General features: G+C 68.8%; 104 protein-coding genes and 3 tRNA genes (2 of these 107 cut by a window edge). 39 read left to right on the forward strand and 68 right to left on the reverse strand.

Translation table 11 applies throughout. The features are described from left to right. On the reverse strand, positions 1 to 7 hold the beginning of the coding sequence (locus ACW5EG_RS08035; RefSeq protein WP_457021231.1) for a hypothetical protein. 491 nt of this gene lie to the left of the window's left edge; 7 of the gene's 498 nt are visible here — the first part of the coding sequence; its start codon is at positions 5 to 7; its stop codon lies beyond the left edge, outside the window. Between the two features lie 261 nt (positions 8 to 268). On the opposite strand from ACW5EG_RS08035, the gene ACW5EG_RS08040 reads away from it, so the two are divergent. From ACW5EG_RS08040 to ACW5EG_RS08055, 4 genes are all read left to right on the forward strand, one after another. After that, positions 269 to 697, forward strand: a complete 429-nt coding sequence (locus ACW5EG_RS08040) for a DUF4124 domain-containing protein (RefSeq protein WP_457018271.1) — start codon at positions 269 to 271, stop codon at positions 695 to 697. A gap of 193 nt (positions 698 to 890) precedes the next feature. Continuing rightward, the gene (locus ACW5EG_RS08045; RefSeq protein ID WP_457018272.1) at positions 891 to 1,157 is read left to right on the forward strand and encodes a hypothetical protein; all 267 of its coding nucleotides are present in this window, start codon (positions 891 to 893) and stop codon (positions 1,155 to 1,157) included. 44 nt (positions 1,158 to 1,201) lie between these two features. After that, positions 1,202 to 1,277: transfer RNA gene (locus ACW5EG_RS08050), tRNA-Ala, on the forward strand. A 54-nt stretch (positions 1,278 to 1,331) separates the two neighbouring features. Further along, positions 1,332 to 1,407 (forward strand) — tRNA-Glu (locus tag ACW5EG_RS08055). Between the two features lie 143 nt (positions 1,408 to 1,550). Here ACW5EG_RS08055 and ACW5EG_RS08060 read toward each other — a convergent pair. Next, the gene (locus tag ACW5EG_RS08060; protein ID WP_457018273.1) at positions 1,551 to 2,033 is read right to left on the reverse strand and encodes a DUF1249 domain-containing protein; all 483 of its coding nucleotides are present in this window, start codon (positions 2,031 to 2,033) and stop codon (positions 1,551 to 1,553) included. Between the two features lie 216 nt (positions 2,034 to 2,249). Then, positions 2,250 to 3,071 (reverse strand): posphoenolpyruvate synthetase regulatory kinase/phosphorylase PpsR, encoded by an 822-nt coding sequence (ppsR, locus tag ACW5EG_RS08065; RefSeq protein ID WP_457018274.1) that lies wholly within the window; start codon positions 3,069 to 3,071, stop codon positions 2,250 to 2,252. A 114-nt stretch (positions 3,072 to 3,185) separates the two neighbouring features. Between ppsR and ppsA the strand changes: the two genes are divergently transcribed. Further along, entirely contained in the window at positions 3,186 to 5,603 is a 2,418-nt protein-coding gene (gene ppsA, locus ACW5EG_RS08070) for a phosphoenolpyruvate synthase (protein ID WP_457021232.1), read from the forward strand. A gap of 40 nt (positions 5,604 to 5,643) precedes the next feature. Here ppsA and ACW5EG_RS08075 read toward each other — a convergent pair whose 3' ends face one another. Next, a complete protein-coding gene (locus tag ACW5EG_RS08075) occupies positions 5,644 to 6,501 on the reverse strand; it encodes an EcsC family protein (protein ID WP_457018276.1) in 858 nt (285 codons plus the stop codon). Positions 6,502 to 6,555: 54 nt separating this feature from the next. Next, positions 6,556 to 7,137 carry an oligoribonuclease gene (gene orn / locus ACW5EG_RS08080; RefSeq protein ID WP_457018436.1) on the reverse strand — a complete coding sequence of 194 codons (582 nt, stop codon included), beginning with the start codon at positions 7,135 to 7,137 and terminating at the stop codon, positions 6,556 to 6,558. A gap of 82 nt (positions 7,138 to 7,219) precedes the next feature. Here orn and ACW5EG_RS08085 point away from each other — a divergent pair, with 82 nt between their 5' ends. After that, positions 7,220 to 7,681 (forward strand): DUF2721 domain-containing protein, encoded by a 462-nt coding sequence (locus tag ACW5EG_RS08085; RefSeq protein WP_457021233.1) that lies wholly within the window; start codon positions 7,220 to 7,222, stop codon positions 7,679 to 7,681. Positions 7,682 to 7,768: 87 nt separating this feature from the next. Here the strand turns inward: ACW5EG_RS08085 and tadA are convergent, their stop codons facing one another. The 5 genes from tadA to ACW5EG_RS08110 form a co-directional block, all read right to left on the reverse strand. Continuing rightward, a complete protein-coding gene (tadA, locus tag ACW5EG_RS08090; RefSeq protein WP_457018278.1) occupies positions 7,769 to 8,326 on the reverse strand; it encodes a tRNA adenosine(34) deaminase TadA in 558 nt (185 codons plus the stop codon). Between the two features lie 14 nt (positions 8,327 to 8,340). Next, positions 8,341 to 9,327 (reverse strand): aldo/keto reductase, encoded by a 987-nt coding sequence (locus ACW5EG_RS08095; protein WP_457021235.1) that lies wholly within the window; start codon positions 9,325 to 9,327, stop codon positions 8,341 to 8,343. Positions 9,328 to 9,394: 67 nt separating this feature from the next. Next, a complete protein-coding gene (gene guaA / locus ACW5EG_RS08100; protein ID WP_457018280.1) occupies positions 9,395 to 10,960 on the reverse strand; it encodes a glutamine-hydrolyzing GMP synthase in 1,566 nt (521 codons plus the stop codon). 135 nt (positions 10,961 to 11,095) lie between these two features. Next, the gene (gene guaB / locus ACW5EG_RS08105; protein ID WP_457021236.1) at positions 11,096 to 12,553 is read right to left on the reverse strand and encodes an IMP dehydrogenase; all 1,458 of its coding nucleotides are present in this window, start codon (positions 12,551 to 12,553) and stop codon (positions 11,096 to 11,098) included. Between the two features lie 164 nt (positions 12,554 to 12,717). After that, positions 12,718 to 13,638 carry a cytochrome c oxidase assembly protein gene (locus tag ACW5EG_RS08110; RefSeq protein ID WP_457021237.1) on the reverse strand — a complete coding sequence of 307 codons (921 nt, stop codon included), beginning with the start codon at positions 13,636 to 13,638 and terminating at the stop codon, positions 12,718 to 12,720. A gap of 81 nt (positions 13,639 to 13,719) precedes the next feature. Between ACW5EG_RS08110 and ACW5EG_RS08115 the strand changes: the two genes are divergently transcribed. Further along, complete coding sequence (locus ACW5EG_RS08115; RefSeq protein WP_457018283.1) at positions 13,720 to 14,235, forward strand: CopD family protein; 516 nt, start codon at positions 13,720 to 13,722, stop codon at positions 14,233 to 14,235. Here the strand turns inward: ACW5EG_RS08115 and ACW5EG_RS08120 are convergent. The 5 genes from ACW5EG_RS08120 to folD all read right to left on the reverse strand — a co-directional run bounded on the left by ACW5EG_RS08120 (position 14,181) and on the right by folD (position 19,290). Continuing rightward, a complete protein-coding gene (locus ACW5EG_RS08120; protein ID WP_457018284.1) occupies positions 14,181 to 14,711 on the reverse strand; it encodes a DUF2231 domain-containing protein in 531 nt (176 codons plus the stop codon). The genes ACW5EG_RS08115 and ACW5EG_RS08120 overlap by 55 nt on opposite strands. Positions 14,712 to 14,719: 8 nt before the next feature. Continuing rightward, complete coding sequence (locus ACW5EG_RS08125) at positions 14,720 to 15,055, reverse strand: hypothetical protein (RefSeq protein ID WP_457021238.1); 336 nt, start codon at positions 15,053 to 15,055, stop codon at positions 14,720 to 14,722. Continuing rightward, positions 15,052 to 17,577, reverse strand: coding sequence for a cytochrome c oxidase subunit I (gene ctaD, locus ACW5EG_RS08130; protein ID WP_457021239.1), 2,526 nt, complete (start codon positions 17,575 to 17,577; stop codon positions 15,052 to 15,054). Before ctaD ends, ACW5EG_RS08125 begins: the two co-directional genes overlap by 4 nt. Further along, positions 17,574 to 18,269, reverse strand: a complete 696-nt coding sequence (gene coxB, locus ACW5EG_RS08135) for a cytochrome c oxidase subunit II (protein WP_457021240.1) — start codon at positions 18,267 to 18,269, stop codon at positions 17,574 to 17,576. Before coxB ends, ctaD begins: the two co-directional genes overlap by 4 nt. Before the next feature lie 142 nt (positions 18,270 to 18,411). Further along, positions 18,412 to 19,290: a bifunctional methylenetetrahydrofolate dehydrogenase/methenyltetrahydrofolate cyclohydrolase FolD gene (gene folD / locus ACW5EG_RS08140; protein ID WP_457021241.1), complete on the reverse strand. Its 879-nt coding sequence runs from the start codon at positions 19,288 to 19,290 to the stop codon at positions 18,412 to 18,414. Between the two features lie 71 nt (positions 19,291 to 19,361). Here folD and ACW5EG_RS08145 point away from each other — a divergent pair, with 71 nt between their 5' ends. Further along, complete coding sequence (locus ACW5EG_RS08145; RefSeq protein ID WP_457018289.1) at positions 19,362 to 19,670, forward strand: DUF1244 domain-containing protein; 309 nt, start codon at positions 19,362 to 19,364, stop codon at positions 19,668 to 19,670. 33 nt (positions 19,671 to 19,703) lie between these two features. On the opposite strand, the gene ACW5EG_RS08150 is transcribed toward ACW5EG_RS08145, so the two are convergent. The 11 genes from ACW5EG_RS08150 to ndk all read right to left on the reverse strand — a co-directional run bounded on the left by ACW5EG_RS08150 (position 19,704) and on the right by ndk (position 31,007). Beyond that, a complete protein-coding gene (locus tag ACW5EG_RS08150; RefSeq protein ID WP_457018290.1) occupies positions 19,704 to 20,561 on the reverse strand; it encodes a DUF2272 domain-containing protein in 858 nt (285 codons plus the stop codon). A gap of 197 nt (positions 20,562 to 20,758) precedes the next feature. Next, complete coding sequence (moeB, locus tag ACW5EG_RS08155; protein ID WP_457018291.1) at positions 20,759 to 21,886, reverse strand: molybdopterin-synthase adenylyltransferase MoeB; 1,128 nt, start codon at positions 21,884 to 21,886, stop codon at positions 20,759 to 20,761. Positions 21,887 to 22,029: 143 nt separating this feature from the next. Continuing rightward, a complete protein-coding gene (locus ACW5EG_RS08160) occupies positions 22,030 to 23,259 on the reverse strand; it encodes a molybdopterin molybdotransferase MoeA (RefSeq protein ID WP_457021242.1) in 1,230 nt (409 codons plus the stop codon). Positions 23,260 to 23,262: 3 nt separating this feature from the next. Further along, positions 23,263 to 23,859 carry a molybdenum cofactor guanylyltransferase gene (mobA, locus tag ACW5EG_RS08165; protein ID WP_457018293.1) on the reverse strand — a complete coding sequence of 199 codons (597 nt, stop codon included), beginning with the start codon at positions 23,857 to 23,859 and terminating at the stop codon, positions 23,263 to 23,265. A gap of 7 nt (positions 23,860 to 23,866) precedes the next feature. Beyond that, positions 23,867 to 25,261: a ribosome biogenesis GTPase Der gene (der, locus tag ACW5EG_RS08170; protein WP_457018294.1), complete on the reverse strand. Its 1,395-nt coding sequence runs from the start codon at positions 25,259 to 25,261 to the stop codon at positions 23,867 to 23,869. Positions 25,262 to 25,688: 427 nt separating this feature from the next. Next, positions 25,689 to 26,915: an outer membrane protein assembly factor BamB gene (bamB, locus tag ACW5EG_RS08175; protein ID WP_457021243.1), complete on the reverse strand. Its 1,227-nt coding sequence runs from the start codon at positions 26,913 to 26,915 to the stop codon at positions 25,689 to 25,691. Beyond that, positions 26,915 to 27,547: a YfgM family protein gene (locus tag ACW5EG_RS08180; protein ID WP_457018296.1), complete on the reverse strand. Its 633-nt coding sequence runs from the start codon at positions 27,545 to 27,547 to the stop codon at positions 26,915 to 26,917. Before ACW5EG_RS08180 ends, bamB begins: the two co-directional genes overlap by 1 nt. Before the next feature lie 108 nt (positions 27,548 to 27,655). After that, positions 27,656 to 28,486, reverse strand: a complete 831-nt coding sequence (locus ACW5EG_RS08185) for a helix-turn-helix domain-containing protein (RefSeq protein ID WP_457018297.1) — start codon at positions 28,484 to 28,486, stop codon at positions 27,656 to 27,658. Further along, a complete protein-coding gene (locus ACW5EG_RS08190) occupies positions 28,483 to 29,298 on the reverse strand; it encodes a type IV pilus biogenesis/stability protein PilW (RefSeq protein WP_457018298.1) in 816 nt (271 codons plus the stop codon). Before ACW5EG_RS08190 ends, ACW5EG_RS08185 begins: the two co-directional genes overlap by 4 nt. Continuing rightward, positions 29,285 to 30,433 carry a 23S rRNA (adenine(2503)-C(2))-methyltransferase RlmN gene (gene rlmN, locus ACW5EG_RS08195; RefSeq protein WP_457018299.1) on the reverse strand — a complete coding sequence of 383 codons (1,149 nt, stop codon included), beginning with the start codon at positions 30,431 to 30,433 and terminating at the stop codon, positions 29,285 to 29,287. Before rlmN ends, ACW5EG_RS08190 begins: the two co-directional genes overlap by 14 nt. A 148-nt stretch (positions 30,434 to 30,581) precedes the next feature. Beyond that, positions 30,582 to 31,007, reverse strand: a complete 426-nt coding sequence (ndk, locus tag ACW5EG_RS08200) for a nucleoside-diphosphate kinase (protein WP_457018300.1) — start codon at positions 31,005 to 31,007, stop codon at positions 30,582 to 30,584. Between the two features lie 195 nt (positions 31,008 to 31,202). Between ndk and ACW5EG_RS08205 the strand changes: the two genes are divergently transcribed. The 3 genes from ACW5EG_RS08205 to ACW5EG_RS08215 all read left to right on the forward strand — a co-directional run bounded on the left by ACW5EG_RS08205 (position 31,203) and on the right by ACW5EG_RS08215 (position 35,534). Then, entirely contained in the window at positions 31,203 to 31,817 is a 615-nt protein-coding gene (locus ACW5EG_RS08205; protein WP_457018301.1) for a TetR/AcrR family transcriptional regulator, read from the forward strand. 40 nt (positions 31,818 to 31,857) lie between these two features. Then, complete coding sequence (locus ACW5EG_RS08210; RefSeq protein ID WP_457021244.1) at positions 31,858 to 34,230, forward strand: 3-hydroxyacyl-CoA dehydrogenase/enoyl-CoA hydratase family protein; 2,373 nt, start codon at positions 31,858 to 31,860, stop codon at positions 34,228 to 34,230. Positions 34,231 to 34,328: 98 nt separating this feature from the next. Next, positions 34,329 to 35,534 (forward strand): acetyl-CoA C-acyltransferase, encoded by a 1,206-nt coding sequence (locus tag ACW5EG_RS08215; protein WP_457018303.1) that lies wholly within the window; start codon positions 34,329 to 34,331, stop codon positions 35,532 to 35,534. 74 nt (positions 35,535 to 35,608) lie between these two features. Here the strand turns inward: ACW5EG_RS08215 and galU are convergent, their stop codons facing one another. The 8 genes from galU to cmk all read right to left on the reverse strand — a co-directional run bounded on the left by galU (position 35,609) and on the right by cmk (position 43,886). Then, a complete protein-coding gene (gene galU, locus ACW5EG_RS08220; RefSeq protein WP_457018304.1) occupies positions 35,609 to 36,511 on the reverse strand; it encodes a UTP--glucose-1-phosphate uridylyltransferase GalU in 903 nt (300 codons plus the stop codon). Next, positions 36,508 to 38,418, reverse strand: coding sequence for a polysaccharide biosynthesis protein (locus ACW5EG_RS08225; protein WP_457018305.1), 1,911 nt, complete (start codon positions 38,416 to 38,418; stop codon positions 36,508 to 36,510). Before ACW5EG_RS08225 ends, galU begins: the two co-directional genes overlap by 4 nt. Before the next feature lie 2 nt (positions 38,419 to 38,420). Beyond that, positions 38,421 to 39,434, reverse strand: coding sequence for an MraY family glycosyltransferase (locus tag ACW5EG_RS08230; RefSeq protein WP_457018306.1), 1,014 nt, complete (start codon positions 39,432 to 39,434; stop codon positions 38,421 to 38,423). Between the two features lies 1 nt (position 39,435). Continuing rightward, entirely contained in the window at positions 39,436 to 40,614 is a 1,179-nt protein-coding gene (gene lapB, locus ACW5EG_RS08235) for a lipopolysaccharide assembly protein LapB (RefSeq protein ID WP_457018307.1), read from the reverse strand. 3 nt (positions 40,615 to 40,617) lie between these two features. Then, positions 40,618 to 40,887: a lipopolysaccharide assembly protein LapA domain-containing protein gene (locus tag ACW5EG_RS08240; RefSeq protein ID WP_457018308.1), complete on the reverse strand. Its 270-nt coding sequence runs from the start codon at positions 40,885 to 40,887 to the stop codon at positions 40,618 to 40,620. Between the two features lie 28 nt (positions 40,888 to 40,915). Then, positions 40,916 to 41,218 (reverse strand): integration host factor subunit beta, encoded by a 303-nt coding sequence (locus ACW5EG_RS08245; RefSeq protein ID WP_457018309.1) that lies wholly within the window; start codon positions 41,216 to 41,218, stop codon positions 40,916 to 40,918. A 111-nt stretch (positions 41,219 to 41,329) separates the two neighbouring features. Next, the gene (gene rpsA, locus ACW5EG_RS08250; RefSeq protein WP_457018310.1) at positions 41,330 to 43,018 is read right to left on the reverse strand and encodes a 30S ribosomal protein S1; all 1,689 of its coding nucleotides are present in this window, start codon (positions 43,016 to 43,018) and stop codon (positions 41,330 to 41,332) included. Positions 43,019 to 43,214: 196 nt separating this feature from the next. Continuing rightward, positions 43,215 to 43,886, reverse strand: a complete 672-nt coding sequence (cmk, locus tag ACW5EG_RS08255) for a (d)CMP kinase (RefSeq protein WP_457018311.1) — start codon at positions 43,884 to 43,886, stop codon at positions 43,215 to 43,217. Between the two features lie 258 nt (positions 43,887 to 44,144). Between cmk and ykgO the strand changes: the two genes are divergently transcribed. The 5 genes from ykgO to ACW5EG_RS08280 all read left to right on the forward strand — a co-directional run bounded on the left by ykgO (position 44,145) and on the right by ACW5EG_RS08280 (position 48,165). Beyond that, positions 44,145 to 44,270, forward strand: a complete 126-nt coding sequence (ykgO, locus tag ACW5EG_RS08260) for a type B 50S ribosomal protein L36 (protein ID WP_010342887.1) — start codon at positions 44,145 to 44,147, stop codon at positions 44,268 to 44,270. Positions 44,271 to 44,480: 210 nt separating this feature from the next. After that, the gene (locus tag ACW5EG_RS08265; RefSeq protein WP_457021245.1) at positions 44,481 to 44,807 is read left to right on the forward strand and encodes a hypothetical protein; all 327 of its coding nucleotides are present in this window, start codon (positions 44,481 to 44,483) and stop codon (positions 44,805 to 44,807) included. A gap of 24 nt (positions 44,808 to 44,831) precedes the next feature. Further along, positions 44,832 to 45,866, forward strand: a complete 1,035-nt coding sequence (locus ACW5EG_RS08270) for an agmatine deiminase family protein (RefSeq protein ID WP_457021246.1) — start codon at positions 44,832 to 44,834, stop codon at positions 45,864 to 45,866. Positions 45,867 to 45,917: 51 nt separating this feature from the next. Further along, on the forward strand, positions 45,918 to 46,802 hold the full coding sequence (locus ACW5EG_RS08275) for a carbon-nitrogen hydrolase (protein WP_457018314.1): 885 nt from the start codon (positions 45,918 to 45,920) through the stop codon (positions 46,800 to 46,802). Between the two features lie 148 nt (positions 46,803 to 46,950). Then, positions 46,951 to 48,165 carry a TraB/GumN family protein gene (locus ACW5EG_RS08280; protein ID WP_457018315.1) on the forward strand — a complete coding sequence of 405 codons (1,215 nt, stop codon included), beginning with the start codon at positions 46,951 to 46,953 and terminating at the stop codon, positions 48,163 to 48,165. Positions 48,166 to 48,264: 99 nt separating this feature from the next. Here the strand turns inward: ACW5EG_RS08280 and ACW5EG_RS08285 are convergent, their stop codons facing one another. The 3 genes from ACW5EG_RS08285 to ACW5EG_RS08295 are packed head-to-tail and all read right to left on the reverse strand — an operon-like array spanning position 48,265 to position 55,974. Then, positions 48,265 to 51,354, reverse strand: coding sequence for an efflux RND transporter permease subunit (locus ACW5EG_RS08285; RefSeq protein ID WP_457018316.1), 3,090 nt, complete (start codon positions 51,352 to 51,354; stop codon positions 48,265 to 48,267). A gap of 4 nt (positions 51,355 to 51,358) precedes the next feature. Beyond that, complete coding sequence (locus tag ACW5EG_RS08290; RefSeq protein WP_457021247.1) at positions 51,359 to 54,841, reverse strand: efflux RND transporter permease subunit; 3,483 nt, start codon at positions 54,839 to 54,841, stop codon at positions 51,359 to 51,361. Further along, the gene (locus ACW5EG_RS08295; RefSeq protein ID WP_457021248.1) at positions 54,841 to 55,974 is read right to left on the reverse strand and encodes an efflux RND transporter periplasmic adaptor subunit; all 1,134 of its coding nucleotides are present in this window, start codon (positions 55,972 to 55,974) and stop codon (positions 54,841 to 54,843) included. The genes ACW5EG_RS08290 and ACW5EG_RS08295 overlap by 1 nt, the downstream gene beginning before the upstream one ends. Before the next feature lie 319 nt (positions 55,975 to 56,293). On the opposite strand from ACW5EG_RS08295, the gene ACW5EG_RS08300 reads away from it, so the two are divergent. Together ACW5EG_RS08300 and ACW5EG_RS08305 are read left to right on the forward strand one after the other, a co-directional pair. Continuing rightward, positions 56,294 to 56,752, forward strand: a complete 459-nt coding sequence (locus ACW5EG_RS08300; protein ID WP_457021249.1) for a c-type cytochrome — start codon at positions 56,294 to 56,296, stop codon at positions 56,750 to 56,752. A gap of 5 nt (positions 56,753 to 56,757) precedes the next feature. Beyond that, a complete protein-coding gene (locus tag ACW5EG_RS08305) occupies positions 56,758 to 57,180 on the forward strand; it encodes a c-type cytochrome (RefSeq protein WP_457018437.1) in 423 nt (140 codons plus the stop codon). A gap of 249 nt (positions 57,181 to 57,429) precedes the next feature. Here the strand turns inward: ACW5EG_RS08305 and ACW5EG_RS08310 are convergent, their stop codons facing one another. Both ACW5EG_RS08310 and ACW5EG_RS08315 read right to left on the reverse strand, forming a co-directional pair. Next, a complete protein-coding gene (locus ACW5EG_RS08310; RefSeq protein WP_457021250.1) occupies positions 57,430 to 59,079 on the reverse strand; it encodes a hypothetical protein in 1,650 nt (549 codons plus the stop codon). Positions 59,080 to 59,094: 15 nt separating this feature from the next. Beyond that, positions 59,095 to 59,688: an NfuA family Fe-S biogenesis protein gene (locus ACW5EG_RS08315; RefSeq protein WP_457018321.1), complete on the reverse strand. Its 594-nt coding sequence runs from the start codon at positions 59,686 to 59,688 to the stop codon at positions 59,095 to 59,097. A 125-nt stretch (positions 59,689 to 59,813) separates the two neighbouring features. Here ACW5EG_RS08315 and ACW5EG_RS08320 point away from each other — a divergent pair, with 125 nt between their 5' ends. After that, positions 59,814 to 60,155 (forward strand): 4a-hydroxytetrahydrobiopterin dehydratase, encoded by a 342-nt coding sequence (locus tag ACW5EG_RS08320; RefSeq protein ID WP_457021251.1) that lies wholly within the window; start codon positions 59,814 to 59,816, stop codon positions 60,153 to 60,155. A 76-nt stretch (positions 60,156 to 60,231) separates the two neighbouring features. On the opposite strand, the gene ACW5EG_RS08325 is transcribed toward ACW5EG_RS08320, so the two are convergent. The 11 genes from ACW5EG_RS08325 to ACW5EG_RS08375 form a co-directional block, all read right to left on the reverse strand. Further along, complete coding sequence (locus ACW5EG_RS08325; RefSeq protein ID WP_457018323.1) at positions 60,232 to 61,485, reverse strand: glutamate-5-semialdehyde dehydrogenase; 1,254 nt, start codon at positions 61,483 to 61,485, stop codon at positions 60,232 to 60,234. A gap of 139 nt (positions 61,486 to 61,624) precedes the next feature. Beyond that, on the reverse strand, positions 61,625 to 62,764 hold the full coding sequence (gene proB, locus ACW5EG_RS08330; RefSeq protein ID WP_457021252.1) for a glutamate 5-kinase: 1,140 nt from the start codon (positions 62,762 to 62,764) through the stop codon (positions 61,625 to 61,627). A 4-nt stretch (positions 62,765 to 62,768) separates the two neighbouring features. Then, positions 62,769 to 63,038, reverse strand: coding sequence for a YciI family protein (locus ACW5EG_RS08335; RefSeq protein WP_457021253.1), 270 nt, complete (start codon positions 63,036 to 63,038; stop codon positions 62,769 to 62,771). Further along, positions 63,035 to 64,327, reverse strand: coding sequence for an argininosuccinate lyase (gene argH, locus ACW5EG_RS08340; RefSeq protein WP_457021254.1), 1,293 nt, complete (start codon positions 64,325 to 64,327; stop codon positions 63,035 to 63,037). The genes ACW5EG_RS08335 and argH overlap by 4 nt, the downstream gene beginning before the upstream one ends. Beyond that, a complete protein-coding gene (gene argC, locus ACW5EG_RS08345) occupies positions 64,324 to 65,307 on the reverse strand; it encodes an N-acetyl-gamma-glutamyl-phosphate reductase (RefSeq protein ID WP_457021255.1) in 984 nt (327 codons plus the stop codon). Before argC ends, argH begins: the two co-directional genes overlap by 4 nt. Beyond that, positions 65,304 to 65,915: a GNAT family N-acetyltransferase gene (locus ACW5EG_RS08350; RefSeq protein ID WP_457018328.1), complete on the reverse strand. Its 612-nt coding sequence runs from the start codon at positions 65,913 to 65,915 to the stop codon at positions 65,304 to 65,306. The genes argC and ACW5EG_RS08350 overlap by 4 nt, the downstream gene beginning before the upstream one ends. 1 nt (position 65,916) lies before the next feature. Next, positions 65,917 to 67,242: an acetylglutamate kinase gene (locus ACW5EG_RS08355; protein WP_457018329.1), complete on the reverse strand. Its 1,326-nt coding sequence runs from the start codon at positions 67,240 to 67,242 to the stop codon at positions 65,917 to 65,919. After that, complete coding sequence (locus ACW5EG_RS08360) at positions 67,239 to 68,324, reverse strand: acetylornithine deacetylase (RefSeq protein WP_457021256.1); 1,086 nt, start codon at positions 68,322 to 68,324, stop codon at positions 67,239 to 67,241. Before ACW5EG_RS08360 ends, ACW5EG_RS08355 begins: the two co-directional genes overlap by 4 nt. Before the next feature lie 151 nt (positions 68,325 to 68,475). Next, positions 68,476 to 69,678, reverse strand: coding sequence for an argininosuccinate synthase (locus ACW5EG_RS08365; RefSeq protein ID WP_457018331.1), 1,203 nt, complete (start codon positions 69,676 to 69,678; stop codon positions 68,476 to 68,478). Between the two features lie 146 nt (positions 69,679 to 69,824). Beyond that, positions 69,825 to 70,838 (reverse strand): N-acetylornithine carbamoyltransferase, encoded by a 1,014-nt coding sequence (locus ACW5EG_RS08370; RefSeq protein ID WP_457018332.1) that lies wholly within the window; start codon positions 70,836 to 70,838, stop codon positions 69,825 to 69,827. Positions 70,839 to 71,085: 247 nt separating this feature from the next. Next, on the reverse strand, positions 71,086 to 71,583 hold the full coding sequence (locus tag ACW5EG_RS08375; protein WP_457018333.1) for a hypothetical protein: 498 nt from the start codon (positions 71,581 to 71,583) through the stop codon (positions 71,086 to 71,088). A gap of 182 nt (positions 71,584 to 71,765) precedes the next feature. On the opposite strand from ACW5EG_RS08375, the gene cysS reads away from it, so the two are divergent. From cysS to ACW5EG_RS08390, 3 genes are all read left to right on the forward strand, one after another. Then, on the forward strand, positions 71,766 to 73,142 hold the full coding sequence (gene cysS, locus ACW5EG_RS08380) for a cysteine--tRNA ligase (protein ID WP_457018334.1): 1,377 nt from the start codon (positions 71,766 to 71,768) through the stop codon (positions 73,140 to 73,142). A gap of 130 nt (positions 73,143 to 73,272) precedes the next feature. Next, positions 73,273 to 73,713 carry a SufE family protein gene (locus ACW5EG_RS08385; RefSeq protein ID WP_457018335.1) on the forward strand — a complete coding sequence of 147 codons (441 nt, stop codon included), beginning with the start codon at positions 73,273 to 73,275 and terminating at the stop codon, positions 73,711 to 73,713. A 71-nt stretch (positions 73,714 to 73,784) separates the two neighbouring features. Continuing rightward, the gene (locus ACW5EG_RS08390; protein WP_457018438.1) at positions 73,785 to 74,963 is read left to right on the forward strand and encodes an MFS transporter; all 1,179 of its coding nucleotides are present in this window, start codon (positions 73,785 to 73,787) and stop codon (positions 74,961 to 74,963) included. A 413-nt stretch (positions 74,964 to 75,376) separates the two neighbouring features. Here the strand turns inward: ACW5EG_RS08390 and dksA are convergent, their stop codons facing one another. After that, positions 75,377 to 76,369, reverse strand: coding sequence for an RNA polymerase-binding protein DksA (dksA, locus tag ACW5EG_RS08395; RefSeq protein ID WP_457018336.1), 993 nt, complete (start codon positions 76,367 to 76,369; stop codon positions 75,377 to 75,379). A 99-nt stretch (positions 76,370 to 76,468) separates the two neighbouring features. Between dksA and yidD the strand changes: the two genes are divergently transcribed. The 3 genes from yidD to ACW5EG_RS08410 all read left to right on the forward strand — a co-directional run bounded on the left by yidD (position 76,469) and on the right by ACW5EG_RS08410 (position 78,930). Continuing rightward, positions 76,469 to 76,702, forward strand: a complete 234-nt coding sequence (gene yidD, locus ACW5EG_RS08400) for a membrane protein insertion efficiency factor YidD (protein WP_457018439.1) — start codon at positions 76,469 to 76,471, stop codon at positions 76,700 to 76,702. Continuing rightward, the gene (locus ACW5EG_RS08405; RefSeq protein ID WP_457021257.1) at positions 76,703 to 78,049 is read left to right on the forward strand and encodes a dihydroorotase; all 1,347 of its coding nucleotides are present in this window, start codon (positions 76,703 to 76,705) and stop codon (positions 78,047 to 78,049) included. 65 nt (positions 78,050 to 78,114) lie between these two features. Then, entirely contained in the window at positions 78,115 to 78,930 is an 816-nt protein-coding gene (locus tag ACW5EG_RS08410; protein WP_457021418.1) for a M23 family metallopeptidase, read from the forward strand. Positions 78,931 to 79,226: 296 nt separating this feature from the next. Here the strand turns inward: ACW5EG_RS08410 and ACW5EG_RS08415 are convergent, their stop codons facing one another. The 8 genes from ACW5EG_RS08415 to efp all read right to left on the reverse strand — a co-directional run bounded on the left by ACW5EG_RS08415 (position 79,227) and on the right by efp (position 87,328). Then, complete coding sequence (locus ACW5EG_RS08415) at positions 79,227 to 80,177, reverse strand: hypothetical protein (protein WP_457018338.1); 951 nt, start codon at positions 80,175 to 80,177, stop codon at positions 79,227 to 79,229. Positions 80,178 to 80,194: 17 nt separating this feature from the next. Next, entirely contained in the window at positions 80,195 to 81,868 is a 1,674-nt protein-coding gene (locus ACW5EG_RS08420) for a sensor domain-containing diguanylate cyclase (protein WP_457018339.1), read from the reverse strand. 51 nt (positions 81,869 to 81,919) lie between these two features. Next, positions 81,920 to 82,837, reverse strand: a complete 918-nt coding sequence (gene folE2 / locus ACW5EG_RS08425) for a GTP cyclohydrolase FolE2 (RefSeq protein ID WP_457018340.1) — start codon at positions 82,835 to 82,837, stop codon at positions 81,920 to 81,922. Between the two features lie 73 nt (positions 82,838 to 82,910). Further along, the gene (locus tag ACW5EG_RS08430; RefSeq protein ID WP_457018341.1) at positions 82,911 to 83,567 is read right to left on the reverse strand and encodes a phytoene/squalene synthase family protein; all 657 of its coding nucleotides are present in this window, start codon (positions 83,565 to 83,567) and stop codon (positions 82,911 to 82,913) included. A gap of 21 nt (positions 83,568 to 83,588) precedes the next feature. Continuing rightward, on the reverse strand, positions 83,589 to 84,287 hold the full coding sequence (gene gph / locus ACW5EG_RS08435) for a phosphoglycolate phosphatase (protein WP_457018342.1): 699 nt from the start codon (positions 84,285 to 84,287) through the stop codon (positions 83,589 to 83,591). Then, positions 84,284 to 85,000, reverse strand: a complete 717-nt coding sequence (gene ubiG, locus ACW5EG_RS08440) for a bifunctional 2-polyprenyl-6-hydroxyphenol methylase/3-demethylubiquinol 3-O-methyltransferase UbiG (protein WP_457018343.1) — start codon at positions 84,998 to 85,000, stop codon at positions 84,284 to 84,286. The genes gph and ubiG overlap by 4 nt, the downstream gene beginning before the upstream one ends. A 160-nt stretch (positions 85,001 to 85,160) precedes the next feature. Beyond that, positions 85,161 to 86,504 (reverse strand): TRZ/ATZ family hydrolase, encoded by a 1,344-nt coding sequence (locus ACW5EG_RS08445; RefSeq protein WP_457021258.1) that lies wholly within the window; start codon positions 86,502 to 86,504, stop codon positions 85,161 to 85,163. 257 nt (positions 86,505 to 86,761) lie between these two features. Continuing rightward, positions 86,762 to 87,328, reverse strand: coding sequence for an elongation factor P (efp, locus tag ACW5EG_RS08450; RefSeq protein WP_457018345.1), 567 nt, complete (start codon positions 87,326 to 87,328; stop codon positions 86,762 to 86,764). A gap of 85 nt (positions 87,329 to 87,413) precedes the next feature. On the opposite strand from efp, the gene epmB reads away from it, so the two are divergent. Both epmB and ACW5EG_RS08460 read left to right on the forward strand, forming a co-directional pair. Beyond that, positions 87,414 to 88,415: an EF-P beta-lysylation protein EpmB gene (gene epmB / locus ACW5EG_RS08455; protein ID WP_457018346.1), complete on the forward strand. Its 1,002-nt coding sequence runs from the start codon at positions 87,414 to 87,416 to the stop codon at positions 88,413 to 88,415. A gap of 61 nt (positions 88,416 to 88,476) precedes the next feature. Beyond that, a complete protein-coding gene (locus ACW5EG_RS08460) occupies positions 88,477 to 90,567 on the forward strand; it encodes an EAL domain-containing protein (RefSeq protein ID WP_457018347.1) in 2,091 nt (696 codons plus the stop codon). Between the two features lie 227 nt (positions 90,568 to 90,794). On the opposite strand, the gene htpX is transcribed toward ACW5EG_RS08460, so the two are convergent. After that, positions 90,795 to 91,691, reverse strand: a complete 897-nt coding sequence (htpX, locus tag ACW5EG_RS08465; RefSeq protein WP_457018441.1) for a protease HtpX — start codon at positions 91,689 to 91,691, stop codon at positions 90,795 to 90,797. A 113-nt stretch (positions 91,692 to 91,804) separates the two neighbouring features. Here htpX and gluQRS point away from each other — a divergent pair, with 113 nt between their 5' ends. The 4 genes from gluQRS to phbB (ACW5EG_RS08485) all read left to right on the forward strand — a co-directional run bounded on the left by gluQRS (position 91,805) and on the right by phbB (ACW5EG_RS08485) (position 94,920). Then, a complete protein-coding gene (gene gluQRS, locus ACW5EG_RS08470) occupies positions 91,805 to 92,722 on the forward strand; it encodes a tRNA glutamyl-Q(34) synthetase GluQRS (protein ID WP_457021259.1) in 918 nt (305 codons plus the stop codon). A 43-nt stretch (positions 92,723 to 92,765) separates the two neighbouring features. Next, the gene (gene phbB / locus ACW5EG_RS08475; RefSeq protein WP_457018349.1) at positions 92,766 to 93,506 is read left to right on the forward strand and encodes an acetoacetyl-CoA reductase; all 741 of its coding nucleotides are present in this window, start codon (positions 92,766 to 92,768) and stop codon (positions 93,504 to 93,506) included. Between the two features lie 135 nt (positions 93,507 to 93,641). Beyond that, a complete protein-coding gene (phaR, locus tag ACW5EG_RS08480) occupies positions 93,642 to 94,115 on the forward strand; it encodes a polyhydroxyalkanoate synthesis repressor PhaR (protein ID WP_457018350.1) in 474 nt (157 codons plus the stop codon). Positions 94,116 to 94,179: 64 nt separating this feature from the next. Next, complete coding sequence (gene phbB, locus ACW5EG_RS08485) at positions 94,180 to 94,920, forward strand: acetoacetyl-CoA reductase (protein WP_457021260.1); 741 nt, start codon at positions 94,180 to 94,182, stop codon at positions 94,918 to 94,920. 61 nt (positions 94,921 to 94,981) lie between these two features. Here phbB (ACW5EG_RS08485) and ACW5EG_RS08490 read toward each other — a convergent pair whose 3' ends face one another. Together ACW5EG_RS08490 and ACW5EG_RS08495 are read right to left on the reverse strand one after the other, a co-directional pair. After that, entirely contained in the window at positions 94,982 to 95,902 is a 921-nt protein-coding gene (locus tag ACW5EG_RS08490; protein WP_457018352.1) for a M48 family metallopeptidase, read from the reverse strand. 32 nt (positions 95,903 to 95,934) lie between these two features. Beyond that, a complete protein-coding gene (locus ACW5EG_RS08495; RefSeq protein WP_457018353.1) occupies positions 95,935 to 97,812 on the reverse strand; it encodes a formylglycine-generating enzyme family protein in 1,878 nt (625 codons plus the stop codon). Positions 97,813 to 97,936: 124 nt separating this feature from the next. On the opposite strand from ACW5EG_RS08495, the gene rnd reads away from it, so the two are divergent. The 6 genes from rnd (at position 97,937) to ACW5EG_RS08525 (ending at position 103,954) form a co-directional block, all read left to right on the forward strand. After that, complete coding sequence (gene rnd / locus ACW5EG_RS08500; protein WP_457018354.1) at positions 97,937 to 99,064, forward strand: ribonuclease D; 1,128 nt, start codon at positions 97,937 to 97,939, stop codon at positions 99,062 to 99,064. A 13-nt stretch (positions 99,065 to 99,077) separates the two neighbouring features. After that, positions 99,078 to 99,153: transfer RNA gene (locus tag ACW5EG_RS08505), tRNA-Ala, on the forward strand. Between the two features lie 227 nt (positions 99,154 to 99,380). Further along, the gene (locus tag ACW5EG_RS08510; protein WP_457018355.1) at positions 99,381 to 100,424 is read left to right on the forward strand and encodes a patatin-like phospholipase family protein; all 1,044 of its coding nucleotides are present in this window, start codon (positions 99,381 to 99,383) and stop codon (positions 100,422 to 100,424) included. A gap of 153 nt (positions 100,425 to 100,577) precedes the next feature. Continuing rightward, on the forward strand, positions 100,578 to 101,744 hold the full coding sequence (gene nirK / locus ACW5EG_RS08515; RefSeq protein ID WP_457018356.1) for a copper-containing nitrite reductase: 1,167 nt from the start codon (positions 100,578 to 100,580) through the stop codon (positions 101,742 to 101,744). 641 nt (positions 101,745 to 102,385) lie between these two features. Continuing rightward, complete coding sequence (locus ACW5EG_RS08520) at positions 102,386 to 103,285, forward strand: pirin family protein (protein ID WP_457019902.1); 900 nt, start codon at positions 102,386 to 102,388, stop codon at positions 103,283 to 103,285. Positions 103,286 to 103,336: 51 nt separating this feature from the next. Next, on the forward strand, positions 103,337 to 103,954 hold the full coding sequence (locus ACW5EG_RS08525; RefSeq protein ID WP_457019904.1) for a trimeric intracellular cation channel family protein: 618 nt from the start codon (positions 103,337 to 103,339) through the stop codon (positions 103,952 to 103,954). Positions 103,955 to 104,030: 76 nt separating this feature from the next. Here the strand turns inward: ACW5EG_RS08525 and ACW5EG_RS08530 are convergent, their stop codons facing one another. The 4 genes from ACW5EG_RS08530 to ACW5EG_RS08545 all read right to left on the reverse strand — a co-directional run bounded on the left by ACW5EG_RS08530 (position 104,031) and on the right by ACW5EG_RS08545 (position 108,584). Beyond that, entirely contained in the window at positions 104,031 to 104,429 is a 399-nt protein-coding gene (locus tag ACW5EG_RS08530) for a SirB2 family protein (protein WP_457019906.1), read from the reverse strand. Positions 104,430 to 104,486: 57 nt separating this feature from the next. Continuing rightward, the gene (locus ACW5EG_RS08535) at positions 104,487 to 105,710 is read right to left on the reverse strand and encodes an NnrS family protein (RefSeq protein ID WP_457019908.1); all 1,224 of its coding nucleotides are present in this window, start codon (positions 105,708 to 105,710) and stop codon (positions 104,487 to 104,489) included. Between the two features lie 191 nt (positions 105,711 to 105,901). Next, positions 105,902 to 106,153 (reverse strand): DUF6522 family protein, encoded by a 252-nt coding sequence (locus tag ACW5EG_RS08540; RefSeq protein WP_457019910.1) that lies wholly within the window; start codon positions 106,151 to 106,153, stop codon positions 105,902 to 105,904. A gap of 154 nt (positions 106,154 to 106,307) precedes the next feature. After that, complete coding sequence (locus ACW5EG_RS08545) at positions 106,308 to 108,584, reverse strand: nitric-oxide reductase large subunit (protein ID WP_457019911.1); 2,277 nt, start codon at positions 108,582 to 108,584, stop codon at positions 106,308 to 106,310. A 338-nt stretch (positions 108,585 to 108,922) separates the two neighbouring features. Here ACW5EG_RS08545 and ACW5EG_RS08550 point away from each other — a divergent pair, with 338 nt between their 5' ends. Beyond that, the gene (locus tag ACW5EG_RS08550) at positions 108,923 to 109,366 is read left to right on the forward strand and encodes a CopD family copper resistance protein (RefSeq protein ID WP_457021261.1); all 444 of its coding nucleotides are present in this window, start codon (positions 108,923 to 108,925) and stop codon (positions 109,364 to 109,366) included. A gap of 196 nt (positions 109,367 to 109,562) precedes the next feature. Here the strand turns inward: ACW5EG_RS08550 and ACW5EG_RS08555 are convergent, their stop codons facing one another. Next, positions 109,563 to 110,291 (reverse strand): helix-turn-helix domain-containing protein, encoded by a 729-nt coding sequence (locus ACW5EG_RS08555; RefSeq protein ID WP_457019913.1) that lies wholly within the window; start codon positions 110,289 to 110,291, stop codon positions 109,563 to 109,565. 50 nt (positions 110,292 to 110,341) lie between these two features. Continuing rightward, positions 110,342 to 111,757 (reverse strand): oxygen-independent coproporphyrinogen III oxidase, encoded by a 1,416-nt coding sequence (gene hemN, locus ACW5EG_RS08560; RefSeq protein ID WP_457019914.1) that lies wholly within the window; start codon positions 111,755 to 111,757, stop codon positions 110,342 to 110,344. A 308-nt stretch (positions 111,758 to 112,065) separates the two neighbouring features. Here hemN and ccoN point away from each other — a divergent pair, with 308 nt between their 5' ends. Further along, positions 112,066 to 113,323 carry the 5' portion of a cytochrome-c oxidase, cbb3-type subunit I gene (gene ccoN / locus ACW5EG_RS08565; protein ID WP_457019915.1) on the forward strand. It continues 221 nt past the right edge of the window, so only the first 1,258 of its 1,479 coding nucleotides appear in the window; its start codon is at positions 112,066 to 112,068; its stop codon lies beyond the right edge, outside the window.

Genomic DNA, 113,323 nt, shown 5'->3' on the forward strand with positions numbered 1-113,323 from the left:
TGGACATGTCGACCTCGCTGCCGTCGCTGGGAATGGACGAGTCTAGGCACGTGGGTGTGCGGCGGATGTAAACGCAGGGCGAAGGGCTCGCGGGCCCGGCCGCGGGCAGGGTGTTCGCGATGCGACGGGATAGTGCGCCTGCCGCCTGTCTGGCCAGATGCAGATCACCCAACGGGAAGCTTCCGTGTTCCCGGGAACTCCAGCCGGAACGCGCGCGCTCCCTTGTTCTTCCGTTGCTATAGTTCGCCCAGCCTTTGGGGAGGCGGGGATGAAAGGTTTCCTGGCGATAGTGCTGCTGACCGTGATGTCTCCGGTTGGCGCGCAGAATCTGTACCGGTGTGTGGACTACAAGGGCGGCGTGAGCATTCAGGACGCGCCGTGTCCGGCAACCTCGCGCGAGACCAAGCGCGTCGCCGTTGATGCCTATGAGGAAACCGAAACCTCGCGGGCCGCCCGGAGTGATGCCGTACGGCGTGCTCAGGCATCACGGCAGGTCGGCAGCTTCCTGCCGGCATCCGGAGCCGTCCGGGCGCCGTCGCGAGCCCGGCCGATGCCGTGGGATCCGGATCGAAACAACAAAGCCTGCGAGGACGCGAAGGCGTACCGGGACACGATGCTGAGAATCCTCGGCTTGAAGCGTACCTATGAGGATCTCCAACGCCTGGACGAAGGCGTCAACCGGGCCTGCAAGCGTTGATTCCGGTGTAGGGCAGCGCGTCCGCAGTCCCTGTCATCCGCCAACATTGCCGAAGCGCTCAGCGGTGACCGAAAATTCCTTCCGGGCGAGGCGGTTTCTGTGCCGGATCGGCACATCCTTGATTTCGCATAATGCATATTATGTAACATCCTGATCGGCGCGCCCGGTGAGTTGGTGGTTCCCGCCTTCCAAATTGTCCCAGTACAGCCGGATCCTTGGGAGCCACGTTCCCATCCTCGTGCCGGTGCCGTTCTTTCCCGTGTTCGCGATGACCACCGCCACGAACGCAACCTTGATGTGGATTGCGTTTCGAGGTTGGCCATCGACAAACATCGCGCAGCTGCGCAACAGCTTGGTCCGTCAGCAACAGCAAGTTTTGAGTCTGCCGCAGGCGCTGCAACTGAACCTCTGCAGCGAGGATGTACGCGGCGCGTCGCTCGGATCGGTCGACACCTGTTGACGGATATCACGGTCGCCCCTACAATTTCGCGCTTTCCAGCACGTGGGGCCATAGCTCAGCTGGGAGAGCGCCTGCATGGCATGCAGGAGGTCGGCGGTTCGATCCCGCCTGGCTCCACCACGTTTTCCGCTGCACAGGCCGCACGGAAAATGAGCGGAAGAAAGGTTTTACAGCGTCCCCATCGTCTAGAGGCCTAGGACATTACCCTTTCACGGTAGCGACCGGGGTTCGAATCCCCGTGGGGACGCCACTTTTCAATGGGCCCGGATATTCCGGGCCCATTTTTTTTAGCGCGAGAACGCCAGTGCTTCGCGGCAAGGCGCGTTGGCATTCGAACGGGCACGGCGTATCGCGGTCGCGGCTGAAGCTGCTCCTGCAGCGGCGTTTGCGGGCTCAGGTCCCGACGACTTCCGGCTCGACCGGCCGCAGCGTGGCCACACCATGGCCGCTTTCGGCCAGGTACTGCAACCATTTGCCGAGGAAGGTGTTCATCCGCATGCGGTGGTCGAGTACTTCGCCCGGCGGCGGGTACATGCCGATCACGTCCTGCCAGCGGCGCCCGACGTAGCAGTGGGTGGCCTCGGCCTGCCTGGCGTCGCGGTACAGGCGCAGGAATGCGGACGGATCCGGCTCGCCGGTAACGGGATCAATTACGGTGTAGGTCAGGCGCAGCTCGGTGGTGTAGACGTGTTGCTCAAGCACGTCGAGCTGCACGTCCAGCCCGTTGCCGATGCTCGAAACATGGCGTCCGACGGCCAGGTCTGCCGGTTCGAACAAGCGCGTCATGCGCTGGAAGTTCTCCGCGTACAGACCCATCAGCCAGCCGAAACGGCCGAGCCTGGGGATCTGCGTGTTGCGTGCGGCGACCTGGTGCATGGATCGATCCTACACGCTGGCGTCGCGCGCGGGCAGGATTGAAGATTCAGCCGGAAGCGCCTACGTTAAGGAACTTGTAGAGGGCTCCGCGCGTAACACCCGGCGCATGAGGATCATGTCGGCGCAGCGCGCTGCCATCGAATTCCCGCATGGGTGTCCGGCACACCGTGCAGTTGCCGCGCAACGCAGGCTGCGCGACACGCCTCCCCTGCCCCGTCAATACATGACCCGCTCCAGACCCAGGGTCGACATCACCTTGCTCGAGATTTCCTCGATGGAAACATGGGTGGTGCTGAGCAGCGGGATGCGTTCGGCGCGGAACAGCTTCTCGGCCGCGAGCACCTCGCGTTTGCAGGTTTCAAGGTCCGCGTAGTGCGAATCCGGTCGCCGTTCCTGGCGGATCTGCTGCAGGCGCACCGGATCGATGGTCAGGCCGAACAGCTTGGAGCGGTGCGCGCGCAGGCGCGACGGCAGGCGGTCATGTTCCAGGTCTTCGTCGGTCAGCGGGTAGTTGGCTGCAGCCACGCCGTGATGGAGCGCCAGATAGATGCACGTCGGCGTCTTTCCCGCGCGCGACACCGCCACCAGGATCACGTCGGCCTGGTCGTAGTTGATCGACATGCCGTCGTCGTGGGCGAGCGCGAAATTCATCGCGTTGATACGCCGGTGGTAGGTGTCGAAATCGACCATGCCGTGCGCCTGCCCCACCTTGGCCTGGCGCTGTTGACCGAGTTCGGATTCGAGGCGCTCGATGAACGGCTCGAACACATCCAGCATCAGCGCCCCGCTCTGGGCAAGTGCCGCAGAGATGGCGGGGTTGACCGATGAATTGATCACGATCGGGCGCTGCTCTTCCGCCGCGGCGGTTGTACGGATGCGCTCGGCCACATCTTCTGCGCGCTCCACGCTGTCGACGAAGGGAATGCGGCTGGTGGTGAACTTCGTGCCAGCGAACTGGGTGAGCAGGCTGTGGCCGATGGTTTCGGCGGTGATACCGGTCCCATCGGATACGTAGAACACGAGTCTGGTCGTTGACAACGCTGTCTCCTTGTTCGCGGGCGGCTGTCGTGGCCGGTGTGGGGGCTAAAATAGCGTCTTTTCGACTGGGCGCTGCCTGGTCCTTTCGCTTTCGCCACACTTGGGAGTTCCGCCTTGAACCAGTCTGCACCGCAGCCGTCCGGACCGACGGCCAACATCCTCTGGTTGCACGACCTGCGGCTGTCCGACCTGGCGCAGGTTGGCGGCAAGAATTCGTCGCTCGGCGAGATGATCGGCGAGCTCTCCGGGCTGGGTGTGTCGGTGCCCGGTGGCTTCGCGACCACGGCCGACGCGTTCAAGGATTTCATCGCGCACAACGACCTGCACCAGCGCATCTTCGACCGGCTCGCACCGCTCGACGTGGAGGACGTCGGCGCGCTGACCTCGGCCGGTGGCGAGATCCGTGGCTGGGTGATCGACGCGCCGCTGCAGTCCGGGCTGGATGCCGACATCCGCAAGGCCTATGCGCAGCTGTGCGCCGACAACGGCGGCGGCGAGATCGCGGTCGCGGTGCGCTCCTCGGCCACCGCCGAGGACCTGCCTGACGCATCGTTCGCAGGACAGCAGGAGACCTTCCTCAACGTGACCGGTGCCGATGACGTGGTGCGCAAGGTCAAGGAGGTCTTCGCCAGCCTCTACAACGATCGCGCCATCGCCTATCGCGTGCACCACGGCTTCAAGCACGAGGACGTGTTCCTCTCGTCGGGCGTGCAGCTGATGGTGCGTTCGGACGTCGGCGCGTCCGGCGTGCTGTTCACCCTCGACACCGAGTCTGGCTTCCGCGACGTGGTCTTCGTGACCTCGAGCTTCGGCCTGGGCGAAATGGTCGTGCAGGGTGCGGTCAATCCCGATGAGTTCTACGTTTACAAACCCACGCTCAAGGCCGGAAAGCCCGCCATCCTGCGCCGCTCGATCGGTGCCAAGCAGCTGCGCATGGTCTATTCCGACCAGCCCGGCGAGCGGGTGAGGACCGAGGAGACGCCGGCCGAACTGCGCCGCAGCTTCTCGCTCTCCGATGCCGACGTGCATGAGCTGTCGAAGCAGGCGCTGGTGATCGAGGAGCATTACGGCCGTCCGATGGACATCGAGTGGGCGAAGGACGGCGTCAGCGGCAAGCTGTTCATCGTGCAGGCGCGTCCGGAGACCGTGAAGTCGCGCACCAAGGCGACCCAGATCGAGCGTTACGCGCTGGAGCAGCGCGGCCCCGTGATTGCCGAGGGACGCGCGATCGGCCAGAGGATCGGCAGCGGCGTCGCACGCGTGGTGCGCAGCCTCGATGACATGGCGCGCGTGCAGCCGGGCGACGTGCTGGTCGCCGACATGACCGATCCCGACTGGGAGCCGGTGATGAAGCGCGCCGCGGCAATCGTCACCAACCGCGGCGGCCGCACCTGCCACGCCGCGATCATCGCGCGCGAGCTTGGGGTACCGGCGGTGGTCGGCACCGGCAACGCGCTCGACGTGATCGAGGACGGCAAGGAAGTCACGGTCAGCTGCGCCGAGGGCGATACCGGTTTCATCTACGACGGCGCCCTGCCCTTCGATCGCATCACCACCGACCTGGCCTCGATGCCCGAGGCGCCGCTCAAGATCATGATGAACGTCGCCAACCCCGAGCGCGCGTTCGACTTCGGCCAGCTGCCCAACGCAGGCATCGGCCTGGCGCGGCTGGAGATGATCATCGCCGCGCACATCGGGGTGCATCCCAATGCGCTGCTCGAATACGACCGCCAGGACGCGGCGACGAAGAAGAAGATCGACGAGAAGAGCGCCGGCTATGCCTCGCCGGTGGATTTCTATGTCGACCGGCTTGCCGAAGGCATCGCCACGCTGACCGCGTCGGTGGCGCCCAATCCGGTGATCGTGCGGCTGTCGGACTTCAAGTCCAACGAGTACGCCAACCTGATTGGCGGCACGAACTACGAGCCGCATGAAGAAAACCCGATGATCGGCTTCCGCGGTGCCAGCCGCTACGTCGATCCCTCGTTCACCAAGGCGTTCGCTCTGGAATGCCGCGCCGTGCTGCGCGTCCGCAACGAGATGGGCCTGGACAACCTCTGGGTGATGATTCCGTTCGTGCGCACCCTGGAGGAAGGCCACAGGGTGATCGAGGTGCTGGCCGAGAACGGCCTGCGCCGGGGCGAGAACGGCCTGAAGATCATCATGATGTGCGAGGTGCCCTCGAATGCGCTGCTGGCCGAGGAATTCCTCGAGATCTTCGACGGCTTCTCGATCGGTTCCAACGACCTGACCCAGCTCACCCTGGGGCTCGACCGCGATTCATCGATCGTCGCCCACCTGTTCGACGAGCGGAATCCGGCGGTGAAGAAGCTGCTGTCGATGGCGATCAAGGCCGCACGCGCCAAGGGCAAGTACATCGGCATCTGCGGCCAGGGGCCGAGCGACCATCCCGATCTGGCGCAGTGGCTGATGGAGGAAGGCATCGAGTCGGTGTCGCTGAATCCGGACACCGTGGTCGATACCTGGCTGAAGCTGGCCAAGTCGAAGGCGAAGGCCGACGCCAGGAGCTGATCGTGGACGTGCCCGCGGCAGGCGCCGCGGGCACGCATGCTCAACCCGCCCTGCCCCGCGCCAGCCGGTTGTATGCCTCGCGCACGACCGCTTCGCCATAGCGCCGCTCCAGGCGTCGCACGATGAAGTGACCACGGGCTACGTCCTGGTAGTAGTCGGTGAACATGGTGTTGAGCGCGGCGCCCGTCGCAGCGCCGACGATGGGCACGGCCTGTGCCGCGAACTTCTCAGTCACCACGACACCGAAGCGGGCGGCGGCCTTCTCCACCAGTTTCGCCAGCCACTTGCCCGTTTCCTTTGACCCGATCCCGCCGGTCAGCCCCTGCCCCGCCAGGCTGCGTCCCGCCAGTTCCGCGGAAAGGTGGCGCATCACGTCGGCGGTGAAGCCGCGCGCGAGGTAGTAGCCGGTTTCGCTGGCGTCATCCTTGGTCGACTTGCCGCCCAGGGCGAAGACTTCGAGGCAGGACTGGCGAGTGGCCAGGTCGGACAGGTCGAAGCCTTCGCTGCGCGCCACGTCCGCCACCGCGCGCATCATGATCGTTGTCGAAACCGGCAGCTCCACGAACAGCGCGGTGAAGCCGAATGCCCCGCCTATCGCGCCGGTGGTCGCTGCCGCCACCTTGTGCCAGCGCGTGGACGCGACGCGACCGGGGCGGTTGTCCATGCTCGACAGCGCGACCTGCGCTGAACGGTACAGCGCGGCCTCGACCGCGCCATGGATGCGCGCGGAGACCGACGCGGGCAACGCACGCACCGCGAACTCCAGCGGCGCGCCAACCAGATTGGCCATGCGCGCGGTAATGGTTGGCGCTTCCAGGAGCGCTACGGCGCGCAGCAGATCCGCGCGGTCCAGGGTATCGGCGGACAGGCCGCCGGCCGGTTCGATCATCTGTGCCATGGCGAGATGCTAGCGCTCCCGCGCGTGGGCAGGAGCCTTGACGCGCGCCACGGTTCAGGCCGGCGCAGGCTGGCCCGACAGCGGCCCCATGAAGCGCCGGTAGTGGCGCAGTTCATCGATCGAGTCGTGCACGTCGCTCAGCGCGGTATGCGCGGCCGCCTTTTTGACGCCGGACAGCACCTGTGGCGCCCAGCGCCGGGCCAGCTCCTTGAGCGTGCTGACGTCGAGGTTGCGGTAATGGAAGAAGCGTTCCAGCTCCGGCATCTGCCGGTGCAGGAAGCGGCGGTCCTGGCAGATCGAGTTGCCGCACATCGGCGACTGCCGCGGACCCAGCCACTGTTGCAGGAAGGCCAGCGTGCGCTGCTCGGCCTCGGCCATCGCGACGCCCTCCTCCAGCACTCGCCGCCACAGGCCGGACTTGCCGTGCTGGTTGCGGTTCCACTCGTCCATGGCTTCGAGCGCCGAGAGCGGATGCGCGATCGCGAAGGCCGGACCTTCGGCCAGTACCTTGAGTCCAGCGTCGGTGACCACCGTGGCGATCTCGAGGATCGAGTCGCGGTCGGTGTCCAGGCCGGTCATTTCCAGGTCGATCCAGACCAGGTAGCCGTCGCCCTGTGCAGTGTCGTGCGGTGCCATGCGCTCGCGGTGGTTGTCGGGACGCGGCATGATAACCCGCCGCCCCGCCCGCTCCCGAGTCGCCATGCCCTCCAACGCTTCGATGGCCCACTACGCCATCCTCACCGCGATGCTCGCGCCCGCGTTCTTCCTCACCGCAACCGCGGCGCTGCTGGCTTCGGCCAACGCGCGCCTGGCGCGCATCATCGATCGCGCGCGGCAGTTGCTCAAGGACCTGGCCGAGATCGAGGATGCCGGCGAACGCGCCGTACTGGAGCGGCGGATCACGGTGCAACGCCGGCGCAGCCAGATCATCCTGCGCGCCAGCCAGCTGCTGTACGTGGCGATCAGCTGCTTCGTGGGCACCAGCCTGCTGGTCGCAGGCGACTCGTTCTTCAACCACCTGTTCGGACCGGGGCCGACGATCATGGCGGTACTGGGCGTGCTGTCGATGTTCGGATCGAGCCTGCTGCTGGCCAGCGAAGCCTCGATGGCGGTGCGGGCTGTCAACGACGAGATGGACGACCGCCACCGTTTCGCAAGCCGGCGCGGCCCGGTCCAGTAGGGGGCTGTTCGCCCCCTGTAGGAGCGGCTTCAGCCGCGAGGGAGCCTTGGCTTCATACGCCCGGTCCGTTCGCGGCTGAAGCCGCTCCTACAGGGGCGGTTCGGGGTGTGGTTCGAGAGGCGATTCGCCCGAAGGATCGAGCGGCGCCTTGCCGCGCTTCGCGCGAAAGTAGTTGCTCAGGCGCCGGCCTGCCTCGTCACCCAGCAGCCCACCCTGCACCGCGATCCGATGGTTGTGGCGCGGGTCTGCGACCAGGTCGAAGACGCTGCCGCAGGCGCCGGTCTTGGGATCGGCGGCACCGTACACCAGGCGCGCGATGCGGGCGTGCACCATCGCCATCGCGCACATCGCGCAAGGCTCAAGGGTCACGTAAAGGGTGGCGCCGACGAGCCGGTGGTTGCCCATCGCGCGTCCAGCCTCGCGCATGGCCACGATTTCCGCATGTGCGGTGGGATCGTGCTCGGCGAGGTTGCGGTTCCAGCCCTCGCCAAGCAGCGCGCCGCCCGGGCCCAGCAGCACGGCGCCGACGGGGATCTCGTCGAACTCGCGTACGGCGCGGTCGGCCAGCGCGAAGGCGTGTCGCATCCAGCGCTCGTCGGTCACCAGCGTTGCGCTGTCGTCAGGCGGGAGAGGCGTGCCGTGCATGGGCTGCCCGCGGCTCACCAGCGCTGGTGCACGTGCGGGCGGATGTGTTCGTCGTAGATCCGCGCGACCGCATCCATCGTCGCCTGCGAAAGCGCAGGCAGATCGGCCGCGGCAATATTGCCCAACGCCTGCTCGCGGTTGCGGGCGCCCGGGATCACGACGCTCACCGCATCGTCCATCAGGATCCAGCGCAGCGCCAGCTGCGCCATCGTCGCGCCTTCGGGCACCAGCGGACGCAGCTCTTCGACCGCGGCAAGGCCGACTTCGTAGGGCACGCCGGAAAACGTCTCGCCGACGTCGAACGCCTCGCCCTGGCGGTTGAACTGGCGATGGTCATCGGCCTCGAAGCGCGTATCGGCGCGGAACTTGCCGCTGAGCAGGCCGCTGGCAAGCGGCACGCGCACGATGACCGCCACGCCGCGCCGCTTGGCCTCGCGGAACAACAGCTGCGCCGGCCGCAGGCGGAACATGTTGTAGATGATCTGCACGCTGGCGACGTTCGGATACTCGATGGCCTTGAGCGCCTCTTCCACGCGCTCGACGCTGACGCCATAGCTGCGCAGCTTGCCGCGCTCGACGAGGCGATCCATCCGCTCGAACAACTCGGCATGGTAGTAGGCGTCGGTCGGCGGACAGTGCAGCTGCACCAGGTCCAGGCAGTCGGTTGCGAGGTTGTGCAGGTTGCGGTCGATCCAGCTCTCGAGATTATCCGCGGTGTAGCCCTCCACCGTCTGGGACGGCAGGCGCCGCCCCACCTTGGTCGCCACGAACGGGCGCTCCCCTCCGCGCTCCTTGAGCACGCGTGCGATCAGTCGTTCGGAATGGCCGTCGCCATACACATCTGCGGTGTCGATGAAATCCAGGCCGGCATCGAGCGCCGCATGCAGCGCGGCCACGGACTCGGCGTCATCGACCTTGCCCCAGGCCGCGCCGATGGCCCAGGCGCCGAAGCCGATTTCACCAACGTTGCGGCCGGTGCGGCCGAAGGGTCTGGAGTGCATCAGGCGATCCTGCTGGATGGACGGAACGCAAGCATAACGCTCCGCCCCGCCCCGGCTTCCAAACCCGCTACTCCCACTCGATCGTCGCCGGCGGCTTGCCGGAGATGTCGTACACCACGCGCGAGATGCCGCGCAGCTCATTGATGATGCGGTTGCTCACCGTGCCGAGGAAGTCGTACGGCAGGTGCGCCCAGTGCGCGGTCATGAAGTCGATGGTCTCCACCGCGCGCAGGGCGATCACCCACTCGTAGGCGCGCGCGTCGCCGACCACGCCCACGGACTTCACCGGCAGGAACACGGCGAACGCCTGCGAGGTCTTGTCATACAGGTCGGCCTTGCGCAGTTCCTCGATGAAGATCGCGTCGGCGCGCGCCAGCAGTTCTGCGTACTCGCGCTTGACCTCGCCCAGGATGCGCACGCCCAGGCCAGGCCCGGGGAACGGGTGGCGGTAGACCATGGTCCGCGGCAGGCCGAGCTCGACGCCCAGGCGCCGCACCTCGTCCTTGAACAGCTCGCGCAGCGGCTCGACCAGGCCCAGCTTCATGTGTTCGGGCAGGCCGCCGACGTTGTGGTGGCTCTTGATGACGTGCGCCTTGCCGGTCCCGCTGCCGGCGGACTCGATCACGTCCGGGTAGATCGTGCCCTGCGCCAGCCAGCGCGCGTTCTTCAGCCTGTCGGACTGCTCCTCGAAGATCTCGATGAACAGGTTGCCGATGATCTTGCGCTTGGCTTCCGGGTCGACCACGCCCTCGAGCGCCTTGAAATAGCGGTCGGCGGCGTCGACGCGGATCACCTTGACGCCCATGTGTTCGGCGAACATCGCCATCACCTGGTCGCCTTCCTGCCAGCGCAGCAGGCCGGTGTCGACGAACACGCAGGTCAGCTGCTCGCCGATCGCCTGGTGCAGCAGCGCGGCGACGACGGACGAATCCACGCCACCCGACAAGCCCAGGACCACCTCGTCCGAACCCACCTGTTCGCGCACGCGCGCGATCTGGTCCTCGATGATCTGCGCCGCCGTCCACCGCGTGGTGCAGCCGCAGACATCGGTGACGAAGCGGCGCAGCAGGGTCTGGCCCTGCAGCGTATGCGTGACTTCCGGGTGGAACTGCACGCCGTACCAGCGCCGTTGCTCGTCGGCCATCGCGGCGACCGGGATGCGCGCTGTGCTGGCGGTGACGGTGAAGCCCGGGGGCGCGCGCGAGACGTGGTCGCCGTGGCTCATCCACACGTTCAGGCGCTGCGCGCCCGGATGGTCGGTCAGGCCGGAGAACAAGGCATCGGGATGGACGATGTCGACCTCGGCATGGCCGAACTCGCGCTGGTCGGCTGCTTCGGTCGCACCGCCCAGCTGCGCGGCCAGCGTCTGCATGCCGTAGCAGATGCCCAGGATCGGCAGTCCGCTGTCGAACACTTCCTGCGGCGCCGCCGGCGCACCCGGCAGCGTGGTCGACTCCGGCCCGCCGGACAGGATGATGCCTTTCGCGCCGAACGCAGCGATTTCGGAGGGATCATGATCCCAGGCCCAGATCTCGCAATAGACGCCGATCTCGCGGATGCGGCGTGCGATCAGCTGCGTGTACTGCGCGCCGAAGTCGAGGATCAGGATCTTGTCGGAATGGATGTCGGTCATGGAACCTTCGGACGGCAGCTTCAAGAGTAGGCGCGGCGACCATGGAGAGGGCGCCACGTCCGTGAATGGCCCGGCCCGGCCACCATGGCCGGGCGTTCGGCAGCCCGCGCGGCAGTGCCGCGCAAGCGGGTTGCCTCACCCCATCCGGTAGTTCGGCGGTTCCTTGGTGATCTGCACGTCGTGGACGTGGCTCTCGCGCTGGCCGGCACCGGTGGTCTTGACGAACTGCGGCTTCTTGCGCATCTCGTCGATGGACGCACAGCCGACGTAGCCCATGCTTGCGCGCAGTCCGCCGGCAAGCTGGTGGACCACCCCGCCCAGCGGGCCGCGATACGGCACGCGGCCTTCGATGCCCTCGGGCACGAGCTTGTCGGGGTCGCTCGAGTCCTGGAAATAGCGGTCCTTGCTGCCCTTCTCCATCGCGCCCAGCGAGCCCATGCCGCGGTAACTCTTGTAGCTGCGGCCCTGGAACAGTTCGGCCTCGCCAGGCGATTCCTCGGTGCCGGCGAACAGGCCGCCGATCATGATCGTCGATGCACCGGCCGCCAGCGCCTTGCCCAGGTCGCCCGAGTAGCGGATGCCGCCATCTGCGATCAGCGGGATGCGGTCCTGCAGTGCCTCGGCCACCATCGAGATCGCGGTGATCTGCGGCACGCCCACGCCGGCCACCATGCGCGTGGTGCAGATCGAGCCCGGGCCGATGCCGACCTTGACCGCATCTGCGCCCACGTCCATCAGCGCCAGCGCGGCATCGCCGGTGACGATGTTGCCGCCGATCACCTGCAGGCGCGGGAACTGCTTCTTCACCCAGGCCACGCGGTCGAGCACGCCCTGCGAGTGGCCATGCGCGGTATCGACGATCACCACGTCCACCCCGGCCGCGGCCAGCAGTTCGATGCGGTGCTCGGTGTCGCCGCCCACGCCGACCGCCGCGCCGACCAGCAGTTGCTCGTCGGGGTCATAGGCGGCATTGGGGTTGTCGGACTTCTTCTGGATGTCCTTGACGGTGATCAGCCCACGCAGTTCGAACGCGTCGTTGACCACAAGCACCTTCTCGATGCGGTGCCTGTGCAGCAGGCCGATGACCTCGTCGTCGCTCGCGCCTTCCTGCACGGTGACCAGGCGGTCCTTCTTGGTCATGATGTTGCGCACCGGGTCGTCGAGCTTCTTCTCGAAGCGCATGTCGCGCCCGGTGACGATGCCGACCAGCTGGCCGCCGTCCACCACCGGCACGCCGGAGATGTTGCGGGCGCGAGTCAGCTTGAGCACTTCGCCGATGGTGGTGTCGGGGCTGACCGTGAACGGCTCGCGGATCACGCCGGCCTCGAAGTTCTTGACCTGCTGCACTTCGCTCGCCTGGCGCTCGGCACTCATGTTCTTGTGCACGATGCCGATGCCACCGAGCTGGGCCATGGCGATGGCCAGGCGCGCCTCGGTGACCGTGTCCATCGCCGCCGAGACCACGGGCAGGTTCAGGCGCAGCGAGCGGGTGAGGTTGCTGGCGAGCGAGACGTCCTTGGGCAGGACGATGGAGTGCGCGGGGACGAGGGAAACGTCGTCGTACGTCAGTGCTTCAGCCTGGATGCGGAGCATCGGCAGTCCCGGGATCGGAGGGGAAGCGCGACATTATACCGCGCCGCGACAGGCCCGCGAGTGGTTCTTCGCGCGCGAAAAACCGGAGCGTGCGCGAGGCCCTGCGTCCGCGATCACCCGCCATCCACCCTTGCCTGCCCAGAATGGCCCCGGTGGCTTCCGCGTCAGCTGATCTGCCGCAGCCGTCCGAACTCCCGCGCCAGCAGCCAGATCGCACCAACCAGGTACGGCAGGCACGACGGCACCCACATGATCAGGCCGGCCAGCTGCTGGTCGGCCAGGACTCCCAGGCCGAGCTCGGGCGCACGTTCGGCGTAGTACGGGTACAGGCTGCGCCGCGAGAAGGTCATCAATGCGCCAAGGAAGCCCATCTGCATCATGACCACCACGATGGCGACCGCGCCGGCCAGCGCGCCTCCCGCGGCGTCATCGCGGATGCGCTGCCACAGCAGGGTCCACAGCCATAGGCCGGCGAGCAGGAAGCTGCCGTGCATCAGCCAGTGCACCGCTTCGTTGGCCAGCGCGAGTTCGAGCGCGGCCGGGCTGTGCCAGCCCCACATCACCATCACGTTGGCCAGCGTCGCCGCCGCCAGCGAGCGCAGCGGCGGGATCGCGCAGGCCTGCGCGAGGCGATGCAGGAGGCGCGACCAGTCCGGCGGCAGGGCCGCGGCCAGTGTCGCGCGCGGGCGTGCGGCCAGCAGCAGCGGCGGCGCGACCGCAAGCAGCAGCATGTGCTGCGCCATGTGCGCGGCCAGCGACCATTCGCCCAGCGCGTCGAACGGCCAGACGGTCGCAAGCAGCAGCGCCAGCACGCCGCCGCCGAACGCCGCCGCCTCGGCCACGGACACGCCGCGCCCGACATGCCCGCCGCGCCACAGGCGCCAAAGCCCGAGCACGTACAGCGAGGCGAACAGCGCAAGCGGCACAAGCAGCAGCGGCGACAGCGTCCAGGCCGTGGCCAGGCTGGGCACGCCGTGGCCGCTGTCGTGGGCGGCGGCCGGCAGCGGCGACACCGCAACGGCAACCAGTGCGGGCAGCCCTGGCCAAACGGCGGTGCGCGAGCGGCGCCCCCTGCGCCCGGGCACGTCCTGCCCCGGCAAGGAGGATGCCCGTCGCTGCGGAACGACGGATCCGCTGTATCGCCCACACCTCACAGGAGTCGCGCCATGCAGTTCTGGCTGAAGGTCGCGCACATCGCATCCATGTCGGTCTGGTTTACCGGACTGTTCCTGCTCGTGCGACTGTTCGCCGCGCGCCGTCGCGGCGAGCGCGACGGGCGGGCGGACTTCTTCAACCCGGTCGCCAACCGGCTGTTCTTCCGCGTTGCCACGCCGGCCGGCGTGCTCACCATCGCCCTGGGCATGGCCCTGATCCCATGGGTGGCGCCCGGCGCCTGGCTGATCGCCAAACTGGGCCTGGTCGCGCTGGTGGTGCTGGTGCACCTGTGGATGGGCGCGCAACTGCACGCGCTTGGCAAGGGCAAGCGGCGGCGCGGCGGCGTGCTGCCTGCCCTGCTCGGCTGGACGCCACTGTTGCTGCTGCTGGCGATCGCCGCCCTGACCGGCGCCAAGCCGCGCAGCGTGGGCGATCTTCCGCCGCCCGGGGTGCAGGCGGTCGAGGGTCCTGCTCATTCGTCCAGCGCCCGGTCTGCGGAAGACCGGCCGTCCTCGCGCTCGCGATGACCATAGACGCCGATCCCGTGCCCGAAGGTGAGCGTGCCGCCGAGCCAACCCACCACCAGCACCATGCCCGCCGTCGGCGCCGACTGCAGCAGCGCCCACCATCCGGCCGCAGCGGGGTCGGGCCAGCGCAGCCAGACGCCCATCGCCGCCAGCGCCAGCAGCATCACCCCGGCGATGAAATGGCTCCATGCCGACACGTGCCTGCGCGCCACGCGGATCAGGAACATGTCGCAGATGCCCAGCGCGGCTGCGAACAGGCCAGCGACGAGGCCCACGACATTCAGCCACCAGGCGACCTCGGCCCAGAACGTCTCGCCGCTCCACAGGTGGAGTACGTCGGCTGGCAGCAGCAGCGTCAGGCAGGCGATCGGATAGACCACCATGATCGGATGCAGCGGATGGTGCTTGATCGCCACCCGGCTCTCCACCGAGGGGCTGCGCTGTTCCGCAACCGGTTGCCTGAGCGTCTTGCGCATGCCTGTCCTCACTCGCACGGCTGCAGCAGCAGCATCGGCAAGCAGGTGAACGCCATCGCCACCAGGGCCAGCAGCGACAGCATCGCCACCACCTTCGCGGCAAACCTTTTCTCTCCCGACACCTCCGGCGCCAGCAGTTCGCGCCGCGCGTGCAGCCCGATCCACGCCACCGACGCGAACGCGGGCACGGTCGCCAGGCCCATGCCCAGCCACGCGCCCGTCACCGGCCAGCCGCGGCCGCAGGCCAGGCCCTGGATGGAATAGACCGCGACGAAATGCAGGCCCCAGACCACGAACGGGCTCGCGATCCAGCTCAGCCGCCGCTGGCGTCGCGGCGCGCTCACTGCAGCACCGGGAACAGGTGGATGACCGCCCAGCCGATCGCGGCCTGCACGATCGCATAGCGCAGGAACGCATGCGCCACGCGCCATTCCAGCGGCCGCGTCGAATCCACCAGCCGCCGCCCCACGCGCGCGGACACCTGCAGGCACAGCAGCGCCGCCACCAGCAGGTGCAGCGCGCAGAAGCCGGCCAGCGTCCAGACCACCGACGCATAGGCATGCGCCTGCGGCGCGCCGGGCGAACCCGACAGCAGCGTGACGTGGATCGCGGCGAACGCGATCGCCGCCACCGCCGCCACAATGGCTGGCACCGCGACGCGGCGGCGACGCCGCAGTCCAGCGCGCAGTGCCGCCGTCGCCGCCGCACCGCCCAGCCACGCGATCGCAAGCAGGGCCAGCGCGGCGTAGTGCATCGTGCCGGGCGCCGCGTCGCCCATCCCCGCGGGCGGCCAGGCGTCGCTGCCCAGCCAGAGGTAGAAGTAGGCAAACACCAGCGAGGCGAACAGCGATCCGACGATGAGCATCGTCACCACGATGGCCCACCATCCCGGCGCGTTGCGGCAGGCGTACTGCGAGGGCAGAACCAGGCCGTTACCCGCGTCCACCGATATCGGGCCGCCGCGCCAGCCGGTGGTCCAGGCCCAGCCGCAGAACAAGGCCAGCAGCGGCACCAGGCAGGCGGCCGCCAGCAGGTACTGGCCGGCGATGAAGCAGGCCAGCAGCACGGTGATCACGCCTGCGCAGGCTAGCGGCAGCCACGACGACCCGGACAGGAACACCACCTGCTCCGGCCGCGCCGAGACCATGCCCGTGCCCAGCAGCTCGCGTCGTCCGCGCGCGGGATCGCCCAGCAGCCCGCCTGTCCGGTTGACCCGCTCGGCCAGCCCGCGGTCGCGCCACAGCGGATACGCATCGTCCACGCTCGGCATCGAGGCGAAGTTGTAGTTGGGCACCGGCACCGGCACCGCCCACTCCAGGGTGCCCGCGTGCCAGGGATTGGCGCGCGCGCGGCGACCGTGCAGGAAGCACAGCCCCGCATCGACCAGGATCGCGACGATACCGACGGCGAGTACGAAGCTGGCGGCGGTGGAAAGCAGGTTGATCCACTCCACCCCCAGCGCCGGCGAATACGTGTACACCCGCCGCGGCATGCCGAGCAGCCCGGTCAGGTGCATCGGCACGAAGGTCAGGTGGAAGCCGATGATCACCAGCCAGAACGCCATCCGGCCGAGGCTCTCCGACGGCATCCGCCCGCTCGCCAGCGGCAGCCAGTAATACAGCCCCGCGAACAGCGGGAACATCATTCCGCCGATCAGCACGTAGTGCAGGTGCGCCACGACGAAATGCGTGTCGTGCGCCTGCCAGTCGAACGGCACGAAGGCCAGCATCACCCCGGTCAGGCCGCCCAGCACGAACACCACGAAGAAGCCGAGGATGTGCAGCATCGGCAAGCGCAGCCACGGCCGCCCCGCCCACAGCGTGGCGATCCAGGCGAAGACCTGGATCGACGTCGGGATCGCCACCGCCATGCTGGCCGCGCTGAAGAACGCCAGCGCCAGCAGCGGGATGCCGACCGCGAACATGTGGTGCACCCAAAGCCCGAAGCTGAGAAAGCCGGTGGACACCAGCGCCAGCACGATCCAGGCATAGCCCACGATCGGCCGCCGTGCGAAGGTGGGCACCAGCATCGACACCACGCCCGCGGCCGGCAGGAAGATGATGTAGACCTCGGGATGGCCGAACAGCCAGAACAGGTGCTGCCACAGCAGTGGATCCCCACCCAGTGCCGGGTCGAAGAACACGAAGCCAAACGCACGCTGCAGCTCCAGCAGGATGCTGGCCAGGATCAACGGCGGGAAGCCAAGCGCGATCATGAAAGCCATCACCAGGATCGCCCAGGCGAACAGCGGCATGCGGCGGATGTCCATGCCGGGCGCGCGGGTGAGCAGGATCGCCACGATCAACTCCACTGCCGCGGTCACCGCCGCGATCTCGGCGAAGGTCACGCCGATCAGCCAGAAGTCCGGACCCTTGCCCGGAGAGAACGTGGCATCGGTGAGCGGCACGTACATGAACCAGCCACCGTCGGGCGCCGCGTCGAACAGCAGGCTCGAGTACAGGAACAGACCGCCGAACAGGTAGCACCACCAGCCGAACGCGCTCAACCGCGGGAACGGCAGGTCGCGCGCGCCCAGCATCTTGGGCAGCAGGTACATCGCGAAGCCTTCCATGATCGGCACCGCGAACAGGAACATCATCGTCGTGCCGTGCAGGGTCACGAACTGGTTGTAGCGCTCCGGATCGAGCACGTCGGCATCGAACCAGGCCAGCTGCAGGCGGATGAACATCGACAGCAGTCCGCCGACCAGCATGAAGGCGAAGCCGGTGACGATGAAGCGCATCGCGATGGTGCCGTGGTTGACGGCGGTCAGCTGCCCGCGCAGGCCCGGCCCGTTGCTCCAGATCCTGCGCAGCGCCTCGAGCCGTTGCGCGTGCCCGTCCGCCTGTTCCACGGCCGCGCTCACCGCCGCGCGCCCGCGGTGTCATCGATCGAGTTGTCCAGCAACCAGCGTGCGTAGTCGTCCGGCGCCAGCACCGTCACCTCGAACGCCATCAGCGCATGCTCCAGGCCGCAGAATTCCGCGCACTGGCCGCGCATCGGGCCAGCCTGGTCGGCGCGCAGGCGCAGCACGTTGGTGCGGCCCGGGATCGCGTCGATCTTGCCGCCCAGGCGCGGGACCCAGAAGCTGTGGATGACATCGCTGCTGTCGACGTGGAACTCCACCATCTCGCCGAGCGGCACGGCGAGATGATCGATCGAAGCGGCAAGCGCAGTGCCATCGGCGTCGAGGTATTCGAACTCCCACTGCCACTGGCGCGCGGTGACCTGCACCACATGCCCAACCTGCGCGCTCTCGCCGGTGATGCGGTCACTGGCCAGTGTGCCGTAGACCAGCAGCGCCGACAGTAGCGAGATGGGCAGCACCACGCCGCCGGCGATGATCAAACGCCTGCCGGACGTCGTGGCAAGCCTGCGACCGCGGCGCATGGCCAACGTGGCCAGCACGAGGACCATGATCCAGGCGGCAAGCGCGCCTGCCGCCATCAGCCACCAGCTGGTGGCAATCGCGCCGGCGGCCGGCCCCGCCGGATCGAGCGCGGACTGTGGACCGGCGCAGGCGGACGCGAGCGCCGGCACACATGCTGCGCAGGCCATCCAGCCGATTGCACGTCGATAACGCTCGATGACCCCTCCCTCCCGGGGCGGCAAGCGCGCGGCCCGTGCACAGGAAAAGTCAGTCTGCCGAGCGCGCCGTGAACTCCCTGCGAGCCTGCTCGCCGCCGGACAGGCGCAACGATCAGCCGCAGAGGGCTTGGCTCGCTTCCCCGGCCTCGGTGGCCTCAATCGTGTTCTGCATCAGCGTGGCCACGGTCATCGGGCCGACGCCGCCGGGTACCGGCGTGATCCAACTCGCGCGCTGCGCGGCCGGCGCGAATTCGACATCGCCGGTAAGGCGGCCATCGTCGAGGCGGTTGATGCCCACGTCGATCACCACCGCGCCCGGCTTCACCCACTCGCCCGGGATCAGACCCGGCCGGCCCACCGCCACCACCAGGATATCGGCCTCGCCCACGTGCCGCTGCAGTTCGTCGCGCGGGGTGAACTTGTGACAGCTGGTGACCGTGCAGCCGGCGATCAGCAGCTCCAGCGCCATCGGCCGGCCGACGTGGTTACTCACGCCGACGATGGTCGCGCTGCGCCCGCGCACGGGCTGGTCGGTGTAGGCCAGCAGCGTGGTGATGCCGCGCGGCGTGCAGGGACGCAGGCCGAACTGGCGTAGCGCCAGATGGCCGACGTTCTCGGGGTGGAAGCCGTCCACGTCCTTGCGCGGGTCGATGCGATGGATCAGGCGCGTCGCATCGGCGATGCCCGGCAGCGGCAGCTGCACGAGGATGCCGTGCACGGCCGGATCGGCGTTGAGCCGGTCGATCAGGTCCAGCAGTTCGGTTTCGCTGGTGCCGGCGGGAAGATCGTAGTCGAGGGCGCGGATGCCGACCTTCTCGGCCGCCCGGCGCTTGTTGCGCACGTAGGACTGCGAGGCCGGATCGCCGCCGACCAGCACCACGGCCAGCCCCGGACGCGGCAGGTTGGCTGCCACGCGCGCGTCGACGCGCAGGCGCAGTTCGTCGAGCAGTGAATCGGCGATGCGCTTGCCATCGAGGATGCGTGCGGTCATGCCGTCATGGAGGCCGGAAACGGGAACGCGTATTGTCTCACGTCATCCCCGCACGCCGCCAAGGAGCGCCCATGCAGCCCAGCACCGACGACACCGTCCATATCGAGGCCGCCGTCTTCCGCCGCCTGCGCGAGCACCTGCTGCAGCAGCGGCCGGACGTGCAGAACATCGACCTGATGATCCTTGCCGGCTTCTGCCGCAACTGCCTGGCCGACTGGTATCGCGATGCGGCGCAGGCGCGCGGGATCGAGATGGACAAGGACGAGGCGCGCGCCACCGTGTACGGCGAGCCCTTCGCGCAATGGAAGGCGCGACACCAGCGCGAAGCGACCCCCGCACAGCTGGCCGCCTTCGAAGCCGCGCGCCAGCGCCACGGCTGACCCGCCGCAACGGCGTCGGCGCGGCGCGACAGCTTATTCCTGCGCCGGACTGGCGGGCACCGGCGCTGGCGGCGCCGCGACCGGTTCAGGACCGACCCGCAGCCCGGCGAGCTCGCCTGCCGGACGCAGTTGCAGGAGCACCGACCAGTCCTGGCGGTTGAGGTCGCAGACGTGGCGGCTCTCGGGCGTGCACTCCGGATCGGCGGCGGTGCGCATGGGCAGCGCGGCGAAGCGCCCGCCCGGGCTCAGCGGCAGTTCGCGCATGGCGACGGTGTCCAACACATTACCGCCGACCAGGTGGGCGTACTGCACGCGCTCGCGGATGGACGTGCCGACCACGATGTCGCAGTGCATGCCCAGGCCCGGCTCGTTGCCGCTGAGCACGTTGGCCAGTTCGCCGAACCCGTACATGCGGGAGCCGCCGCGCACGCTGCACAGCATGTCGCCCACCGCGACCTTGCCCGACTCCGGGTTCGACACGCGGTAGGGGCTGAGGAAGGGTTCGCGGTAGGCGCGCCGTACGTAGCCCAGGTGGCTCGCGGATCCACCGAAGCCCGGCAGTCCCGCGCGCTGCATCACCCAGGACACGAACGCGGCCGACCACGGCGTGTCCAAGACGAAGGTCCGGCACGACGGCTCGGGCACGTCGCCATAGGCGCAGTCGCCGGCGCCTGCCTGCCACAGCAGCCCGCTGCCGCGCCAGTACTCGATCACCCGCTGCCAGGCCGGCTGCCCGTTCGCCAGCCGCGTGCGCTGGGCCTCGCGCACGCTCACCACGCCCACCCGTCCATCGGTCTCGATGAAAGGCCGGTACCAGATTCGGTGCTCTTCGCAGGCCGCGGCGGCGATCCGGCCAGGCACGTCGTCCGCGGCCGGCGTGGCCAGGCGCATGCAGGGATCCGAGGCCTGCGCCGGTAAGGACGGCAGCCCGCACAGCAGCAACAGCAGTAAGGCGATTCGCGGCAAGAGGTCACCTGCACCTGGTAGAAAGGCGCCGTCCGGACCGATCGCATACTCCCCACTGGTCCCCGCGGCGCCACCGACGCTAGCACAGGGTTGTGCAGGCGGCGTCGCCGTGCCGCTTCGGCTCAGCCAGCGCAGAATGCCGCGTAGTCGATATAACCGGGGAAGGTCGCGCCCGGCGCGCACAGCGGGCAGTCCGGATCGGGCGCAAGCCGGGTTTCGCGGAAGCGCATGGACAGTGCGTCGAAATGCAGCAGTCGCCCGCTCAGCGGCTCGCCGATATGCAGCAGCAGCTTGAGCGCCTCGGTCGCCTGCAGCATGCCGATCACGCCCGGCAGCACGCCAAGCACGCCGACCTCGCTGCAGTTGGGCGCGGACCCGGCGGGCGGCGGCTCCGGGAACAGGCAGCGATAGCAAGGCATGCGGCCGCGCTCGCGCCCGGCATCGAACACGCTCACCTGGCCCTCGAAGCGGTGCACGGCGCCGTACACCAGCGGCTTGCGCAGGTGCACGCAGGCGTCGTTGAGCAGGTAGCGCACGGGGAAGTTGTCGCCGCCGTCGACCACCACATCCGCCTCGCCAATCAGCTGCTCGACGTTGGCCGAGTCCAGCCGCGCGACCATCGGCTCGATCGAGATCCGCGGGTTGAGCGCGGACAGCCGCGTCTGCGCCGACTCGACCTTGGCCACGCCGATGTCGGCATCGGTGTGCAGGATCTGGCGCTGCAGGTTGCTGCGGTCGACCACGTCGTCATCGATCAGGCGCAGTTGCCCCACCCCGGCTGCGGCCAGGTAGAAGGCCGCCGGCGAGCCCAGGCCGCCCGCACCGACCACGACGACGTTGGCCGCCTCGAGCCTGCGCTGGCCGCGGGCGCCGATCTCCGGTAGCCGCAGGTGGCGCGAGTAGCGTTCGTGGAAGTCCTGGTCGACCGTGCCCGCGGGCCGCGTCAGCGGAAACCCTTCGGCCTGCCACATCAGGGTGCCGCCGCGCACCGAGAACACGCGCTGGTAGCCGCGGCGCAGCAGTTGTTCGGCAGCCAGCATCGAGCGCCCGCCGGTCTGGCAGATCAGCACGATCTCGGCGTCCGGCCCGGGCAGGTACTGGTGGGGCGCGGCTTCCAGTTCGTCGCGCGCGACGCCCAATGCGCCCTGGGCCATGCCCAGCTCGCGCTCGTGATCGTCGCGCACGTCCACCAGCACGGCGCCCTGGGCGAGCCGGTAGCTGGCGTCGCGTGGGGTGATCTCCTTGGCCATGGGTCGATTATCGCCCCGGGAAGGCTGGAGTGGCCGCATGGTGCGGATCGCTGCGTTCAGGGACGAGGCGCCGGCGCCCCCACCCCTCCCCTCCCCCGCAAGCGGATGAGGGAGAAAGCGACCGCGCCGGCCCATCAAAGGCCTCAGTAAAGCAGCACCTCGACGACGCTGCCGGCGGCGTACTCGCGCTCGCCTTCTTCCAGCACCATCAGCGCGTCGGCATCGGCGGCCGCGCGCATGCGATGGGAGCCATCGGCCGGGTCCGGCTCGATCAGCAGAACGCCATCCTCACCGCTCAGCAACCGCCCGCGCAGGAATTCCCGACGCTCGTGGCGCTTGCACCATGGCGAGGACAGCCGCGCACGCCAGGACTTGCGCGGCGCCCTGCCCTGCAGCCCGTCCAGCAGCGGCCGCGCAAGCGCCAGGCAAGTGGCCAGCACCGACACCGGGTTGCCCGGCAGGCACAGGAACAGCGCCGGCCCGAGCGTGCCGCCGTCGGCGAACAGCGCCGGCATGCCGGGCCGCATCCGCAGCTTCCAGAAATGCACGCTGCCGCGCCGCTGCAGCAGCGCCGGAAGCAGGTCCTTTTCGCCGGCCGACACGCCGCCGCAGGTCAGCACCACGTCGAAGGCTTCGCCGGCATGGCGCAGGGCCGATTCGATCGCGGCGCCATCGTCGGGCAAGGTCGGCCAGGCCACCGGCTCCAGGCCCTCGGCGCGCAGCAGACCCATCAACAGTTCGCGGTTGGAGTTGTAGACCTGGCCATGCGCCAGCGGCATGCCGGGTTCGACCAGTTCGTCGCCGGTGGAAAACACCGCGACGGTCGGCCGCCGCGCGACCTCGAGCGAATCGATGCCCTGCGCAGCCAGCAGCGCGACGCGGGCCGGGCCGAGCACCTCGCCAGCCAAGGCCAGCAGGTCGCCTGCAACCACATCCTCGCCGCGGCGCCGCACGTTGCGACCAGCCGCGACCGGCCCAAGGATGCGCACGCAATCCCCTTCGACGACCGCACGCTCTTTCATCACCACCGTGTCCGCGCCCGGCGGCAGCGGCGCTCCCGTGGTGATCCGCGCGCACTCGCCGGGCCCGACTTCGACCACCGTAGCCGGACCTGCGAACTGTTCGCCACGCGGGGTGAGGATGGTCTCGCCGTCGGCGGCCAGGTCGGCGTGGCGCAGCGCAAAGCCGTCCATCGCCGAATTGTCGAAGGCCGGCATCGCCATCGAGGCGACCACATCGCCTGCCAGCACGCGTCCATGTGCCCGCGCGATGGCGACCCGCTCGTTCGGCATGCGGCGCTGTTCTGCAATGCGCGCGATGATCGCGCGCGCCTCGGCGTAGCTGATGTGGCTGGGAAAGTCGTGGTTGGCCATGCTTCAGTGCGTGTCGATGCCGGCCGCGCGCAGGTCGTCGGGCGTGTTGAGGTTGCCGAAGCGTACCCCCGCGAAGTGGACCACGGCCATGTCCAGCCGCAGCTGCAGCGCCTGCACGGCGAGCGTGCCGCCGCGCAGCGCCGCGCTGGCAGCGTCCCGCAACGCGTCCACGCGCCAGAGTGCGACCAGCGGCTGCAGGCCCGATTCGTCCTGTGCACGGGCGCCATTGGCGGCAGCGGCGGAAACCAGCGTGCGCAGCAGGCAGTCGTTGGCATCGACCAGGTCGACCGGAAGGGTCAGCAGCCACGGCGTGCGGCAGGCAGCAGCCAGCGCATCGAGGCCGCCCAGCGGGCCCGCGTCTTCGATGCGATCGGGAACGGCCTCGATCCCGGCCTGCGCGTAGCGCGGCAGTTCACGGTTCGCGCTCACCAGCACAGCCCCGGTTTCCGCGCCAAACCGCTGCGCCAGGCGCACGACCTGTGCGACGCCCTCGCGCTGCAGCCAGGCCTTGTCGCGGCCGCCCAGGCGCGTGGCGCGCCCGCCGGCCAGGATGCCCAGGGTGATGTGCTCCCGCGCGATGGCGTCGGGCCGGACGGTCACGCCAGGCCTACCTGCCGCGCTTGACGTGGCGGATCAGGCGCTTCCTCTTCGCCACCTGGCGCACGCTGAGCACGTTTTTCTTGTCCTTGTACGGGTTGTCGCCTTCCTTGAACACGAAGCGCACCGGCGTGCCGACCAGCTTGAAGCGCTTGCGGAAGAAGTTCTCCAGGTAGCGCGAGTACGTCGCCGGCAGCGACTTCAGGCGCGAGCCGTGGACGATGAAGGTCGGCGGGTTCTCGCCGCCCGGGTGCGCGAATCGCAGCTTCGGCGCGTGCCCGCGCACCACCGGCGGCGGACTGGCCTCGTAGGCGATCTCGAGCGCGCGGGTGACCTCGGAAGTGCTGAACTGACGCGTGGCCGAGGCATGGGCGCGGTGGATCGCGCCGAACAGCTCGCGCAGGCCCGAGCCATGCTTGGCGCTGATGCGCACCGCCTCGGCCCAGGACACGAAGGTAAGCTTGCGCGACAGCAGCGATTCGGTCTGCTCGCGCTGGTAGGTGCTGAGCCCGTCCCACTTGTTGACCGCGACCACCAGCGCGCGACCGGCGTCGAGTACCGCGCCGAGCACGGCCGCGTCCTGGTCGGTCACGCCTTCGACGGCGTCGATCATGATCACCGCGACCTGGCATTCCTCGATCGCCTGCAGGGTCTTGATGATCGAAAACTTCTCGATCACCTCCTCGACCCTGCCCTTGCGGCGCAGGCCGGCGGTATCGATCAGGCGATAGCTGCGACCGTCGCGCTCCAGGTCGACCGAGATCGAATCGCGCGTCGTGCCCGGCACGTCGGACGCGATCATGCGCTCCTCGCCGAGGATGCGGTTGACCAGGGTCGACTTGCCCACGTTGGGCCGTCCGACGAAGGCCACGCGCACGCGGCCCGCGTCTTCGTCTGGTTCTTCGCGATCAGCCGGCAGGCGCTCGAGCACCGTATCGAGCAGTTCGTCGATGCCCTGGCGATGCGCGGACGACACCGCAAAGCTGTCGGCAAAACCGAAGCGCGCGAACTCGGCTAGCGCGGCGCGCGCGTCCAGGCCATCGGTCTTGTTGACCACCAGCAGCACCGGGCGCGCGGTCTTGCGCAGCCACTGCAGGATCTCGTCGTCCAGTGCGGACGCGCCCTCGCGGCCGTCCACCACGAACAGCACCAGGTCGGCCTCGGCGGCGGCGGCACGCGCCTGGCGGGCCGTCGCGCCGGCAAGGCCTTCCTCTTCACCGGCAATGCCGCCGGTGTCGATGACCACGAACGGCCGCGCATCGTCCAGGCGGCAGACGCCGTAATGACGGTCGCGGGTGACGCCGGGCTGGTCATGCACCAGCGCGTCACGGGTGCGCGTCAAGGCATTGAACAGCGTCGACTTGCCGACATTGGGGCGGCCCACGAGGGCGACGGAGGAGAGCATGTTGAGCCGTTCAGGAGGAGCGAATGGAAAGCCGGGGATGCCGCAGCGCAGCGCGCGCCGCCACGGGCCAGCCTGCTGTGCGCCCACTGCGAGGGCGACCGGACTGCAAAGCGTAACCTGCCCACGCCCCCGGCGCAGCGCCGGTGCGGGCCGGCTGGATCGTTGGATGCCGCTGCGACTCCAGCCGCGACAGCGATTCGACCTGGCCAGGCGCCTGTCGCCGCCCGAAGCCGCCACCGGTCTGCCGACCGCCCGGTGCCCTGCAGGCAGCGGCTTCAGCCGTGATCAGACCTTCCGATCGCGCCTGAAGGCGCTCCAGTCGGCGCCGGGTAAGGGGATACCCCGGGTTGTAAATGCAGCTCCAGCCGCGCGCGGGACCTGCCGTGACGGCAACCCGCCGCGCGTCAGCGTCTCCGCCCGCGCCGAATCAATCGATCCGCCAAGCCGTCAGGTCGCCCTTCACGTTCTGCACCACCAGGATGCCGTCAGACACCACGGGCGCGCCCTTGATGGCTGCGCGACCGGCGCGTTCACGGGCGGCGAACTCGCCGCTGTCCAGGCGCAGCCAGTGCAGGTAGCCGTCCAGATCGCCGACCACCGCGTAGTCGCCGTGCACCGCCACGCCGCCCACGTTGCGTCGCGCCAGGCCAGCCTGTTCCCAGGCCGGATTGCCGGAGCTGCGGTCCAGGCCCCAGACGGTGCCGTTGCGGTCGGACACCAGCACCTTGTCGACCGACAGGCCCGGTTGCGACGAGCCGCCGCGATCGCTGACCCAGATCGGACGGCCGCTGGGCGCGTCGATGGCCATGGTCGACTGTTTGTAGCTGCTGGCATACAGCACGGTGCCATCGAGCACCGGCGAGCCGTCGATGTCGGCCATGCGGTCGAGCTCGGTGCGGCCATCGGGCTGCGCGATCGGCAGGTCCCACACCTGGCGGCCGTCGGACAGCGACAGCGCGGCCAGGGTACCGTCGTCGTTGCCGATGAATACGAAGCCCGGGCCGAGCACCGGGCCGTCGTTGCCGCGCACCGTCAGCGACGGCAGTTCGCGCGTCCAGAACCAGCGGCGCTCGCCGCTGGCTGCGTCGAATGCGCTCAGCCGGCCGTCGTTGGAGCGCACGAACACCATCCCCTGCCCGATCACGGGCGCGGCGATCACTTCGTTGGGCACCTTGGCCTGCCAGCGCTCGGCGCCGGTGGCTGCGTCCAGCGCCACCACTTCGCCGTCGAGGCTGCCGACCACGACCAGGCCATCGCCGGCGCCGGGGCCACCGCTCAGGCGCAGATCCGAATCGTGATGCCAGACGGAGGCCCCGCTCTGCAGGTCGAACGCGCGCACGCCGCCACGCACCGCCGCGGCATACACGCGGCCGTCGGCGATGACCGGGCCCTGGCCCACGCCGAGTTGGTCCTCGCCCTTGCCGGCGCTGGCCGACCACAGGCGCGATGCACTTGCCGAAGGCGTGAACTCGACCAGTTCGGCCGGCTCCGCCGCGCGCTTGGCGCGCGCCTTCTCGCCGTCGCCGCCAAACCAGCCCTTGATGGTGCCGCAGCCGGCGAGCATGACGACACAGGCGACCACGGCGAACGTGCGGCCACCGCGCGACCACGCGCCCGGTTGCGCGAGCGCTGGCGAATTGTGTTCCGGCTTCATCAGGATGGAGTCCCAGTCGTTTCCGGCGAGCCGCCGGTCTGCGTCAATTTCAGTTCAAGCAGCCTGCGCTGCGGCGCGGCCGGATCCAGCTTGCGCAATGCCTGTTCGTAATCCTGGCGGGCCTGGTCGACCTCGCCCTTGGCATGCCGTGCGTCGCCGCGGGTTTCGAGCGCGGCCGGGTCTTCGGCATCGGCCAGCAGGGCCAGCGCTTCGTCGGCCTTGTCCGCATCGATCAGCAGGCGCGCAAGGCGATGTTCGATCACTGCGGCCAGAGCCGGTTCCTCACTGCCGGCGGCACGCAGGGTCGCGATCGCCTCTTCCTGCTCGCCGGCTTCGACCTGGGCCTTGGCCAGGTCCAGAGCGACCAGCGGCGCGTAGGCGGTGCCGGCCAGTGCAGCGGAGAGTTCCTTGGCCTTGTCGCGATCGCCTGCCTTGAGGGTTTCGACCACGCTGCTGTAGGACTCGCCCAGGGCCACGCGCTTGTCGTGGGCCTCCTGGATCCACCAGCGGCCGCCCCAGATCAGGGCCAGGCCGAGCGCGAGGCCACCAAGCAGGCCCAAGCTGTTCTGCTTGAGCCAGCTGCGGACTCGTTCGCCTTGTTCGTGCTCGTCGAGCAGTTCATCCAACGCCATCGTGTGCTGCCATGAGGTCCTGTCCGCGGCCGATGGCGGGACAAGCGGAGCGATCGGGAACACCCGGCGTCTGGACCGGGCGCGCATTCCACCAGATCTGTCGCGGCGCTAGTGGCCGGCCGGCTGGATGGAGCCGTCAGAGGATACCGTAAAGCGCGCGACGTTCGCTCGCTGGAAGCCGGCCAGATCCTGAATGTTGCCGTCGCCGCGCACTTCCACCGCACCGGCGTTGCCGAGCACGACGCGGCCCACTTCGCCCTTGTTGTAGTCGCGACGTTCGCCGGCCTTGAGCAGTCCGCGCTCGAGCGCCTGGCCGTCGGCACCGAAGATTTCCACCCAGCTGTCGGCGGTGAACCGCAGCGAAAGCGACGGGGCCGGTTCGGCCGGCTTTGCAGCGCGTGGCGGCAGCGACGTCATCGACGCCACCAGCGGGCGCGGCCCGTCCTCCACGCGAGTGGCGGGCACCGGACCGGCCGGCTCGGCGCTGGCGCCGGGCGGCAGGTCCAGCGATGCGTCGATGCGGATCTGCGAATCCAGGTGCGAGCGCGTCGCCATCCACGCCGGCACCGCGATCAGTGCGGTGATGACGATGTAGACCATGCGACCCATCATCCGGTCGAGCGTGCGTCGCAGCGGCGGGGTAAAGGTACGCGGCTCCAGGCGGGCCGGTTCGATCGGCACCGACGCCGAAGCGGCGGGCAAGTCCTCGTCGATGCGCACGCCCAGCAGGCGCGCGTAGCTGCGCAGCTGTCCGCGGACGAAGACCGGGGCATCGAGCCGGTCCCAGTTTCCCGATTCGAGCGATTCCACCACCCGCATCGGCATTTTCAGGCGCTGCGCCACGTCGGCCACCCCAAGGCCGGCCGCCTCGCGCGCCTGGCGCAAGCGTTCCCCCTGGCCGCGGTCAATCTGGCCAGTCTTCTGGTCGGACGACGTCATGGTTGCGTACTGCCCCCTGGGATCGTGTTCCGTGCCTGCGGAAACTCCGTCCTCAGGCGCTGAACATAGCGAGTGGCGGCGACGGTGTCGCCGAGTTGTTCTTCAATCCGTGACGCCAGTTCGAGTGTAGCGGGTGTGACGGGGGCTGCTGCAAGCCTGCGCTCGGAAAAAGCGCGCGCCTCGAGGTGGCGGCCTTCGCGGAAGGCATGTGCAGCCATGCTCTCGAGGGCGACGGCGTTGCGCGGGTCGAGCTCGAGCGCGGCGCGCAGGTCGCGCTCCACGCGGTCATGCTCGCCCGCGCGCGCGGCGCAGGCGCCGGCATTGGCCAGCGCGCCAGCCTTGTCCCGGTAACGCGGGTCGCTCACGGCGTCGTCGAACCAGCGCAGCGACTCCTGCGCGCGGTCGTTGCCGCACAGCCATGCGCCGTAATTGTTGTAGGTGACGCCCGACGGACCCAGCCGCGCGGCCTCGGCGTAATGGCTGCCGGCCAATTCATACCGTCCCTGGTGGCTGGCCACCAGCGCCATCATGGTATGCGGCCCGGGCTGCGAGGCGTCCGCCTTGAGCGCCGCTTTCGCGGCCACCGCCGCGGCTTCGAGTTCGCCTGCGCGCAGGTGCCGGTCCGCAACCGAGACCTGGAGCCGGGCCTCCTGACGCGCCTTGCTCTCCTTCGTTTCCTTGAAGGTGTACTCCTGGGCGAGCCGCTCGGTACCCCTGCGTTCGGCGCTGGGCTTGACGAAGGTGAGCCGCGAACAGCCGCCGGCCAGCACCGCCGCCGCAACGGCGAGCAGGCATGACTCACGCAGTCGCATCGTTGCCCCCGGCTTCCAGCCGCTTGCGGAATTCCGCCTGGCGCCGGGTGCGGTCCATCACCTGGCCCTTGAGCTGGCCGCAGGCGGCATCGATGTCGTCGCCGCGGGTGCGGCGCACCGGCGCGATGCGGCCGGCGTCGTTGAGCAGCTTCTGGAAGCGGCGGATCGCCGTGTCGTCCGGACGCTGGAAGCGCGTGCCCGGGAACGGATTGAACGGGATCAGGTTGACCTTGGCCGCGTCCTTCATCTGCACCCGGTTGTCGAAGTCGCGCATCAGCCCGACCAGCTCGCGCGCATGCCCGGGCTGGTCGTTGACGTCCTTCATCAGCGTGTATTCGAAGGTCACCGAGGCGCCGCGCTTGCGCTGCGCATAGCGCACGCAGGAGTCCATGAGTACGGCGATCGGATACTTCTTGTTGAGCGGCACCAGCTCGGTGCGCAGCTCGTCATTGGGCGCGTGCAGCGAGACCGCCAGCGACACGTCGCTGACCTCGCCCAGACGGTCGATCATCGGCACCACGCCGGCGGTCGACAGGGTCACGCGCTTGTTGGCCAGGCCGTAACCCAGGTCGTCGCGCATCACGCTCATCGCGCGCACGACGTTGTCGAAGTTCATGAGCGGCTCGCCCATGCCCATCATCACCACGTTGGTCAGCTTGCGCTGCTTGTGCGGCACGTTGCCCAGGTGTCGCGCCGCGGTCCACACCTGACCGACGATCTCGGCGGTGGACAGGTTGCGGTTGAAGCCCTGGGTCGCCGTGGAACAAAACTGGCAGTTCAGCGCGCAGCCCACCTGCGAGGACACGCACAGCGTGCCGCGTCCCTTGTCCGGGATGAAGACGGCTTCGATGGCGTTGCTGCCGTCCATCGCCAGCAGCCACTTGTGGGTGCCGTCGGTGGATGGCTTCTCGAACTGGACCTGCTGCACGCGCACTTCCGCGTGCGCGTGCAGCTTGGCGCGCAACGCCTTGCCCAGGTCGGTCATCTGCTCGAAATCGGTGACGTACCGATGGTGGATCCACTTCATCACCTGATGCGCGCGGAAACGCTTCTCGCCGAGCGTGTCGGCAAAAAAGTGCTCCAGCCCCTCGCGATCGAGGTCCAGGAGATTCTGTTTGGTAGTTGTTTCCGTCACGGGTGAGGCATCAGGTCAGGAGCATCTGCCACGGATCGACGCGGATTGCACGGATAGAGCGAAAGGCAGCGGAACGAGAAACACATCCTCACTTCCAGCGCGTTTGCTTTATCCGTGTGCATCCGCGTAATCCGTGGCAAACAAGAAATCAACGCGCGTAGACGTCGGTCGACGGGAAGAAGTACGCGATCTCCACCGCTGCGGTTTCGGCCGCATCCGAACCGTGCACCGCGTTGGCGTCGATGCTGTCGGCGAAGTCTGCGCGGATCGTGCCCGGCGCGGCGTCCTTGGGATTGGTGGCCCCCATCAGTTCGCGGTTCTTGGCAATCGCGCCCTCGCCCTCGAGCGCCTGGATCATCACCGGGCCGCTGATCATGAACTCGACCAGCGCGTTGAAGAACGGACGCTCGCGGTGCACCGCGTAGAAGCCTTCAGCCTCCTTGCGCGAGAGCTGCTTCATTTTCGAAGCGACGACCTTCAGGCCGCCCTTCTCGAAGCGGGAATAGATTTCGCCGATGACGTTCTTGGCAACGGCATCGGGCTTGATGATCGACAGGGTGCGCTCCAGCGCCATTGTTGCTCTCCGGGCAGGGCCGCTCGCTCAGGAGACGGCCAGATTAACATGGGAAAACCCGCGTGTGGGCGCGGGTTTAGCCGACAAGGCTACGGTAATTCTATCGGATTGCGTGGCAACTGCGGCACCCCCTGTTTGCACCCGGCCACCGACCGGCCTAAGATCAAACAAGCGTTTGATTGAGACAGGTGACGGGTGACGGGCCAGCAGTTCTCTACGAAGGAGCGGATCCTGGGCGCGGCCGAAGAGCTGTTCGCCCTGCATGGCTTCTCCGGCACATCCCTGCGCCAGGTGACCAGCCGCGCCGCCGTCAACATTGCCGCGGTCAACTACCACTTCGGCAGCAAGGAAAACCTGGTCAACGAGGTCTTCCGCCGGCGCATGGACGCGATGAGCGGGCAACGCCTGGACCGGCTGCGGCTTGCGCTGGCCGAGCATCCGGGCGAACTCGAGCCGATCCTGGCCGCCTTCGTCGAGCCTGCCCTGGACCTGGCCCAGGACCGCCACGGCGGCGCCTTCATCCGCGTGATCGCCCGGGCTTATGCTGAAAAGAACGAGCGCCTGCGCAAGTTCCTCTCCGACCAGTACGGCCACGTGCAGCGCGAGTTCGCCCGCGCCCTCACCGGCTGCCTGCCGCATCTGGACAAGGAACAGCTGTACTGGCGCCTGGATTTCCTTGGCGGCGCGCTGACCTATGCCATGGCCGATTTCGGCTTGATCAAGCGCCCCGCCGGGGTCAGCGAGGCGGCCCACCGGCAGCATGCGGCACACGAACTGATCCGATTCTCGGCCGCCGGCTTCAAGGCTTGAAGTCGACGGATTTTCCTTAGTCAACAGATGGATGCAGAACATGTCTGAGAAATTGCTTGTACGACGCGCCGCGGTGCTGGGCGCCGGCGTCATGGGCGCGCAGATTGCCGCGCACCTGACAAACGCCGGCGTCGATACGGTGCTGTTCGACCTACCCGCCAAGGAAGGTGCTCCCGACGGCGTGGTTCTCAAGGCGATCGCCAACCTCGGCAAGCTCAGCCCTGCCCCGCTCGCCAGCCGCTCGCTGGCCGAGGCGATCACGCCGGCCAACTACGAAACCGGCCTGGACCAGTTGCGCGACTGCGACCTGGTGATCGAGGCGATCGCCGAGCGGATGGACTGGAAGCAGGACCTGTACCGCAAGATCGCCCCGTTCGTGCCCGCTCATGCGGTCCTCGCGAGCAATACTTCCGGCTTGGGAATCAACAAGTTGGCGGAGGTTCTTCCGGAACAGATTTGCCCGCGCTTCTGCGGCGTTCACTTCTTCAACCCGCCGCGCTACATGCACCTTGCCGAATTGATTCCGGCCACGACCACGGACAAGGCGGTGCTGGAAGGGCTGGAAGCCTTCCTCACCAGCACCCTCGGCAAGGGCGTGGTCTACGCCAAGGACACGCCGAACTTCATCGGCAACCGGATCGGCGTGTTCTCGATCCTGGCCACCGCGCACCACACCGGCGAGTTCGGGCTCGGCTTCGACGAGGTCGACGCCCTGACCGGCCCGCTGATCGGTCGCCCGAAGTCGGCGACCTACCGCACCTCCGACGTGGTCGGCCTGGACACGATGGCCCACGTCATCAAGACCATGGCCGACACCCTGCCCGATGATCCCTGGCACCGCTACTTCAAGTCGCCCAAGTGGCTGGAGGCGCTGGTCGGCAAGGGCGCCCTGGGACAGAAGACCGGCGCCGGCGTGTTCCGCAAGGCCGGCAAGGACATCCTGGTCCTCGACGTCGAGAAGCAGGACTATCGTCCGGCCGACCGCAAGGCCGCCGATGAGGTCGTCGAGATCCTCAAGACGAAGGATCCGGCCGAGAAGTTCGCGAAACTGCGCGAAAGCCAGCATCCGCAGGCGCAGTTCCTGTGGGCCGTATTCCGCGACCTGTTCCACTACAGCGCCTACCACCTGGCCGACATCGCCGAGACGGCGCGCGACGTGGACCTGGCCATCCGCTGGGGCTACGGCTGGTCGCTGGGCCCGTTCGAGACCTGGCAGGCCGCAGGCTGGAAGCAGGTGGCTTCGTTCATCGCCGACGACATCGTCGCCGGCAAGGCCATGAGCGATGCGCCCCTGCCCAACTGGGTGTTCGATGGCCGCGAGGGCGTGCATGGCGCCGAGGGCAGCTACAGCCCGGCCCAGGACGCCAAGCTGCCGCGCTCCGGGCTGGGCGTGTACAAGCGCCAGCGCTTCCCCGATCCGCTGCTGGGCGAGTCGTTCGCGCAGGGCGAGACGGTGTTCGAGAACGACGGCGTGCGCCTGTGGACCGACGGCGACGACATCGGCGTGGTCAGCTTCAAGACCAAGCTGCACACGGTTTCCGACCAGGTGCTGGACGGGCTGCAGGAAGCAATCGGCATCGCCGAGAAGAAGTTCGCCGGCCTGGTGATCTGGCAGCCGAAGGAGCCGTTCTCGGCCGGTGCCGACCTCGCCGGTGCACTCGGCCTGCTGCAGGCCGGCAAGTTGGACGCGTTCGAGGCGATGGTGGCCAACTTCCAGGCCACCAGCCAGCGCATCAAGTATTCGCAGGTGCCGGTGGTGGCCGCAGTGCGAGGGCTGGCGCTGGGCGGTGGCTGCGAGTTCCAGATGCACAGCGCCCGCACGGTCGCGCACCTGGAAAGCTATATCGGCCTGGTCGAGGCGGGCGTCGGCCTGCTGCCGGCTGGCGGCGGCCTCAAGGAGATCGCGGTTCGCGCCTCGGAAGCGGCTGGCTCCGGCGGCGACGTGTTCGCCGAGCTGAAGAAGACCTTCGAGACGGTGGCCATGGCCAAGGTGTCGACCTCCGCTGTCGAGGCGAAGGAACTCGGCCTGATGCGCGGCGGCGACAAGGTCGTTTTCAACGCCCACGAGCTGTTGCACATCGCCAGGCAGGAAGCGCGCGGACTGGCCGAGACCGGCTACCGCCCGCCCCTGCCCGCGCGCCGCATCCGGGTGGCCGGCGACGTCGGCATCGCCACCTTCCGCATGCTGCTGGTCAACATGCTCGAAGGCCGCTTCATCAGCGAGTACGACGACGAGATCGCCACCCGCATTGCCACCGTGCTGTGCGGCGGCGAGGTCGACCGCCGCGCGACCGTCGACGAGGAGTGGCTGCTCAGGCTCGAGCGCCGCCACTTCGTCGAGCTGGCGCAGCAGGAGAAAACCCAGGCGCGCATCGGGCACATGCTCAAGACGGGCAAGCCGCTCAGGAACTAGTGAGGGAGCCAGGCGCGCCGCGCGCGCAAGAGCGTCAGTGGAGCGGTTGTTTCCGCCGACCTCACCTCCCCAGCCTCATCTCCTTACGGAAAGACATCATGACCAGACAAGTACAGGACGCCTACATCGTCGCCGCCACCCGCACCCCGGTTGGCAAGGCCCCGAAGGGCGTATTCCGCAACACCCGTCCCGACGACATGCTTGCCCACGTTCTCAAGGCCGTGGTCGCGCAGGCGCCGGGCATCGACCTCGCGCGCATCGACGACGCCATCATCGGCTGCGCCATGCCCGAGGGCGAGCAGGGAATGAATGTGGCGCGCATCGGCGTGCTGCTGGCCGGCCTGCCCGACACCGTCGCTGCGCAGACCATCAACCGCTTCTGCTCCTCGGGCCTGCAGGCCGTCGCACTGGCGGCCGACCAGATCCGCTTGGGCAACGCCGACCTGATGCTGGCCGGCGGCACCGAATCGATGTCGATGGTGCCGATGATGGGCAACAAGGTGGCGCTGTCGCCATCGGTGTTCCGCGACGACCACGTCGCCATCGCCTACGGCATGGGCATCACCGCCGAGAAGGTCGCCGAGGAATGGAAGGTGTCGCGCGAGGACCAGGATGCGTTCGCGCTCGCTTCGCACCGTAAGGCGCTTGCCGCGCAGGCCGCAGGCGAGTTCAACGACGAGATCACGCCCTACGAGATCGTCTCGCGCCTGCCCGACGTCGCCGGCAACACCATCCGCCTGAAGAAGCTGCTCGTGGAACAGGACGAGGGGCCGCGCGCGGACACCTCGATCGAGGGACTGGCGAAGCTGCGGACCGTGTTCCGCAACGGCCAGTTCGGAGGCTCGGTCACTGCCGGCAACTCCTCGCAGATGAGCGATGGCGCAGGCGCCGTGCTGCTGGCCTCCGGGCAAGCGGTGAAGGACTACGGCCTGACGCCGCTGGCCCGGTTCGTGAGTTTCTCGGTGGCCGGCGTACGGCCAGAAGTGATGGGCATCGGCCCGATCGCCGCGATCCCGAAGGCGCTCAGGCAGGCCGGCCTCACCAAGGACCAGTTGGACTGGATCGAGCTCAACGAGGCCTTCGCTGCGCAGGCGCTGGCGGTGATGCGCGATTCGGACCTGGACCCGGACAAGGTCAACCCGCTCGGCGGCGCGATCGCGCTGGGCCATCCGCTCGGCGCCACCGGCGCTGTCCGCACCGCGACCATCGTCCACGGCATGCGCCGTCGCAAGCAGAAGTACGGCATGGTGACCATGTGCATCGGCACCGGCATGGGCGCGGCGGGGATCTTCGAGGCGCTCTGAGTCGTCGCATCCGGCAAGGGAAGAACGGCGCCTTCGGGCGCCGTTCTCGTTGGCACGTCCGACGCCGCGAGGACTCAGCTGATATCGGTGACGCCAAGCTCGCGCAATGCCCTGGTCATGCTGTCGCGCGCGGCGTCGCTGATCTTCTCGTGGTCGAGGGCGAAGCGGATCGTCGCTTCGACCAGGCCGATATGGGTGCCGCAGTCGAAGCGGGTGCCGCGGAAGCGGTAGGCGTCGATCTGGTGCTCGGCCAGCAGGCTGGCGATGGCGTCGGTGAGCTGGATCTCCCCGCCCGCGCCGCGGCCGGTGTTCTCGAGGTGACCGAAAATCGCGCTCGGCAGGATGTAGCGGCCGACCACGGCCAGGGTGCTTGGCGCGTCTTCCGGCCTGGGCTTCTCGACCATGCGGCGGATCGCACCGCTGCGCTCATGGAAGCCCTCGGTCTCAACGATGCCGTAGCTGCCGGTCTGATCCGGCGGCACATCCTGCACCGCGATCGCGCCGACACCGTTGGCTTCGGCATGGTCGGCCATCTGCTTGAGCGCGCCATCGCCGTTGCGGTTCCAGATCAGGTCGTCCGGCAGCAGCACGGCGAACGGTTCATCGCCGATCACCGGCTTCGCGCACAGCACGGCATGGCCCAGGCCAAGCGCTTCGGCCTGGGTCACGAACACCGCGCGCACGCCTGCGGGCAGCACGTTGCGCACCAGCTCGAGCTGCTCGAACTTGCCGGATTTTTCCAGCTTCTGCTCGAGCTCGTAGGCCTTGTCGAAATAGTCCGCGACCGCGTGCTTGTAGCGGTTGGTCACGAACACCAGGGTGTCGCAGCCGGCCTCGACCGCCTCGTCGACGGCGTACTGGATCAGCGGCCGGTCGACGATCGGCAGCATCTCCTTGGGCACCGTCTTGGTCGCGGGAAGGAACCGCGTGCCCAGGCCGGCAACCGGGAATACGGCCTTGCGGATGCGTTGCGTCATGTCTTGCGCGCCTGTCTTGCGGGGAATGCCACGACCGTGCCGGCGACCTCGCGTCCCGGCAGGCCCTTGGCGGGCTGGAACTCGGGCAGCGCCTCGCGCAGCAGCCTGCCCAGAAGCTCGACGTCGTAGGCGACCGATGCCTCGCGCAGGACGACCAGCGCATGCTGGATCTTCTCGCGCGAGAACGGCCGTGCTTCCGCCTGGAGGATCTTGGGATGGACCGTCGGGCGATAACGCTCGTCGGCGTGGAACAGCGTTTCGTGCAGCTTCTCGCCGGGGCGCAGGCCGGTATAGACGATCGCGATGTCGCGCTCGGGCTGCTTGCCGGCGAGTCGGATCATCTGTTCGGCCAACAGGCGGATCGGAACCGGTTCGCCCATGTCCAGGGTATAGACCGCCTCGCGGGAGCCGATGGCCACCGACTGCATGATCAGCTGGCAGGCTTCCGGGATGGTCATGAAGTAACGGGTGACCTCCGGATCGGTGACGGTCACCGGGCCTCCGCTGCGGATCTGCGCACGGAACAGCGGCACCACGCTGCCGGCCGAGTCGAGCACGTTGCCGAAGCGGACCGTGACGAAATGGGTGCCGTCGGGTTCGGCCACCGCCTGGCAGACCATCTCCGCCAGCCGCTTGGTCGCACCGAGCACGTTCACCGGGTCGACCGCCTTGTCGGTGGAAATCAGCACGAAGGTGCCGACCTTCGCCGCCGCCGCCTCGCGTGCCACCACCTCGGTGGCCAGCACGTTGTTGCGCACCGCCTCGCGCAACTGGCCCTCGAGCACCGGCACCTGCTTGTAGGCGGCGGCATGGAAGACCGCATCCGGGTTGCACAGGGCAAGTGCGTGGCGCATCACTGCCGGGTCGCCGCAGTCGCCGAGCACCGGAAAGCACTGGATCTGGGGAAAGTCCCGGCGTAGCCCGGCTTCGGCCTTGACCAGCGCGAGCTCGTCGATCTCGATCAGCGCGATGCGGCTGGCCCCATGGCGCGCACACTGGCGGCACAGCTCGCCACCGATCGATCCGCCGGCACCGGTCACCAGCACGCTGCGTCCGCCGAGCCAGCCGCGGATCGCCTTCCAGTCCGGCGTCACCGGCTGCCGGCCCAGCAGGTCCTCGATCGCGACTTCCTTCAGCTCGCCGGGCAGCGAACGGCCCTCCAGCATGTCGTCCAGCCTGGGCACGGTACGGAACGGCAGGCCGGTCTGTTCGCAGGCCGCAACCACACGGCGCATCGTTGCCGCGTCGATCGAGGGCATGGCGATGACCAGCAGGCCGGCAGCGGTTTCCGGAGCGATCCTGGCCACCTCATCGATCCGGCCCAGCACCGGGATGCCCTGCATGCGGCTGCCGCGCAGCTTGGCCGCATCGTCCAGGAAGCCCACGGGGGAGTAGGCGCCCGTGCGGCGCAGGTCACGCACCAGCGTTTCACCGGCCTGGCCCGCGCCCAGGATCAGCACGCGCAGCACGGCCTTGTCGGTGCGCGCGGTGCTGTGGTCCTTCCAGGCCCGGTACAGCAGCCGCGGCATCCCCAGCAATGCAGTGAGCAGCAGCGGATACAGCAGCAGCACCGAACGCGGCACGTGATGGAGGCGGTTGTAGACGAACAGCGCCAGCATGATCGCCAACAGGCCGATCACCGACGCCTTGAGGATGTTGAGCAGGTCGGGCAGGCTCGCGAAGCGCCACACGCCGCGGTAAAGGCCAACCTGCCAGAACACCGCGCCTTGTGCCGCCAGCACCAGCAGGATTTCGGCCGCTGCCAGCGTGGGCACCGCGGCAAGCGGCTGCAGCGTATAGCGGAACTGGTACAGCGCCAGCCAGCACAGCCAGACCATGCCGAGGTCGTGTACGACCACGGCCAGTCGCGGCATGGTCACGGTGACCCGATCCTTCCAGCTTTGCATGCTCAGCGCTTCCCGTCTCGAAGGGTGTCCGGATACCTATCCACGGGACATTCTCGCAACAGCATCCATGCCAGCCCCCCCAAGCAAAGAAACGCCACGTACAACAACATGATAAAGGACCAGTGCGATGAACGCATGGCAAACATGACGACGGAAACGACTGCGGTTGCCAGCACATACGACAGGGCGACACGTGCATGGCCACGGCGCCGCGCCCACGCCTGGTAGGCGTGCAGGGTGTGCGGCTCCCACCAGCGATCTCCACGCACCATGCGCGAAAGCAATGTCAACGAGGCGTCAAGAAGGAATGGCAGCAGCGGAAACAGCAGCAGGATCCGTACACCCGGATCGGCACGCAGCGACGAGACCGCCAGCAGCGAGGCCAGCGCATAGCCCAGCGCGCCACTGCCGACATCTCCCATGAAGATTCGCGCCCGTGGAAAGTTGAACGGCAGGAAACCGGACGCGCCGGCCGCGAGCGCCAGGCCCAGCCAGAACACGGGCCCCTGTCCCGCGAACAATGCGTAGGCGCTCGCGACCAGCACGGCCTGGCTGGCGGCGATGCCGTTGATGCCATCCATGAAATTCCAGATATTGGTCAACACGACGGTTGCGACGAAAGCCACGGCAAGGTCGAGGGGACTTGCGCCCGCAAGCCACAGCCCGATGCAGAGCAGGACTGCGGCCAGCACGTGCACGCACAGCCGCAGCGTGGCCGGGAGCGGACGGTGGTCATCGATCCAGCCGATGCCCGCCACCAGCACAAGCCCGGCTGCGGCCAGGGCCAGCTCGGGGATGCTGGCCGGCACGCGGGCAGCCAGCACCGCCATCGCCACCAGCAGCACCAGCACGATCGCGATGCCGCCGCCGCGCGGGGTCGCGTCGCGGTGGCTGCGGCGCGCGCCCGGCTGGTCGATCAACTGCCGCCGCAACGCGTAGCCGCGCGCCAGCCATGTGGCTGCGCAGCCCAGCACGAACCCGGTCAACAACCACAGGACAAGCCCGGCCCAGCCCATCTCAGACCACTGCGTAGTTCAGCAGCGGCTTGATGGTGCCCCACTCCTTGCAACTCGGGCACTGCCAGTGGTGGCTGCGTGCGCCGAAACCGCAGCGGTTGCAGCGGTAGCTGGGGTTGCGTACCAGCAGCTGCTCGGTGATCAGGCGCAGGTCCTGCAGGGTGGTGGAAAAGCCCTGGTTCTCGGCGAGGGTCAGGTCGATCAGCGCCGCCTCGCCCCGGACCGAGGGACGGTCCTTGAGTTGCTGCGCCAGGTAGCTGCGTGCGGCAGGCACGCCGTCCTGCTCCTCCAGGAGGCGCGCCAGCGCCAGCACCGGCGCGACGCCGCGGTAATGCTCGCTCATCTCTGCCAGGAACTTGCGTGCCCCGGACGCGTCGCCGACGCGTCCATAGGCAGCCAGCAGCGCCGGCAACACCTCGGGCAGGAAATCGGTGTCGTGGCGCGCGGCGCGCTCGTAGGCGCGGATTGCCGCCGCGTCGTTGCCGGCGTCGGTCTCCAGGCGGCCATCGAGGATGCCCGCCCGCACCGACTTCGAATCGGCGGCGTAGGCCCGCGCCACCGCCGCACGGGCGCCCTCGCCGTCCCCGGCCAGGCGCAGGCGGTCGGCCAATTCGCACTCGAAATGCCCGATCAGCTTGCCCATCGGCTCGCCGGTCGCTGTTTCGTAGCGGGTCGCGTTCTCGATCGCCTTGGCCCAGTCGCGCTCGGCCTGGTAGATGTCGATCAGGTGCTTGAGCGCCTGCGGCGCGCGCTGGTCGATCTTGGCCAGGTCGGTGAACACCACCTCGGCGCGATCGAGCAGGCCGGACTTCATGTAGTCCTCGCCCAGCGCCAGCAGCGCCTGCACCTTCTGCGGGTCGCTCAGGTCCGGTCGCTGCGCCAGCCCCTGGTGCAGGCGGATCGCCCGGTCGACCTCGCCGCGGCGCCGGAACAGATGGCCAAGCGCGAGCTGGGTCTCGAAGGTTTCCTTGTCCAGCTCAGCGATGTGCAGGAACAGCTCGATCGCCTTGTCCGGCTGTTCGTTGAGCAGGTAGTTGAGGCCGCGGAAGTAGGTGGTCGACAGCCGGCTCACCTGGCTGTCGCTGTGGCGCTCACCGCCGCGCCGGCCGATCACCCAGCCGCTGAGCGCAGCCAGCGGCAGCAGCAGGAAGAACCAGAACCACTCGGTGACGAAGGCCATGGCTCAGACTCCCATGTCGTAGGGGGGACGCGGCGCGTCATCGCGCCCGCGCTTGCGTTCAATATCCCGGCGCAGCGGCGCGATCACGCCAAGGGCCAGCGCCAGGCCACCGAGGATGGCACCCAGCAGCAGCGCCGCGAGCAGGACAACGCCCAGGCCTGCGTGCAGCACGGTGATCCCCAGGTCGAGGACAACGGACTGCGGGTTGAGTGCGCCGAGGGCAATGCCCAGCGCGATGAATACGATGGCGAAGAGGATGCGGAACAGTCGCATGCGCTGCGGCCAGGCGCAGGGGCGCGCCCTACTCCTCGAGCGGCAGCGGAACCACGGCGGTGACGCGCTCGCGCAGCTCCTTGCCGGGTTTGAAGTGGGGAACGTGCTTGCCGGGCAGCGCAACGGCCTCGCCCGTCTTGGGATTGCGTCCGGTGCGCGGCGGCCTGAAATGCAGCGAGAAGCTGCCGAAGCCGCGGATCTCGATCCGGTCGCCGTTGGCGAGGGAACCCGCCATCATCTCCAGCAGCGACTTCACCGCCAGGTCGACGTCGTCGGCCTTCAGGTGCGCCTGGCGCTGGGTGAGGATCTCGATCAGTTCCGATTTGGTCATCGTCGACGCATCCGTGGGCAATCGGATGGATGGCCCGGCAATGCCGGGCCATCCGTCTTTCCAGACGCCCGGCCTTGCGGCCGGACGACGCGGCTGACGCCGCAAGCCCGATCACTCGGACTTGTTCTCCAACTGCTCGCGCAGCAGCGCGCCCAGCTTGGTGGTACCGCTGGAAGCCTCGGCCGCGACCTTGTTGTACTCGGCCAGGGTGTCGGCCGCCTCGGCCTCGTCCTTGGCGCGGATCGACAGCTGCAGCGTGCGGCTCTTGCGGTCCTGGCCGGTGTACTTGGCCTCGATCTCATCGCCGACCTTGAGGTGCTGGCTGGCATCGTCGACACGAACGTCGGCGACGTCACGGGCGGCCACATAGCCTTCCACGCCCTCACCCAGGTCGATGACCGCACCCTTGGCGTCCACTTCCTTGACCGTGCCGGTGACCTTGGAGCCACGCGGGTGGTTGGCCAGGAACTGCCCGTACGGATCCTGCTCGAGCTGCTTGACGCCCAGCGAGATGCGCTCGCGCTCCGGATCGACCGCCAGCACCACCGCCTCAAGCGTGTCGCCCTTCTTGAAGTTGCGCGCGATTTCCTCGCCGGTGGAGTTCCAGGTGATGTCGGACAGGTGGATCAGGCCATCGATGCCGCCGTCCAGGCCGATGAAGATGCCGAAATCGGTGATCGACTTGATCTGGCCGTCGACCTTGTCGCCCTTCTTGTGGATGGCCGCGAAGGTCTCCCACGGGTTGGACGTGACCTGCTTGATGCCCAGCGAGATGCGGCGACGCTCTTCGTCCACGTCCAGCACCATGACCTCGAGCTCGTCACCGACCTGCACCACCTTGGACGGGTTGACGTTCTTGTTGGTCCAGTCCATCTCCGACACGTGCACCAGGCCCTCGACGCCCGGCTCGATCTCGACGAACGCGCCGTAATCGGTGACGTTGGAGACCTTGCCGAACACGCGGGTGTTGGACGGGTAACGGCGGGCGATGTTGTCCCACGGATCCTCGCCCAGCTGCTTGAGGCCCAGGCTGACGCGGTTGCGTTCCTTGTCGTACTTGAGCACGCGCACGTCGAGTTCGGCGCCCACTTCCACGACTTCGGACGGATGGCGCACGCGCTTCCAGGCCATGTCGGTGATGTGCAGCAGGCCGTCGATGCCGCCCAGGTCGACGAACGCACCGTAATCGGTGAGGTTCTTGACCACGCCCTTGAGCACGGCGCCCTCGACCAGCTTCTCCATCAGCGCCTCGCGCTCCTCGGAGTGCTCGCTCTCGACGACGGCGCGGCGCGACACGACCACGTTGTTGCGCTTGCGGTCGAGCTTGATGAGCTTGAACTCGAGTTCCTTGCCCTCGAGGTACACCGGGTCGCGGACCGGGCGCACGTCGACCAGCGAACCCGGCAGGAACGCGCGGACATCCTTGATGTCGACGGTGAAGCCGCCCTTGACCTTGCCGCTGATGCGGCCAACGATGGTCTCGTTCTTCTCGAGCGCTTCTTCCAGCTCGTCCCACACCATGGCGCGCTTGGCCTTCTCGCGCGACAGTACGGTCTCGCCGAAGCCGTTCTCGAGCGAGTCGAGGGCGACCTTGACGATATCGCCCTCGGCGACGTCGATCTCGCCGGCGTCGTTACGGAACTGTTCGATCGGCACGATGCCTTCGGACTTGAGCCCGGCGTTGATCACGACCACGTCGGTGCGCACCTGGACCACGGTGCCGGTGACGATGGCGCCCGGCTTGAGCTTTGCCAGGAACGACTGGCTGGCTTCGAACAGTTCTGCGAATGATTCGGTCATTTGGACAAATACCCGGTTGATGACACAGACCGCATGCCGATGAAGGCGTGACGGTCCACCCGTTTGTCGGCCTGCGCGGGATGCGTGGGGCCGTGAGTGTGGTGGTGGATGGAACCGCACGGGACATCCCGGGCGGAGCTTGTCTGCCGGCGCGACCAGCGAAGACGCCGGCGCCCCGCTGACCGCCAGAAGCGGCCTACGGGGCGACCAGCGCCAGCACGCGCCCGACGACCGCGTCGATGCCAAGGCCTGTGGTGTCGATGTGGACGGCATCAATGGCCGGCCGCAACGGCGCCACCGTGCGACTGGCGTCACGGGCGTCGCGCGCGAGGATCTCGCGCAGCAGACCGGCCATTGTGACCGAAACCCCCTTGTCCTTCAACTGTTTATAGCGCCTTTCCGCACGCTCGTCGGCGCTGGCGGTCAGGAACACCTTGAACGCCGCGTCCGGGAAGATGATCGTGCCCATGTCACGGCCGTCCGCCACCAGCCCCGGCGGCTGGCGGAATGCGCGCTGCCGGTCCGTGAGGGCGGCGCGCACCTCGGCGATGGCGGCGATGGCCGAAGCGGCCGCACCGGCCGTTTCCGTGCGCAGTTCGTCGGTCGCGTCATGCCTGTTAACCAGCACGCGCAGTTCCCCGTCGGCGGCCTCGAGGAAGCCGACCTCGGTATCGAAGGTGCAGCGAACCAGAGCGCCCGCGTCACCCAGGTCGACCCCCGCCCAGCCCGCAGCCACCCCGACCGCCCGGTACAGGGCGCCCGAATCGAGATAGTTCCAACCCAGTTGCCGCGCCACGAGGCGGCTGATCGTGCCCTTGCCGGAGCCGGAAGGACCATCGATGGTGAGGACTGGAACGGTATCTGGCATGGGCCTGCGGTCGTGGCTGGAGGACGCGGATTATCCCGCAGCGCGCCAAGGGAAGGCCAACATGCCGAGCAAGCGCCCCAGGGGACACCGGAAAAGCAAGCAGTGTCCGCGCCACGCCCGCATGACCGCTCCGCAGGCTCCCTTGACGTCGCCCGTACGGCGGCGCTGGCCACCCGCCACAAAACAGGCTTGAACCTGCGCCGGCGACACCGCTATAATGCGCGGCTTACTTTTTCAACCCCGCTTTCGAGGTTTCCCATGAAGGTCCTGTCCTCCCTGAAGTCGGCGAAGGCCCGTCACCGCGACTGCAAGGTCGTTCGTCGCCGTGGCAAGGTCTTCGTGATCTGCAAGTCGAACCCGCGTTTCAAGGCGCGCCAGCGCTGATCCGCGCGACCCGCCCGGCCCAGGCCGGATGTCGGGTCGGATGGTACGCAAACGGGCCGCAGCGATGCGGCCTTTTTGCGTGCCTGCGTTTCGCCGGACCGATGCGCTGCGCACTTCGCAGCGCGCACATGCGCACGGCGCGGCACCCGTGAATCTGATACAACGCCCGGGCCACCACAACACGGCCTGCGGGCCTGAGGAGCCCTGAAGATGCGCCTGACCTCATGCCTTGTCCTGTCCGCACTGCTGTGTTGCGCGGGCGCCGCCTCTGCCGACACCCTGCTGGTCGACCGCGCGCAGCACAAGGCGCACGTCGCACTGCCCGAGCGCGGCCTCAGCACCGCGCAGGTGCAGGCCAGGTTCGGCGCACCCAGCGAACGGCTCGACCCTCGCGGCGGCCAGAAGAGCCAGTGGCCGACGATCAACCGCTGGGTCTACCCGCAGTTCACCGTGTACTTTGAGCGCGACCGCGTCATCGATGCGGTGCTCCACCAGTCCACCGCCAGCGAAACCGGCCCCAGGCCGGCGATCCGCTGAGCTTCCAGAGCCAGCCCTCCCCGCATGACCCAGGCGACAGCGCGATTCCCCGCGGAGTGGGAGCCCCAGTCCGCAGTCCTCATCGCCTGGCCGAACGCCGACACCGACTGGGCCGACAGGCTGGGCGAAGTCGAGGACACCTACATCGCCATGGTCGCGGCGATCACCCGCTTCCAGCCGGCGATCGTCTGTGTGGCCGATGCCGACGTGGAAGCCTATGCGCGCGCGCGCCTGTCCTCGGCGCGCGTGCAGATGGACCAGGTGCGCTTTGTCGAGGTGCCCTACGACGACACCTGGCTGCGCGACTCGGGGCCGATCACCCTGCACGACGGAAATGGCTTCCGGCTGATGGATTTCAGGTTCACCGGCTGGGGCGGCAAGTTCGATGCGCGCCAGGACGACCAGCTGATCGAGCGCCTGCATGGACTGGGAATCTTCTCGAACAGTTCCCGGCAATCCGTTGATTTCGCACTGGAAGGTGGCGCCATCGAAACCGATGGCGCGGGCACGCTGTTGACCACCTGGACCTGCCTGGGCGAGCGCCACCCGGGGGCGACACGCGAGCAGCTCAATCAAAAACTTGCCGGCTGGCTGGCGCAGGATCGCGTGCTGTGGCTCGACCACGGCCACCTGGAAGGGGACGACACCGACGCCCACATCGACACCCTCGCCCGCTTCGCCGCGCCCGACGCCATCGCCTACCAGGCCTGCGACGACCCGTCCGACAGTCATTATCCGGGCCTGCAGGCGATGGCCGCCGAACTCGCCGCCCTGCGCACCGCCGACGGCAGGCCCTATCGGCTGTTCCCGCTGCCCTGGCCCAAGCCGGTACTCGACGAAGGGCGTCGCCTGGCCGCGTCCTACGCCAATTTCCTGATCATCAACGGCGCCGTACTGATGCCGGCCTACGGCGATCCGGCCGATGCCGATGCCGCGGCCGTACTGCAGCAGGCCTTTCCGGACCGCGAGATCGTGCAGGTGCCCTGCCGGCCGCTGATCTGGCAGAACGGCAGCCTGCACTGCGTGACCATGCAACTGCCGGCGGGCCTGGTCGCCTGACGCGCCGGGGCGTTCCCGAAGCGGACACGCAGCGGGTCCTACAATGGCCGCATGAACAAGCGCACCCTCCCCGTTGCACTGATCCAGGAAAAGAACCACGGCGACACCGAGGCCAACCTTTCGGTGATCGCCGAGCGTGTCGCCGAGGCCGCGAAGCAGGGCGCAAGGCTGGTCCTGCTGCAGGAGCTGCACAACGGCTGCTATTTCTGCCAGCACGAATCGGTGGACGAGTTCGATCTCGCCGAACCGATCCCCGGGCCCAGCACCGAGCGCCTCGGCGCCCTGGCCAGGCAGCACGGCGTGGTGCTGGTGTCCTCGCTGTTCGAGCGCCGCGCCGCCGGGCTGTACCACAACACCGCGGTGGTGTTCGAAAAGGACGGCTCGGTCGCGGGCAAGTACCGCAAGATGCACATCCCCGACGATCCGGGCTTCTACGAGAAGTTCTACTTCACCCCGGGCGACATGGGATTCACGCCGATCGACACCTCGGTCGGCCGGCTTGGCGTGCTGGTGTGCTGGGACCAGTGGTACCCAGAAGCCGCGCGCCTGATGGCGCTGGCCGGCGCCGAAGTGCTGCTCTACCCCACCGCGATCGGCTGGGACCCCGACGATGACCAGGCCGAGAAGAACCGCCAGCGCGACGCATGGGTGCTGAGCCACCGCGGCCACGCGGTCGCCAACGGCCTGCCGGTGCTCTCCTGCAACCGCGTCGGCCATGAGCCTTCGCCGATGGGCGCCAGCGGCGTCGACTTCTGGGGCAACAGCCACGTGCTGGGGCCGCAGGGCGAGTTCATCGCCGAAGCCGGTGGCGAGGCGACCGTGCTGCTGGCCGAGGTCGACCTGCAGCGCAGCGAGCACGTGCGGCGCATCTGGCCGTTCCTGCGCGATCGCCGCATCGACGCCTACGATGGGCTGCTCAAGCGCTACATCGACTAGGCACGATGTCGCCTACGCACGCGGGCGCCGTATCGCGTCGGCGACTTTTCCAGCCGCGGCACAGGCACTACCCTGTGACCCGCTGAACCGGGACGGCGCCACGAGGTGCCGTCCCGCCGTTGAGCGACACCCCGAAGAAGCCGATCCCGTGACCGAATCCGATATTTCCGCCGACGCCGACTGGCGTTCGCAGCCCCATGCCATCGTCGAACGCGATGGCGTGCGCTACACCCTGCTCGGCACCGCGCATGTCTCACACGCGAGCGTCGCGGCCGTGCGCCAAGCCATCGCCAGCGGCGAGTTCGACACGGTCGCGGTCGAGCTCGATGCGCAGCGGCTGCAGGCGATCAGCGACCCCGATGCGCTGGCCAGGCTCGATCTGGTCAAGGTGCTGCGGGAGGGCAAGACCCCGCTGTTCGCCGCCAACCTCGCCCTGGCCAGCTACCAGCGACGCCTGGCCGAACAGCTGGGCATCGAACCGGGCGCCGAACTCAAGGCGGCGGTCGAGGATGCGCGCGCGGCCGGCCTGCCGACCCACCTGATCGACCGCGACGTCGGCCTGACCTTCAAGCGGGCACTGCAGCGGCTGGGCTGGTGGCAGCGGGCCAAGCTCGGCGGTGGCATCGTCGCCGGCCTGATCATCGACGAGGAAGTCGCCGAACACGACATCGAGAAGCTCAAGCAGGGCGACATGCTGCAGGCCAGCTTCAGCGAGTTCGCCGAACAGACGCCCGAACTCTACGACGCGCTGATCACCGAGCGCGACCGCTACATGGCTGCCCGCCTGCGCGAAACCGCCGGCAGCGCACGCGAGGTGCTGGCCGTGGTCGGCGCCGGCCACCTCGAGGGCCTGGCGCTGCACCTGCGCGACGAACAGGCGACGCCGCACTCGGTGACCGCGTCGCTGGAGACGGTGAAGCCCAAATCGAAGCTGCCGATCATGGAGCTGTGCATCGGCGCCTTCCTGCTGGGCGGGTTCGCCTGGGGCTTTGCAGCCGGCGGCTTCGCCGTTGGCACCGATCTGCTCCTGTACTGGGTGCTGTGGACCGGCGGCCTGGGTGCGCTGGGCTGCCTGATCGCCGGCGGCCATCCGCTGAGCATCCTCGGCGCATTCGTGTCCTCGCCGTTCACGCCGCTGCATCCCGCGCTGGCCTCGGGCACGGTCAGCGCGCTGATCGAGGCCTGGGTGCGCAAGCCCACCTACGCCGACTTCATGGCCCTGCGCGCGGATGTGAACAGCGTGCGCGGCTGGTGGCGCAACCGCGTGGCGCGCGTGCTGGTCAACTTCTTCCTGACCTCGCTCGGTACCGCGATCGGCGTATGGACCGGCGGCGCGAGGATGCTGGCGCGGCTGTTCGCATGAGCCGCTGGCTCAGAACAGCGTAAACGCGCCGTTGACCACGTAGTGCGCCAGCACCGGCAGCAGGCTGCCGGTGCGCGTGGCACGTGCCCGGGGTCCGCATCAACCGTCCACGCCCAGCGCCGGCAACGCTTCATCCGTGGCGCCAGCCTTGCGGCCGCGGGCCCGCGCCACCAGCCGCGAGGTGCCGTTGCGCAGGTCGTCCAGCAGCGCGTAGATGGTCGGCAGGAACAGCAGGCTCACCACCGTCGAGAACGCCAGCCCGCCGGCGATCGCACGCGCCATCGGATGGTAGGCGGGCATGCCTTCGGCGGTGTCGGTATTGAGCGCGATCGGGATCATCGCCAGGATCGCCGTACCCATGGTCATCAGGATCGGCCGCAGGCGTTCGCGGCTGCCCTCCACCAGCGCGTCGGTCCGCGCAAGGCCGCGCCGGCGCAGGTTGTTGATGTGTTCGATCATGACGATGCCGTTGTTCACCACCACGCCCATCAGCACCAGGATGCCGATCACCGCCATGATGTTCATCTCGGTGCCGGTGATCCAGAACAGCCAGTACACGCCGAAGATCGAGAACAGCACGCAGGACATGATCGCGGTCGGGAACAGCAGCGACTCGAACACCGCCGCCATGATCACCAGCATCAGCACCAGCGCGATCACGATCGCCTGCACCATCTGCTCCATGCCGTCGATGTTGATGTTGAAGCCCATGCCGCTGAAGGTGTAGCCGTAGCCGGGCGGGAACTGCATGCCGTCCAGCGTCGTTTCCACCGCCTTGCGCGCGTCCTCCATCGACACGCCCTGCCCCAGCCCGGCCTCGATCCTGAGGATGGTCTGGCGGTTCATGCGCTGGATCGAAGTCGAGGCAGGGTTGAGCGAGACGTCCACCATCGCAAGCAGCGGCACTTCGGTACCGCCGGGCGCGCGGACCATGAACGTGGCCAGGTCCTCGAAGCCGTAGCTTTCCGAACCCGCGAAGCGCACGTTGACCGGGATCTCGACGTCGTCGCGGTGGAAATCCCGCAGCGACGAACCGCGCAGCGCCATGCCGACGAACTGCGCCACTTCCTGCGCGCTGAAGCCATAGGCGGCGGCGCGCTCGCGGTCCACCCGCACCGACAGCTCGGTGTTGGCATCGCCGGTATCCACGCGTGCGTCGCGAAGCGCCGGAATCCGGTCGAGCATGGGCACGATGTCGGCGGCAAGCTCCTCCAGCACCTGGGTCGAATCGCCGATGAGGCTGAAGCGCAGGCCCTCGCCCTCGCTGCCCATGCCGCCCGGCCAGCCGATGCCCATGGTGGCCCGCGCAGACTTCGGCAGCCCTTCGCGCACCTGCTCCTGGATCTGCTTGCCCAGTTCGCGGTCGTCGACGTCGTCCAGGAACAGCCGCGTGAACGCCCACCCCTGCTCGCTGTAGCGGCTGTAGACCTTGTCGATATGGAAGCGTTCGCGATTTGCGTTGACGAACTCCTCCACGCGCGCCACTTCGCGGCCCATCTCCTCCTTCGAATAGGCGCCCTTCCACTGGTAGTAGATGTTGATCTGGCCGGGGTCGCTGTCGTCGCCGCCGCCTTTGGTGTTCATCATCGGCACGGCGCTGACCAGCGAGATGGCGAGGATCCCGGCCACGCTCCAGCCGCGATGCTCGAGCGTCCAGCGCAACAGCCGCGCATAGCGCTGCTGCATGCCACTGATGAAGGGTGACTTGAGCGCCGGCGGCGTTTTCATCCGCGCCGACAGCATCGGGATCAGGCTCACCGCGACCAGCCAGGAGGCCAGCAGCGAGACCGAGATCGTCACCGCCAGCTGCGACAGGTAGATGGTGATGATGTTGTTCTCGCCGAACAGCATCGGCAGGAACACCACGCAGTGGCACAGCGTGCCGGCCGACAGCGCAATGGCGACGTGGCGGGTACCGATGATCGAGGCCAGCGTGGGCTGGTCGGGATACTTCTCGCGCTCCTGGTAGATGCTCTCCACCACGACCACCGCGTTGTCCACCAGCATGCCCACCGCCAGCAGCAGACCCATCATCGAAATGATGTTGAGCGAGATGCCGGCGAAGTACATGAAGCCCAACGTCATGATGAAGCAGATCGGGATGGCGGCGGTCACCATGAGCGTCGACGGCCAGTGCCGCAGGAACGCGTACAGCACGATCACCGACAGCGCCAGGCCGATGCCGCCGGCCTCGGCCAGCGCCAGCAGCGAGCCGGTGACTGCTTCGCCCTGGTCGTCGGTGACCTCGATCTCGACACCGCGCATGGCAGGATCGCCTTCGAGCACCGCGACCTCGGCGCGCACCGCGCGCGACAGGTCGACGAGGTTGGCCGACCGCTCCTTGTAGACGTCCACCGCGACGCTGGGCCTGCCCTCGAGCTGGCGCACGTAGTCCATGCGCTGTGGCTGCAGTTCGACCGTGGCCACGTCCGACAGGCGCGTGCCGCGGTCGCCGATCGGCAGGTCGCGCAGCGCCTGCAATTCCTGCAGCTCGCCGCGCGGCTGCACGCGCAGGCGCTGCCCTTCCTGGGTGATCTGTCCGGCCGAGACCGAGAAGTTGGCTGCCTGCAGCCGCTGCACCAGCTCGTTGAGCGCCACGCCGTGCGCGCTGATGCGGTCCTTGTCGAGCGCCACCAGCACCTCCTGGCGGGCCACGCCCTCGACCTCCACCCGCGCCACGCCCGGCAGGCGCTCCAAGCGCTGCTTGATGCTGCGCTCGATCAGCTCGGCGCGCGCGGTCAGGTCGTCGTCGCTGGTCAGGCGCAGGCTCATCGCCTCGCGGTCGCTGGTGCTCCAGCGCTGCACGTAGTAGCGGCGGAAGTCGTCCGGCAGCTCGTCGCGCACCGCGTCGATGCGCTCGCGCGCCTCGGAGGCGGCGATGGCGATGTCGCGGCTCCAGTCGCTGAACTCGACCTGGATCTGGCCGCCCTCGGCGTTGGCGCGCGAGTTCATCGACTTGATGCCGGCCATCGTCGCCAGGGCTTCCTCCACCGGCCGCAGGACGTTGCGTTCGACCTCCTCCGGCGTGGAGCCCGGATACGGCAGCGAGACGAAGAAGAACGGGATCGTCGCTTCGGGCTCGGCCTCCAGCGGCAGCCGGAACGAGGCGATCAGGCCGATCGCTACCATCGAGACGAACAGCATGATGGTGGTGACCGGGCGGCGGATCGAGAGCTCGGTGATGTTCATCGGCTCAGCTCCGCGTGCCCGGGCCGTCCAGCGCGTCCTGCTCGCGGGCCAGCACCTGCGCCACCTGGGTGGCGGTGGCCCGCACGCGGCGGCCGCGCTCGGCGTAGTAGCCGTCGGGCTTGCGGTCGAGCAGGTCGTACACGACCGGGATCACCACCAGGGTCAGCAGGGTCGAGACCAGCAGGCCGCCGATCACGGTGATGGCCATCGGCGAGCGCACCTCGGCGCCTTCGCCGAAGGCCAGCGCCAGCGGCATGAAGCCGAACACCGCGGTGAGCATCGTCATCATGATCGGGCGCAGGCGCGAGCGTGCGCCCTCCACCAGCGCCTCGCGCTTGGCCATCCCGGCCTCGCGCAGCTGGTTGACCTTGTCGACCAGGATGATCGCGTTCTTGACCACCAAGCCCACCAGAAGGATCAGGCCGATGAACACCACCACCGAGATCGGCGAGCGGGTCAGCAGCAGCGCCGCGATCGCGCCGACCATCGCCAGCGGGATGGTGAACAGGATCACGAACGGATGCAGCAGCGATTCGAACTGCGAGGCCATCACCAGGTAGACCAGGAACACGGCCAGCGCGAAGGCGAACAGCAACGAGCGCAACGATTCAGCCAGCTCCTCGCCCTGGCCACCGATGCGCATGCCGACCTCGGCGCCCAGCGGGTCGGCGGCGACCATCTGCTGCACTTCGGTGACCGCCGCGCCCAGGTCGATGTCGCGCAGGTTGGCCGACACCAGCGCCACGCGGCGCTGGTCGGCGCGGTGGATCTCGCTCGGCCCCGTGGTCGAGACCACCTCGGCCACCGAGCCCAGTTCCACCGGCGCGGCTGATCCGGGATTGACGATCAGGCGGCGGATGTCCTCCACCGACGAACGCTCGGACTCCGCCACCCGTACCAGCACGTCGATCTTGCGGTCGCGGAAGCTGTAGCGCGTGGCGACATTGCCGCGCACCTTGTTGACCACCGCGTCGGCGATCTGGCGCGAGGTCAGGCCCAGGGCTGCGGCGCGGTCATGGTCGAACAGGATCTGGATCTCGGGGTAGCCCTGCTCCACCGTCGATTTGACGTCGGCGTAGTGCGGGTTCTCGCGCAGCAGCCCGGCCAGGCGCACGCCGGCGACGCGGATCGCCTCCAGGTCGCTGCCCTCGATCTCGATCTCCAGCGGCGGCGACAGCGCGAACAGTTCGGGCCGCGCGAAGTCCACCTGCGCGGCCGGGTACTCGGCCATGGTGCCGCGCAGGCGGTCGATCAGCACCTGCTCGCGCGAGGTGTCGTCCATCACCACCGACAGTTTGCCGATGTTCTCGCCGCTCTCGGTGGGGCTGGCGTCCAGGCGCGTGCCGGTGCCGGACACGCCGTACAGCAGGCGCACGCCCTCCTCGCCGGCATGCTTGCGCTGCACCTCGCGGATCAGCGCGTCGGTCTGCGCCAGCGGCGTGCCCGGCGGCAGCTTGGCGGTCATCTCGAAGCGGTCCTGCGCCAGCTGCGGGATCAGGTCCATGCCCATGAACGGCAGCACCGCCAGGGTCAGCGCGAAGGCGAGCACCGAGCCGGCAAGCACCGGCAACGGTCTGGCCAGCGCGCGCGGCAGCATCCGCAGGTAGGCGGCTTCGGCGCGGTTGTACGGCGCCATCGCGATGTCGCTGGCCTTGCCCATCACCGGCGCGACCACCTTCACCAGCCCGCGCCAAACGCGCACGACCAGCCAGACGACGCCGAAGGCCAGGCCGCGCACGCTTGCGCCGATGCCGCGCCCCGTCGCCGCCACCGGCTTCTGCCAGCGGCTGGCCGGACGCCACTGCGGAAGCGGCGCCTCATCGTCCGGGAACGCCAGCGGCGCGCGCCCCTTGAGCGAGCTGAGCATCGGGATCAGGGTCATCGACACCAGCAGCGACACCGCGATCGCGATCGACACGGTCAGCGCCTGATCGCGGAACAGCTGGCCGGCGATGCCCTCGACGAACACCAGCGGCAGGAATACCGCGATGGTGGTGAGGGTCGAGGCCACCACCGCCATGAACACCTCGCGCGTGCCGGAGATCGCCGCCTCGAGGATGCCCAGGCCGCGCTCGCGTGCCTTGGCCACCGATTCGAGCACCACGATCGAATCGTCCACCACCAGGCCGGTGGCCAGCGCCAGGCCGCCGAGCGACATCAGGTTGAGGCTCAGCCCGAGCTGGCCCATGAAGAAGAAGGTGGTGATGATCGAGATCGGCAGCGACAGCGAGATGACGAAGGTGCTCCAGCCATCGCGCAGGAACAGGAAGATGATCAGCACCGCCAGCAGTCCGCCCAGCACCGCATCGAACTTGAGGTCGCTGATCGCATGGCGGATGAAGACCGACTGGTCCTCGACCACGGTCAGCTCGATATCGCCAGGCAGCTCCTCGCGCACCTGCTTCAGGCGCGCCTCCAGCGCATCGGCGGTGGACACGGTGTTGGCGTCGCCTTCCTTGTAGACCGCCAGCTCAACCGCCTCGTTGCCGGCGGCGCGGATCACCGCCTCGCGTTCGCTGTAGCCCTGGCGGACCACCGCCACGTCCTTCAGCCGCACCGGTGAAGCACCGCCACCACCGCCGGCATCGCTGCGCAGCGCGGCGATCACGTTGGGATCGCGGCTGCCGAGGATCGCGGTCATCAGCTGCTGGTTCTCGCCGGTCGACGTCGTCGAGGATCCAGCTCCGGCCGGATTGAGCAGCATCTCGCCCATCTGCTCGACGGTGGAGAACTGGTTGACCGTGCGCACCAGGTAACGCTGCGAACCTTCCTCCAGGCGCCCGCCCGACAGGTTGACGTTCTCCTGTTGCAGGCGCTGGATCACCGTGTCGAGCGAGATGCCCAGCTGTGCCAGCCTGCGCTGGTCGATCTCGACCTGGATCTCGTCCTCAAGGCCGCCACCGACCTTGACCGCAGCCACGCCCGCCACCGGCTCGAGCTTGCGCTTGAGGTCATCGTCGGCGTAGCGGCGCAGTTCCATCAGCCGGCGCACGGCCTCGGCATCGCTGGCCTCGGCCTGCTTGGAAGACAGCGCCAGGCGCATGATTGGCTGGGTGGACGGATTGAAGCGCAGCAGCACCGGCGGCTTGGCCTCCAGCGGCAGCTGCAGGGTCTCCATCTTGTCGCGCACGTCCAGGCCGGCCTGCTCCATGTCCGTGCCCCAGGCGAACTCGAGCACGACATCGCTTTGCCCGGTGCGCGAGATCGACTTGAGCTTGCGCAGGCCCTTGACCACGCCCAGCGCTTCCTCGGCCGGCTGCGAGATCAGCGTCTCGATCTCGGTCGGCGCAGCGCCCTCGTAATCGGTGCGCACGGTGAGCGTCGGATAGCTCAGGTCAGGCAGCAGTTCGACCTTGAGCCCTGACAGCGAGATCATGCCGAACAGCACCAGGGTCAGCGTCATCATCGCGATCGTGACGCGGCGCCTGGTGGAAAACTCGACGATGTCGAAGCCGCCCGTGCCCGGCGGCGGATCCTGCGGAGCCATCAGTCGGCCGCCCGCTTGCCGGCATCTGCGGTTTCGGCCTTCGGCTCGGCCTTGGCCGCGACGGCGTCATCCAGCACCTGCACGGCGGTGCCTTCGCGCAGCGCCGCCTTGCCCGCGACCACCACCGCATCGCCTTCGCCCAGGCCCTTGCGCACCTCCACCCAGCCGCCGTCCGAATAGCCCAGCTCCAGCGGGACGCGCGAGGCCTTGCCCTCGCGGACCGCATATACCGCCGGCTCGCCGCCATCCTCCAGCAGCGCGCGGCGCGGCACTACCAGCGCATCCTCGCGCTGGTCGTAGCGGATCGCCAGGCGGCTGAACATGCCGGCCTGCAGTTCGCCTTCACCCTCGAAAGCGGCCACCACGCGGAACGTGCCGCTGCCGGTATCCACCACCGGCGACACGCGGTCCACGGTGCCGGTGAAACGCCGGCCCGGCAGCGCGTCCACGGTGAGTTCGACCGTCTGGCCGGGGCGCAGCTTGGCGATCTCGCGCTCGGGCACGTTGAGCGTCGCTTCCAGGCGCGCGGTATCGACGATGCGGAAGATCGGCGAGTTGATCTGCACGAAGTTGCCCGGCTTGATGTCGCGCGAGGCGATCACGCCGGAGATCGGCGCAACCACGTTGGAGTACGACAGCTCGAGGTTGGCCAGCCGGTTCACCGCGCGCGCGTTCTCCAGGTCGTAGCGGATCTGGTCAAGATCGTTCGCGCTGACCATCTGCTGCGCCTCCAGCTGCTGGGCGCGCCTGAAGTTGGCCTCCAGCTTGCGGGCCTGGACTGCGCTCTGCGCGGCCTGCAGGCGCGCCCGATCCGGATCCAGGCGCACCAGCACCTGCCCGGCGCGAACGCTCTGGCCTTCCTCCACCAGCACCTCCAGCGCCACGCCCGAGGTCTTGGCCACCACCTGGGCCTCGGCGCGCGGTTCGAGCGTGGCGGTGTTGCCATAGCTCGCGGCAATCGCGCGACGGCTGACCTTCTCCACTTCGACCGGGATCGCCTCGGGCCCCTTGTCCTCGTCGGACTTGGCCTCTGCATCGCCGCCGCCGCTGCAGCCCGCAAGCATCAGCAAAGCGGACAGCGCGGCGATCGCCAGGACGGGGCGATGCCCCGGAAATGCGTGGTTCGTGGACATGGACGGACGCGACCCCTATGGTGTTGTAGCAAGGTATATCACTAGCTGGATGGGCAACATCCGCCGAAGGTCATGGTGACTCCCGGCGGCAGCGCAAGTTCGACGCAGGCAGGGATGCCGACGTGACCGATGCGGTTGCACTGCTGACGAGCCCTGCGCTGCTGCCCCAAGCCGGTGCAAAGCCGGCAATGATGGCGCGGGCGTGGCCATGCGTTAACAGGCCGTGGAGCGCAAGCTATACTGCCGCGATTGCACGACGGCCCGGGTCGTCGCCATCCGATCCACCCAGCCAACAGCCACAGGATTGCGGAACCACTCCATGACGCGACCGTTGACGATCGCCGCCAGCCTCGCCGCCGTGCTCGCGCTGGCCTCGCTGCCGCACAGCGCCCCGGCGCAGGAAGCCACCCCGACCACGGAGCAGGCCGCCCCGGCCCAGACCGATGCCGCCACCGCCCAGGACCCGGCATCTGCCGCCCCGGCGCAGCCCGCAGCGACCGCCGCCGCCACCCCGGCCGCGCTGGCCGGCAATGCCGACAGCGGACGCCAGCTGACCTACACCTGCCTGGGCTGCCACGGCATCGTCGGATACCGCAACGTGTATCCGACCTACCACGTGCCCATGATCGGCGGGCAGTCGGCGGTCTATCTCACCAACGCGCTGACCGAATACCGGAAGGGCACCCGCAAGCATCCAACCATGGAAGCGCAGGCGCAGAGCTTTTCCGACCAGGACATCGCCGACATCGCCGCCTTCCTGTCGGAGCTGACCCCATGATCCGCCTGTCGTCCGCCGGCCGCGCCGGCCGCATCGCCCTGCCCCTGTTGTTCGCGCTCGCGCTCGCCGCCTGCGGTGGCGGCGACGCCGGCGAAAGTGGCCAGATGTCCTCCTCTGCGGGCCTGCCCGATGGCCGCATGGCCGAGGGCGAGACCCAGGCCGGCGTGAAGGGCCAAGCCACGGGCCAGTCCTGCGTCGACTGCCACGGCGCCGACGGCAACCAGCCGCTGGACGAGACCTATCCCAAGCTCGGCGGGCAGCACTACGACTACCTCGAGCATGCGCTGGTGCAGTACCGAGATGGCCGCCGCGAGCACGCGCTGATGTCGCAGCAGGCGGCAAACCTGACCGACCAGCAGATCGCCGACCTCGCGGCCTTCTTCGCGTCCCGGCCCTCGCAGCTGCGCGACCTGCACGGCGTGCACTGAGCCACGCCGGCCAGGCTGGACGAAAAAGCCCGCTTTACGCGGGCTTTTTCATGCCTGGGTCACCTTGATTCTCCTTCCCCCGCGCGCGGGGCTGGGTGCCCTCGGGGTAGAAGGCCGGGATGGGGGTGCGCGCCGAAGGCGCGCGAGAAACCACCCCGCGACCTGACCGCCCCCACCCCAACCCTCCCCCGCGCTGCGGGGGAGGGAGCCAGAGCAGCGCCGACCAGCTCGGCGTCCGAAGCCCGACAACTATCCCCCCGGCGGGCGCAGGCTTTCCTGGTCCTGCTGCAGCTCCGGCTTGAACGGCACGTCCGGCGGTTTGCGCGCACCGGCCTCGATGTCGAGCATGTTGGGATCGGTGATGCCGCAAGCGCCGCCGAGCATCAGCATTGCAACGCTGCATTTGATGCGCTTGCCGGTGCCGGGGATCGGGATCAGCACTTCCTTGATGCTGCGCCGGACCCATTCCTCCAGCAGGTTCTCGTGCGGCACCCAGAAGCGGTCGAGCGTGGTCGGCTCGTAGCCGATCGGCGGGCGCTTGAGCCAGGTGCCCATGCGGTCGATCTTCTCGTAGTCCTCGGTGATCGTCCCCGGCGGCAGTCCGCCGCCCACGGCACCGGTGTTGCCGGCCAGGCGCGGGCTGCCGTCCGCATTGAACAACCCGGATGGACTGCCGACCTGCCCGCCCGGCACGTTGCGGTCCGAGTCGCCCCAGTCATCGCCACGGCGTGGCGACGGCAGGCCACCGGGCGGCGCCTGCGGAGAGGTGCCGGCGCCGGAAGTCGAGGCCGTCGAGGATGCGCCCTGCCCGGCGTCACGCGTGCCGCCGGCCGACGCGGCATTCGCCGCCGACTGGCCGCTCGCGGCCGGTGGACCCTGCGCGCTGCCGCGATCGGATGCCGCCTCGGTACTGCCGGTTCCCTGCGCGGGCGCACGCAGCTCGATATCGCGCTGCGCAACGGCCGGCCCATCGCGCCGCAGCTCGGGCGCGGACGGCGCCGGCCGCGGCGCGCGCAACACCACTTCGGCGACCGGCGCGGGCAGGTCACGCTCGACGATCTCGATCTCCGGCTGCCGCAGGTCGGGCACGTCGATCTCGCGGCGCGGCAGCGGCTGGATCTGCGGCGAGGTGACCAGCGGCACTTCGACCACGCGCACATCCGGCGCAGGCGCGCTCAACTCGGGCGTGGGCAAGGCCGGCGTTGGCGGCAGGTCGATGCGCGGCGGCACCAGCACGAAATCCGAATCGGGCTGCGCCGTCTCGGTGACCTCCAACGGCTGTGCGGCCACCGGTGGCGGCACCTCCTCGGGCGGTGCCTGCGTCTCGGCGACCGAAGGCGGCGGCGGTGAGGTCTGCGGTGCAGCTGCTGCCGGCGTCGACGCCGCGGGCGCCGGGCTCGCAGCCTGCTCCGGCACCGGCTCCTCGGCCAGCTGTTCGCCACCGCCCTCGTCCTGCGGCGTACCTTCGCCGATGAACTCGACCTGGGTGATGTTCTCGCCGAGGCGCTCGGCCTCCTCCTCGCCCGGGTAGATCGCCACCATCATCAGGACCATCAGCTGCAGCCACAGCACGTGCAGCAGCAGCGACAGCGAAATCGACGCCACGCGGGTGCGCCGGTCGGGCGTCGGCTGTTCGCGCCAGTCGTAGCGCCACAGGCGGATGAAGGCCTGCCAGCCGTTGAGCGGGCGGTAGCCGGTGGTGTACACAGGCTCGCGCACCAGCAGCACCGCGATCACCGCGTCCACGGCGCGAGCGCCCCGGCGCGGCCGGGCCGGGGCCTCGGCGAACCATTCGTCCCATCCGGGCGGGAACTCCCCGGCCGGCCGTTGCGGCCGGATCGAGCGCCCCTTGCGCAGCCTGCGCTGGATCGCCTCGAGCAGATCGCTGGACGAAAACACGCGGCGCGGGGTCCGTCAGTCCGCGCCGCGCGGCATGTACGGGGCCGTGCCCGTCTCGTGGTCGGTGGCGTCGCGCACCGCGGTCACGCCCGGCACCTTGCCCATCAGGGTGCGCTCGATTCCGTTCTTGAGCGTGACGTCCACCATTCCGCAGCCGTGGCAGCCGCCGCCGAATCGCAGCACGACCACGCCATCGGCGGTGACTTCCTGCAGGGCGACGTGGCCGCGATGCGAGGCCAGCTGCGGATTGATTTCCGACTCGATCAGCCAGCGCACCTGTTCGACCATCGAGGCCGATTCGGGCGGCGCCTGGCCCTTGATCTTCGGAGCGCGGATCTGCAGCTGCCCGCCGGTGGCGCGCGCCTCGTAGTCGATGCGTGCGCCATCGAGGTAGGACGCGGTGCCGGCGTCGAGCCACAGCGTGAAGCCTTCGCAGTCGATCGCCCACTCGTCGCCCTGCAGGTCGCCGGGCTCGGCGAATTCCAGCTGCACGTCGGCCTTGGCCGTGCCCGCATGCACGGCCGACAGCCGCACGCCAAGGCCAGGCAGCGCCTCGCGCTCGATCAGCTTGCGAAAATGCGTCTGGGCGCTCTCTGTAATATCGATCATGGTCCTGTCCGTCTTTGCACGTATTCTAGGCCGAGCCCGGCACCCGGGTCCCCCGCCGCGCCGCGGGCGGGGCCTTTGCACAAGATCCGTTCATTCCCCGCGCGCCCCGTACAGGAGATTCCGCCATGTCGGACCTCATCCCGCTTGTCCAGGCCCACTGTATCCCGCGCCGCGGCGTGGAACACCGGCTGGGCGAAGCCCGCGTCCGCGAACTGCTGCCGCAGGTGCCCGGTTGGGCGCTGGCCGATGACGGCCGGGCGCTGACGCGCACCTTCCGCTTCGACGATTACCATCGCACGATGGCCTACGTGAACGCGCTGGCCCATGTGGCCCATCGGGAAGACCACCATCCCGATCTGGGCGTGCACTACGACCGCTGCGTGGTGCGATTTTCCACCCACGATGTCGGTGGCCTGAGCGAGAACGACTTCATCTGCGCGGCCAAGGCCAGCGCACTCGCCGAGTAGCGGCAGCGCCTCGGCACCTCGGGAGCGGCTTCATCCCTGATCGGGATCTGACGCCGCATCGCGGCTGAAGCCGCTCCTACAGCGCGTGCCGGGTCTGTCCTTCGCCGCGGACCACGAAGCGTTCGATCGTGAGTGCCTCCAGCCCCATCGGGCCATAGGCATGCAGGCGCGTGGTGGAAATGCCGATTTCGGCGCCCAGGCCCAGTTCGCCGCCGTCGCTGAAGCGCGAGGACGCGTTCACCATCACCACCGCCGAGCGCAGCGCCTCGACAAAACGGCGCGCGCTGGCAGCGTCGCGCGTGGCGATCACCTCGGTATGGTCTGAGCCGTGGCGGCGGATGTGCGCGATCGCGGCGTCGAGCGAATCGACCACGCGCAGGTTGAGCACCAGGTCGAGGTGTTCGGTATCGAAGTCGGCCTCCGTCGCCGGCGCAACGCCGTCGGCGAGCGCGCGCGACGCGTCGTCGCCGCGCAGCGCCACGCCGTGCCCGCGCAGCGTCTGCGCGGCGCGTGGCAGGAATGTACTTGCGACATCGGCATGCACCAGCAGAGTCTCGATGGCGTTGCAGGCACTGGGACGCGAAACCTTGCCGTCCACGAGCAGGCGCAGTGCAAGGTCCTGGTCCACGCCGGCATCGACGTAGAGATGGCAGACGCCCTTGTAGTGCTTGATCACCGGCACGCGCGCGTGTTCGGTCACGAAGCGGATCAGGCCCTCGCCGCCGCGCGGAATGGCAAGATCGACAATGTCGCTGAGCTGCAGCAGCGCGAGCATCGTCTCGCGGCGCAGGTCCTCGACCAGGGTCAGTGCGGCGGCAGGTATGCCGGCGGCCTCGAGTGCACGATGCAGGCTGGCGGCGATCGCGGTATTGGAGCGGATCGCCTCGCTGCCGCCGCGCAGGATGACGCCATTGCCGGCCTTGAGGCATAGCGCGGCGGCATCGGCGGTCACGTTTGGCCGCGCTTCGTAGATCATCGCCACCACGCCCAGCGGCATGCGCACGCGCTCGACGGAAATCCCGCTGGGGCGCACGTCGCGGCGCGTGACCTGCCCGACCGGGTCGGGCAGGTCCGCCACTTCGCGCAGCGCGGCGGCGATGGCGGCGACACGCGCCTGGTCCAGGCGCAGCCGGTCCAGCATGGCCGTGCCGACGCCCTTCTCCGTGGCGGCCGCAAGATCCTGTGCATTGGCCTGGAGGATGCCCGCGACATCGGCTTCGAGCGCATCGGCCATCGCGCGCAGCATCGCGTCCTTGGCCGCGGTTGGCAGCACGGCAAGCGCCTGCGCGGCGTCACGGCACTGGAGGGCGAGCTGGCGGATGTCGGTCATGTGCGTCGTGCGTTTGTCGGTGCGGTGAAGTGGCGCGCAGTTGGCAGGTGATGGTAATCCAGCGCGGCGGTGGTTCGTTCGACGGTTTCCTTCGCAACCTGGGGTGGGCATTGCGGAGATGGCGCCGCCGGGGGGGCCGCTACACCAGCATCAGGTCGTCGCGATGGATCACGGTGCCGCCGTAGCTGTAGCCAAGCGCAGCTTCGATCTCGCGCGAATGGCGACGGGCGATGCGGCGGATGTCGGCGGCCGAATACTGGCTCACGCCGCGTGCGACGCGCCGGCTGCCGGCTTCGTCACGCAGCAGCACTTCGACCATGTCGCCGCGGCGGAAGTCGCCTTCCGCGGTCAGCACGCCGCCGGGCAGCAGCGAGGCGCCCTTCTCCACCAGCGCGTTCGCGGCGCCGGCATCGATGATGATGCCACCGGGTTCGGCCGGTGCGTTCTGCAGCCAGTGCTTGCGCACGGCCACGCGGCTGCGCAGGGCGTGGATGCGGGTACCGGAGAGGCTGTCGCGCGCGAGGCCTTCCAGCACGTCGGCGCGGGTGCCGTTGAACAGCACGGTGGGCACGCCGGCGGCCGCGGCGCGCTGCGCGGCTTCAAGCTTGGTGCGCATGCCGCCGGTGCCCACTTCGCTGCCCGAACCACCGGCGGCGGCGAGCAGCGCAGGCGTCAGCTGCGACACCACCTGGATCGGCCTGGCATCGGGATTACGGCGCGGGTCGGCGTCGTACAGGCCGTCGATGTCGGTGGCGATGAACAGCACGTCCGCGTCGACCAGCGCCGCCACGATCGCCGCGAGGTTGTCGTTGTCGCCGAGCTTGAGTTCGTCGACCGACACCGTGTCGTTCTCGTTCACCACCGGCACCGCGCGATGACGCAGCAGCGCCGACAGCGTGGCGCGCGCGTTGAGATAGCGGCGACGGTTGCGCAGGTCGTCGTGGGTCAGCAGCACCTGCGCCACGTGGCGGTCGAGCAGGCCCTGCCAGAAGCCGATCAGGCGCGCCTGCCCAAGCGCAGCCAGTGCCTGGCGCTCGGCCATCTCGGCGCCGTCTTGCGGCTGCTCGCGCAGGATCGCGCGCCCGGCCGCGACCGCGCCGGACGACACCACGACCACCTGCCGCCCGGCCTGGTGGCAGGCGATGATGAAGCCGGCGATGGCCTGCGCGTAGCCGGTCGACAGCCCGCCGCCGTTTGCCGCCAGCAGGCTGCTGCCGACCTTCAGCACTGCGCGCCGCCACGGCGGCAGGCGTTGTTCGGAGAAGGCGGACGTGGTCATGGGTTCAGCGCGCCAGCCACTCGTGCACGACGATGTCCGACGCACCGTGCATGGCCAGCGGATCGCGCGCGACAATCGCCTCGGCCTCCTCCAGGCTGGCAATGCCGCACAGCAGGTAGGCGCCGCCGCTGCGATCGCTGAAGCCGCCATTGAGTTCGAGCAGGCCGTCGGCGCGCAGTTCGTCGAGGAAGGCGATGTGCGGCGCGACCAGTCGCTCGTCGAAGCCGGGGCGGCGCATCAGCAGCACCAGGTAGCGGGTCGTCGGCGTACTCACAGGGCCTCCCAGCGCGCGCGCAGTTCGTCCAGCCGCAGGTCGGCGGCCGCACCGGGTGAGGTCCGGGCCGCCAGGCTGCCTTCGGGCGAGCGTCCCTGCCCTGCGCTGTCGGCGCTTGCGGCGGCGGCCCGGTAAGCATCGCGGAACGGCACGCCGGCAAGCGCGGCCTCCACGGCGACGTCGGTGGCGTACATGCCCGAGTCGATCGCCGCGCGCAGGCGATCTTCGCGCCATTCGAGGTTGGCCAGCAGCGCGGGCAGCAGCTGCAGCGCGGCGATCCCGCGGCCGAAGCCGTGGAAGATCGCGCCCTTGGAAGCCTGCAGGTCGCGGTGGTAACCCGAAGGCAGCGACAGCAGCTGTTCGATCTCGGTACGCGCCGCCGCCACGCTGGCGTGGGTGGCGCGCATCAGTTCGATCACGTCCGGGTTGCGCTTGTTGGGCATGATCGAGCTGCCGGTGGTGTACTGCGCCGGCAGCGCGACGAAGCCGAACTCGGCGCTGGTGAACAGCGACAGGTCCCAGGCGATCCGGCGCAGGTCGAGCGTCGCCCCCCCAAGCGCTTCCAGCGCGGCCAGCTCGAACTTGCCGCGCGAGAGCTGCGCGTAGACGGGCGAGATCTGCATCCGCGCAAAGCCGAGTGCCTGCGTGGTGTGCTCGCGGTCGAGCTTCAGGTTGACGCCGTAGCCGGCCGCGGTGCCGAGCGGGTTGGTGTCGACCAGCCTGAGGGTGTCGACGGCACGGATCGCGTTGTCGATGAAGGCCTCGGCCCAGCCCGCCCACCACATGCCCGCCGAAGACACCACGGCGCGCTGGATGTGGGTGTAGCCGGGCAGCGGCAGGCCCTGTTCGGCTTGGGCGCGATCGAGCGCGACCTTCGCCGTGTCCCTCGACAGCGCAGCCACGCGCGCCAGCTTCTCCTTCAGCCACAGCCGCGTCGCCACCAGCACCTGGTCATTGCGGCTGCGGCCGGTGTGGATCTTGCGGCCGGCGTCGCCCAGGCGTTCGGTCAAGCGCGCCTCGATCGCGGAGTGCCCGTCCTCGAAGCGCTCGTCGAGCACGAAGGCGCCGGCGCGGAAATCCTCCGCCAGTTGCACCAGTTCGCGCTTGAGTCCGCCCAGCTCATCTTCCGACAGGATGCCGATGCGCTGCAGCCCTTCGGCGTGGGCGGTGCTGGCCTGGATGTCGTGCAGGAAGAACTCGCGGTCCAGGACGACGTCATCCCCGGCCAGGAAGCGCTGGATATCAGCATCCACCGCGACGCCGGGCTTCTGCCAGAGCAGTCCACTCATCGTCCATCCTCCAGCGGAAGCAGCGCGTCGGCGGGCACGCCGGCCAGCTCGTCGAAGCCGAACGCGAGATTGAGGTTCTGCAGCGCCTGGGTCGCCGCGCCCTTGAGCAGGTTGTCGAGCGTCGCCACCACGACCACGCGCTTGCCGCCCGGCGCGACCGTGAACCCGCCGATCTCCACGCCATGGCGGCCTTCGATGCGACTCACCCAGGGTGCGTCGTCAACCACGCGCAGCAGCGGTTCGCCGGCGTAGCGCTCGCGATACAGGGCGCGTACCTGCTGCACCGTCACCGGCTGCTGCAGCCAGAGGTTGACCGTCATCGTGATGCCGCGGAAATGCGGCGCCACGTGCGGCATGAACTCCACCGGCACGCCCAGCCGCGCCGAAACCTCACGCTCGTGCATGTGGTCGGCGAGCGCGTACGGCATCAGGTTGTCGCGCAACAGCTCGGCATTGTTGCGGTCCGAGGGCATGGTGCCCGCGCCGGAATATCCCGACACGCCAAAGCACTGCGGCGGACCGGCAAGCCTGTCGAGCAGCGGTGTGATCGCCAGCTGCATCGCGGTGGCATAGCAGCCCGGGTTGCTGATCCGCGCCTGGTCCGCGCCGCGTGCGCGGGTCAGCTCCGGCAGCCCGTAGTACCAGCCTTCGTCGAAGCGGTAGTCGGCGGACAGGTCGACGATCACCGTATCGGGCTTGGCAGCGTCCAGCGCAGCGACGAAGGGGGCCGCCTTGCCGTTGGGCAGCGCCAGGATCACCGCGTCCGCACCCTTGGCCGCCACCGCATCCGCGTCGAGGCTTTCAAAGCGCAGCTCGCCGGCATAGACGTCGTTGTGGTCGGCCACGCGCTGGCCATCGAGCTCCCGCGATGACACGAACGCCAGCCCAAAGCCCGGGTGGTCGTGGATCATCCGGATCAGCTCGCTGCCGGTGTGGCCGCGCGCGCCGACGATGCCGATGGAAACGGGAGATCTGCTCATTGACGGGATTCCAGACGGTACTGCAGGTTGCTGCGCACGGCCGGCCACTCCGTGTCGAGGATGGAGAACACCACGGTATCGCGCAGGGAGCCGTCGGCATGGCGCTTGGCGTTGCGCAGCACGCCGTCCTGTTTCGCACCCAGGCGCGCGATGGCCGCGCGCGAGGCGTGGTTGAACCAGCTGGTCTCGAAGCTCACGTTGACGCAGCCCAGGGTCTCGAAGGCATGTCGCAGCAGCATCAGCTTGCACTCGGTGTTGAGGCCGGTGCGCTGCACGCGCGGCGCATACCAGGTGTAGCCCAGCAGCAGCTTCGGCACCTCCGGCTCAAGTCCGTAGAAGCGGGTCGTGCCGACCACGACGCCACCGGCATCGCGTACCGCGAACGGCAGGACGCAGCCGTCGGACTGGGCCGCAAGCGCCACATCGACATAGCGGCCCACGTCGTCCGGTGCCGGCACGTTGGTGAACCACAGCCGCTCCAGGCCACTGCCCTCCACCGCCGCGCGCAGCCCGTCCACGTGGGCCGCATCGAGCGGCTCGAGCACGGCATGGGCGCCGGGCAGTCGCGGCGCCGTGCGCCATGCGGTGGGCAGCGAGGCAATGGACATGTCAGCCGTCCAGCAGCGTTGGCACGCGCGTGGCGCAGTGGGCCACGCAGCGCTCGATCTCGGCGAAGCCGTCCAGGCCGTACCAGAACACCTTCCACTTCTCCTGCTTGAGGCAGCCGTCGGATTCGGCGTAGTAGAAGATGTTGATCTGGTTGTTGTGGCGCGAGCGCCAGAACAGCCGCGGCGTCTCATCGTGCATCAGGTTCCAGACCGCGCGGCCCAAGCCCTCCCCCTGCGCGTCGTCGAGCACGGCGAACTTGTCGAGGTAGGTCACGCCGCCGCCGTCGGTCAGCACCACCGCTGCGCGGTAGTTCTCGCTGACGTAGGCACGCAGCAGCGGCGTGCGCTCGAAGTAGTCGGGGACCAGGCGGCGGCCGAAGCTCGACTCGATCAGCTCACGCAGGCGGCCCAGGTCGAATTCGTCCCACGAGGTTCCGCGCAGCACCTTCTCGCCACGGCGCACCAGTGTTCCCGAGCCCCTGTGCGTGAACAGTTCCTTGGCCAAGTCGGCCGGCCGCGTGATCGAGACCGAGGACTCCAGCGGCAGGTGGTCGAGCAGATCCTTGATCTGCTCGATCTTCACCTTCATGCCACCGTTGATCCACGGCTGCTGCATCAGATGCTCGTACTCGCTCGACAGGTTGATCGAGTCGATCAGGCTGCCGTCGGCATCGAGCAGGCCGCCGGTGCCGGTGAGGAAGATGATCTTGTAGGGCTGCAGGACGCGCACCAGCTCGCTGGCGGCGAAGTCGGCATTGATGTTGAGGATCTGCCCGCCCGGGGTTTCGCCGAGGCTGGCGATCACCGGGATCGAGGTCGCCTGCAGGCTGGCCTCGATCGGCGCCAGGTTGACCCGGCGCACCTCGCCGACCAGGCCATAGGTCGCCTGGTCGAGGTATTCGGATTCGAACACGCCGCCGGTGATCGAAGTCGCGCGCACGCCGTTCTGCTGCAGCGCTTCGACCAGGGCCAGGTTCGAGGCCTGGAACACGCGGCGCACGATCGCCAGCGCCTCGGGCGAGGTCACGCGCAGGCCGTTGACGGTTTGCTTGTCGATGCCCGCGGCGGACAGCTCGGCATCCAGCTGCGGGCCGGCGCCGTGCAGCACGATCGGGGTCAGGCCAACTTCCTGCAGGAACGCCAGCGACGAGGTCAGCGCCTCCAGGTCGTCGCGCAGCACCGCGCCGCCGACCTTCACCACGGCGAAGCGCTTGGCGTCGATCTGCGAGAAGCGCTTGAGGTACTGGCTGATCTCCTTCGCGCTGCCCATGCTCGAAAGCAGGCGCACGATGGTCTGCCGGGTCTGGCGGTTGGCTTGGATGTTCATGCGCTCAGGATGTCGCGGACGATGCCGCCGTAGCGTTGCAGTTGTTCAAGCGAAACCCATTCGTCGGCGGTGTGCGCCTGGGCGATGGCGCCAGGGCCGAACACCAGTGCGGTCATCCCGGCGTGGGAGAAAAGCGAGGCCTCGGTCCAGAAATCCACCGCGTTGCCGATCGGCAGGCCGAGCTCGTCGGCGAGGTCGCGCGCGGCCAGGCGGCGGCCCTCGGCTGCGGCGATGTCGCCGGAGGGCAGCGAGGGGCCGCGGAATGTTTCCTCGTAGGCCTCCAGGCCTTCGGGTGCAGCGAACCCGCGGAAGGCCGCGTGCAGTTGGTCGATGTCGTGCGAGGGCAGCGGACGGAAGCCGAAGCGCACCTCGGCCGCGGGCGCGATCACGTTGGCCTTGATCCCACCCTCGACCCGGCCGATGTTGAAGCGCAGCCCGGTCAGTCCGCCGAAACGCCGGTGCGATTCCATGCCGACGAAGTCGAGCGCACGGCTGCTCCAGCGCACCGCGTGGTGCACCGCGCTCGCGTCCAGCGCGGCCGTGCCCGAGGCGTGTCCCGCCTTTCCGCGGAACGCCATGCGCACCGCGCTGATGCCGCGATGCGCCAGCACCGCCTCGCACTCCGTCGGCTCGGCCACGACCACGTCGCGGAAACCGTGGTCGCGCGCCAGGAAGCCGGCAATGCAGCGCGGATCGTTGGCCTCCTCGTCGCTGCTGAACAGGAAGGCCGCGTCGCCCTGCGTCACCTGCGCCGCGGCAATCAGGCCGGCCGCCGCGCCCTTGATGTCGCAGGCGCCCAGCGCGGTCGCGCGCTCGCCGTCCACGCGCAGCACGTGCGGATCGGCGCTCCAATGGGGCGAGGACGGCACCGTGTCCAGGTGCACGTTGAACAGCCGCGTGGGATTGCCGCGCACGGCGAACAACGACACGGCGCCGGCACCGTGGTCGCTGACCTCGATGCGGAAATCCGGCAGCTGCGCACGGACATAGTCGAAGATGCCGCCGGCGGTGATCGCACGCGGCGGATTGCGGGTGTCGAATGACACCAGGGCTTCGAGGTGTTGGAGGATGGAAGGCAGCATGGCGATGTTCGCTATCGGGATCCGGCCCAGGCCGTCATCCCGGCGCAAGCCGGGATCCACCTTGGCTTTCCGGGCTGTCCGGACAATGGATTCCAGCTTGCGCTGGAATGACGGCCCGGGGAATGACGGTGCCGGGGATGACGGTTGCCGCTCAGCGGTTGACCTCCGCCCAGAGTGTGCTGCTCATTCCGAACAGCTTGATGAAGCCCTCCGCCTCCTCCACGCCCCAGTCCGCCGACTGCGCGTAGGTGGCGCCCTTCGAATGCAACAGGTGCGGCGATTCCACCGCCACCGCATCGACGCGGCCGCCGCGCGTCTCCAGCACGACCTCGCCGTTGACCATCGTCTGGGACGAGGCCAGGAATGCCTCAAGGTCGGTCTTGAGCGGGTCATGGAAGAAGCCCTCGTACACCAGCTCCACCCACTTGCGCGCGACCTCGGGCTTGAACCGGTTCTGCTGCTTGGACAGCACCGCCTCCTCCAGCGCGCGGTGCGCCGTCAGCAGCGCGACCAGTCCCGGCGCCTCGTACACGATGCGGCCCTTGAGGCCGATCACGGTGTCGCCGGTGTACATGCCGCGGCCGACGCCGTACTGCGAGAACAGCTTGTTGAGCTTGCCCAGGATCTGCTCGCCCGGAAGCGCCTTGCCGTCGAGCTCGACCGCTTCGCCGTTGACGAACTTCAGGACGACCGTCAACGGCTCGACCGGCCACGCGCTGCGCGGTGCGCACCAGCCGCGCGTGCCTTCGCCCGGGGCCTCCCACTGGTCGATCTCGCCGCCGGACATGGTCACGCCCAGCAGGTTCTCGTTGATCGTGTAGGCCTTTTGCTTGGCACGCACGCCGAAGCCGCGCTCCTCCAGGTAGGCCTGCTCGTAGGCGCGGGTCTGGGTGTGTTCCTTCTGGATCTCGCGGATCGGCGCGATGATGCGGTAGTCGCCGCTGGCCTTGATCGCCAGGTCGAAGCGCACCTGGTCGTTGCCCATGCCGGTGCAGCCGTGGGCGATGGCGTTGGTGCCCAGTTCGGCGGCGCGCGCCAGCGCGGCGTCCACGATCAGGTAACGGTCCGAGACCAGCAGCGGGTACTGGCCCTGGTAGCCCTCGCCGGCCCACACGAACGGCTTGACGAAGCCCGCCCAGATCGCAGGGCCGCCGTCGACGGTGACGTGGCTGGACACGCCCAGCTCGGCGGCGCGCTTCTCGATGACCGCACGCTCGTCGGCATCGACTCCGCCGGTATCGGCAAACACGGTATGCACGGTCCAGCCGCGCTCCTGCAGGTAGGGCACGCAGAAGCTGGTGTCCAGGCCGCCGGAAAAGGCGACGACGATGTCTTTGGATTCGGAAGCGCTCATGTCAGGTTTCTCGTACTGCTCCCTCCCCTGCTTCGCGGGGGAGAGTTGGGTGGGGGTGTGGGACGGGGTGAAACTTTACGGCGGCCGTTTGCCGCCATCCCGGCCTTGCCCCTGCATGCCGGGGCAAGGAGCAAAGCGAGTAAGCGTTACTGTCGCACCAGCGCGGCCATCACCGCCTTCTGCACGTGCAGGCGGTTGCCGGCCTCCTCGATGGCGATGCAACTGGGCGCATCCATCACCGCGTCGCTGGCCTTGACGTTGCGTCGCAGCGGCAGGCAGTGGCTGAAGACGGCGTTGTTGGTCAGCGCCATCTTGGCCTCGTCGACCATGAAGTGGCGGTACTGGTCGCGGATCGGCTTCTCCGGCGCCCAGTTACCGAAGTACGGCAGCGCGCCCCAGCTCTTGGCGTAGACCACGTCGGCGCCGGCGTAGGCGCTCTCGATGTCGTGGCTGACGGCCAGCGAACCGCCGCTCTCGGCGACATTGGCCTGCGCCCAGCCCATATAGCGCTCGTCGAGCACGTATTCGGGTGTCGGGCACAGCAGGGTCACGTCCATGCCCATGCGCGTGGCGATGGCCAGTGCCGAGTTCGCCACTGCCGTGTTGAGCGGCTTGGGATGGTAGGTCCAGGTCAGCACGTACTTCTTCCCGCGCAGGTCGGTGGTGCCGAACTGCTCCTGCAGCGCCAGCACGTGGGCCAGCTCCTGGCAGGGATGGGTGATCGTCTCCATGTTGATCACCGGCACCGGCGAGTACTTGGCGAACGCCTGCAGCACCACGTCCTGGCGGTCGTACTGCCAGTCGACGAACTTCGGGAACGCGCGCACGCCGATCAGATCGACATAGCTGCCGAGCACGCGCGCGACTTCCGCGATGTGCTCTTCGGTGTCGCCGTCCATCACCGTGCCCAGGTCGAACTCGATCGGCCAGGCATCCTTGCCGGGCTGCAGCACGATGGCATGGCCGCCCAGCTGGAACGCGCCCAGCTCGAAGCTGGTGCGGGTGCGCATGGACGGGTTGAAGAACACCAGCGCGATGGACCTGCCCTTGAGCTCATCGCCGATGCGGTTGCGCTTGTACAGCGCGGCCTGCGTGAGCAGGGCATCGAGGTCTGCGCGGCTCCAATCCTGCGTGTTCAGGAAATGCTTCATCGAGGGCATCCAGTGGTCGAAGAACGTTCGGTTGGTGGCGCGGAAACGAAAAAACCCAGCCTGGAAGCTGGGTTTCGGCATGACGGAAACAACGTCCGGTCGACCCAGCTCAGGTGCGGGAGTCCGGTCGACGTGCGCGCGAGGTCATGCCTGCCGCCATGCGGGCGGAGGTCAGGATGTCGGCGTGGGCAAGGACGTTTTTCACGGGCGGCATCGTCTCATGGCGGCACCGTGCACTGCAACACAAACGCTGCAATCAAGGGGTTTCCGTTGCAACCACCGGCGTCACCGACACGCGCACCTGCACGCGGTTGCCCGGGTCGACCGGCAGCCGCGAGCGGTACTTCACGCCCTTGTGCACGTAGTCGACGTCGTAGCCGACCGGTCGACGGAACTCGCGCTCCACCGGCACCATCCGGCATTCGCCTCCGGCCGACGGTGCCACTTCCTCGACTTTCGGGTCGGGAGTCAGCGCCCCCTTGACCACGCCGATGACGCGGGCAAAGCCGGTCTTTCCATCGGCGTCGTCGACCGGGGTCGACGCCTCGCAGCGCTCGACCATGCTGGTCGCGCGCAGGGTCTGGTACACCGGCTCGGCACGCAGCACCTGGGCGTAGTCGATCCGCACATTTTCCGGCTGCGAAGGCGGCGCCGGCGCAGCGGGCTGCTGCGCAGCCACCGGCAGCGCCAGGCACAGCGCCAGGGCAGCAGGCAGATAGCGACGGGGGGCAGCGAAGGTTGCAGGACGGACCATCCGCGGCAGTGTAGGCGAGCGATGCCGGACCCGCGCTGAACCCTCGCGCCTGTCGGCAGTGCCCTGTGCGTCATTGCGACGCCGGGCTTCCGCAGGGCCCGCGCAGCGTCGAGCGGGTGGGCGGCGGTATCCGCTGGCCTGCGTACGCTCTAGAATCGCCTGCTTTCGCCTGCTGCGTGCCGATGTCCCTGCGCCTGTTCAACAGCCTCACCCGCCAGGTCGAAGCCTTCGCGCCACTCGACCCGGCCGGCCCGACGATGTACCTGTGTGGGCCAACGGTCTACAGCTACGTGCACATTGGCAATGCGCGCGGGCCGGTCGTGTTCGGGGTACTGGCTGCCCTGCTGCGCCGCCGCCACGGCACGCTGCGCTACGCGCGCAACATCACCGACGTCGACGACAAGATCAATGCCGCCGCCCGCGCCCAGGGCGTGCCGATCTCGACCATCACCGACCGCTTCGCCGCCGCCTACCGCGAGGACATGGCCGCGCTGGGCGTGGACGGCGCGTTCGCGCCCGACATCGAGCCGGCCGCGACCGCACACATCGGGCAGATGGTGGAGATGATCACGCGGCTCATCGAGTCCGGCCACGCCTACCTGGCCGAGGGACATGTGCTGTTCGCGGTCGACACCTTTGCCGGCTACGGCAAGCTCTCACGCCGCGATCCGGACGACATGCTGGCCGGTGCGCGAGTGGAAGTGGCACCGTACAAGCGCAGCGCCGGCGATTTCGTGCTGTGGAAGCCGTCCACGGAAGACCTGCCCGGCTGGGATTCGCCATGGGGCCGCGGCCGGCCCGGCTGGCACATCGAATGCTCGGCGATGGCGGCCGCGCACCTGGGCGAAACCATCGACATCCACGCCGGCGGCGTGGACCTGCAGTTCCCGCACCACGAGAACGAGGTGGCGCAGAGCGAATGCGCGCACGGCGGCCGCATCTTCGCCCGCACCTGGCTGCACAACGGCATGCTGACGCTTTCGGGCGCGAAGATGTCCAAGTCGGTGGGCAACATCGAGAAGGTGCACGACCTGGTCGGCCAGCATCCGCCCGAGGCGCTGCGCTACGCGCTGCTGTCGGCGCACTACCGACAGCCGCTGGACTGGTCGGATTCGCTGATCGAGCAGAGCGTGCGCACACTGGACCGGCTGTACGGCACGCTGCGCGACCTCGGCGATGTCGACGCGGGCCCGGCGATCCCGCAGGCGGTCGAGAGTGCGCTCGACGACGATCTCAACACGCCCGCTGCGCTGGCAGAGCTGGCCCGCATTGCCGGCGAGGCACGCAAGGCGCAGTCGACGCAGGATCGCGCGCGCCTGAAGGCGGAACTGCTGGGCGCGGGCCTGGCGCTGGGCCTGCTGCGACAGTCGCCGCAGGCATGGTTCGCGCGCGGCGCATCGGGTGATGACGAGGCGCGCATCCAGGCGCTGGTGGACGAGCGCGCGGCGGCGAAGAAATCGCGGGACTTCGCGCGCGCCGATGCGATCCGCGACCAGCTCGCGGGCGAAGGCATCCTGCTCGAGGACACGCCGCAGGGCGTACGCTGGAAGCGGGCCTGAGGCCTTCCTCGCAGGCGCAGGATGCGCGATACGAGACCCGAGTGGGGACGGGGCCGACGTGGCGCAAGCCGGGCCCCACCCCAACCCTCCCCCCGCTTCGCGGAGGAGGGAGCACATCAACAGGAACGACGTGAACGACTCCCCCTTCCCCCTCGAATCCACTGCCGCCGAGGCCCAGGCGACGATCCGTGAGGAATTCGCCTTCTTCAGCGACTGGTCCGAGCGCTACCAGTACCTGATCGACCTCGGCCGCAAGCTGCCGCCGTTCCCGGATGTGCTCAGGATCGAGGAACATCGCCTGCTTGGCTGCCAGTCGCTGGTCTGGATCGTTCCTTCGGGCGACGCCTCGCGCCTGGATTTCGCCGCGGCCAGCGATTCGGCCATCGTCTCGGGGCTGATCTTCCTTGCCCTGCGCGTGTACTCGGGGCGCAGCGCGCGCGAGATCCTCGACAACGACGCCAGCTACATCGCCGATATCGGCCTGGCCAAGCACCTGTCGCCGACGCGCAGCAATGGCCTGGCCTCGCTGCTGGCCTTCATCCGCGAGGCTGCCCAGCGCGCGCTCGCGTGAGCCGCGGTACGACCACCCGCCCGCAGGACAGCCGCGCGGCACCGCTGCGCAACCGCGACTTCCGCCTGCTGATGGGGTTTCGGATCTTCACGATCCTTTCCTACCAGTGCGTCGCGGTGACGGTTGGCTGGCACGTCTACGAGCTGACCCGCGACCCCTGGATGCTAGGCCTGATCGGCCTGGCCGAGGTGCTGCCCTACTTCTGCGTGGCGCCGTTTGCCGGCTACCTGGTGGACGTGCTGCCGCGGCGCCGGCTCGGTGCCCTCGCCGCCGGCTGCCTGGCGATCACGCCGCTGCTGCTCGTCGCGATCGCCACGGGCTGGTGGGCATCCGCCGGCACGGCCGCGATCTACGCGGCCATCGCGCTCACCGGCTGCGTGCGCGCCTTCCTCGGCCCGGTCTACAACGCGCTGTTTGCACGCGTGCTGCCGCGCGAGCAGTACGTGCGCGGCGCCAGCCTGGGCAGCATCGTGTTCCAGTCTGGACTGGTGACCGGGCCGGCGATCGGCGGCGTCCTGGTCGGCTGGGCCGGGAAACCCGTCGCCTACGGCGTGGCCGCGGTGTTCGCGGTGTGCGCGGCGGTGGCGATGCTGCGCCTGCGGGTCAGCGAACCGGCGCCGCAGCTGCAGCGTGCGCCGATCTTCGCCAGCATCGCCGAGGGCGCGCGCTTCGTGTTCGGCCACCAGGTGCTGCTGGGCGCGCTGGCGCTGGACATGTTCGCGGTGATGTTCGGCGGCGCGATCTCGCTGGCGCCGGCCTTCATCCAGGAGATCCTGCATTACGGGCCGGAAGGCCTCGGCATCCTGCGCGGCGCACCGGCACTGGGCGCGGTCGCGGTGGGCATCTGGCTGGCGCGGCATCCGTTGGACCGCCATGCCGGACGCGTGCTGCTGCTGTCCGTGGTCGGATTCGGCTTGTGCATGGTGGGCTTCGGCCTGTCGGGCGCGTTCTGGCTGTCGGCCTGTTTCCTGCTGCTGTCGGGGGTGTGCGACGGCGTGTCGGTCGTCACCCGTTCGACCATCATGCAGCTGGCCACGCCCGACCACATGCGCGGGCGCGTCTCGTCGATCAACGGCCTGTTCGTTGGATCATCCAACGAGATCGGCGCCTTCTACGCCGGCTCCATGGCGCGCCTGCTGGGCCTGGTGCCCGCCGTGGTCCTGGGCGGCTGCGTGACGATGGGCGTGGCTGCGGTCACCGCATGGCGCGCGCCACGGCTGCGCAGACTGCAGTTCAGCGAACTGAAGTGAAGGGAACTGAAGTGACGCGGAAGCGGCACGCAAGCTTCGCGCCCTGCTGGTCACGACCCCGCTACCAAAGAAAAGATTCTTCTCCCATTAGAGTGGAGCAGGCCGGGTGGGCTGGATCAGGTCTGCGGCCGGGGGTCGTCCCGGGCCGGGGGTTGCTCCCCGGCTCGGTCAGCCATCCATGGCTGACTCGCCGCCGCAGCGCATCCATGCGCTGCTCTCCGCAACCCCCGCCCCGGAACGACCATCGCCCAGTGACTGATGTGGCTTCGAACAGATGGCATCGAAGCTTCGCGCCAGAAGCAGCGGCGTCCAATTCGAAGCCCGCACGGGACTTCCAGCAACCGTGCCCACCTTCGCCCTTGATTGGGAGAAGAACCAAGAAAAACCCCGCTTTCGCGGGGTTTTTCTGGACCTCAGTCGCCCATCTGCTTCTGCATATGTTCCCAGCGTTCCTGGGCGTCGATGGTGCGTTCGGCCTGCGGGCGCGCCTCCAGCCGATCGAGGCCGATTTCCTCGCCGGTTTCGACGCAGTAGCCGTAGTCGCCTTCGCCGACGCGGCGGATGATGCTCTCGATCTTGTTGATCAGCTTGCGGTAGCGGTCGCGGGTACGCAGCTCGAGTGCGTTCTCGGTCTCGCGGCTGGCGCGCTCGGCCTCGTCGCCGACGTCACGCACCTCGTCCTTGAGGTTCTCGATGGTCTGGCGCGACTCGTCGACCAGTTCCTCACGGCGGCTGAGCAGCTTCTGCCGGAAATACTCCAGCTGCAGCGGGTTCATGTACTCCTCGTCCGCGCTCGGCCTGTAGCCCTCCGGGGGGATCGGACGGCCGGTTTCCGGATCGGTCTCGTAGGGCACCACCTTGACCTTGGCGCGCGGCGCCGGGGTGGAGGACCTGCCGGTCAGGGCGACCGCGACCTTGCCCTGCACGCGCGGGCGGTTGCTGACCCGCGCCGGCGATGCCTTGCTGGCCTGGGGCGCGGCGGGCGCGGCCTTGGTCTTCTTCGCGACCGCTGCGCTCTTGCTGGCCGGTGCCGGCGCGGCCTTGGCCACGGCGGACTTCTTCGGCGCCGGTGCCGGCCTGGCCGGGGCGGTCTTCACCGCCGGAGCCGCCGCCTTCTTCGCGATCGGCTTGGCCGCCTTCTTCACGGGCGCGGGCGCCGCCTTCGCGGCCGGCTTCACGACCGCAACCGGTTTGGCCGGCTTGCGGACCGCCGGTGCGACCTTCTTCGCCGGCGCCTGCTTTGCGACCACCTTTTTCGCAGCCGGCTTCACGGCCGCCTTCTTCACCGGCGACTTCTTCGCTGGCGCCTTGTTCACTGCCTTGGCTGCGGGCTTTGCCGCCTTGGCGATGGGCTTTGCCGTTTTCGCTGGCTGCGCGGGCTTTTTCGCCGACTTCTTGACTGCCACTTGATGCGATCCCTCTTGATTCCCTTGGACGGGAAAAGCGGGGTGTTATACCCTGCCCCGGCGGCAGCGGCAACCGCGCCGGAGTTTTCCACCATCGCCGTGATCGATCGCCTCCTCATCGCCCTGCTGCGCGGCTACAAGCGCTTCATCAGTCCGCTGCTCGGCCCGCGCTGTCGATTCGTGCCCAGTTGCTCGGAATACGCGATGGAGGCAATCGGGCGGTTCGGCGCGCTGCGCGGCGGCTGGCTGGCCCTGCGCCGGATCGGCCGCTGCCATCCCCTTCACCCGGGCGGCCTGGACCCAGTGCCGCCCAAGACCGATGGAAACGGCTGAATGTCCGACACCCTGATCGTGAACGCCCGGCTGGTGAACGAAGGCCGTGAATTCGAGGGCGACCTGCGCATCAGCGGCGATCGCATCGCCGCGATCGGCAGCGGCCTGTCCGCGCGGGCCGGCGAGACCGTGGTCGATGCCGCCGGCCGACGCCTGCTGCCGGGCATGATCGACGACCAGGTGCATTTCCGCGAACCCGGGCTCGAGCACAAGGCCGACATGGCCAGCGAATCAGCCGCGGCCGTCGCGGGCGGCCTGACCAGCTTCATGGACATGCCCAACACCAGCCCACCGACGCTCAACCGCGAGGCGCTGGAAGACAAGTATTCGCGCGCGGCCGGCCGCGCCCGCGCCAATTACGGCTTCTATTTCGGCGCCAGCAACGACAACCTCGAAGACGTGCGCGGCATCGATCCACGCGCCACGCCCGGGCTGAAGGTGTTCATGGGCGCGTCCACCGGCAACATGCTGGTGGACAACCCGCAGACGCTGGACGCGATCTTCCGCGACACGCCGGTGCCGATCATCACCCACTGCGAGGACACGCCGACCATCGACGCGATCCTCGCCGAGTATCGGACGAAGTACGGCGACGACATCCCGGCCGCATGCCACCCGGACATCCGCTCGCGCGAAGCCTGCATCAAGTCCACCCGCCTGGCACTGGAGCTGGCGCGTCGCCACGACACCCGCCTGCACGTGCTGCACATTTCCACGGCCGACGAGCTGGCGCTGTTCGAACGCGGGCCGATGATCCGTGCCGACGGCAGCCGCAAGCGCATCACCGCCGAGACCTGCATCCATTTCCTGCGCTTCGACCGCGCCGACTACGCACGGCTGGGCCACCAGATCAAGTGCAACCCGGCGATCAAGGACGCAAGCGACCGCGCCGCCCTGCTCGAAGCGCTGGCGGGGGACGTGATCGACGTGCTGGCCACCGACCACGCGCCGCACACCTGGGAGGAAAAGCAGAACCCCTACGTGCGCGCGCCCAGCGGGCTGCCGCTGGTGCAGTTCGCCCTGGTGGCGGCGCTGGAATGCGTGCACGAGGGACATTTCGATATCGCGCGCGTGGTGCAGAAGTTCGCGCACGCGCCGGCGCAGCTGTTCGATGTGAAGGAGCGCGGCTTCCTGCGCGAAGGTTTCTTCGCCGACCTGGTGCTGGTCGAGGACACGCCGTTCACCGTGCGGCGCGAGGACGTGCTCTCCAAGTGCGGCTGGTCGCCATTTGAGGGGACGACCTTCCGTTCGCGCATCGCCTCGACCTGGGTCAATGGCGCGCTGGCCTGGAACGGCGCCGAGCTGGTCGGCTCGCCGGTGGGCCGACGCCTGGAGTTCGCACGTTGAGGTCGGGTCGCAGCCTGCGGGCACGGACCCTGGCGGTTGCAGCCAGCGTGGCGCTCGCAACAGGTATTGCGGGCAGCCTGCCGGTGCTGGCGGATGCGTTGGCGCTGCCGGAGGCGGCCGCGTCGGACCAGCGCGTGGTCTTTCCTGCCAGCGTCCAGCAGGGCGCGATGGTGATCGGCAAGGTGCCGCCGGGCAGCGCGGTGGAATACGCGGGCCGGCGCCTGCGGACCACCGGCTACGGCACGGCGGTGTTCGGGGTGGGACGCGATACCGCCGGCCCGCTGTCGGTGAAGGTGCTCCGCCCCGACGGCAGCAGCGAACAGGTCCGCATCGCTGTCACGCCGCGTGACTGGCCGCTGCAGCGCGTGGACGGGGTGCCGCAGAAGACGGTCGATCCGCCGCCGGCCACCGCCGAACGCATCCGTCGCGAGCAGGCGCGCGTGGCCGAGGCACGGCTGCGCGACGACGCACGCACCGATTTCACCACGCCCTTCGTCCGCCCCGTCGAAGGCCGCATCAGCGGGCGCTTCGGACGTGCGCGCGTCTACAACGGCAAGCCGGGCGCACCGCATTCGGGCATGGACATCGCCGCCGCCAGCGGCACGGCGGTCAAGGCGCCCGCGGCAGGCGTCGTGACCTTCGCCGACCCGGACCTCTACCTCACCGGCGGCACCGTGCTGATCGACCACGGCCACGGCATCAGCAGCAATTTCCTGCACCTATCGCGGATCGACGTGAAGCCGGGCGACCGCGTGGAACAGGGACAGGTGATTGCGGCGGTGGGCTCGACCGGACGCTCGACCGGGCCGCACCTGCACTGGGGAATGAGCTGGTTCGACGTGCGGATCGATCCGCAGCTGGTGCTGGAACGACAGCTCTAGGACCGTCACTGCTCCGCACGCGGCGGCACGTTGCAGCCCCTCCGCGTCCCCTCGATCCGCCCCAACGCTGTCATCCCGAGCGCCAGCGAGGGATCTGCGCATGCAACCACCAAAGCCAGATCTTCCACTGCGTTTGGATGGCGTCGGCTGTGGAGCCGGTGTTTTGGCCACGGATGACGCGGATCAGGTCATGGCAGACCCCCGGTGAGTCGCTGCAACGCCATCCGTGCTGCTAATCCGCGTCATCCGCGCAATCCGTGGCAAAACCTTCGCCAGACTGGCGTCCCCCTTCAGGATCACCCCGCGTCGCGCTGCATCAGCCGTCCCAGCAGCGACAGGCTTGGCGAGACCGCCAGGTCCTGCGGCGAGACCAGTCGCGGGTTGGGGCTGGGCACCACGGTGCCGGGGCCACCCATCCGCGCGTCCACGGCTTCTGTCCCCGCGCCTGCCAGCAGCCCGCTCTGGCCCAGCACCGCCTGGCGTGCCAACTCCAGCTCCTCGTCGCTGATGTCCGCTAGCGCCTCGAACTCTGCATGCAGGCCATGCACCTGTGCGCTGCGCATCGAGTTGAGCTGCATCCGCGTTGCCTGCAGGCGCTGCTGGCCCTCGGGATGGAGCAGCGGCCAGATCTCGTCGAACAACGTCTTCCAGTCGATTTCCGGGAACGGCGCGGTGCCGCGCTCACCGACCACGATCACCGGCGCCAGCCGGCCCTGCGGCGTGGCCGCACATTCGGCGTAGGCGCGGTACACCACTTCGCTGCAGACCACGCTGTCGGTCTGGTCCGGCACGGCGTGGTCGAGGGCCACGCGGACCACCAGCCTGCCCAACGGGTGCGTCGGCCACTTGCCGCGCACGGCCATGATCGCGCCAAACAGGGCCAGCTGGTCGATGGGGTAAGGGGTGCCGAGCAGGCTCACCGCCCTGGAGAGCACGGCTGCACTGTCGGCGCCGGTCAGCGGGGCAGCGCCTTGGCCCTCCATCCGCAGAGCGTCGATAAAATGGTACTTGGTCTTGTTTTCCAGGCGCGTGGCGATCGGATAGCGACGCACGCCCGCAGTCGAGGCCTCGATCAGGTCGCCCGCGTCGGCCACGATGGCTGCGTGGCTGTAGATGCTGTCGCTGGCCCAGGCGATCAGGTCCGACAGCGGCCCATCGCCCATCATCAGCAGCACGTCGCCGGTGCGAAGCTCCGCTGCGGGAAGAGGAAGAGTAGGTGTCGCTGCTTTATCCGCTTGCATATCCATGGCGATGACTCCTTGGGTCACGTGGTCCAGAGGCCTTCCGGTGGGGAGGCGGCCAGGGCGCGGTCGCGCCCGGCCGACTTGCTGGCGTACAGCGCCGTGTCTGCCCGCTCGAACAGGCTGGACATCGATTCGCCCGGCGTCAGTTCGGCCACGCCGATGCTCAGCGTCGAGCGGATGCTGGCATCGGGCATCGACAGCGGCCGGCAGTTGACCGAGACCCGCATGCGCTCGGCGATCCGCAGCGCCGAGTCCGCGTCGTGGCCCGGCAGCACCACCAGGAACTCGTCACCGCCGTAGCGGCCGAGCGCGTCGCTGCGACGCAATTGATTGCGCAGCCGCCAGCACACGATGCGCAGGCATTGGTCGCCGACGCTGTGTCCGTGGCGGTCGTTGATGTCCTTGAAGCAGTCCACGTCGATGAACGCGATCGACAGCGAACCCTTGCGGTTGCGCGCGGCCTCGACTTCCTTGAACAAGCGCTCTTCGATGCCGTGCCGGTTCAGGGTCTTGGTCACCGGGTCGACCGAGGCCTGGCGGCTGGCGTGGTCGCGATCGCGGCGCAGCTGCAGCAGCTTGTCCGACAGGCCCAACGCCAGCAGCAGGCTGGCGAGGACGAAACTGCCGGCCAGCCCCTGGCCGAGCCACGTGGGGCCGACCCAGAAGCCCATCATCTCCGCAGCGGCCAGGCCGCAGAACACCATCAGCCCGCTCCACGAGGCCAGGACCACGCGTGCCGCACGTTCGCCCCTCAGCGAAAGCACGCTGCTTGCCGCCAGCAGGACCACGGCCGAATACAGCAACGAGAGGTTGCCCGCCAACGCGAGCACCTTCCAGGTCGCAAATACTGAAATGCCCCCCGCGACCGCTGCAACCAGGGTGCCCCCGCGAAGCAGGTGGTCGAACACGGGTGCCTTCCGACGCAGATCCAGGTAGGCGCTCTGGAACAGGTTGCTGAACACCACGCCCAGACACCCAAGGACGCGGTTGGCCCTGACATCACCGAACACGTCCGCGCCACCCAGCCAGCGCAGATCGCCGCTGATCGCCGCCAGGTAACCGAACGCAAAGATCAGCATGGCGCTGAAGTACGCGTAGCTGCGCTCGCCGGTACCGCCCCAGAACGCAAGCCCCAGGACCGCGAGTACCGCCAGGCTGGTCAGCACCAGGCTTCGCCAAGCGACGAACACCAGATCTTCCCGATGCACCTGGTCGCGCGGTTCCACCGACAGCGGCGACACATTGCTGGAGCGGTGCTCCACGCGCAGCCACACCGCCTGCCCCGCCGGGATCCCGTGGGGCAGGTCGATCACCAGGGCGCGGTGCGAGTAACGGTCGTCGGCATGTTCACCGTAGAGCGCGTGTCGGGTGGGCGCTACGGAACCGGGTGTCCAGGCTTCGACCTGGTAGTAGCGCGGCGAGCGCATCACCAGCTGCGGCGCGTCAGCCGCATCGATCGGTGCGGCGGCCTCGATCCTCCACCATTGCGCCTCGCGCCCGGCCTGCTGGAGATAGGGCGTCGGCTGTGGGGGTAGCAGCCGCGCGTCGTGCCGGCCTGCCAGCACCTCGGCGACCGGCGGGTCGTCGCGCAGTTCGCGCACGCTCAGACCGACTGCACCCGCCAACGACGGGCACAACAGCAGCAGGCACAGCAGCCAGCCGCACCACGCATCACGATGACGTGGATCCCCCATGGCGCGATCGTATCCGATCGCCGCTGTCGGGGAACCATCGGCGGACCGGGTTCAGCGGGCCGAGCTGACCCTCGCCACGGCGTCGTGGGCGTGCAGGCTCTCGAAATGCGACACGGTGGCCTCGAAACGCTCGACCCGCGCGTCCGCCTGCAGCGCCGCGGCAACACGGCGCGCGGCGTCCTCGCAGAACATCAGGTTGGCGGCGTTGAGCGCGGCAAAGGCCTGCTCGTCCTCGCGCTTGACCGCGGTCTGCACCGGCGTGCCCAGGCTGTCCTCGATCGCGTCGACCAGCTCGGCCAAGGGCAGCCGGTCGAAGGCGGGGCGCAGGCGCACGCTGATGTCGGCGCGGCTGCGCTGCGCGTGCGGCGTGGCGGCCAGCCCGCGCGGCGAGGCCAGCCAGTCATGGACGACGCCAACGGACAACGGTTCGGCCGCGGCGAAATCCCCGGCGAAGCGCTCCGCGTTGAGCTGCCGCGACAGCGCCGCGGAGGCGGGGCAGGTGCTCGAATACTCGACCGAGAACGCCAGGTCCAAGGCCAGGTGGCCATCGGCCAGTTGCGCCGAAAGTTCGACCGGGTAGGTCTTCCAGCCGCTGTGCCCGCTGGCCAGGGCGGGCCGCCGCAGCATGTGCCCGTAGCGGATCACCACGCGTGCGCTCGAGGACAGGCCCTGCTGCGAGTCGATGCAGTCCTGCAGCACCCGGCGCAACATCGCGTGGCCCGGCAATTCGCTGGCCAGCGCGTCCTGCAGGCGCAGGTAAAGCCGCGACATGTGGATGCCGCGGGCGTCGGGGTTGCACAGGTTCACCGCCACGTCGACCATGGCCGGCACGAGGTGGGTCTCCCCGCCCTCCCCTGCGATACGCAGCGGCAGCGAGATGCGGTCCATGCCCACCCAGTCGAGCACTCGGGCGGCGCGGGCGGCATCGCCGGCGACGTCGGGCAGGTTGCGGGCGGGGGTCTGGGTCACGGGACATCCAACAGCGGGAAAGGCGACAGTTTAACGGCCCAGGCTGCAACGCCCGCGCAACGCTGCGTTGTCGCTATCCGCAGCGCGCGGCGCGCCAGCCGGCAAGCAGCAGGCGCAGCGTTGCCGGTCGCACCATGGCCTCGCCGCTGGCCTGCCGGCGCAGGCGCTCGTCGAGGGCGACCTGGTGCAGGCGTCGCGGCCGGGTCAGGCCCACCGGCGCGGCACCCATGCCGGCTTCGGGCAGCGGGCCACCCTGCACCAGCGCGCGCATGGCGCGCAGGTCGCCTACGCCGGCGGCGAGCGCGGGACCCTGCACCGCGCTTCCGTCGAACAGGGCCGCCTCGCAGGCGAGCATTGCGCCGACGAAGAGTTCCAGTGCGCGGTTGTCGTCGCCTGCCGATTCGGGCGCACGCGTGGCGGGCAAGGCAGCCAGCGCCCGCCCCAGGGGTTCCCAGGGCGCCTCAAGCCGCTGCAGCGTCACGCCCAGCGGATGCCGCCGCGCGCCCCTGCTCCAGCCGACCAGTTCCTCCTGCCACCAGGCCAGCTTGGCCAGCCCCGGCGCCGGCTCCGCGCCGGCCCAGGCCGCATCGCCAAGCTCCTGCAGCAAGGTGAACCAGGCCGCGACCACGCCCCGCTGCGGCGCCGGCACGAAGATGGTGAGCAGTTCCCACTCGGGCCAGCGCGTGCGCCACTTGCCAAGGAAGCTGTCGAGCGAAGCGGAATCGTCCATCGCCTTATTGTAGGAGCGGCTTCAGCCGCGAACATCCGGCCAGACCGCCGGATCGAGCAGTTCCGCCGGCGCGTGGACCATCACGTCGCCCTGCCACGCCGCCGGATCGTCGCCTGCCAGCCTGTAGCCCCAGAGCGCGACCACCGAGGCCATGCCCGCGGCACGCGCCGCGTCGATGTCGCGGCGGTCGTCGCCAACGTAGGCGCAGACGGACGGATCGATGCCGATCGCCGCGGCCGCATGCAACAGCGGCAACGGGTGCGGTTTGCGTTCGGCCAGCGAATCACCGCCGACCAGCACGCCGCTGCGGCGGTCCCAGCCCAGCATCGGCAGCAGCTCGCGGGCCAGGCGCTCGGGTTTGTTGGTGACGATGCCCCAGCGCACGCCGTCGGCTTCCAGTGCGCCGAGCATCGCCTCGATGCCTTCGAAGGGCCGGCCGTGATGGCCGAGTTCCTCGCGGTAGACCTCCAGGAACTCGGGCACCAGCTCCGGTACGGCTTCGGCTGCCACGTCGGGGAAAGCGGCGGAGGCCATCGCCCGGGCGCCGCGCGAGACGTGGGGACGGATCGCCTCGAGCATCATCGGCGCCCTGCCCCGCGAGGCACGCATGCGGTTGAGCGTGGCGAGCATGTCCGGCGCACTGTCGAGCAGGGTGCCGTCGAGGTCGAACAGGACGCCGCGGGGGAAACGGCCGGCTGGCCGCGCCTGGGAAGTCGTCACGGCTTCAACGCGCACGCCAGGTAGTTCACGTCGGTGCGCGACACGATCCGGGCCGAGTTGCGCCACGGCTCGTACATCATGCCGCTGACATCCTCCAGCCCCAGGCCGGCGGCGCGCAGCCAGCCGGCCAGCTCGGACGGGCGGATGAACTCGCTGTAGCGATGGGTCCCGGTCGGCAGCAGGCGCGCGATGTACTCCGCACCGACGATGGCGAGTGCGAACGCGGCCGGCGTGCGATTGATGGTGGAGACGAACAGGCGTCCGCCGGGGCGCAGCAGCGCCGCGCAGGCATGGAGGATGGCGGCCGGATCGGGCACGTGCTCGAGCATCTCCATGCAGGTGACCGCGTCAAACGTGCCGGGCTGCTCGGCCGCGAGCGCCTCGACCGCCTGCACCCGGTAGTCCACGTGCACGCCGGATTCGAGCGCATGCAGCCGCGCCACTTTCACCAGCTCCGGGGCGAGATCGATCGCGGTGACCTCCGCGCCCGCCTTGGCCATGGCCTCGCTGAGCAGTCCGCCGCCGCAGCCCACGTCCAGCACCCTGGCGCCGGACAGCGGCGTGCGGGCGGCCACGTAACCCAGCCGCGCGGGATTGAGCGCGTGCAGGGGCTTCTGCGGACCAGCCGGATCCCACCAGCGGTTGGCGAGCGCGGCAAACCGGTCGAGTTCGGCCTGGTGGAAGTTGGTCCCGCGGGCGGAGGCAGTGCTCATGTCGGCAATCTCGATGAATCGGTCCAGTGCAAGCTGGGGGTTGGCGGCAGCCAGGAGGCTGGACGTGGATGGCGGTATGGATTGGTGATGGATTCGGGGGCCGATGCGCAGCGGCGCGAGCTATGGATTGCAGCCTGCACTGGAATGACAGCCGAACGGATCAACCGGTGCGGACCGTGGCGATGCGCTCGCGCCACTGCCGCGCATTGGCGACGATGGCGTCCGCATCCATGTCCACCAGCAGGCCGTTGCGCAGCTTCGCGCGGCCGCCGATCCACACGTCGTCGACCTGGTGGCGGCCGGTCGCATAGACCAGCTGCGAGACCACGTGGTACAGCGGCTGCGTCTCCAGTGCGGACAGGTCGACGCAGGCCAGGTCGGCCTGCTTGCCGGGCTCGATCGAACCGATCAGGTGGTCGAAGCCGATCGCCTTCGCCCCGCCGAGGGTCGCGGCACGCAGCGCCGTGAACGCGTCCAGCCCAGCGGCGTCGTCGGCGACGGCCTTCGCCAGCAGCGCCGCGGTGCGGGTTTCACCGAACATGTCGAGATCGTTGTTGCTGGCCACGCCGTCGGTGCCGATCGCGAGCGTGACGCCGGCACGTTCGAGCGCGCAGGCCGGGCAGAACCCGGATGCCAGCTTGAGGTTGGACTCCGGGCAATGCACCACGCTCACGCCGCGTTCGGCGCACAGGTGGATCTCGGCTTCGGTGAGCTGGGTCATGTGCACCGCGATCAGGCGGTCGTTGACCAGGCCCAGCCGGTCGAGCCGCGCGATCGGGCGCTGGCCGTGCTCCTTCAGGGACTGCTGTACTTCCTGCGCGGTCTCGTGCAGGTGCAGGTGCACGGGCACGTCGAGCTGGTCGGCCAGCATGCGCACACGCTCGAAGTTGGCGTCGCTGACCGTGTATGGCGCGTGCGGCGCGAACGCGGTGGCCACCAGCGGATCGTCGCGCCACTGGTCGTGGACAGCGCCGGCCTTGTCGAAATACTCGTCGTCGCTGGCGGCCCAGGCGGTCGGGAAATCGATCACCGGCAGGCCGATGCGTGCGCGGAAGCCGTACTTCCTGTACGTCGCCGCCTGCACGTCTGGGAAGAAATAGTTCTCGTTGACACAGGTCACGCCGCCACGCAGCAGTTCGGCGATCGCCAGGGTCACGCCATCCTCGACGAAGGCCGGGCTCATCACCGCACCCTCGATCGGCCAGATGTGCTCCTGCAGCCAGACCTTGAGCGGCAGGTCGTCCGCGACCCCGCGCAACAGCGTCATCGGGTTGTGGGTGTGGGCGTTGACCATGCCGGGGATCAGCGCCGCGTCGGGGCGCGACACCGTCTCCTTCGGCGCGAAGCGGCTGCGCGCCTGCGCGATCGGCAGGACCGCGACGATGACGCCATCGCGCACGACCACGGCGTGATCCTCGAGCACCACGCCATGCGGCACGATCGGCACGACGAAACCGGCTTCGATCAGCAGGTCACAGGCCTGGGGAGGGGGAATGTCCGTCATGCCGACATTCTGACAGGTCGCATTGGACGCCGCGTTGAAGGCCGGGCGCGTGCCCATTTGCTTGCCTGCCGCTCCGGACCGGCGCAGCGGACCCGACAGCAGCCGCACCACTGATTGGAAGAGACCCCTCGCCTGCGGCTCGGGATGACGCAAGGCACGCGCAACGCGCGTGGCGATGGGCGGCCTCGCCCCGGATGAGATCCCTCGCCTGCGGCTCGGGATGACGCAACGGCACGCGCATCGCGCGTGCCGTTGCGTCACTTCACCCGGCTGACGTATTCGCCGGAGCGGGTGTCGACCTTGATCATTTCTTCCTGGCCCACGAACAGCGGCACCCGGACCACCGCGCCGGTTTCCAGCGTGGCCGGCTTGCCGCCGCCGCCGGAGGTGTCGCCGCGCACGCCAGGGTCGGTCTCGGTGATCTTCAGCTCCACGAAGTTCGGCGGCGTCACCATGATCGGCGTTCCGTTCCACAGCGTGACCACGCAGGTCTCCTCGCCCTTCAGCCACTTCTCCGCGCCGCCCATGCCGGTCTCGTCGGCCTGCACCTGTTCGAAACTCTCCGGATTCATGAAATGCCAGTACTCGCCATCGCTGTAGAGGTACTGCATGTCGGTGTCGACCACGTCGGCGGCCTCGACCGAATCGGTCGACTTCATCGTGACTTCCTGCAACCGGCCGGACTTGATGAGCCGATAGCGCACGCGGGTGAAGGCCTGGCCCTTGCCGGGCTTGACGAAGTCGGTCTCGATGATGATCGCCGGTTCGTTGTGGACCAGGATCTTCTGGCCGTTCTTGACGTCGTTCATGCCCAAACTGGCCATGGGGTCTCCTGCTTGGCCGCGCGCGGGCGGCTAGAATGATGGGATTGGACTCCCGGCGGGGCCGGGCGAGGAATACGGACCACTCATGATAACTGCTGCCCCTACCCGGCTGCAGCCGCAGGGCTGGCAGCAGGCCTGGCGCGACGCGGTGCGCGACCCGCGCGAGCTGGTCGCGCTGCTGGGCCTGGAGGCGATCGTGCCGGTCTCGGATGCCGCGACGGCGGCCTTCGCGCTGCGCGTGCCGCATGCCTTCGTGGCGCGGATGCGGCGCGGCGACCCCCACGACCCGCTGCTGCGCCAGGTGCTGCCGCTGGACGAGGAACTGCGGCCCGTGCCCGGCTTCAGCCTGGACGCGGTCGGCGATGCCGACGCCGGCGCCGGCCAGGGCGTGATCCGCAAGTACGCGGGGCGCGCCCTGCTGGTCGCCACCGGCAGTTGCGCGGTGCACTGCCGCTACTGCTTCCGCCGCCACTTTCCCTATGCCGAGCAGAGTGCGGCGTCAGGTGGCTGGCAGGCTGCGGTCGAGGCGATCGCGGCAGACGACTCGCTGCACGAGGTGATCCTGTCCGGCGGCGATCCGCTGTCGCTGGCCACGCCCAAGCTCGCCGAGCTCACCAGCGCGCTGGCCGGCATCGGCCACGTACGGCGGCTGCGCATCCACACGCGCCTGCCGGTGGTCCTGCCTGAGCGGGTGGACGAGGCCCTGGCGGCTTGGCTGTCGGCGCTGCCGTGGCCGGTCTCGGTGGTGCTCCACGCCAACCACGCGCAGGAATTCGATGCCCAGGTCGATACCGCACTGGCACGGCTGCGCGCGACAGGCGCGCTGCTGCTCAACCAGGCCGTGCTCCTGCGCGGCGTGAACGACAGCCTCGACGCGCAGGTGGCACTGCACGAGCGCAGCTTCGACGCCGGCGTGCTGCCCTACTACCTGCACCAGCTCGACCGCGTCGCAGGCGCGGCCCATTTCGAGGTGCCGGACGCTGAGGCACTGGCCTTGCATGCCGCGCTGCGTGGACGGCTGCCGGGTTACCTCGTGCCGCGACTCGTGCGCGAAGTGGCGGGCGACACGTCCAAGCGGCCACTGTGAGCGTCGGCGATGGACGCCAGCAACCGGCCATGTCATAACGCGGCCACATGGAGAGGAACACATGTCGATGAAGTCTGACAACGCCTTGCGCCTGCTGATCGTGGACGATCGGGTCGAGGACGCCGAGGCGCTGGTCAGCGGTCTGCGCAACGCCGGGATCGCGGTCCGCCCGGTGCGCGCGGCCAGCACAGACGAACTCACGGCGGCGCTCTCGGGCCCGGCCGACCTGGTGCTGGCCGCGCTGTCTTCGCAGTTACTGCCGTTCGCCGACGCCGTACAGCTGGTCACCGGCTGCGGCAAGGACCTGCCGGTGGTCGCGATTGCCGACCAGCTCGACGAAGCGCAATACGACGCCGCGCTGAGCCTCGGCGCACGCGCGGTGGCGGTCCGGCACCGGCCGCAGCAGGTGCTGTCGCAGGTGCGCAACGAGTGGGCCAATCTCGACGCGCGCCGCGCACAGCGCCGCCTCGAGTCGCGCGTGCGCGAGACCGAGCGCCGCTGCGACGCGCTGATCGACTCCTCGCGCGACCCGATCGCCTACATCCACGAAGGCATGCACATCCGCGCCAACGCCGCCTACCTGGAGATGTTCGGCTACGAGAGTTTCGAGGACGTCGAAGGCATGTCGCTGCTCGACATGGTTGCGCCGCAGCACGTGGAGGGCTTCAAGCAACTGCTCAAGTCGCTGGCAAAGGGCGACCCGCCGCCGCCGCGCCACGAACTGGAAGCGCGCGATCTGGACGGCAACGCCTTCGCCGCGTCGATGGAGTTCACCCAGGCCCAGTACGAGGGCGAGCCCTGCCTGCAGGTGGTGTTCCGCCGCCAGGAGTTCGACCCGGAGCTGGCCCAGGAGCTGGAGGAGCTGCGCCAGCGCGACCAGGTCACCGGCCTGCTCAACCGGCCCACCTTCCTGCGCTCGCTGGAGGACGCGGTCGACGACGCCGGGCAGAAGAACGGCCAGCACGGCCTGCTGATGATCGAGCCGGACCATTACCACCGCCTGCTGCAGGACATCGGCCTGGATTCGGCCGACGCACTGTTGGCCTCGATCGGCCAACGCCTGCAGGCGTTGCTCCGGCAGGACGAGCTGGGCGGCCGCGCGATCGGCGCACGCTTCTCCGAGCACACCCTGGCGGTGCTGCTGCGCGGCAGCGACTATGCCGCCACCTGCGCGCTCGCCGAGAAGATCCTGGCCGCGTTCTCGGCCGACGTGTTCCAGATCGGCACGCGCTCGAGCGTGATCAGCGCCAGCATCGGCGGCGTGCAGATCGGCGAGAAGATCGCCAGCATCTCGCAGGTGCTGGCCAAGGCCTCGCAGGGCGTGGAATCGTCCAGCGGAGTGGGCGGCAACCGCTTCGAGATCTTCGACCCGGCAGCGGTGGACCGCGCGGAGGAAGAGCACGTGCGCGCCTGGGTGGCGCGCCTGCGCGAGGCACTGGACAACCAGCGCTTCGTGCTGCATTACCAGCCGACCATCAACCTGCAGGGCGACACCGGCGCCACCTACGAGGCGCTGATGCGCCTGGACCCGGGCGACGGCCAGCTGATCGCACCGGGCAACTTCCTGCAGATCGCCGAAGACCACAGCCTGCTCGGCGAGATCGACCGCGCGGTGCTCAGCCACGCGATCACCGCGATCGGCCAGCGCATCGCGTCCAACCGGCCGACCACACTGCTGGTCAAGGTCAGCCAGGCCGCGCTGGACGACCCGGGGCTGGCCGAGTTCATCGGCCAGCAGCTGCAGGCGCATGGTGTGCCTGGCGAGTACCTGGTCCTGCAGTTGCCCGAGGCCAAGGTGTTCACCCACCTCAAGGCGACCCAGGCCTTTGCCGATGCGATCGGACGCTTCGATTGCCGGCTGTCGCTGGAGCAGTTCGGCATGGGCCTGGATTCGTTCCAGCTGCTGGCCCATCTCAAGCCGAACCTGGTCAAGATCGACCGCAGCTTCATCGAAGACCTGCCGCGCAGCACCGACAACCAGAACCGGGTGCGCGAGATCGCCAACCGCGCGCGCGAACTGGGCATCCGCACCATCGCCGAACACGTGCAGGACGCGGCCAGCATGTCGATCCTGTTCTCTTCGGGCGTCGACTACGTGCAGGGCTTCTTCCTGGCTTCGCCCGGGCCGTCGATGAACTACGACTTCGAGTAGCAGGGGGCGCTGCCCGGGACGTCTGGGGACGCTGTCCCGGACGTCTGGGGACGCTGCGCCCTGGCCCGGCCGGTCCAGCGATCTCCGGGTTGCCGGCATTCCAGCGAACGTTGGAAGCGCTTTTCAACAGCCCGAAGGGCTGGTCATCCATTGACCTGCAGTTGAACGTCAAAATGGATCCCGGCGTGCGCCGCGTGCGCCGGGATGACGAAGGCTGCGATCACGCCTTAAACCGCGATCCCCTCGCGCAGCGTCTCCGGCGGTGCGCTGCGCAGCGCGGCGATGCGCTCTTCCAGCGGCGGGTGGCTCATCAGCAGCCGGCGCAGGCCGAAGCCGGGCGATCCGCTGATGCCGAAGGCGGCGATCTGCTTGGGCAGAGTGTTCGCGCCCTGGTTTTGCGCGAGGCGCTCGAGCGCGGCGATCATCTTGTGGCGGCCCGCCAGGGCGGCGCCGCCGGCGTCGGCGCGGAACTCGCGGTGCCGCGAGAACCACATCGCGATCATGCTGGCAAACAGCCCGAAGATCATGTCCAGCACGAACACGATGGCGAAGTACGCCATCCCGCCGCCGTTGTCGCGGCCGCCGCTGAGGTAGCCGTCCACCACCCGGCCGACCACGCGTGCCAGCACGATCACGAAGGTATTGAGCACGCCCTGCAGCAGGGCCATGGTCACCATGTCGCCATTGGCCACGTGAGCAACCTCATGGGCGAGCACGGCTTCGGCCTCGTCGCGATCCATCGAGCGCAGCAGGCCGGTCGAAACCGCCACCAGCGCGTTGTTGCGGTTGGCGCCGGTGGCGAAGGCGTTGATCTCGGGCGCGTCGTAGACGGCCACCTCGGGCATGCCGATGCCGGCCGACTCGGCCTGGCGGCGGACAGTCTCCACCAGCCAGCGCTCGACCTCGCTGCGCGGCTCCGCAATCACTTTCGCACCGCTGAAGCGCTTGGCCGTCCACTTCGACAGCGCCAGCGAGATCAGCGAGCCGCCGAAACCAAACAGCGCCGCGAACACCAGCAGGCCGCCGAAGGTCGACGGGTTCACACCGAGAACGGACATGACGATGCTGACCAGCGCCAGCACGGCCAGGTTGGTGAGCAGGAACAAAGTGATGCGCTTGAACATGTGCAGGCTTCCAGAGCTGGCGCGTGGGGCGCCGGTCATTGTGATCGATTATGGTTGGCCACGATGAATTTCAAGTCGCGGGGCAGCCCGCGCGCCTCCCCATTCAGCCGCACATGCCCGACCCCGCCCCCGTCCATCGCGGCCGCTTCGCGCCCTCGCCCACCGGCCCGCTGCATTTCGGCTCGCTGGTCGCCGCGCTGGGCAGCTGGCTGATGGCGTGCCGCCGGTCGGGCGGCCAATGGCTGCTGCGGGTCGAGGACATCGATCCGCCACGCGAGGTGGCCGGTGCCGCCGCGGCGCAGCTGCGCGCACTTGAGGGGTTCGGGCTCCACGGCGATGGCCCGGTGCTGTACCAGGGCGGTCGTGGCGCGATCTACCAGGCGGCGCTCGACCGCCTGCTTGCGCGTGGCGACGCCTTCACCTGCCACTGCAGCCGCGCCGCTCTGGCCGCCAGCGGCGGCATCCATCGCCGCTGCGTGCCCGGCGCGCAGCGCGACGATCCCGCCGTGCGCCTGCGCGTTGCCGACGGCACGGTCATCGCCTTCGTCGACCTCGTCCACGGCCCCGTGCGGCAGGACGTGGCCGCCGAAGTCGGCGACTTCGTGCTGCGCCGCGCCGACGGCCCCTGGGCCTACCAGTTGGCGGCGGTGGTCGACGACGCCGCCCAGGGCATCACCGAGGTCGTGCGCGGCGCGGACCTGCTCGATTCCACCGCCCGCCAGATCCTGCTGCAGCAACGGCTGGGCTTGTCGACGCCGGCATACGCGCACCTGCCGCTGGTCGAGGACGACGACGGACACAAGCTGTCGAAGTCGCATGCAGCGCTGCCGGTCGATGCCGCGGCCCCGATGGATGCAATGCGCGCGGCCTGGCGCGTACTCGGCCAGGATGCCGAGGCGGTCGTGTCAGCCCGCACGCCTGCGGCGTTCCTCTCCCGTGCCCTGCCCGCGTTCGACCCCGCCCGCATTCCGCGCGGCCCCGTCCCGCTGCGCGCCGCGATGCACAACACATCTGTAGCCTGCCGCGACTAGACTGGATGCGGTGCCGCGACAGCGGCGGAAGAGGATGAAGGACATGGCAACTCGCGTGGCTCTGGTGACCGGTGGAACCGGTGGGATTGGCACGGCGATCTGCAAGCGGCTTGCAGACCAGGGCCACAAGGTGGCGACCAATTATCGCAACGAGGAAAAGGCGCGCGCCTGGGAAGCGCACATGAAGGCCGACGGCTACGAGTTCACCCTGGTCAAGGGCGACGTCACCTCGCCGGAGGAAGCTGCCGCGATGGTGCGCGAAGTCGAGGAGAAGCTCGGCCCCGTCGAGATCCTGGTCAACAACGCCGGCATCACCCGCGACGGCACCTTCCACAAGATGGTTGCCCAGCAGTGGACCGACGTCATCAACACCAACCTCAACTCTGTGTTCAACGTCACCCGCCCGGTGATCGAGGGCATGCGCGAGCGCAAGTGGGGGCGAATCATCCAGATCAGCTCGATCAACGGCCTCAAGGGCCAGTACGGCCAGGCCAACTACGCCGCGGCCAAGGCCGGCATGCACGGCTTCACCATTTCGCTGGCGCGCGAAAACGCCAAGCTGGGCATCACCGTCAACACGGTCTCGCCCGGCTACGTGGCCACCGACATGGTGATGGCGGTGCCCGAGGAAGTCAGGGCCAAGATCGCGGCCGACATCCCCACCGGCCGCCTGGGCAAGCCCGAGGAGATCGCCTACGCGGTCAACTTCCTGGTCGACGAGCAGGCCGCGTGGATCACCGGCTCCAACCTCGACATCAACGGCGGGCATCACATGGGCTGGTGAGCCCCGTTTGCCGTACGGCAGCGGAGGCCGGCCTGCCCGGCCTTCCTGCCTGTCCGCCGCAGCCACGGCCCCGGCTTGCAAGCCGTGCTGCGCTGCGCCATGCTGCGAGGCACCAATCCTTCGAGCAGTTGCTCCATGGCCTCGACCCGGATCATCAAGAAGTATCCCAACCGTCGTCTCTACGACACCGAGATCTCCAGCTACATCACGATCGAGGATGTGCGCCAGCTGATCGTCGACGGTGAGCAGTTCGAGGTCCGCGACGCCAAGTCCGGCGACGACATCACCCGTTCGGTGCTGCTGCAGATCATCTCCGAGCACGAGTCGAACGGAGAGCCGGTGCTCTCGACCCAGTTGCTGAGCCAGATCATCCGTTTCTACGGCGACTCGATGCAGGGCTTCATGGGCAGCTACCTCGAGCGCTCCATGCAGGCGTTCCTCGACCAGCAGCAGCAGTTCCGCCAGCAGATGGGCGGCGTGCTCGGGCAGACGCCGTGGGCGATGATGAACCAGCTCACCGAGCGCAACATGGAAATGTGGAAGGAACTCCAGAAGAACCTGACCGGCAGCGTCGGCCAGAAGCCGGACCCGGACCGCCGCGGTCGCTGACCGCGCCGGCGCTTCCGCGACGCGCGACGCGCGCGCCCCGTTTCCCACCTCCCAAGCACTCCGCATGAACAATCGCGTGGCCGTCGTGACTGGCGGCATCGGCGGGCTCGGCTCGTCCATCTGCATCCACCTCGCCCGCGCCGGGCGTCGCGTCATCGCCGCCGACCTGGGCAATGACCCCACCCGCATCTCCAACTTCGAACGGCAGGTCGAAGGCCTCGACGTCCGTTTCGCGACGCTCGACGTCTCCGACTTCGACGCCTGCGCCGCCTTCGTCCAGGACGTCGAGCAGACCGACGGATCGCTCGACGTGCTGGTCAGCGCCGCTGGCATCACCCGCGACACCACGCTGCGCAAGATGGAGCGCTCGCAGTGGGATGCGGTGATGTCGGTCAACCTTGACAGCGTGTTCAACCTGTGCCGGCACGCGGTCGAAGGCATGATGTCGCGCGGCTTCGGCCGCATCGTCAACATCAGTTCGGTCAATGGCCAGACCGGCCAGTTCGGCCAGACCAACTACTCGGCCGCCAAGGCTGGCATGCATGGCTTCACGATGGCGCTGGCGCGCGAGGTTGCGCGCAAGGGCGTGACCGTGAACTCGGTGTCGCCGGGCTACTGCGAGACCGCGCTGGTCGCGGCGATCCCCGAAGAGATCCGCCAGGGCATCGTCGACCGCGTGCCCGCCGGCCGCCTCGGGCAGCCGTCCGAGATCGCGCGCACAGTGGGCTTCCTCAGCGACGACGAGGCCGGCTACATCACCGGCGCCAACATCCCCGTCAACGGCGGGCTGTACATGGGGTTCTGACCGCGGGCAGGCACGGTCGCCGCGCGTTTCGCGACGATGCGCACGCGCCTCGCGCGCCAGCTCAGGGCTGGCCCGCCGCCGCTCCCTGCCCGGTTTTGCAGAAGCGCTTGCGGTACTCCAGCGCCTTTGGCATCAGCGACTGCAGGTTGGCTATGCGCGTGCCGGGGTTGGGATGGGTGGACGAGAATTCCGGCTGCGCCTGGCCACCGCTGGCCTCGCCCATGCGCTCCCACAGCGGCACCGACTCCTGCGGATCGAAGCAGGCGGCCGCGGCCAGCATCAGCCCGACCTCGTCGGCCTGCGTTTCGTGCTTGCGCGCATACGGCAGCAGGTAGCCATAACCCATCGCGGCCATGATCATCTGCTGCTGTTGCGGATCCATGCCGCTCATCGCGCCGGCCATCTGCCCGACCTGGCTCAGCTTCTGCTGTGCCATCCGTTGTGCGCCGTGGCGCAGCAGGGCGTGCGCGATCTCGTGGCCCATCACCACCGCCATCGCGTTCTCGTTCTGCGCCACCGGCACCAGGCCGGTATAGACCGCCATCTTCCCGCCCGGCAGGCAGAACGCGTTGGCCTGGTCGGATTCGATGACGTTGACCTCCCACTGGAAGTCCTGCGAAAACGTCGGCGCCTGCTGGCCGTTTTCCGCGGCAAGCGCGGCCTCGACCTCGGGCACCTTGTCCACCAGGCGCTGCGCGATGCCGCGCACCTGGCGCGCGATCTGCGAATCCGGATCCACCGGCTGCTCCTGGCCCAGGATCTCGCGATAGGCCTCCAGTCCAAGGGCCTTCTCGTCCTCGATCGACAGGCTGCGGTCGATCAGCACCGACTCGCCGGTCACCGCGTCCACCGACTGGTTGGAAAACCAGTAGTACACGCCGTAGCCGGCAAACAGCAACAGGATGATGAAGCGCGGGTTGATGCCGCGCTTGCCCCCAGCCGGCTGCTGCCGGTTACGCCCACCGAACGGGTCACGTCGCATCGCTTCTCCTCCGGCCCCAGCCGATCAGTCCTTTACAGATCACGTACCACGCGGAACCCGAGGCGCGCATTGGTGGTGTCCACCGATGCCGGTGCACGCCAGGCCGAACGGGTCTGGGCGGGCGAACTGGCCCAGGAACCGCCGCGGATGACCTGGTCGCGGCAGCCCGGGTTGATCCAGGCCGAACCGTCGCCAGGCGCGCGGCGGTAGCCATCATGCCAGCAGTCGGCCACCCATTCGCTGACGTTGCCCGACATGTCGTGAAGGTCCCATGCATTGGGCGCCATGCTGCCCACCGGCGACGGGCCCCAGTAGCCGTCGCCATAGCCGGCGAAGGCATTGGCCCAGCTGCGCCCCGCCGGCGAGCGGTCCAGCCCGCCAGTGGTGTTGGCCACGCCGGACGGCGGATCGCCCTCGCCCCAGGGGAAGCGTCCGCTGCCGCCGGCGCGCAGTGCGTATTCGAATTCGGCCTCGCTGGGCAGGCGATAGCGGCGGCCGGTCTGCGCCGACAGCCACTCGACATAGGCCTGCGCGTCGCGCGCACCAACGTGCACCACCGGCAGGCCGTCGTCGGCCGGACGGCCCAGGTAATCGGTATGCCAGTCGGCGCCGCTGCTGCGCACGAAGTTGTTGCTGCGCTCGTCGTAGACCATCGAAAAACCGCGGCGCGAGGCGCGTGTGCGGTGGCCGGTCGCGGCGATGAAGCGCCGGAACTGGCCGACCGTGATCTCGCGGATCGACATGCCGAAGCCGCGCGCGAAGCGGACCGGATGCGCCGGCCGCTCGTAGTCGCTGGCGTCGCGTTCGCGCTCGGGCGCGCCCATGGTGAACGCACCGTGCGGCACCACCGCCATCTGCGGGCCGCGGCCGCCGGTCTGCAGCGCGTCGGTGAACACCTGCCCTGGCGCATACAGGCCGTAATGCACGGCCAGGTCGATGCGTTCGCGCAGCTCGAGCGCGGCAGGGTCGCCGGGACGGGCGATGCGCAGCAGTTCGGCCAGATGGCGCCGGGCCAGGTCGATGCCGCCGAACTTTGGCAGCGCGCCGATGCCGAGGTCGCGCAGCCGCGTGATCCGGGTGGTGCGGATCGTCGCGACACGCTCGCGCGCGTCGTCCACGGTCTCCAGACCGGCGTCCGGCCGCACCTCGGTGGCGTGGGCCAGCCAGCGCGCAGCCGTGTCGAAGTCGGCCGCCAGGGCAGCCTCCTCGGCGCGCCGGATCAGCGCGCTTTCCACCGCCGCCATGCCCTGGCGCGCGCGCGGCTGTTCCGGCGCCAGCGCCAGCGCCTGGCGGAAGGCGGCCAGCGCACCGCCGCCTTCCTCGCCGAGGTCACCGGCGGCCAGCGCCCGCTCGCCGACAGCGTTGAAGCCGGACACGCGCTCGGCCAGGTCGACCTGCGCGAGGAAGCCGAGGACCGCGTCGTCGCCGGGATCGATTGCACGCACGATGGCGGCCAGTTCCAGCGCACGCTGCAGTGCGGCGGCGTCTTCATCGGCGTCGGCCAGCGCGGCGGCGCCGGCCTGCAGCAGCTGGCGCAGGGCGCGGCGCAGGCCCGCTTCGGCAAATTGGCTGTGTTCAGGCAGGGTCGACAGCGCCAGGTAGATCGGCACGGCGGCATTGGCGTCCTCGTACAGTCTGCCTTCGGCCAGGGCGGCACTGGCACGCTCGCGCAGTTCGGCCGGGTCGGTGGACGCGAGATCGACCGCCGGTGCGCGCCAAGTGAGCCTGGCGGCGTCGCTGTCGTCGCCACTGATGGTGACGCTGCCGCCGTCGGCGTCCGACGCGGCAGCGGCTGCCCCGTCGCCGGGCGCGACCGCGCCGTCGTCCTCGCGGGCACACGCCGCGCACAGCACGGCGCCAAGCGCGCACGCGATCCAGGCCCTACGCAATCCTGACTTGCTCGACAGCATCGGCGCCAGATTAAGCGATCGCGGCAAACGGCGCGAAAGCGCGGCCCGCGCAACGGTGCGCGCGCCGCCCCTTCGCACGCTCGGCATTGCCATGCCTGCCCGCACGCCGTTAGGCTGCCGCCCCATGTCGTCTTCCCCACACTGGGTCGCGGACCCCGCCGTCCTCCGCACGCATCTCGCCGCCGCCACCGCCCGCGTCGCCGTCGATACCGAATTCATCCGCGAGCGCACCTACTGGCCGCAGCTGTCGCTGGTGCAGGTCGCGATCGAGGTGCCGGGTGCGCAGGAACCGGACATCCTGCTGCTGGACATGCTCGCCGAGGGCATGACCGCCGCGCTCGCGCCGCTGCTGTCGGACCGCTCGGTGCTCAAGATCATGCACAGCGCCAGCGAGGATCTGGTGGCGCTGCGCCAGTCCTGCGGCGCGGTGCCCGACCCGCTGTTCGATACCCAGATCGCGGCCTCGCTGGCCGGCGTCGGCCCCGGTCTTGGCTACCAGCGGCTGGTGCAGGAACTGCTCGGCATCGTCGTGGACAAGGGCGAGACCCGCTCGGACTGGATGAAGCGCCCGCTCTCGCCCTCGCAGCTGAGCTACGCCGCCGACGACGTGCGCCACCTGTTCGCCGTGCACGACGCCCTGGACGCCAGGCTGCAGGCGCTGGGGCGCGCAGAATGGCTCGCGGAAGACTGCGCAAGGATGATCGAAACGGCCCGCCGCGACGAGATCGAGCGCTGGCCGCACCTGTCGGTTCGCAGCGTCCAGTTCCTGGACGTCGACGGCCAGCGCAGGCTGCTGCGCCTGCTGCGCTGGCGCGAACTGCAGGCCCGGCGCAGCGACCGCCCGCGCAGCTGGGTACTGGACAACGAGCTGGCCACCACCCTCGCCCGCGATCCGCTGCCCGACCTCGCCGCGCTCGAGCGCCTGCTCGACGCCCACCCCAAGGCCCCGCGCAAGCTCGCCGCCGCCATCCTGGACGCCCTGGAAACGCCGCTCGACGACGAAGCCGAGGCGCCCGCGCCACGCACCAGCGAACGCGACCGCAAGGCCCTGCGCCGCCTCCAGGACGTGGTGGCCGCGCGCAGCGTTGAACTGGGCATGCCTGACGGCGTGCTCGCCTCGCGACGCTGGCTGGAAACCTTGCTCGACGGCGAGGATTGGCCCGGCATGCTCTCTGGCTGGCGCCGTGCCCAGCTCGAGCCCGTCCTGGCGCCGCTGCTGGACGTTGGCAGCGCGCCGATCGCGCCGTTATAATGCGCGCCCCTGTGGGGCCATAGCTCAGCTGGGAGAGCGCGTCGTTCGCATCGACGAGGTCGGGAGTTCGATCCTCCCTGGCTCCACCAATCGATCTGCAGGAGAAGGCCGGGAAACCGGCCTTTTTCTTTGGGCGCCCTGCCGATCAGTGAAAGCGTGCCCGTGATCCGGGCCTCGTGATGCAGCCCCTGCTTCAGCCGGCGACAGGCGGGTGACCGCTATGCTCGTGCGTTCTTCGACTGCCCCGGCAGCCACGCCACGCACCCGCTTGCGCTGGCCGGCACCCGACCTTCCTGCCCTGTCTCTCCGGACTGCCATGCTCTTCAACGCCGCCCTGCCCCGTTCCCTGTTCGCCGGCGTTCTCGCCGGCCTGGCCGCCTGCGGCGGCGGCAATGCGGTCCGTGGCGACGATGCACCGGCGCCCGTCGCCGCTCCGGTCGCGCCGGCACCACAGCTGCCGCCGGTGCGGATCGGCCTGGCGTTGGGTGGCGGCGCGGCCAAGGGATTCGCCCACATCGGCGCGATCAAGATGCTGGAGGCCAACGGGATCCGCGCCGACGTGGTGGCCGGCACCAGCGCCGGAAGCGTGGTCGGCGCGCTCTACGCCAGCGGCATGGACGCGTTCACCATGCAGGAACGCGCGGTGGCGCTGGATGAGTCGACCCTGCGCGACGTGCGCCTGTTCTCCGGCGGGCTGGTGCAGGGCCAGGCGCTGCAGGACTACGTCAACCGCGAACTCGGCGGACGCACGATCGAGCGCCTGGCCAAGCCGTTCGCGGCGGTGTCCACGCGCCTGGACAACGGTGATCGCGTGGTGTTCGTACGCGGCAACACCGGCCAGGCGGTGCGCGCCTCGAGCAGCGTGCCGGGCGTGTTCGAACCCACCCGCATCGGCAGCCACAGCTATGTCGATGGCGGCGTGGTCAGCCCGGTGCCGGTGGATGCCGCGCGCCAGCTGGGCGCCGACATCGTCATCGCCGTCGACATCTCCAGCAAAGCCGGCGGCACCGCGCCGACCGCGCTGGCTGGCATCGTCAACCAGTCGATCACGATCATGGGCCAGACCCTGGGCCGGCAGGAACTGGCACGCGCGGATGTGGTGATCCGCCCGCAGGTCAACGCGATCGGACCGGTCAGCTTCGAGCAGCGCAACGCCGCGATCCTCGAGGGCGAGCGCGCCGCGCTGGCGGCGCTACCGCAGATCCGGGCAAGGATCGCGGCCGCGGAGCAGGCGCGCCATGACGGGGCTGCACGTCGAAAAGCGGAGGCTGCGGCCGCGCAGGTGCCAGTCGACATCGACTGCGGGGACAGCTGGGTGCGCCGCCTCAACCCGTTCGCGAAGGACCGCCCCTGCGGCTGAGCCAGGCGGGCTTGATCCAGGTCAAGCGGAGCGCGTTCGACCCCCGAAAACGGACATACGCAGGCGTGTGGTTGATTTCAATCAATTGCAGGTATGCGCCCCGCGTCCACGCTATCCCCGAACCCAACAACGTGGATATCGAGGAAGCTCCTCATGAAACTCCTGCACACCAGTCTTCTGGCTTCGGCCCTCGTCCTGGCGATCGGCGCCAGCGCTCCCGCACCGGCATATGCCGTCGACGCACTTGAGCTGGTGAACGCCACCCTCGACCAGGCGTCCGATCTGGCGGCCCTGCCGCGCCAGCAGGTCACCCTGAAGCGCCCGCCCTTCGTCCACGACCACGACCAGGTGGCCAAGGGCGGCCCCAAGGTCGTGCAGTTCACGCTGCCGATCGTGGAACAGGAAATCGTCATCGACGGCGAAGGCACGAAGATGCACGCGATGACCTTCGGCGGCTCGATCCCCGGCCCGCTGATGGTGGTGCACGAGGGCGACTACGTGGAGGTCACCCTGGTCAATCCGGCCAGCAACGCGATGCCGCACAACATCGACTTCCACGCCGCCACCGGCGCGCTGGGCGGCGGTGACCTGACGATCGTGCAGCCGGGCGAGGAAGTGACGCTGCGCTGGAAGGCCACGCGCGCCGGCACGTTCGTCTACCACTGCGCACCGGGCGGTCCGATGACCCCCTGGCACGTGGTGGCCGGCATGCAGGGCACGATCATGGTGCTGCCGCGCGAAGGTCTGACCGACGGCAACGGCAAGTCCTTGAAGTACGACCGCGCCTACTACATCGGCGAGACGGAGTTCTACATCCCGCGCGACGGCAACGGCAACTTCAAGTCCTACGATTCGCACGCCGAATCGCTGCCCGACACGCTCGCTGCAATGAAGAGCCTGGTGCCCTCGCACGTGGTGTTCAACGGTGCGGTCGGCGCGCTTGCAGGCGACAACGCGATGACCTCGAAGGTGGGCGAGACAGTGCTGCTGGTGCACTCGCAGGCCAACCGCGACACGCGTCCGCACCTGATCGGCGGCCACGGCGACTACGTCTGGGAGGAAGGCAAGTTCGCCAACGCCCCGCTCAAGGACCTGGAGACCTGGTTCATCCGCGGGGGTTCGGCTGGCGCGGCGCTCTATACCTTCCGCCAGCCCGGCCTGTACGTGTACCTCAACCACAACCTGATCGAGGCGGTCCTGCTCGGCGCGGCAGCACACATCAAGGTCGACGGCGACAAGTGGGACCACGACCTGATGACCACGCCCTCCGCGGTCGGCGAGATCAAGCCTGATACCGACCTCTCGCTCCCGGGCAAGTAATTACGGCGTTCCCCTTCGCCGTTCGGCCACTCCCGCTCAGGCGGGGGTGGCCTTTTTCATGGGTCTTCTCCCATTCGAGGGAGTTGGATGAGGTCCCGGGCTTCGACTGGACGCCGCGCCCTGGCGACCGGGGGTCGCTTTTCGCTCGGTCAGGGCCGCTACGCGGTCCGGCCCGGCACAGCATGCCGGGCGCTCGCGTGGATGCGCGGCATGCCGCGCAAGCCATCCACGCTCTCCCTGCCCTGACTCACGCGCAAAACATCCATGTTTTGCTCGTCGCGACCCCCGGTCGCCAGGGCACGGCTCACTGCAACTGGTGTCGCGATGCTTCGGTGGGGGATTTTTCGAAGCCACGCCAGTGACTGGGCGATGGTCGTTCCGGGGCGGGGGTTGCGGAAAGCAGCGCAGGGATGCGCTGCGGCGGCGAGTCAGCCATGGATGGCTGACCGAGCCGGGGAGCAACCCCCGGCCCGGAACGACGCCAGCCGGAGGCATGGTCCAGTCGTTCGCATCGTGTATCACCACCGGATGCTGCAATCGCAACTGAAACCGCTCCTGCGGCAGCCTGTCGGTTCAGCTCGCACGCCCCAGCTGCGATGATGCCGCCCACGGCACACGCCGCGGCAGCCAGGAGGCGCGACATGATCGAACTTCTCATCCGCCAGCGCACCCGCGACCTGGGCAGCTTCGAGGTCGGGCGGGTACTGCCCTTTGCCCGGCGGCGCATGGTCGGGCCCTACATCTTCTTCGACCGCATGGGCCCGAAACTGATCGAGCCTGGCCTGCCGCCGGAAGCCGACGTGCGCCCGCACCCGCACATCGGACTGTCCACGATCACCTACCTGTTCGACGGCGAGATCATGCATCGCGACAGCGTCGGTTCCGAGCAGCCGGTGCGCCCCGGCGAGGTGAACTGGATGACCGCCGGCCGCGGCATCACCCATTCCGAACGCTTCGAGCGGCTGCGCGACGAAGGCGGGCCGATGGACGGGATCCAGGCCTGGGTTGCGCTGCCTGAGGACCGCGAAGAGATCGATCCCGGCTTCTGGCACTACCCGGCGGATGCGCTGCCGGCATTCCATGACGAGGGCGTGGCCGGGCGTCTGATCGCCGGGCGCCTGGCAGGCGTGCAATCACCGGTGCGAATCGATTCGCCGCAGTTCTACGTGCACTGGCAGCTGCCCCCGGGCGGGCGCGTGTCGCTGCCGGCCGAGTATCCCGAACGCGCGGTCTATGTCGCCCGTGGCGACGTGGAGATCGCAGGCCAGCGCGTGGAGCCCGGCAGCATGGCCGTACTCGTGCCGGGGAGCGCCGCCACCATCGCGGCATCGAGCGAAGCGGTGGTCATGGCCCTGGGCGGCGATCCGGTGGGGCCGCGCTACATCGACTGGAACTTCGTATCCTCCTCGAAGGAGCGCATCGACCAGGCACGGGCGGACTGGGCGGCCGGCCGCATGAAGTTGCCTGACCTGGACGATGGCGAGTTCATTCCGCTGCCGGCGAAGATCGCGGGCATGCGCGAACCCGAACCCATGTCCTGATCCACCCGGCGCAAGCCTGCACCAACCTTCCGCCCTACCTGCGCACATGCCATGACCCTGACCTTCGTCGCCATGATCGATTTCCTCGGCACGTTCGCGTTCGCGATCAGCGGCGGGCTGGTGGCGGTGCGGCATCGGCTGGACCTGTTCGGCGTGCTGGTGCTGTCGTTCGCCGCGGCAACGGCCGGCGGCATCCTCCGCGACGTGATGTTGGACCTGGTGCCGGCATCGATGGTGGATTGGCGCTATCTGGCGGTATCGGTCGCTGCGGGCCTGGTGACCTTCCAGTGGCACGAGCAGGTCGAACGCATGCGCAATCCGGTGCAGATCTCCGACGCGATCGGGCTCTCGCTGTTCGCGGTGCTCGGCGCGGGCAAGGCGCTGGCGCACGGGCTGGGGCCGACCGGCGCGGTCATGCTCGGCATCCTGTCCGGCGTCGGCGGGGGCATCGTGCGCGACCTGCTGGTGGCGACCATCCCGGGCGTGCTGCAGCGCGAACTCTATGCGGTGGCCGCGCTGGTGGGCGCGCTGGTGGTCGTGACCGGGAACGCGCTGTCGCTGCCGGGACCGCCGACCGCAGTCGTCGGCGCGGTGGCCTGCTTCGTGCTTCGCTGGCTGGCGATCCGGCGTGGCTGGCGGCTGCCGCTTCCGCGCGGCGGTGCGGCCTGAGAGGATCGCGACCCACGCAGGCGCATGCATCACGCCGTGATCGGACGCAAGGTTGCCCCGGCACCGCCGGCAGCACTCAGCCCAGCAGGTACAGCGCCCCCAGCGGATGGTGCGTGCGTGCGATGAAGTAGACCTGGGCGAAGACGAGCAACGCCGCCACGTAGCCGATCGCGCGCGCGCGACGGGTGCGGCCGCGACGCAACGCGAACACGCCAAGCACCACGTAGACCACGATCAGCACCACCTTCACCGCCAGCCAGCCATTGGCGTACAGCGCCGAGGGCAGGATGGTCAGCAGCATCATCGCCGCCGTCAGCAGGGCGGTATCGATGGTGTAGCTCAGGTAGCGCACCGGCGCAGCATTGGGCCAGCGCGCGCCCAGGAGCAGCAGCAGGCCGCGCATTGCGAACAGCCCGCCGCTGAGCAGGGCAAAGCCGATATGGGCGTGCTTGATCTGCGGGTAGAACTCGATCATCCCGAAAAAACCTCCGGCCAAAGGCCGACCATTGTCCCTCTCCCGCGCACCACTCCCCTACCCCGGCTTGCCGTCCGCACGCGGCGACAGGTAGATGCCGCCGATCCGGAACACCCATGGCGACAGCGCCACGAGCCAGCCCAGCGCGGACAGTGCCTGCCATGCCAGCACGTCCGGCATCATTTCTGCGGCGATGCGCATCGCCGCCGCCACCTGGATGCCGACGAAGGCAAACCACGCCAGGCCATACATCTTCAGCGGCCTGCCCGAATGACCCTGGGTGACGCGGCTCACCATCGCCACCAGCACGCTGCCGAACAGGCCGATGAACAGCGCATGCGCCGGCGCGCGGCCGAGTACGAACGCGCCCGATTCCAGGTACAGCAGGCTTTGCAGCGAAAACAGCGCGAACGTGATCGGCCACCACAGCAGCCCCACGAACAGCACGCGCAGCAGCCCCGGTGCCGCGCCGCGCGGCCACCAGCGCCACAGCACGCACACCGACAGCACCAGCATCGGCAGGTCCACCAGCCACAGCCAGGCGTAGGCATGCAGCAGCTCGAGCAGCAGGTGCGCCATCGCCAGGGCCCAGATCGCGGCCAGCAGCCACATCGGACGCCAGGCGACATAGCCGGGGACGGTGTTGCCGGCGAAGAACGGGAACATGCGGTGCGCGACGGTCAGGTACACCGGCAGCAGCAGGCCGAAGGTGCCCAGCTTGATCGCGAAGAACACCGACCACGCCGAACCTGTCAGCAGGAATGCACCGAAGCACAGCACGCCGAGCAGGCCCAGCAGCATCGCCGCGAAGCACGAGCGCGCGTGCCAGGTCGTTCCGCGCTCGGACAGCAGCAGCCGCCCCAGGATCCACACGCCCGAGCTCCACCCGGCCAGGGTCATGAACAGGCCCACCACCAGCGCGACCTCCAGCCCCAGCGCGCCCAGCAGCATCGCAGCCTGACCACCGAACATGCCCACGCCCACCGGCACGTAGCGCCAGCGCGGGATGTCGGGCAGGCCGAGCCAGCGCGGGAACACGGTCAGCAGGAAGCCGAAGAAAAAGCTCGGCAACACCTGGTACTGCATCACGAAGGCATGCAGCCAGCCCGGATAGGTGGCTGCCTGCGGCACCTGCAGCAGTCCCGGCCAGCGTTGCGCGGCCAGCCAGGCCGCCCACCAGGCCATCGCCAGCAGCAGATTGCCGGCGCCAATGAAGAACATCAGCCGGTGCGGCGCCTCGGTCAACAGGCCGGGCGAAGGTCCGGAAGCGGGTCTGGTCATGCGGCCATCTTCAGGCAACGACGTGCAGGGGACGTTGACGCAGGTCAAGCGATCCCGATCCGCTATCGCCACCCCTGCCCTGCGGCCCCTCTGTAGGAGCGGCTTCAGCCGCGATCGGTGCATCAGCCGCGTCGCATCCGTGAATGCGTATCGCGGCTGAAGCCGCTCCTACAGAAGCAACGGTCCGCGATCTACGACACATCCGCCACTGGCGTTCCATTTGCGTCAACGACCATGCGGGCGCGCCGTTCGCCGTAGTAGAAGCTCGCGCGGTACAGGCCCTCGTCCTCGCCCACGCCGCGTTCGCACAGCACCGAGATGCGGCGGTCCTCCATCAGCCGCCGGAACTCCTCGACCTCCAGGTCGAGGGCGCGCGCCACCAGGGCGCCGTCGACCTCGACCTGCGGGTTGACCTGGATGCCGATGCGCTTGCCAGTGTCCATGTCCTGCTCCCTTTTCATTCAATGTACCGCGTGCGCCGATGGATGCAGCCACGCGCCCAGCCACTGCCGTCCCCGCGAAGCACGAAGCCCGGCGGCCTTCGTGGGCCCCCGGGCTTGCGCCGTCATCAGCCGACGGCGCCCGTGCGTGCTGCGATCACGCTTCCGCCAGATCGCCACCCACCGGCAACACCTCGCGCCTGGGCACGATCCACAGCCGCAGCATGAACCAGGCCAGCGACAGCGCGCCGACGCTGAAGATGGTGTCGCCCGGCACCCTCAGCCACACCAGCATGTCGATCAGCGGCTGCTGCATGAACTCGGCCGAGCGTGCATACCAGTAACCGTGCTCGAGCGCGGCGGCGAGCTGCAGCACGCCGATCGGCAGCAGGGTCAGCAGCGCCATCGCGGCCAGGCCGATGTTGAAGGCCCAGAACGAGAACTTCAGTGCGCCCTCGTTCCAGACCACGTCCGGCTTCAGGCCGCGCAGGCAGAACAGCATCAGGCCGACGCCGAGCATGCCGTACACGCCGAACAACGCCGTGTGTCCGTGCGCCGCGGTCAGGTTCATGCCCTGCATGTAGTACAGCGGCAGCGGTGGATTGATCAGGAATCCGAGCAGGCCGGCACCGACCAGGTTCCAGAACGCGACCGCGATGAAGAACATGATCGGCCACCGGTACTTCGCCATCCACGGCGTGGCCTTGCCCAGCTTGTAGCTGTGGTAGGCCTCGAAGCCCACGTAGGCCAGCGGCACCACCTCCAGCGCCGAGAAGCTGGCGCCGATCGCGATCACCGCCGTCGGCGTGCCGGTGAAGTACAGGTGGTGCAGCGTGCCGAGCACGCCGCCGGCCATGAACACGATGGTCGCGAACAGCACCGCGATCGTCGCGGTCTTGATCTGCAGCAGGCCCAGGCGGGTGAACAGGAAGGCGATCACCGCCACCGCGAACACCTCGAAGAAGCCTTCCACCCACAGGTGTACCACCCACCAGCGCCAGTACTCGACCATCGACAGGTGGGTGTGCTCGCCCCACATCAGGCCGGCCGCGTAGAAGATGCCGATGGCCACCACCGACAGGAACAGCAGGCTGACGATGGACCTCGATTCGCCGCCATGCCGGATCGACGGCCACAGCGCGCGGCCCACCAGGGTCAGCCACAGCATCAGGCCCACGAACAGGAACCACTGCCAGAAGCGGCCGATGTCGACGTATTCCCAGCCCTGGTGGCCGAACCAGAAGTTGTTCGCCAGGCCCAGCTTCTGCATCACCGCGAACCACTGGCCGGCGAACGAGCCGACCACGATCACGATCAGGCACGTCCACAACACGTTGACGCCAAGTCGCTGGAATTTCGGCTCATGCCCGGAAATCGCCGGGCCGATGTACAGGCCCATGCCCAGCCACGCGGTCGCGATCCACAGCACCGCGAGCTGCGTGTGCCAGGTGCGCGTGAGCGAATACGGCAGGATCTCCGACAGCGCGAAACCGTAGGCCTGCTGGCCTTCAACCTGGTAGTGCGCGGTGGTCGCGCCCAGCAGGATCTGCACGAGGAACAGCGCCATCACCACCCAGAAGTACTTGGCGGTGGCGCGCATCGACGGGGTGATCCTGATGCTGGCCAGCGGATCGGTCTTCGGCAGCACCGGCGCCATCCCGTCGCCGTGGCTGACCGCGTAGTGCCAGCCCAGCAGCGCCACGCCGGCGATCAGGAACAGCACACTGAACACCGTCCACAGGAAGGTACTGGGCGGCGGCGTGTTGCCGACCAGGCCGTCGGCCGGCCAGTTGGCGGTGTAGCTGATCTCCTGGCCGGGACGCTGGGTCACCTGCGACCAGGACACCCACCAGAAGAACCCGGTCATCGCCGCGCGATGTGCCGCGGTGTCAACGGTGTCGTTGCGCATCGCATAGGCTTCGCGCAGCGCGGCGGTTTCGGGCTCGTTGCCGAACAGGCTGACGTAGTGCGCAGCCACCTGCTCGATCGCGGCGACGCGGTCGGCGTCGAGGGTGATGGTCGCGGACGCCTCATCCCAGGTATTGGGACGCATCAGCGCCTGCAGGCGCGCGGTATAGGCCGCCTGCATCGGGGCGTCGAGCAGCTTGTAGCTGTCCTGGCCGTGCTCGCGCGCGGCCCAGATATCGAGGATCGCCTCGGCCTCGCGATGCATCCAGTCCGCGCCCCAGTCGGGCGCGACGTAGGCACCGTGGCCCCAGATCGAGCCCAGCTGCTGTCCGCCGACCGACTGCCAGACCTGGCGGCCCTTCTCGATATCGGCACGGGTGTAGACCACGCTGCCATCGGTGGACACCACCCGGTCTGGCATCGGTGGCGCCTGGCGATGGACCTCGCTGCCCACCCACAGCAGCACGGCGAATGAGCTGATCAACAGGATCGCCAATCCTGTCCAGAGTTTGCGCGTCGAATCCATTGGTGCAGAGCCTCTCTTGGAGATTGCGGCATCGTGTTGTCGCGGGGCTGGTGGCACCTTGACCTGCGTCAAGGCCGCGTGAATGTCGGAAAACCGGCCGGATTCCGCGGTGGACCGGTGTCGCCGCCGCTGCTCTTGGCCCTTCCCCCGCAACGCGGGGCATTGCGCCCTTCACGCGGGGAAGGCCGGGATGGGGGTGCGCACCGAAGGTGCGCTGGATGCATCGACGCGACCTGCCGCCCCACCCCAACCCTCCCCCTCCGTGCGAGGGAGGGAGCTGGGTGCGGTTGATCCATGTCAGTGCGGCTGCGGCCACGCGGGCGCAACCTGCGTGCACGATGCGTCCCTACCCGCTCCTGCTGGTGCTGCACCTGTTGGCCGCGCTGCTGTTCGTGGGCACGGTGTTCTTCGAGGTGCTGATCCTGGAGCGGGTGCGCCGGCACGTGCCGAAGAACGCGATGCACCTGGTCGAAGCCGGGATCGGCAAGGTGGCGCGCGGGATCATGCCCTGGGTGCTGCTGGTGCTGTACGGCACCGGCGCCGGCATGGCCTGGCGCTACCGCGAAGCGCTGGCGCAGCCGCTTTCAAGCGGCTTTGCGCTGATGCTGACGGTCAAGATCGCGCTGGCGCTGGGCGTGGCCGGGCACTTCGGCTACGCGATGTGGAAGATCAGGCGCGGGCAGCTGCGCGGCAGCCTGTCGCGACGCCTGCACCTGAGCCTGTTCTGGCACATGGTGGGTATCGTGGTGCTGGCCAAGGCGATGTTCCACTTCGGCTGGTGAGGCCGGTTGGGGCGGCGGCAGCGCTTTGGGTGTCATCCCGAACGCAGTGAGGGATCTGCTCTGCGGAAGGAAGATCCCTCACTGCGTTCGGGATGACAGATGAAAACCCTCATCGCATCCGGGATGACAAACAGGTATCCCTGCATCCGGAACGACAAACGGATCCCACCGCATCCGGATGCCTACGGACGCAGCCTCAATCGCGCAGCACGTGGTGCGCCAACGCATCGAGCACCTCGGGCTGGAGGATCTCCATGTCGCGGCGGTCGACCTTGAGTACGCCTTCGTCCTGCAGCCGGCGCAGCACGCGGCTCACGGTTTCCGGCGCCAGCCGCAGGTAGTTGGCGATGTCGGTGCGGGCCATGGTCAGGCGCATGCGGTAGGCGGAGAAGCCGCGCTCGGCGAAGCGCCGCGACAGCATCACCAGGAACGCCGCCAGGCGCTCGTCGGCGGTGAAGTTGCCCGACAGCACCGAGGCCTTGCCGATGTCCTGGCTGAGCAGGTTGAACAGGTGACGCTGCAGTCCGGGCATGCGCCCGGCCAGGGTCGCCATCATCGGGAACGAGAACCGGCACAGCATCACCGTGTCCAGCGCCACCGCGTTGCAGGGATAGCGCGAGGCGTGGATGGCGTTGAGGCCGATCACCTCGCCGGGCAGGAAGAAGCCCAGCACCTGCTCGCGCCCGTTGGCGTCGTTGACGTAGGTCTTGACCGTGCCGGCGCGCACCGCGGCGATGGCGTTGAACGGATCGCCCTCGCGGAAGATGTGGTCGCCCTCGCGGAACGGGCCGACGTGTTCGACCAGCACGTGCAGGTCGCGCAGGACGCTCTTGTCGTAGCCCTCCGACAGGCAGGCCGCGGAGAAGGCGCAGGTACTGCAGAAGGTGTATTCATCGCCATCGTCGGCGATCGGGGTCCCGGTCAACACCTTCAGTGGTTGTTCTTGCACACGCCCGCCCTGTCTGCCAGTGGGTTTCAGATGGCCCTGGAATAGCGCACTCCGTCAGGCTGCGCACCCAGGTACCGGTCGAAACACATGGCAATGATACGCAACAGGGCGCGTCCGCGGGGCGTGGCGCGGATCCAGCCGGGCGGGCACTGCACCAGGCCGTCGTCCTGCAGCGGCCGCAGCGCGGCCAGGGATTCGCTGAAATACTCGCCGAACGAGATGCCGTAGGTCTTTTCGACCCTGCGCACGTCGATCTCGCCCTGGCACATCAGCTGCTGGATCAGGTCCGCGCGCAGCACGTCGTCGTTGCCCAGCATCAGGCCGCGCCAGATCGGCAGCCGGCCCTCGTCGACCGCGATCTCCCACGAGGGCAGGTCGCGGTGGTTCTGGGTGAAGCTGTCGCCGACGTGGCTGATGGCGCTCACGCCAAAACCCACCAGGTCGGTCTGCGCATGGGTGGTGTAGCCCATGAAGTTGCGGTGCAGGCCGCCCTCGCGCTGGGCGCGGGCGAGCTCGTCGCCGGGCAGCGCGAAATGGTCCATGCCGATGTATTCGTAGCCGGCGTCGCCCAGCCGCTGCACCGCCAGCTCCAGCAGCGCCAGCTTGCCCTCGGGGCTGGGCAGGTCGGCGTCCTCGATCTGGCGCTGGGCCTTGAACAGGCGCGGCATGTGCGCGTAGCCGTAGATCGCCAGCCGGTCCGGACGCGCGTCGATCACCGTGTCCAGGGTGCGGCCGAAGCCTTCCGGGGTCTGCTTGGGCAGGCCGTAGATCAGGTCGACGTTGACCGAGCGCATGCCGAAGCGGCGGCAGGCGTCGATGATCGCAAGGGTTTCATCGATGCCCTGCTCGCGGTTGATCGCCTTCTGCACCTCCGGATCGAAGTCCTGCACGCCCAGGCTGGTGCGGTTGAAGCCGATTGCCGAAAGCACCTCGATATCGTCGGGGGTGACGAAGCGCGGATCGAGCTCGATCGAGAAATCGCGGTCCGCTGCACGGCTGAAGCTGAAATGCCGGCCGAGGCTGCCGACCAGTTCGCCCAGCAGCTCGGGCGCCAGGAAGTTCGGGGTGCCGCCGCCCAGGTGCAGCTGCACCACTTCGCGGTCGCGGTCGAACAGTGGCGCGGCCAGGGCGATCTCGCGCTCAAGGCGGTCCAGGTAGATGCGCCCCCTGGCCACGTCGCGGGTGATGATTCGATTGCAGCCGCAGTAGAAACACGGGCTCTGGCAGTACGGGATGTGCACGTACAGCGAGAGCTGGCGCGGGATCGGATCCTGGTTGCTGCGCCGGGCCAGGTCGCTGAAATCGGCTTCGCCGAAGCCTTCGGCGAAATGCGGCGCGGTCGGATAGGACGTGTAGCGCGGCCCCGGCCGGTCGTAGCGGCGCAGCAGCTCAGCGTCGAAACGCCAGGTCCTGGCCGGATTCAATGGAGAGATGGTCTGCATGGGACCCGAGTATGTGGACTTTTCGTCCTAGCGCCTTGACCCGGATCAAGCCGGACCCCGCGAAAACAGGGGTTTGTCAGCGAGGCCGTTCACGCAACGCAGCGTCCGGAAGGTGAACCCGGCCCGCACGCTGGGCGATAATGCCGGGCGGGCCGACCTTGCCGCCCGGCCGCGTCCAGCTCGGACGCCGCGGCAGCCTTTTGCGCCTCACACCGTTCCACAGCCGTCCGGGAGACGCCTTGATCGTGATCAAGGCTGTCATTCCACCCCCGGACTAGTCTTCGCCACGTTCAACGTCAGGACGCGCCATGCACCAGGCCGCTACAGAAACTTACAACGACAAGGTGGTCCGCCAGTTCGCGGTGATGACCGTGGTCTGGGGCATCGTCGGCATGGCCGTGGGCGTGCTGATCGCCGCGCAGCTGTACTGGCCGGACCTCACCAAGGGCATCTCCTGGCTCAGCTATGGCCGCCTGCGGCCGCTGCACACCAATGCGGTGATCTTCGCCTTCGGCGGCAGCGCGCTGTTCGCCACCAGCCTGCACGTGGTGCAGCGTACCTGCCACGTGCGGCTGCTCTCCGACAGGCTGGCCGCCTTCGTGTTCTGGGGCTGGCAGGCGGTGATCGTGTCCGCTGCCATCACCCTGCCGCTGGGCATGACCCAGGGCAAGGAGTACGCCGAGCTTGAATGGCCGATCGACCTGCTGATCACCGTGGTGTGGGTGGCCTACGCGGTGCTGTTCTTCGGCACGATCGCCAAGCGCCGGGTCAAGCACATCTACGTGGCCAACTGGTTCTACGGCGCGTACATCATCGCCATCGCCCTGCTGCACATCGTCAACAACATCGCGATCCCGGTCGGGCTGGGCAAGTCCTACAGCATCTACACCGGCGCGGTCGACGCGATGGTGCAGTGGTGGTACGGCCACAACGCGGTCGGCTTCCTGCTGACCGCCGGCTTCCTGGGCATGATGTACTACTACGTACCCAAGCAGGCCGGGCGGCCGATCTACTCCTACCGCCTGTCGATCGTCCACTTCTGGGCGCTGATCGCGGTCTACATGTGGGCCGGCCCGCACCACCTGCACTACACCGCGCTGCCCGACTGGGCGCAGAACGTGGGCATGGTGTTCTCGCTGATCCTGCTGGCGCCCAGCTGGGGCGGCGCGATCAACGGCATCATGACCCTCTCGGGCGTGTGGCATAAGCTGCGCACCGACCCGATCCTGAAGTTCCTCATCGTCGCGCTCAGCTTCTACATGATCGCCACGTTCGAGGGGCCGATGATGTCGATCAAGACGGTCAACTCGCTGTCCCACTACACCGACTGGACCGTGGGCCACGTCCACGCCGGCGCGCTGGGCTGGGTGGCGATGATCTCGATCGGCTCGATCTACGCGCTGCTGCCGCGCCTGCTGGGCCTGCGCGAGATGTATTCGATCAAGTGGATCGACCTGCACTTCTGGCTGCACACCATCGGCGTGGTGCTGTACATCGCCTCGATGTGGATTGCCGGCGTGATGCAGGGCCTGATGTGGCGCGCCACCAATGACGACGGCACCCTGA

Source organism: Luteimonas sp. A611, assembly GCF_054072715.1.

Coding starts and splice junctions, on each gene's coding strand:
- ACW5EG_RS08040 (WP_457018271.1), top strand. CDS start 269: ATGAAAGGTTTCCTGGCGATAGTGCTGCTGACCGTGATGTCTCCGGTT.
- ACW5EG_RS08060 (WP_457018273.1), bottom strand. CDS start 2,033: ATGCACCAGGTCGCCGCACGCAACACGCAGATCCCCAGGCTCGGCCGT.
- ACW5EG_RS08075 (WP_457018276.1), bottom strand. CDS start 6,501: ATGGCACAGATGATCGAACCGGCCGGCGGCCTGTCCGCCGATACCCTG.
- orn (WP_457018436.1), bottom strand. CDS start 7,137: ATGGCACCGCACGACACTGCACAGGGCGACGGCTACCTGGTCTGGATC.
- ACW5EG_RS08085 (WP_457021233.1), top strand. CDS start 7,220: ATGGCCCACTACGCCATCCTCACCGCGATGCTCGCGCCCGCGTTCTTC.
- tadA (WP_457018278.1), bottom strand. CDS start 8,326: ATGCACGGCACGCCTCTCCCGCCTGACGACAGCGCAACGCTGGTGACC.
- ACW5EG_RS08095 (WP_457021235.1), bottom strand. CDS start 9,327: ATGCACTCCAGACCCTTCGGCCGCACCGGCCGCAACGTTGGTGAAATC.
- guaA (WP_457018280.1), bottom strand. CDS start 10,960: ATGACCGACATCCATTCCGACAAGATCCTGATCCTCGACTTCGGCGCG.
- guaB (WP_457021236.1), bottom strand. CDS start 12,553: ATGCTCCGCATCCAGGCTGAAGCACTGACGTACGACGACGTTTCCCTC.
- ACW5EG_RS08115 (WP_457018283.1), top strand. CDS start 13,720: ATGCAGTTCTGGCTGAAGGTCGCGCACATCGCATCCATGTCGGTCTGG.
- ACW5EG_RS08120 (WP_457018284.1), bottom strand. CDS start 14,711: ATGCGCAAGACGCTCAGGCAACCGGTTGCGGAACAGCGCAGCCCCTCG.
- coxB (WP_457021240.1), bottom strand. CDS start 18,269: ATGGCCTGCGCAGCATGTGTGCCGGCGCTCGCGTCCGCCTGCGCCGGT.
- folD (WP_457021241.1), bottom strand. CDS start 19,290: ATGACCGCACGCATCCTCGATGGCAAGCGCATCGCCGATTCACTGCTC.
- ACW5EG_RS08145 (WP_457018289.1), top strand. CDS start 19,362: ATGCAGCCCAGCACCGACGACACCGTCCATATCGAGGCCGCCGTCTTC.
- ACW5EG_RS08150 (WP_457018290.1), bottom strand. CDS start 20,561: ATGCGCCTGGCCACGCCGGCCGCGGACGACGTGCCTGGCCGGATCGCC.
- moeB (WP_457018291.1), bottom strand. CDS start 21,886: ATGGCCAAGGAGATCACCCCACGCGACGCCAGCTACCGGCTCGCCCAG.
- ACW5EG_RS08160 (WP_457021242.1), bottom strand. CDS start 23,259: ATGGCCAACCACGACTTTCCCAGCCACATCAGCTACGCCGAGGCGCGC.
- der (WP_457018294.1), bottom strand. CDS start 25,261: ATGCTCTCCTCCGTCGCCCTCGTGGGCCGCCCCAATGTCGGCAAGTCG.
- bamB (WP_457021243.1), bottom strand. CDS start 26,915: ATGAAGCCGGAACACAATTCGCCAGCGCTCGCGCAACCGGGCGCGTGG.
- ACW5EG_RS08180 (WP_457018296.1), bottom strand. CDS start 27,547: ATGGCGTTGGATGAACTGCTCGACGAGCACGAACAAGGCGAACGAGTC.
- ACW5EG_RS08185 (WP_457018297.1), bottom strand. CDS start 28,486: ATGACGTCGTCCGACCAGAAGACTGGCCAGATTGACCGCGGCCAGGGG.
- ACW5EG_RS08190 (WP_457018298.1), bottom strand. CDS start 29,298: ATGCGACTGCGTGAGTCATGCCTGCTCGCCGTTGCGGCGGCGGTGCTG.
- ndk (WP_457018300.1), bottom strand. CDS start 31,007: ATGGCGCTGGAGCGCACCCTGTCGATCATCAAGCCCGATGCCGTTGCC.
- ACW5EG_RS08210 (WP_457021244.1), top strand. CDS start 31,858: ATGTCTGAGAAATTGCTTGTACGACGCGCCGCGGTGCTGGGCGCCGGC.
- ACW5EG_RS08215 (WP_457018303.1), top strand. CDS start 34,329: ATGACCAGACAAGTACAGGACGCCTACATCGTCGCCGCCACCCGCACC.
- galU (WP_457018304.1), bottom strand. CDS start 36,511: ATGACGCAACGCATCCGCAAGGCCGTATTCCCGGTTGCCGGCCTGGGC.
- ACW5EG_RS08225 (WP_457018305.1), bottom strand. CDS start 38,418: ATGCAAAGCTGGAAGGATCGGGTCACCGTGACCATGCCGCGACTGGCC.
- ACW5EG_RS08230 (WP_457018306.1), bottom strand. CDS start 39,434: ATGGGCTGGGCCGGGCTTGTCCTGTGGTTGTTGACCGGGTTCGTGCTG.
- lapB (WP_457018307.1), bottom strand. CDS start 40,614: ATGGCCTTCGTCACCGAGTGGTTCTGGTTCTTCCTGCTGCTGCCGCTG.
- ACW5EG_RS08240 (WP_457018308.1), bottom strand. CDS start 40,887: ATGCGACTGTTCCGCATCCTCTTCGCCATCGTATTCATCGCGCTGGGC.
- ACW5EG_RS08245 (WP_457018309.1), bottom strand. CDS start 41,218: ATGACCAAATCGGAACTGATCGAGATCCTCACCCAGCGCCAGGCGCAC.
- rpsA (WP_457018310.1), bottom strand. CDS start 43,018: ATGACCGAATCATTCGCAGAACTGTTCGAAGCCAGCCAGTCGTTCCTG.
- cmk (WP_457018311.1), bottom strand. CDS start 43,886: ATGCCAGATACCGTTCCAGTCCTCACCATCGATGGTCCTTCCGGCTCC.
- ykgO (WP_010342887.1), top strand. CDS start 44,145: ATGAAGGTCCTGTCCTCCCTGAAGTCGGCGAAGGCCCGTCACCGCGAC.
- ACW5EG_RS08265 (WP_457021245.1), top strand. CDS start 44,481: ATGCGCCTGACCTCATGCCTTGTCCTGTCCGCACTGCTGTGTTGCGCG.
- ACW5EG_RS08270 (WP_457021246.1), top strand. CDS start 44,832: ATGACCCAGGCGACAGCGCGATTCCCCGCGGAGTGGGAGCCCCAGTCC.
- ACW5EG_RS08275 (WP_457018314.1), top strand. CDS start 45,918: ATGAACAAGCGCACCCTCCCCGTTGCACTGATCCAGGAAAAGAACCAC.
- ACW5EG_RS08285 (WP_457018316.1), bottom strand. CDS start 51,354: ATGAACATCACCGAGCTCTCGATCCGCCGCCCGGTCACCACCATCATG.
- ACW5EG_RS08290 (WP_457021247.1), bottom strand. CDS start 54,841: ATGGCTCCGCAGGATCCGCCGCCGGGCACGGGCGGCTTCGACATCGTC.
- ACW5EG_RS08295 (WP_457021248.1), bottom strand. CDS start 55,974: ATGTCCACGAACCACGCATTTCCGGGGCATCGCCCCGTCCTGGCGATC.
- ACW5EG_RS08300 (WP_457021249.1), top strand. CDS start 56,294: ATGACGCGACCGTTGACGATCGCCGCCAGCCTCGCCGCCGTGCTCGCG.
- ACW5EG_RS08315 (WP_457018321.1), bottom strand. CDS start 59,688: ATGATCGATATTACAGAGAGCGCCCAGACGCATTTTCGCAAGCTGATC.
- ACW5EG_RS08320 (WP_457021251.1), top strand. CDS start 59,814: ATGTCGGACCTCATCCCGCTTGTCCAGGCCCACTGTATCCCGCGCCGC.
- ACW5EG_RS08325 (WP_457018323.1), bottom strand. CDS start 61,485: ATGACCGACATCCGCCAGCTCGCCCTCCAGTGCCGTGACGCCGCGCAG.
- proB (WP_457021252.1), bottom strand. CDS start 62,764: ATGACCACGTCCGCCTTCTCCGAACAACGCCTGCCGCCGTGGCGGCGC.
- argH (WP_457021254.1), bottom strand. CDS start 64,327: ATGAGTGGACTGCTCTGGCAGAAGCCCGGCGTCGCGGTGGATGCTGAT.
- argC (WP_457021255.1), bottom strand. CDS start 65,307: ATGAGCAGATCTCCCGTTTCCATCGGCATCGTCGGCGCGCGCGGCCAC.
- ACW5EG_RS08350 (WP_457018328.1), bottom strand. CDS start 65,915: ATGTCCATTGCCTCGCTGCCCACCGCATGGCGCACGGCGCCGCGACTG.
- ACW5EG_RS08355 (WP_457018329.1), bottom strand. CDS start 67,242: ATGAACATCCAAGCCAACCGCCAGACCCGGCAGACCATCGTGCGCCTG.
- ACW5EG_RS08360 (WP_457021256.1), bottom strand. CDS start 68,324: ATGCTGCCTTCCATCCTCCAACACCTCGAAGCCCTGGTGTCATTCGAC.
- ACW5EG_RS08365 (WP_457018331.1), bottom strand. CDS start 69,678: ATGAGCGCTTCCGAATCCAAAGACATCGTCGTCGCCTTTTCCGGCGGC.
- ACW5EG_RS08370 (WP_457018332.1), bottom strand. CDS start 70,838: ATGCCCTCGATGAAGCATTTCCTGAACACGCAGGATTGGAGCCGCGCA.
- ACW5EG_RS08375 (WP_457018333.1), bottom strand. CDS start 71,583: ATGGTCCGTCCTGCAACCTTCGCTGCCCCCCGTCGCTATCTGCCTGCT.
- cysS (WP_457018334.1), top strand. CDS start 71,766: ATGTCCCTGCGCCTGTTCAACAGCCTCACCCGCCAGGTCGAAGCCTTC.
- ACW5EG_RS08390 (WP_457018438.1), top strand. CDS start 73,785: ATGGGGTTTCGGATCTTCACGATCCTTTCCTACCAGTGCGTCGCGGTG.
- ACW5EG_RS08405 (WP_457021257.1), top strand. CDS start 76,703: ATGTCCGACACCCTGATCGTGAACGCCCGGCTGGTGAACGAAGGCCGT.
- ACW5EG_RS08415 (WP_457018338.1), bottom strand. CDS start 80,177: ATGGATATGCAAGCGGATAAAGCAGCGACACCTACTCTTCCTCTTCCC.
- ACW5EG_RS08420 (WP_457018339.1), bottom strand. CDS start 81,868: ATGGGGGATCCACGTCATCGTGATGCGTGGTGCGGCTGGCTGCTGTGC.
- ACW5EG_RS08430 (WP_457018341.1), bottom strand. CDS start 83,567: ATGGACGATTCCGCTTCGCTCGACAGCTTCCTTGGCAAGTGGCGCACG.
- ubiG (WP_457018343.1), bottom strand. CDS start 85,000: ATGAGCACTGCCTCCGCCCGCGGGACCAACTTCCACCAGGCCGAACTC.
- ACW5EG_RS08445 (WP_457021258.1), bottom strand. CDS start 86,504: ATGACGGACATTCCCCCTCCCCAGGCCTGTGACCTGCTGATCGAAGCC.
- efp (WP_457018345.1), bottom strand. CDS start 87,328: ATGGCCAGTTTGGGCATGAACGACGTCAAGAACGGCCAGAAGATCCTG.
- epmB (WP_457018346.1), top strand. CDS start 87,414: ATGATAACTGCTGCCCCTACCCGGCTGCAGCCGCAGGGCTGGCAGCAG.
- ACW5EG_RS08460 (WP_457018347.1), top strand. CDS start 88,477: ATGTCGATGAAGTCTGACAACGCCTTGCGCCTGCTGATCGTGGACGAT.
- htpX (WP_457018441.1), bottom strand. CDS start 91,691: ATGTTCAAGCGCATCACTTTGTTCCTGCTCACCAACCTGGCCGTGCTG.
- gluQRS (WP_457021259.1), top strand. CDS start 91,805: ATGCCCGACCCCGCCCCCGTCCATCGCGGCCGCTTCGCGCCCTCGCCC.
- phbB (WP_457018349.1), top strand. CDS start 92,766: ATGGCAACTCGCGTGGCTCTGGTGACCGGTGGAACCGGTGGGATTGGC.
- phaR (WP_457018350.1), top strand. CDS start 93,642: ATGGCCTCGACCCGGATCATCAAGAAGTATCCCAACCGTCGTCTCTAC.
- phbB (WP_457021260.1), top strand. CDS start 94,180: ATGAACAATCGCGTGGCCGTCGTGACTGGCGGCATCGGCGGGCTCGGC.
- ACW5EG_RS08490 (WP_457018352.1), bottom strand. CDS start 95,902: ATGCGACGTGACCCGTTCGGTGGGCGTAACCGGCAGCAGCCGGCTGGG.
- ACW5EG_RS08495 (WP_457018353.1), bottom strand. CDS start 97,812: ATGCTGTCGAGCAAGTCAGGATTGCGTAGGGCCTGGATCGCGTGCGCG.
- rnd (WP_457018354.1), top strand. CDS start 97,937: ATGTCGTCTTCCCCACACTGGGTCGCGGACCCCGCCGTCCTCCGCACG.
- ACW5EG_RS08510 (WP_457018355.1), top strand. CDS start 99,381: ATGCTCTTCAACGCCGCCCTGCCCCGTTCCCTGTTCGCCGGCGTTCTC.
- nirK (WP_457018356.1), top strand. CDS start 100,578: ATGAAACTCCTGCACACCAGTCTTCTGGCTTCGGCCCTCGTCCTGGCG.
- ACW5EG_RS08520 (WP_457019902.1), top strand. CDS start 102,386: ATGATCGAACTTCTCATCCGCCAGCGCACCCGCGACCTGGGCAGCTTC.
- ACW5EG_RS08525 (WP_457019904.1), top strand. CDS start 103,337: ATGACCCTGACCTTCGTCGCCATGATCGATTTCCTCGGCACGTTCGCG.
- ACW5EG_RS08530 (WP_457019906.1), bottom strand. CDS start 104,429: ATGATCGAGTTCTACCCGCAGATCAAGCACGCCCATATCGGCTTTGCC.
- ACW5EG_RS08535 (WP_457019908.1), bottom strand. CDS start 105,710: ATGACCAGACCCGCTTCCGGACCTTCGCCCGGCCTGTTGACCGAGGCG.
- ACW5EG_RS08540 (WP_457019910.1), bottom strand. CDS start 106,153: ATGGACACTGGCAAGCGCATCGGCATCCAGGTCAACCCGCAGGTCGAG.
- ACW5EG_RS08545 (WP_457019911.1), bottom strand. CDS start 108,584: ATGGATTCGACGCGCAAACTCTGGACAGGATTGGCGATCCTGTTGATC.
- ACW5EG_RS08550 (WP_457021261.1), top strand. CDS start 108,923: ATGCGTCCCTACCCGCTCCTGCTGGTGCTGCACCTGTTGGCCGCGCTG.
- hemN (WP_457019914.1), bottom strand. CDS start 111,757: ATGCAGACCATCTCTCCATTGAATCCGGCCAGGACCTGGCGTTTCGAC.